Source organism: Photorhabdus sp. CRCIA-P01 (genome assembly GCF_003545805.1).
GTDB classification, from domain to species: Bacteria; Pseudomonadota; Gammaproteobacteria; order Enterobacterales; family Enterobacteriaceae; genus Photorhabdus; species Photorhabdus antumapuensis.
Genome location: NZ_NMQR01000008.1, coordinates 57,672 through 153,447, shown reverse-complemented (window position 1 = coordinate 153,447; position 95,776 = coordinate 57,672). Strand labels below are relative to the sequence as shown.

Below are 95,776 nucleotides of genomic sequence, written 5' to 3'. Positions count from 1 at the left end.
TGGATGGGGCGGGTTACAACAAAGCTCATCTTGTGAAGGAGTGGGCTTATGTTAGCAATATTGAGTTACATTACCTTCCTCCATACAGCCCAAATTTAAACCCGATAGAGCGATTATGGAAGGTCATGAATGAACAGGTTCGAAATAACCGTTATTTCGCTGATAAGCATGAATTTCGAGACAAAGTCTTCAAATTTTTCACCACAACGTTACCTGATATAGCGGACTCGCTGACGTCTAGAATTAACGACCATTTTCAGGTGCTAAAAACTGCATCTTGAAGTTTCTTGGGTATATTTACATTAGCTTGGTAGTAGACGATTTATAGAAGCCTCAATGGTCGAATCCATCGAGGCTTCGCCATTTATGATAATGAAAATAAATAGAATTGGACCCGATTTACCTATTAAGCTTAGCTATTCCACTATTGAATTAATAGTGAAAACGGTTAGATTGTAAAACCTTTAATATATTCTAAAATGGTTCAGGGAAAGTGATGGCCGATACCGATAAAAATGATAGGAAAAAGAAAAGTCAAAAACAATCCAGTCATTTTATTCCTTACAAAACGACATATGATTTACGTTTAAATACAAGAGAACCCAATTTAATCAACATACTGATGCAGGTCCAGGGCTATGAATATGGCTTTTTTACGGTGTTAGGAGTCCGCCCTTTATCGCAACGGGGTAACCATAAAAACAGTGCCATTTATGTCGTACGATGCCGATGTGGTAAATATGCTGTTAGGACACTCAAGGCGATCAAAAATCCGGCTAATGTTACTGACATGTGTGAGCATTGCCTTCACCTGTACAACCTGAGGCGCAGAAAAATCTTTCACACTGGAGGAAAAGATGTCGATTTGTCAGAATTAACTGGCATTAAATATAAAAATCCTTTAGAAATTAAAGAATAAAGGAATGATATTGCGCTTCAGTATGAGATCCCTGGAGTGCGTGAAAGCAGCTGGTTAGATATCATAGCACTGACATTGACCCCGTCTGAGACACACTCTACCATCTGAATGTGATTACCAGTGATCTGATCACTTTTAAGGCTCACCCATTAGATGGCGAAATAAAACCCCTGTAGCTTGCAAGGGAGAGCATCGCAATGCAGTACATCTGCGCACTTTTGGAAGCAGATCTCGTCGGACAACAACCCACCGTCCGGCGATGAAAGTTACCCGGCGTTATTCATAACCGGCTTACCACGTAATACAGGTTTTCCCCGCATTTTCTACCTTCTGACCAATACGTGGTACCCCGGTTGTAGGGTTTGAAGATCGCTATTCACCTTAACGTTTTGAGTGAAAAATAACCATGTTGACGTTTTATATTCAGAAGAAGGAGAACAATCGACTCGGTATTGATGGCGACGTCAGTGAAAACTGGCGTTGGAGGTAGTCTGACAACGATCAATAGCCGAATTTACATTCGGCTATTGATCGTTACCGGAATAGAGTCAGGGAAGCGGGGTTAACCGGAAAGTCTTCACCACACAGTTTGCGTTATGCTTATGCTGTTGAGGCAATAAATTATCATTTGTCGAAAGGATTAAGTCGAAAAGAAGCAGAAGCGATGGTTGCAATGGATTTGGGACATGGAGATGGACGAGGACATTATGTTGCCCGTGTCTACAATAAACAGTGCAGTGATGATTAATTGGCTTTTGAATTTAGCTTGAATCGAAACAGCCCTGGGCTTAATATCAATATGTTAACTTGTTGTTTTCGGACAACGGCCAATGTCAGATGAGTCTGAGACTGACGCCTTTGGGTGACTCGTCATAAAACCATTGTAACCTGAGAGATGGTGCCTTTGGGCGGTACACCCGTTTATCCTTTGAAAACGGGTATCACTGATTACAGTGATGAAGGTGCATTTTTAGTAACACACGGTGGCAGGCTTGCCATTTGATGATCTCACCTCCGAGGGACAGGGTTAGTTCTCTGTTGTCTCTGTCATACAACCACCTCCTGATGGGGAATGCCTTTCCCTGAGGGATGAGGTTATTCCTCATTTTTTTACATTTGAGGAAATATTATGCAAACTTTATCGTGATTAACTGAAATATTGATGAAATCTGTCCGGTCTGAAGCACTGATTGGGCGCAAAGTTAAGTCGGGGAGATTGCCTCGGCTGGCGATACTTATCAGGCATCCTGACAGGGATTGACCTGACGGATTTATTTACTTTGTATGATGTTCGTGATGAACATCTTCCTTACATTTCCCGGGGCTTGTCCCCGTCAAGGGCAGGCTCCCGGTAACAGGAGTGGTTAATGCCTGCTTTTCATCCCCCCACTGATACGACAACCTTGTCGGCTTCAGAGATGTTAACGCCGAAACAACGCTCACTTATCCGCGATTTGATCCGTGATGAGTGTGATTATCGGGATCGTGACGCACTCCTTAAACTTTTGGGCATGATAACGCTGTTCAAAGTTGCGGGGATCCTGACGTTAGGTGTGCTGTTGCTGGTTTTCCAGTTGTTATGGAGATAAAGGAGACGAACGATGTTAATGATCTTTGCGACAGTACTTTGGGGCGTTATTCGTTGGATTTCTCTGTCGTTTTACCATGTGATGTCCTGGTTGTTACGCCGAAGACAGGTGAGACTACCGGTGACTCATATGACCCAGGCTCGGAGACAAACGGTGTATGCGGGTAAATGGCAACTTTCTGATGACGCGAAGTCATGCGGGAGACCGGTTGTGGTCAGAGATAGACACAGCTACAAACCGGGTGTGGAGTTGCTGTATTTCGGTGAGGAGAGTCCGGAGCCGTTTTATGGCGAACGGTACCTTATCGACGAAACGGAAGCGGTGGATTCGGCACAACAGATGCTAACGCGCCTGTTGAGACAGCGTAGTTTATCGCATGCTTATGATGAGGCCGCATAATGGTCAATGAGACGTTGACTGCCGTTACCCGGTGGGTGATGCCGGCTGTAGCGATTGAAGAGCCAGTCTGGCGGCGAATGGTGAGTTATCCGTTTGCGCCGGAATATGAAACAGAACGGTTTCATCAACTGATTTACCAGGCATTCAAAGCCTGGTCAGCAGCAAAGCCGGGAATGTGTGAGGTGACGTTTGGTTTTTTCTGTTTGCCGTATGACGGCGACATGAAGGCCCCCTTATGGCAAGCGCTGCGGCTTAAACATGAATCTGATCGGTTGCTGATTGCGTTGGACGCCTAATTTTATTGATTACCCTGACGGGGAAACCCGTGAGGGTTAACTCCGTCAGTCATTTTTTTACGAAAGGAGTTAACCCTATGAGTACAATGACGACTAAAGAACACATTCGGTCACCGTCCCAGTCCCTGTCCGTGCAGGCGCTGGCTGAGCCGGAAATATTCAAAAAAACCCGTAGCCGGTTTAATCAGTGGTTGCAGGCGCAATTCGACAATCACTATCACACCCTGAGAAATCACGGTTACCGCTGTTTTCTTGCTCGTCATCATCCGACAGAGCTTGAGCGTTACGATGAGGCATGTGAAGCCTTACGGCGTGAGGAATTTCACCGGTTCAGTGAGTTGCAGACGCTGGGGCTGTTCCTGTATCAACAGGTTCAGCTAAAGGAGAAAAAACTCAGGCAGCGTCGTCGCTGGCTGTTGACCGGGATAGCATTGACGTCGCTGGTGACGGGAGTATGTTTGATTGTTCACGCTTATGAGGTTGATTTGTCATCGGTTTATCACGGACTGACTGCGTTACCGGCCAGAATAGCTAATTATTTCATGCGCTAATTATTTATCCCCAGGGGAGAGACGACTCCCTGTGGAATGGTCTCTTCCTTAATTTCAGACAGGAAAGATGATGACCATTTCTTACCTACCGGACGATATCTGCCGGTTTAATAACCCGACGTCTTACGGACAGCCTGGAAAGTGGAGGGGTGCCCTGGCAACAGCCCTGGTTGGCGGATAGTGAATACGGTTTGCCACAGCAGGCGCTGACAGGGAAGCCATTTAGCGGTATCAATGTGTTGTTGTTGTGGCAAGCCATGCAACAGCGGCAGTTGATATCTAACCGCTGGTTAACGGGTGAGGAGTTAAGAGCGTTGGGCGGTTGTGTAGTCAAAGGTGAAAAACCGACAACCATCGTCCGTTACCGGCCTTCAATGTCGCTGATGCGTGTGATTAATCTGGAACAATGTGAAGGATTGCCGGCAGAACTCCAACCAGGTTGCCCTTTACCCCCCCGTCCGGCTCCCGGTTTTGCCGCTGTTCAGCAACTGGTGACGGCCAGTGGGATCCCGGTGGTTCATCGGTCAGGCATTGTGCCCGTTTACTGGTCGTTGCATGACCGTATTGAACTGCCTGGCTGTCAGGACTATGCCGAAAGTACACAATACTGGCATGATTTATTGCATCAACTGGTTCATGCCTCTGGCCATCCGTCCCGGTTAAACCGTTTTGGCCTGACAACCCGAAGTGAGTGGGATGAAAGTCGGGAACAATGGGTGACAGCACTAGGTGCCGCGTTTTTGGCTGCATTGACGGGTGTCCGGGGTAACCTGGTATATCCTGATAATACGATACTCTGGGAACACGCTTTGGGCTCAGATCCGTGGTGGTTATTTCAGGTTGCTAATGATGCCCGCCGTGCAATGGATTATTTGCAAGACCGGCGACAGCAGTTACCAAGCCAGGTGGAATTGTGGCAGCAGATGGCTACCGTATTGCTCAGTGAGCACTATGGTCTGCCGCTGAATGACACCATGCTGGAATATGATGAGGTGGTTCAGCGCCATATTGATGAGTGCATCACACCGCTGATGGCTGTCAGTGCTTTAGCCCGAATATATCACTGGGAACGGCGTGACCAGCCAGAAGGCAGGTTGTTTCCGGAAGAATTGGGGCAGGCCAGTGAGGCATTGGCGTTATTTTCCAGCCAGCCATCGTGTCTGAACTATTCTCGGATCCCGGCGACAGAACCGGCTGATACTTGTGAACCGGACAGATCATCACAATCTGAACGGTTGCTGTTACCGCCGGTGGCGTCTGACCGTAGCCGTGAAGATGAAGATAATGATCCGTCTGACGATAACGTTGTGGAACTGCCGTTGGCGGCCACTTACCGGGAACCGAATCCACATAAACAGGCTTTTATCAGACTGTTTAACCAGATTGCGCCGCATGAAAATCGCTGGCAGGTGTTCTGTGATTTTGTGCATATGGCAGTTTGTTCACTGTACAACGCGTTGTTGCAAAATGATGAATTTGAAGCGGACTATATGCAGAGGGTTAAACGTTATTCCCGTGAAGATGCATTCCGGCTGAGTCGTTTGCTGAGTGAAGTTATTATGGGGCTGGAGTATGAAGCCGGTGATTTTCTGGGCGCTGTTTTCATGGCGCTGGAATTAGGTAATGACCAGGTTGGCCAGTATTTTACGCCGTTTCCGGTCAGTCATATGATGGCCAGAATGAAGCTCGCTGAGGGCTTGGCGAGGCTGGGATCCGGAGAGCATGAATATATCACGGTGTCTGATCCGGATTGTGGCGCCGGCGGGATGATTATTGCGATGTATCAGACCATGCTGGAAGCGGGGTTTAATCCTCAGCAACAGATGTTGGCGTTTTGTGTCGATATTGACCCGGTTGCCGCGATGATGACGTATATCCAACTGTCGTTGCTGGGTGTCCCGGCCGTGGTCACGGTGGGCAATTCACTCACTCATGTCATGTCTCAGAAAATGGTGACGCCAATGTATCATTTAGGATTCTGGCAATTTAAACGTCAGCGTCAGGAAGCTGAAGATGAAATAGCGATGCGCAAGGCCAGCTGACACACATCTTTCATTCAAGTCACCATTGGGTGGCATCACATTAACCCGATAGGGGATATCCCCTACAGGGGGAACCCCGTCAATCACGAGATTTCCCTTATGTCTTTATTACGTTTTTATATCCGGCATCAATTCGTAGAACGAATGGGGCTGGCGCTGGATGACGACGCTATTTTCTGTCTGTTTAATGAAAGCCAGGGAGACTACGTCAATACCCATATAAAGTTTACCAAAGAGTTACTTTTGCCTGTCATGACTCATCTTTTGGACAGCTTGTCTGAGGATCCGGCAAACCGGGCTAGATGCAGAAATAGTGAACGTATCCTGACGTTATGGATACGGGGGATGGATGCGATATCTCATGTTTATCAGGATCCGTTGCTGATGCCTTATACCCATCCGGAAAGCAGTGGTCGTGTGGATACCCTTATCCGGCCGGATACAGCCGTGTTACTGAATCTAACGGCAGAGGAATTTTTGCGTCTGACGGCGCAGGATAATCTACCGGAAGATGAACAAATTGGGCTGGAACAGTTCAGCAAAACACAAAAGTACTGGACACGTTTTATGGACTATTTGGATAAGCAGTTGACAGAAACGTGTCTGTATTGTTTTGAACGTCTGGGCCAATTTCTTCGTCACTTACAGGTTGAACCCCGTTTGATACGGCGTTTTTCCTTCTCTGTCGGTTACATCGATGTCTTCATGGGGCCACAGGATTTACACAATATTGACGCAGAGGAATTTGAGTCAGGGTATCTCGAAGACTATATCGATGAGGTCTCTGATGGACTCATGACGCCAGTCCAGTTCCAGGTTGATGTGGTATACAAAAATGGTTGTGTAATAGAGAGTTTTCGATCAGATGTAGACATTGAAAACGTTAATAACCCAACACTCAAGGATTATCGGGATGTGGTGGATGAGGCAATCACATGGGTAGATGAGCAGTTTGTGCTGAAAACCCGTTCAGTGAGCCTGTCTTCGCCAGTACAGAGGTTGGCAGCATAACTAAACTTTAACCCATTGGGGGAATGTTCCCTCAATGGGAACGTTTCTCCTCAGGAGAATGACGATGTTACTTTTTAAGGCTAAAGATCTGAAACCTGTGTTGCAGGAAGCGATAGCCCATCAGTGTGACGTGTTGCTGGTCAAGGATCAGAGCATTTATATCATGTCTGATATCGGTTCGATGCAAAACGGCAAATATCTTGTCGCTTATGCTTGCGGTTATCATCCGGAGAAGGACGAAGGCTGGTATGAACGTGCCTGGGAGGAAGCGGGCGGCGATGATTTTGCGGAAAAGCTGGGTTTCTCCATATCTACACTCAACCGGTTACTGAATGACAAATGTGATCTGAAGGTGACGCTGACAGCCACACAAATTATCACACAATTTTACCCCTGATTGCCGGGCTGCCGGCAGTTGTTTTCACCCTGACGGGCGTTATTTCCCCTCAGGGGATAATGCCCGTTTTTATTTCGGAGCATTATTGATGAAAAAGATTCATACCAAAACTTACCTAAAAATCGTTCGTAAGAATAAAACTGCCCGTCGCCACGGCAGGCGTTTCCGGCCTGATTTGTACCGAGTGATGACGGGCAGGATTATCGCGGCGTTTGGAAAGAGAAGGCGCTCTGATGTACAGGCCACAAAATTGTGGAGACCGGCTGTCCGGTTATAAATAACTTGAATGGGTCTATCCGAAAGCCGGATAGCCTTTTTTCACATTTCTGAACTTATCACTTGCCTGTGGGGGCATTGCCTTCACAAGGTGTGCCCTTTTTCAGGTAAAAAAGAGGATGTTTTACTATGTCGAAGTGGTACGCCAATCGTTTGAATATCACTGGCCAACCTGACCAACTGGATGCCCTGCGACAATGGGGATTGGGAGACAAAATTCCCTATTACGGGCAGGCGATCCATCAAAGTATTAAGCTGTTTGTCGCGGGCTGTGCCGGTCTTCTGCAACCGACTGAAACAATAGATTACCCACTTTATCCAGCGCTGGTAGCGAGTGGAGTGGGTGAAATGTCACCGGAAAATTGGGCATTTGAGCAATGGCTGGCCTTGTTAAAAGAGAATGTTGCGCTTGATGAAGTCACCAGCCAACAGATTGACAGGCTATACCAACAAAGTGGTCTGGCCGAGCGAAAATGGGAGACGTTGCTCCCGGCAGCGCAGAAAACCATCATGGCTTTATTTAACCAAAAGTCCTGTGACTGGTTCGGTTTGGTTGATTGGAGCGGAGAACGTGACACGGAAATGCTGTGGTCTCATCTTGATGATCGGCTGACAGAGACGGTGCCTTGTGACTTGTTTCTGCTGATACCGACCCATCTTGCGAGTGAAATCAATGGATTTTGCGGCGGATTGTTAAGGGATCACGAGACAACTCATGAGTTGTATTTCCGATTGTACGATATGGCACGGCCGCGAGGTTATGAAATAGCCTGGAAGCACAATGATGATGGCAGTTTAACTGGGAGCTTTGACGCAGCGCCTTGGGAGCCGTGGTATGAAAAAATCATGGTTCCTTTATCCAGGCAATATCACTGCCATATCACCCATTATTTTGAGGATGTCTGTGGCTTTTGTGGTTACGACAAATACCGAAATGGGCAGTGGGAAGAAGGTAGCATTGATGAGCTGGAATTTGGTGAGGAAGACGGTATCCGTAAAGTGATAGGGCCGGTCTACATTCTCGGCAATATTTCACATGACGGCTGTTAGTGCACTGACAGTGTTATTCCGTAGGGAAATTCCCTGGGGTGAATTGACATAAAAAAGTTCAGGTTTGCCTGAGTGTCTGATAACGCGACTGCCGGCGGATATTACGCCGGCGATTTACCCACAAGGGGGAATATATCCCCTGGTGGGACATGTTCCCCATTTTCCAGGAGCATGTTTTGTCTGTCTTGATTGATCATAAAAAAGCGTTTATTACCTTGTTTAATGAAACTGCCCGTTATTATTATCGTAACCGAGTATTCGATGATTTTGTACAATGTGCGGCAATTAGTCTGCATAATGCAGTCTGCCCGGACAGTAAGCTGGAGCAGGGATATCGGCAAATCATCAAACACTATAAGCCGGAGGATGTTAGCCGGTTTTCTCAACTGCTTGAACATGTCATGATGGGATTGGAATTTGAACCCCATGATTTTCTTGGCGGTGTTTTTATGCAATTGAATCTGGGCAACAAACATCTGAAGCAATTCTTTACTCCCTGGCCCATCAGCTTGGTCATGGCGAAAATGCAGTTGAGTGACGTCGAGCAACGCTTAACGAAGCAGCCCTTTTTCACCTTATATGAGCCAGCTTGTGGTGCGGGTTGTATGGTTATTGCGGCAGCGGAAGTGTTGAAAATGTCAGGTTATAATCCTGCTCAGCATATGTGGGTATCCTGTGTGGATATTGATGTCGTGGCGGCTTCGATGGCCTATATCCAGCTTTCTCTATTGGGGATACCTGGGGAGGTGGTGATAGGTGATGCCCTGACGAATGAACGTCATCGGGTCATGTATACTCCGGTACATTGGCTGGGAAACTGGCCTTGTCGTCTCAGGAAAAATCGTCAGCAGTATGAGGTTTAAACGGTTTGAGACACTTGATTAAGCAAATTCCGGCTCTTGGGCCGGAGTTTTTATCCAACAGGACGGAGAGGCAAAATAAACTGACTGAGGTTATTGGGTTCATCCCTGACGTGTTTTAGTCTGAATCGATAGTGCTTCCCAGATGCACTGGATACATTCTATTTTCCTCTTTAATCCTTTCTTGCATGATCCATCATTGAATAAAGTTCTTGCCTTTTGTACTTATCGTAGCGGATTCAACGAAATAACCGGATACATGCTTCGTTTACCCGTGACTGAATTGGAAACGTTTGAATCATTGCGTGCTGTTTTTATCGATTAATTTTTATTCCCGGAAAAAGAGTTTTGCCTTGTCCCTGTCAGAGGATGTATTAGGGTTTTAGGAAAAATAGGGGAGATTAATCGTGTTGAAAAAAATTAAAATCCTGCTGGCAGGAGCATCCACAGGAAAAAAGCCACTTCCACAATCCGCCGCCATCCCACAAACGGTCAAAGCCGGCTACTTTTTGCCGTCTGAGTCCAGGCTATTGCTGGATACTTCCCGGCGACGACAGTATTTACAGTGTCTGTGGGACAATAGCGCATTATCCAAAACACGCTATCAGACGCTGTGGCTGGCCCCATTACATGAGTGTGTGGCATTGATGCAACAACTTCCGGCGGCACCGCAGGGACCTTATGCCCGTTTGGGCGGATTAATTGATGTGACGTTGCAATGTACTGCATTTGCCGTACGTCTGGCGAAAGGGCAGATGTTACCGCTGGGTGTGGAGCCTGAGACGCAGGCAGCACAAAGTGTGATATGGAACACGGTGGTGTTTTACGCTGCGTTATTTCATTTTTTGCCTGTTTTGGCAAACTTTGACGGTGAATTGGATGAAGGCCAACCCTGGTACCCTGGGCTGGCTGTGCCGCAGGGGGCGTATCGTTTCCGGTTCAAAACTCCCCCAGTGGCGATGAGGGTTGCCTGTCATTTTGGGGTGTTACTCGCCGGGCGATTGCTGCCGGCTAAGGCATTGACCTGGCTGGCGTCGGTACCTAATGCCTTGCCTTCGCTGTTTTGTATTCTATCCGGTGAGATGAAGGAAGATGACGCAATAAATCAGATAATGACAGAAGCTTTGAATAAAGCCGGTGCACCGACAATATCAGAAATATTATCTGTCACGGCTGCATCATCGCAAATTATTGTTTCAGGAAATCCCGATGTTTCTGCTACGCCTTTATCAACCGCAATGGAAAATGTTCTGCCCTCTCAGATACGGCAAGAAGATAACACGATGGCTAAAATTGTTTCATCAGCCGTGAAGCCTGTTGATGAGCTCCCCTTTACTGCTATGACAGTCACGCCGGAGAAGAGGATGCAGTCGGACGGAAGCACGCAACAGTTACTGTCATTGATGGGGATGAATGTTGCTACTACAGTGACAGAACAAGTTATGGTGAATGAAGCGGAAATCGCACCGCCATACACGTCAATGTCTTCACAACACGCTGTTCAGACAACATGGCAGAATCATGAAAATGCTATTGAGACATCCTGTATTGGAGAGCAGTTCTGGGACTGGTTGTCCGTTGGCTTAATGCAGGGGGTGATGAACATGAATACGCCGAAAGCCCGGATACATTTGGTTGGCGGCTTTGTGTTTGTGAGTGCGCCGGCTATTTTCTTTCAGTTTCTTAGTGAGAAAAAACAGGCTGATGGCAAAGAGGTTAGCCAAAAATGGAAGCGGGTACAAACCGCATTTGAGCGGCTGGGACGACATCGAGTAAGTCGTGGAAAGTGTTTTTGTTGTTGTCATCTTTATGATTCTGCCGATCGGATTGGCTCCTATCAACGTGTTCATGGCTACTTAATCAAAAGTACTTTGCTTTACCGTGGTAGTCCTGTACCCGAGGATAGCCCTTTTATGACGATTTCCTGAGAAAGTATCTTTAATAACAATGTGTTATAATAACTGTGCGTTATTTTTCGCGCCCCGCAATGGGTTTTTAAATTGATGAAGTGAGGAAGTAGAGATGGACAGTATGACCTGGGATAACCTGCTGGATGAATATTTTTTTGCCAAAATCTTGCGACCGGCTACTGAGTCGAGTTATCGCAAGGTGGTGAATACATTCCAGGTGTTTGCAGGTGCCGATAATCGGCCTGCTCAGGTAACCCGACAGCAGGTCCTGGCGTGGCGCAGATATGTGTTGCATCAACGTGGACTGAAAGGGGTGACCTGGAACAGTAAGATTGCGCATATGCGGTCAGTGTTTAATTTGGCGATAGAAGAAAGAATACTGCCCCAAACGGAAAACCCATTTATTGGTGTAGAGGTTAATGAGAATAAAAATAAAAAGAAAACATTGACCAAAAAACAACTGACAACCTTGTATCTCACGATGGGGCAATTTGAAGAGCGGGAACGACGGACAGGGGATAATCATCGTGCCCGCTGTGCATTATATCCGACCTGGTACTGGCTGACGGTATTGGATACGTTGCGTTATACCGGGATGCGGCAAAATCAGTTATTACATATCCGGCTCGGGGATATTGACCTGGATGAGCGCCGGATTATTCTTTGCTCTGAGGGGAGTAAGAACCATTATGAACACCAGGTGCCGGTGGTGAAATGGTTGTATCCGCGGCTGGAGATTTTGCTGGAACGTGCGCAAGCCGCTGGGGCAAAACCCAGTGATCCCCTGTTCTGTGTGAACTATTTTACCGCCAAAACAGACAGAGGAAATGAAACTGATCAATTACAGACGATAAAGTCATTTTTTCGTCGCTTGTCAAAAGAGTGTGGATTTGATGTGGGCCCCCACCGTTTCCGGCATACTTTGGCAACTGAACTGATGAAAGCGCCTGATCGTAATTTGCAAATGGTGCGCGGATTACTGGGGCATCGCAGTATTGCCACGACGATGGAATATATTGATATCAATCTGGATATTGCCGGGCGCGCACTGGAGCGTGAGTTGATGCTGTATATTGATGTTGAGCCAGAAAGAGGCGAAATGCTAATCGGATAAAACAGAATATTCTCGCTGTTGTCTGAATTTGCCTTTTTCTACATAAATAATTCCCTGTTGCAAGATGGGGAATTTTTTTGAACTGATGCAGTCTCCCAGAATTAACCTTCTTCTAACCAATCAGGAAATCTGAAGAACCGATATACAACATCGTGTTAATTAATTCGTTGATTTTGGTTTGGGCTGCTTGACAGTTGCAATAGAACTTGTAAGTATTGCGTTCCAAAGCAAAAAGGACACCTAAAGTTTTAGGTATCCTAGCTTGGTAACCCTTATGTTCAATTCAATATTGAAGTACTGAAAAGCTAAACTAACTACAGTTATACATTCGGGTTCTTGTATTGGTTGCCCATTGAGTTTTCACTTTCATCTCCCAACAAGCGCACTTTGAATTGGTGCCCGGAGGCGGAATCGAACCACCGACACGAGGATTTTCAATCCTCTGCTCTACCGACTGAGCTATCCGGGCAACGGGGCGCATTAAACCGTATTCAGCCTAAGTCGTCAATGCCTTTCTGATAAAAAATGATAAAAGCGGATTGTTTGCTTTTTTTTTGCCCTGGATTTGTGTGGTTGTTCATCTTAGGCTGATTTTTGTTAACTTAACGCACCATTTTTGCGACATAAGGCAATAGCTAAAACATCTTCTGCCAGCAGTTTTGCCGTAGCGATATCATCAATATCCCGTTTAACTAGTAACTTACCCAGGCAACCTTCCAGAATCAGTTCCATCTGTTTGGCAACGAGTTCGCAATCTTCAATATCCAGTTGATGTAATAGCTCGGTGGTGTAGCGGGAAGAGTTCTGTTTTTGTAATTCAGCTAATTGATGAATAGGGTGGTCAGGTTCAGGGAATTCGCTACAGGCCGCGATAAACAGGCAGCCTGGGTAGCGTTTCTCTTTTACTTTTTCATCAAGGGCTGCATAACGAGCCAGTAGCTTCTGTTCTGGTGTCAGATTTTCATCCAGTAATATTTGTCGTTGCCAGACTTCAATCTGTTGGCCGTGATAACGTAGACAGTCATAAAGCAGAGCTTCCCGATCGGGCCAGAACTGCTTGAGATATTCGATATCCATGTTAAGCGAGCCAAAAAGTATCTCAGTTGTGATGGATAAGCCATGTTGCTCCAGTAAGTTTAAGGCATGGCTAAGAACTTGTTCTCGTTGCACGGTGCTCTCCTTCAGATCATTTTGGCAGATGCTGCAAATGCTCGTTAAAACGGGTTGCATTCATAAAACCATTTACCCGTGAATCGGGGATCTCTTTTCCTTGAGAATCGAAAAACAGAATAGTCGGTAATCCCCGAACGCTAAGTTTTTCTAAAAGCTGCTTCTGTTGCGGGCTGTTGTTCGTGACATTGGCCTGTAACAGTAAGGTATCACCCAGTTGTGACTGGACTTGTGGATCGCTGAAAGTATATTTTTCAAATTCTTTACAAGCGGTACACCAGTCAGCATAGAAATCAAGCATAACGGTTTTATGGCTGTTTTGTGTCATTATCTGTTCTAATTCCTGCCAGTTATTTATCTGGCGGAAGTTGAGACTATGTTGCGATTGTTGTGTGACCGTTGTACCCCAAAACCAATCTTGCAATGGACGGGTAGCTATCAGCATCAGAATTAATAATATCAGTTGTATGATTCGCACCCAACCGTTTTGGCTTCTAATCGTCAGAGCAAATCCCCATCCCAGGAAACTGACCGCCAGCAGGCTCCATAATCGTATTCCCCATGTATCACCGATAACCCTTTCCAGCAGGAAAACGGGTAGCGCAAGAATAATGAAGCCAAAAGCTTCTTTAACATACTGCATCCAAGGCCCACTGCGTGGCAGGAGTTTATGGCCAAACAGGGTGACGGCAATGAGCGGTAATCCCATTCCCAAAGCGTAAAGATAAAGGGTTAGGCCACCTGCCACGGTATTACCACTTTGAGCAATGTAGAGTAGAATTGCACTTAAAGGTGCGGTAGTACAAGGCGAGCAAATTAATCCCGCTAACGCACCCATAGCGAATACACCGAGAAGTGAACCGCTTTTTTGCTGGTTGCTCCAGTTGACTAAACGCGTCTGAACAGCGGAAGGCAGTTGCAGAGAATAGAGGCCGAACATCGACAGAGCCAGCAGAATAAACAAGACTGATAAGCCAATCAGCACATATGGATGTTGTAGTGCGGCCTGAAATTGTAGACCCGCCGCTGCGACAATCAATCCAAGTAGCGTATAGGTGATTGCCATGCCTTGAATATAGCTTAGCGCTAACCAAAATATCTGTTTTAGGCTTTTAGGGCGTTGGCTGCCAAGAATAATGCTGGAAATTAATGGATACATCGGTAATACACAAGGTGTAAAGGCGATACCGATGCCAATCAAAATTGCCCAGAGTGGTGAGAAAGGTAAATGGTGTTGGTCATTGGATGCACTTTCTGGCGTTTTCTGAACAGGTTCAGCAGGTGTAGCGTCAGTTGTTTTTGATGGAATAACTGCACTCAATGGAACAAGGCGGGTTTCAGGTGGATAGCAATATCCTGCGGCGGCACAGCCTTGATAAGTGACAACGATATTAGAATTATTGTTCGCTTCTGTAACAGGAACATTGACGATGAGTTGTTGGAAATAAACTTCAGTTTCACCAAAGAACTCATCTCGATGAGCTGTACCTTGTGGCAACGTGATTTTACCCAGTGTGGCCTGTTGCGGCTCAATATGAAGTTGTCTGCGATAAAGGTAATAACCCGGTTTGATCTGCCAGTCTAACGTCAATTTGTCGCCTGTTTGCTGAAAATCAAACATGAATGCCTGATCTACTGGCAAATATGGATTTTGCCCCGGTTGTTCAAACAGGGCGTTCGCTGCCATTGGGCTAAAGAGAGCGCTGCAAAGCAGCAAAAACAGCATCAGAGTACGTTTAATCATAAAGATAATGATCGCTAATCGAATGAGACAGATTCAGCACTATAACCGAAGGCAGCCAGACCAGAAAGTGTTCTGGTCAAGATTAAAACAGTCATCGAAGGTTTTCAGAGAAAATATATCGTTTAGGAGAGAGTATGCAGGGGCGGTATACGCCCCTATATTAAGCGGTTATTGGCAGGCAGAATTAGAGGATCATATTGCCGAATAGGAAGCCGAAGGCAACAGCTAGAGCAACCCCAATGGTGCCAGGGATAAAGAATGGATGATTAAATACGAAACGGCCGATACGGGTCGTGCCGGTGTCATCCATCTGAACCGCGGCAACCAAGGTTGGATAAGTAGGTAGAATAAACAACCCAGAAACTGCGGAGAAAGAAGCAATGGCGGTCAATGGTGTGACGTTCAGAGCCAAAGCCATCGGCATCAATGCTTTTGCGGTGGCCGCCTGAGAATAGAGTAGGGCGGAACAGAAGAAGAAAATAATCGCTAGCAACCAGGGTTGAGAGTGGATTAAGTCTCCAGCGGTGCCTTTAATCCAATCCATGTTCGCTTGTACAAAAGTATCTCCTAGCCATGCAACACCTAGAATACAGATACATGCGCTCATACCCGCTTTAAAGGTACTGGAGTTCAGAATGGCGTCAGTATCAACTGAACAGAACGTAGTCGTGATAGTTGCGACACTCAACATAATGATCAGAATGGCGTGAGTGGTGTTCATCAGGGGTTCTTCAACCAGACCGATGCTTGGGCTGTTGACGATAGCATAAATAACAACACTGATAACACCTGACAGGAATAACAGAACGGAAGCTTTAGCCTTTGGTTTAACTTCAATTTGTTTACTGCCACGCAGAGTTACTAGATTGTCTTCCAAGCGCTTTAAGTAAACGGGGTCATCAGACAACTTGGAATTAAACGTCCAGGAGATGATGAAAGACATCAGAACGATAGCGGCGAAAGTGGATGGTAATAGCACCATTAACAGATGGATATAGCTAACGCCGTGGCCTTCCATCAGAGAAGACATATAAACGACCGCTGCGGAAATTGGTGAGGCGGTGATGCCAATTTGGGCCGCTACAACTGCGGTGGAAAGTGGACGGCATGGCTTAATGCCTTGTTCTTTCGCAACTTCAGTAATAACAGGCAGTGCTGATAGAGAGATGTTACCTGTACCTGCAAACAGTGTCAGGAAATAGGTAACGATAGGTGCGAGTATCGTGATGTATTTTGGATTTTTACGCAGCAGTTTTTCAGTTTGCTGAACCAGATAATCCAGACCACCGGCAACCTGCATTGCAGAGATAGCGGCAATAACCGCCATAATGATGGAAATAACATCGAATGGGATATGCCCTGGTTTAACGCCAATTACAGCCAGCACCAGAACGCCAAGACCACCGGCAAATCCAATGCCAATTCCCCCTAATCTTGCACCCAGGAAGATGGCCAGCAGAACGATAATCAATTCTACGGCTAACATAATAGTGACTCCTTGAAATAATTAAAAATTTGAAAATTTTAGGTTAATACTTTGTGCATGTAGGGAAGTAAAAAGGCACGCTATCCAGTTGGAGTTGCGTGCCTTGTTGCTAAGAGCTATTTTTTATTATATTCAACAACTTAATCGTCAAAACGTTTTGCCTTATAAGATGGGCATTTTAGGTTCTCTACAGAGAAGATGTCATCCAATTGAGTTTCGGTCAGTAGGCCGCGTTCCAGCACGACTTCACGGACACTCTTACCAGTTTCAGCACAAATCTTACCAACGATGTCACCATTGTGGTGACCGATGAATGGGTTCAGATATGTCACGATACCGATCGAGTTGAATACGAAGCTTTCGCAAACTTCTTTGTTAGCCGTGATGCCATTAACGCATTTTTCTACCAGGTTGCGGCAAGCGTTGCTTAGCAGGGAGATAGATTCAAACATAGCCTGACCAATAGCAGGTTCCATTACATTGAGCTGTAACTGGCCTGCTTCGGATGCCATAGTAACACAAATATCGTTACCAATAACTTTGAAGCAAACCTGATTCACAACTTCTGGAATAACCGGGTTCACTTTTGCTGGCATAATAGAAGAGCCTGCCTGTAATTCTGGTAGGTTGATTTCATTCAGGCCAGCACGAGGGCCAGAAGAAAGCAAACGTAGGTCATTGCAGATTTTAGACAGTTTGACAGCCAGGCGCTTCAGAGCACCGTGGACCATAACATAAGCTCCACAGTCAGAGGTTGCTTCAATTAGATCTTCGGCTGGTATGCAAGGTAGACCTGAAACTTCAGCCAGTTTTTCAACCGCCAATTTCTGATAACCTGGCGCGGTATTCAAGCCGGTACCGATAGCAGTAGCACCAAGGTTAACTTCCAGCAGTAATTCAGAGGTTCGGTTTAGGTTTTTAACTTCTTCTTTCAGCAGGATAGAGAATGCGTTGAATTCTTGCCCCAGTGTCATAGGAACAGCATCCTGTAATTGGGTACGACCCATTTTTAGGATGTCGTTAAATTCTTTAGCTTTTTTACCGAAGCCCGCAATTAACAGTTCAATAGATTCGATCAGTTTTAGGATGGCGTTATAAACTGCGATACGGAAGCCGGTTGGGTAGGCGTCGTTAGTTGACTGGCTTTTATTCAGATGGTCATTGGGATTCAGATACTCATATTCGCCTTTTTTATGGCCTAACAGTTCCAGACCAATGTTTGCCAGAACCTCGTTGGTATTCATGTTGAGTGAAGTACCGGCACCACCCTGAAATACATCGACTGGAAACTGATCCATGCATTTGCCGGTATAGAGTACTTCGTCACATGCTTTGATGATGATATCTGCAATTTTTTTAGGAATAGTTTGCAGTTCTTTGTTAGCTAGGGCTGCGGCTTTTTTTACCATCACCATGCCACGGATAAATTCGGGTACATCATTAATGGTGTTGTTACTGATATGGAAGTTTTCAATCGCACGTAAGGTGTGAATACCATAATAGGCTTCAGCAGGGACTTCTCGTTTACCTAACAGGTCTTCTTCGATACGAATGTTGTTTGACATGAGAACCTTCTTATTAGATGACGTTTTTACTGTCTAATTATGCATTTATTAAATCATTATGTTGCCAACAGCAATAGTTATGATATGAACTCTTCATCACCAGATTGCCCGCGTGATCATATGCTGGTTAGCAATAAATGCATTGAATCTGGATCACTTTATAGTGGTATTTGTTTAGTCTGATTTGATATATGTGATATTTGTCACAATTACGAATCTAATCGGTAAAATTTTCAGAAGATTGAAAACGATAACTGTGACCCCAATTATATCTTTAATAAACTAAAAAAATGTTAATTTGGTTGTCCCTTGGATTTTGTTGATATGATTTATTCAGGATACAACCTGTTCATCCAAATCAATTGAAGGAGCACCAAGTGCGTTGGTTGCCATTTATCCTGATATTTTTGCTTGTCTATATCGAGTCAACCTTATTTGTGCGTGTTGCCTCTGAACTAGGTGTACTGTTAACCCTGTTACTGGTGCTGTTTACTTCTTGTTTCGGTATCTCTTTGGTACGCAGTCAGGGCATAAAGAATTTTATCCAGATCCAGCAGAGGCTGGTTAATGGAGAGAGCCCGGCAGCAGAAATGATAAAAAGCGTTTCCCTTTTACTGGCAGGTTTCTTGTTGCTTCTTCCCGGTTTTTTTACGGATTTCCTTGGATTGCTGCTGTTACTGCCGCCGGTTCAAAAAAAATTAGTGATGAAACTGATGCCACATATCAATTTCTATCGTCCTCATAATAGCGGTGGATTTAGACGGGATAGTAATACTTTTGAGGGGGAATATGAGCGTAAGCAGGATGATCCCTCCCGAACATTGAAAGACCATAAACCCGATGATGACGAGCATAAGCCTCATTGATAAGCGGTCATTTTCTGAATGCTCGGTTTAATCATCGGTTTTTTTCTGTGGGCAAGAAAAAAGTAAAATATTTTTTTGCCTGCCCTTGAAGTATCATAAATAAGTCCCCATTTGATTTATTATGATACTAGTTTAATGAAAGCATACTGGTATCAATCCTCTTACCTGATATGGACTTTCTTATAGGAGAGTTATCAATGAATATTCGTCCATTGCATGATCGTGTAATCGTCAAGCGTAAAGAAGTTGAATCAAAATCTGCTGGCGGTATTGTGCTGACTGGCACAGCTGCGGGTAAATCCACTCGTGGTGAAGTTCTGGCTGTGGGCAATGGCCGCATCCTTGAAAATGGTGATGTAAAAGCACTGTGTGTGAAAGTTGGAGATATCGTTATTTTTAACGATGGTTACGGTGTTAAGTCAGAGAAGATCGACAACGAAGAAGTGTTGATCATGTCTGAAAGCGACATTCTAGCAATTGTTGAAGCGTAATTGTTGCGCTTAGATCTTCTTAACTGAACGAATTTAAAGGAAAGAAACAATGGCAGCTAAAGACGTAAAATTTGGTAGCGACGCTCGCGTTAAGATGCTACGTGGTGTGAATATTCTTGCTGATGCAGTAAAAGTAACCTTGGGCCCTAAAGGCCGTAACGTTGTGCTGGATAAATCTTTCGGTGCTCCTGCAATCACTAAAGACGGTGTTTCCGTCGCTCGTGAAATTGAACTGGAAGACAAGTTCGAAAACATGGGTGCTCAGATGGTGAAAGAAGTTGCCTCTAAAGCGAATGATGCTGCGGGCGACGGTACAACGACTGCAACTGTATTGGCTCAGTCTATTGTTACTGAAGGTCTGAAAGCCGTAGCCGCTGGCATGAACCCAATGGATCTGAAACGCGGTATCGATAAAGCCGTGGTTGCAGCAGTTGCAGAATTGAAAAAGCTGTCCGTACCTTGCTCAGATTCCACCGCTATTGCTCAGGTAGGTACTATCTCCGCGAATTCCGACGAAACTGTGGGTAAATTGATCGCAGAAGCGATGGGCAAAGTTGGTAAAGAAGGTGTAATCACCGTTGAAGAAGGTACTGGCCTGGAAGACGAGCTGGATGTCGTTGAAGGTATGCAGTTTGACCGTGGTTACCTCTCTCCTTATTTCATCAACAAACCAGAAAACGGTTCTGTTGAATTAGAAAACCCATATATTCTTCTGGTAGATAAAAAAATCTCCAACATCCGTGAACTGTTGCCAGTTCTGGAAGGTGTAGCTAAGGCAAGCAAGCCTTTGCTGATTGTTGCTGAAGATGTTGAAGGTGAAGCACTGGCTACTCTGGTTGTTAACACCATGCGTGGCATCGTCAAAGTTGCCGCGGTTAAAGCGCCTGGCTTCGGTGACCGCCGTAAAGCTATGCTGCAAGATATCGCTGTCTTGACTAACGGTAATGTTATTTCTGAAGAGATCGGCTTGGAGTTGGAAAAAGCAACTCTGGAAGATTTGGGTCAAGCAAAACGTATTGTTATCAACAAAGATACCACAACTATCATTGATGGCGTTGGTGAAGAAGGTGCAATTGCAGGTCGTGTTGCTCAGATCAATCAACAGATCAAAGAGTCCACTTCTGATTATGACCGTGAAAAACTGCAAGAGCGCGTAGCTAAACTGGCTGGTGGTGTTGCTGTTATCAAAGTTGGTGCCGCAACAGAAGTTGAGATGAAAGAAAAACGTGCCCGCGTTGACGATGCTCTGCATGCAACTCGCGCAGCAGTAGAAGAAGGCGTGGTAGCGGGTGGTGGTGTTGCACTGGTTCGCGTTGCAGCTGCTATTGCTGGTCTGAAAGGCGATAACGAAGATCAAAACGTAGGTATCCGTGTTGCAATGCGCGCGATGGAAGCTCCTCTACGTCAGATCGTTGACAACTCAGGTGAAGAGCCATCTGTTATCGCAAACAACGTGAAAGCAGGTGAAGGCAACTACGGTTATAACGCAACGACTGAACAGTATGGCGATATGATCGCAATGGGTATTTTGGATCCAACCAAAGTGACCCGTTCCGCACTGCAATTTGCAGCATCTATTGCTGGTCTGATGATCACCACTGAATGTATGATCACTGATCTGCCTAAAGATGATAAAGCTGATTTAGGTGCAGCAGGTGGTATGGGTGGCATGGGCGGTATGGGCGGCATGATGTAATAGTCGCGTAGGTTGCTAGCCGAGCGGGTTACACGTCCATATTAGTCACTAACTAATGTCGTAGTGAACAGTTCCATCCCGCTAAAAATAGCATTTAAGAAAATCCGATATTCGGGCTGAGATCAGCCTGGATATCGGTCTCCGTATGGGCTCTGACTTCAGATAGGGATGAAAGCCCGTATTCCCGTAATATATGAAAAATACACGTTGAAGCGATGTTGTTCCCCATGGTGTTGCTCCCAATATTGTGATGAATTGGTACCGTGTCTATTGAGTGATAAGTCCACTAGGATAGCTGAACTGCTTTCCCGACAGCTTTGTTTTTGCTGACGTTCCGATAAACGATACAAGAGGCCGCTCTTGTTATAACGTTCTCTTTCCCTGCTTTCCTCTGTAATACCGCTGTATTCGTGATTAAAAGTTTGTACAACACTGTTTATGTTCTTGCTCCTGAACCATGTGAAGCTGCGGCTTTAACAAAGTGATTGTCCTCTTCATTAGCTTAAAAAGCGATTTAAGGTATTAAGTTATAAAAACGATTTAACATAGGGAAAATTCCTAAGAAAAAAATATCTCCTTAAGTTTAGAAAAAATGAGCTTATTAGACTAGAATTCATTTATTCATAGTACTTTGGAAAAAAATTCAAATATCTATGCACAAATTTAATCGATCCACGGAAATGGCTGTATTCGTTCAGGTAATTGAGTCGGAAGGTCTCTCCGCCGCCGCTCGTAAGCTCGACATGACGCCATCAGCAGTCAGTAAGCTTATCAATCGACTGGAGATGCGACTTGGTGTACGGCTGTTGAATAGAACGACACGTAAACTTCAGTTAACGGCTGAGGGTTCTGTTTTCTATGAACGTAGTGTCAGAATTTTGGAGGACATCATAGCCGCAGAACAAGAAGCAAATCAGGGAACCGCGCTACGTGGACGGATACGTGTGAATTGTCATGTTGCGTTTGGAAAACATTGCTTGATGCCTTTACTACCGGATTTCCTGCAACGCTACCCAGAGATCACACTCGACATCTCATTATGTGACTTGATAGTGGATTTACTTGATGATCGTAGCGATGTGGCGATTCGTACCGGCCCTCTGGACGATTCATGTCTCATGGTACGCAAGTTGGGGGCAAGTCGAATGGTTGTGGTAGGATCTCCTTCATACCTTGAAAGGATGGGGATACCCTCTATGCCTAGCGACCTAGGGCGCTACAATCGACTTGGTTTTGGTTTTACCCGTCATATGAAAGCTTGGCCTTTCATCGATTCGGAAGAGTGGGGGCAACAATTGCCTTCAGGGAACTTGCTACTTGGTGATGGAGAAACCATGCGTAAAGCCGCAATAGCAGGACTTGGCTTAGCACGATTGGCTCGTTTCCATGTGAATGCTGATATTCAGGCCGGTTTGTTGTTACCTGTCCTTGAGAACTATAATCCTGGCGATAAGGAAGAAATATATGCAGTTTTTGTCGGCCAAGGTAGGCAACTCCCATCACGGGTACGGGTATTCCTGGATTATCTGACAGAGCGTATCCACATTGGTGATGGATGGTGATAGTCGAAAAATATGATTATGATGCCACGAAAATGTTTGATGGCGCATTATCGTGGTGTCAATGGAGGTATTTCTATCCAAATGGGACTCAGTTTCTTGAATCCATGTTAAAAAAGTATCATTATTTACACAGAATAAGATTCACCTGAAATTCATATAAGTATAACCTTTTAACCCTATTAACCGGTGGAGTTTTTATGGGATATAACGTCAGATAATTGCTCAATAAAAAATTGTCGTGAGATATTGTCAACTCAAAACTGTTGTCAGAGGTTTTAATAGTATTTTTAGCGAGGTAGGTTAAGTTTAATATCATTTACAACATGGGAGTTGAATTTACCCGATAGAAAAAAACATAAATATGCCAACGGGAAATTTAATATTGCGGATAAATTTTTTTAAATTACAGGTGCTAGGTTTTGCGCTTATAGTATTTTTAGTGTTCTATTTGGTCTTCAATATAATGGATATACCTAATAGATTTCGAGTTGCAGCGCGGCGGCAAGTGAACGAATCCCCAGGAGCATAGATAAACTATGTGACTGGGGTGAGTGAAAGCAGCCAACAAAGCAGCAGCTTGAAAGATGAAGGGTATAAAAGGCTTTTTGGATAGATAATTTATGTATTGATTAATGAGTTATGTTTTTTGAAGATAAAGCATTTATCAAACTTATTCATGTTATTTATTCGATCATTTTTGTCTATTTTCTTACTGTATTCACCTTGGTATAAAATATTTTTGACCTAAACACTTTACTGAAGGATGACTTTATAAATTATTTTTTGCGATATTGGTGTACAACAAGGTATATTGATGATTAATTGTCGAATTTCCAACAATGAGTGAGGAAAAACATGCGAATTAAAGTTTTGCTCAGTGCTTCAGTATTGTTACTATTGGCAGGGTGTACAACCACTAACCAATTAACTTCTGGTGGTTCACAGGTTCGATTTGTTGATACTAAGCCCGGCAGTGAGTGTCAGTTATTAGGTGAAGTAACAGGTACTCAAAGCAATTGGATGACTGGTGTAAGTAATGAAAGCAGCTCAATGCGTGGGGCAGCCAATGATTTACGCAATAAAGCCGCAGTCATGGGGGGAAATGTGATATATGGAGTCACCAGTCCGAGTGAAAGCCTGTTATCGAGCTTTGCTCCATTGGACAGTAAGATGATTGGTCAGGTCTATAAATGCTAGTAATAGCATTCAGAATTTGAATGGTATGCCCGGCTGAAAAGTATCCGGGCATGAATTTTTTGTCACTTTTGTCTTAATCCCAAATCAAGAGGTGTCTTACTCGGCTCTCCGCCGATTTCCCTTGCCAGACGTGGTACTAAATAACCTGAAATTTTTGTCAGTAATTCCCGGATAAGCCTCTTGGCTTCTTCATCGCTGATCGCAAAATGAGCGGCTCCTTGTACTTTATCCAGCACGTGAATGTAATAAGGTAGAATACCTGCATCAAACAGAGCGTTGCTCAAATCAGCCAGAGTATCAGGATGATTATTGATACCGCGTAACAGCACACTTTGATTTAGTAACGTAATACCTGCTTGTTTCAGCAACATCATACTGTTCCGTAAGGATTGGTCGATCTCATTAGCGTGATTGATATGTGTCACCATGATTACCTGTAATCTCGATTGTGCCAGTCGATCGCAAAGCGTTGTTGTGATCCGGGCAGGAATAACCACAGGCAGACGAGTGTGAATACGTAGTCGTTTGATATGGGAAATCTTTTCCAGATTGCTGATTAACCAGTCAAGTTCGTGATCTTTTGCCATTAAAGGATCGCCACCAGAGAAGATAATCTCATCAAGTTCAGGATGTTGCTGAATGTAATCTAACGCTTGTTGCCAATTGCGTTTATTACCTTTGTTATCTTCGTATGGGAAATGACGTCGGAAGCAATAACGGCAGTTAACCGCACATCCTCCTTTAACTAGCAACAGTGCGCGATTACGGTATTTATGTAATAGACCGGGGACAGCACTGCGTTGTTCATCCAGAGGGTCGGTGGAAAAACCCGGCGTAAGCGTGAATTCCTCTGGTGTCGTTATAACTTGAAGTAATAACGGATCATCAGGATCGTTTGCCTGCATACGGGCAGCGAAAGCTCTAGGTACCCGTAATGGAAACAGGCGACGTGCATCGCTACCTTTACTCAATGTCGGGTGTTTATCTAAAGATAATAATTGTAATAATTCATCAGGATCGGTAATAACATCTGTCAGTTGTTTCAACCAGTCTTCTCTGATGATGATCTTTGGGGTTATAATATGCGCCATTTTTTGGCTAAGCCATTTTGTTTAAATTAGAGGGTCTCCATGGCTACTTATAGTACCAACGAATTCCGTTCAGGTCTTAAAATCATGTTAGATGGCGAGCCATGCTCTGTTATTGAGAGTGAATTTGTTAAGCCAGGCAAAGGCCAGGCGTTTGCCCGTACTCGTATTCGTAAGCTGATTTCTGGCAAACTACTAGAAAAAACGTTCAAGTCTACTGACTCTGTAGATGCCGCAGACGTAATGGATATGAACCTGACTTACCTGTATAACGATGGTGAGTTTTGGCACTTTATGAATAACGAAACCTTCGAACAGTTAGCGGCTGATGAAAAAGCAGTTGGCGATAATGCGAAATGGTTAGTGGAACAAGCTGAATGTATCCTGACGTTGTGGAATGGTCAGCCTATTTCTGTAACTCCCCCAAACTTTGTTGAACTAGAAATCACTGATACTGATCCAGGTCTGAAAGGTGATACCGCAGGGACGGGTGGTAAACCAGCAACCTTGAGTACTGGTGCTGTAGTTAAAGTGCCTCTGTTCGTTCAAATCGGTGAAGTGATTAAAGTGGATACCCGTTCTGGTGAATACGTTTCTCGCGTAAAATAATTACCGACTGTATTCGATGAAAGCCGCAGTTCTGGAAGCAGACTGTGGTTTTTCTTCTGAACACATAATGCTGTGTTATTGATACTGCAACTTTTCGCGATTATAATTTGCCTCTATTTCTTTCTAATGGTTATCCGGGACGACTTGGATATACTGCCGTTTTCTGGGGACGACCTCTCAATTATTATGGGGCTTTGATATGTCCTGGTTTATTCTTGTTATTGCTGGTTTATTCGAAGTCGTCTGGGCGATTGGCCTGAAATATACTCATGGTTTTACCCGGTTGATACCGAGCCTTATTACAGCTGGTGCTGTAGCGCTCAGTATGGGGTTGCTTGCTTATGCAATGAAAGGCTTACCAATAGGTACAGCTTATGCGGTGTGGACTGGAATAGGTGCAGTGGGTACTGCTATTTTTGGCATTATAGTGTTCGGTGAATCTGCGAGTTTTGCCAGGATTCTAAGTTTTGCTCTGATTATCGCCGGTATTATCGGGCTGAAATTGTCCAGTTAATATTGAACTGCACTCCAAAAGTTTCGCATTTTGGCAGTGCAGCTTCTACACGTTTCATGTATTTACGCACATAAATCTTTACGCTGAGAGTATTTATAACTTCGGCTCGTTGCTATTCGATTACAGAGTAAAAACGCCGATGATAGCGACAATACTCAGAATTGCTGCCAGGCCGTAGAAAATCCATTTACTCGCAGGGATATGAATTTTCAGGTCATGCATACCGTGGTGGATACGGTGTGCACCGCACCATAGCGGTAGAATAATCATGAGTAATAGGAACGCACGACCAATAAGGCTCTGACAGAAAGCCAGAATTCGCTCGTAACTTAACGCTTCCGGTGCTACTCCCAATGGTAAAAGGATGGCTACCAGTAAAATAATGGCTGGAGCCACAATTGCGCCCCACATACCACCGGCACCAAATAATCCCCAAAAAATCGGTTCATCGGAACGTTTAGGTATTTGATTCATTAGATCCTCCTTGAAGTTAAAGTAAGGCTATACCTAAGATAATCGTGGTGACGATAATAGTGACGGCACATAGCAGTTTGATTACTGGCTCAGGTCCCATCTTTTCGCTTTTTATCACTACGTTAGCTGCCTTCGGCGCCAGCTCGAACCAGGTTTTAGTATGCAGCAGAGCACCTAGCAGAGTGGTGATATTAATCAGCAGGATGACGGGATTTTGTAGGAACGTGACAAATTCATCCCAGCTTTGGGTGCCACCTTTTAGAGCGAATAGACCGTATATCAGCAAGATACTGAACCACATAGTCGTAACTGCGGTACTTTCGCGCAGAATATAGAAGCGGTAAAAGCCCAGTTTCTGCCACCAGTTGGGAGCCATGCTGCGGATATAAGGTTTGCGTTTAGTCGTCATTACTTTCTTTCTCCCCTTATTGTGGTTTTAGCATGGCGATCATGAAGTCTTTCGCGCTTTCGATCTTGCCTTGTTGGATAGCCGCTGCTGGATCGACATGTTTCGGACAGACCTCAGAACAGTAACCAACGAATGTACAGCTCCATACCCCATTCTGGCTATTAAGTTGGGGCATACGTTTCTTCTTACCGTGGTCGCGGTTGTCGAGGTTGTAACGGTGAGCCAGCGTGATCGCGGCCGGGCCGATAAATTCAGGGTTCAGACCAAACTGAGGGCAAGCGGCATAACATAAGCCACAGTTGATACAGCCGGAAAATTGATGATATTTTGCCATCTGTGCTGGAGTTTGAATATTTGGACCTTCAGAAGGTCTACGGTCATTCCCGATGATGTATGGTTTGATAGCTTCCAGGTTTTCAATGAAGTGGGTCATATCTATTATCAGGTCACGTTCAATGGGGAAGTTAGCCAGCGCTTCAACTTTCATTCCTTGAGGATAATCACGCAGGAAGGTTTTACAGGCCAGTTTGGGCACGCGGTTAACCATCATGCCGCAAGAGCCACAGATAGCCATACGGCAAGACCAGCGGTAAGAGAGATCGGGAGCGAGATTGTCTTTAATGTAACCTAGGGCATCAAGTAGAGAAGTCTGCTCATCATAAGGAATCTCATAGGTTGCAAAATGGGGTTTATGGTCACTTTCCGGGTTATAGCGCATGACCTCCATTCTCAGGGTGTTCATATCAACCATTCTCCTGCTCCTTATCCTTTTTCTCTTGTGCCGCGGCTTCACCGCCGTATACACGTTTTGCGGGTGTGGATTTGGTGATTTTTACATCGCTGTATTCCAGGTGAGGGACACCTCCAGGCTTATAGAAAGCAAGCGTATGTTTTAGGAAATTTTCATCGTCACGTTCGGTACACTCTTGATCTAAACGTTGATGAGCGCCACGGGACTCTTGACGGTTTATTGCGGAGTGAATCATACATTCAGCCACATCCAGGCTAAAGCCTAGCTCAATGGTGTACAGTAGATCAGTATTGAACACATTGGTGTTATCAGTGATCTTCACCCGTTTAAAGCGATCTTTTAGTTCAGTGATCTTATCGATCGTTTTTAGCATGAGTTCAGGAGTACGATAGATACCGCAGCCTTCTTCCATTGAGATACCCATTTCATCACGGATTTTTGACCAACTTTCCGCCCCTTCCTGTTTCAGTAAGTTGTTCAAACGTGCGACTACATCACGTGCTTGGGCATCCAATGCGCGGTCATTAACAGGTTTGGTTTGTTGAACATGTTTTACTGCTTCTTCACCAGCCAGACGGCCAAAGACCACCAATTCAGCCAGAGAATTGGAACCAAGGCGGTTTGCACCATGCAGGCCAACAGAAGAACATTCACCAACAGCGAACAGCCCTTTAATACGGGTTTCACATTTCTGGTCAGTTTCGATACCGCCCATAGTGTAATGTGCGGTAGGTCGGACCGGAATGGGCTCTTTAACGGGATCAACACCGGCATACGCTTTTGCCAGTTCACAGATGAAGGGTAGGCGTTCAAGTAATTTCTTCTCTCCCAAATGGCGTAGATCCAGATAAACCACATCGCCACGCGGAGTTGAAAGAGTACGACCGGCCCGCCATTCATGCCAGAAAGCCTGAGAGACTTTGTCACGGGGACCCAGTTCCATATATTTGTTTTCAGGTTTGCCTAATGGAGTCTCAGGGCCGAGGCCATAATCTTGTAAATAGCGGTAGCCATCTTTGTTGACCAGAATTCCGCCTTCACCACGACAACCTTCTGTCATTAGGATACCGGAACCTGGCAGGCCGGTTGGATGATATTGAACAAATTCCATATCACGCAGTGGTACGCCGTGACGGAATGCCATGCCCATACCATCACCGGTCACGATACCGCCGTTGGTATTGTAACGGTATACACGGCCTGCGCCACCGGTTGCCATAATAACGGCATTAGCCCTAATCTGAATTTTGGTGCCTTCCATCATATTTAGTGCAACCAAGCCGCGTGCTTGTCCTTCATCCACCAGAATATCGAGGACAAAATGCTCATCAAAGCGTTGAATTTGAGGATACTTAAAAGAGGTTTGGAATAGCGTATGTAACATGTGGAAGCCAGTTTTATCCGCAGCGAACCAGGTACGCTCTATCTTCATACCACCGAAACGACGCACATTGACGGAACCATCTTCTTTACGGCTCCACGGACAGCCCCACTGTTCTAGTTGGATCATTTCTGTCGGGCAATGTTCGACGAAATATTCAACAACATCTTGCTCGCATAACCAGTCACCACCGGATACTGTGTCGTTGAAATGGAAGTCATAGGAGTCGTGAGCTTGGGTGACGGCTGCTGATCCACCTTCTGCTGCCACTGTGTGACTACGCATTGGGTAAACTTTTGAGATCAGAGCAATCTTCATTTGAGGATTAGCTTCAGCGGCGGTAATTGCGGCACGTAGACCAGCGCCTCCGGCTCCGATAATAGCGAGATCGGCATTAAAGATTTGCACTGTGCTTCTCCATTGTTTAAGTGAAATTAATTAGTCAGCAAAATCGTCGTAACTTTCCTACCATGTTGTTGTTATTGTTTCTTATATAGCAAAATTCTGTAGGTAAAATTCGGTGGTTAATGGGTAACTATTTATTACTTTCTGTATGAAATTAAGTATAACGAATTGCAAATAAAGGAAATTTGATATGAAAGGGTATTTTGTTGGATTTGCTCACTAAAACTTGATCTGAGTCAAGAATTAGTTACTTTATTAGGCATTGATCGATAGCGTTATTATCTAAGGAGAATAGGAGAGCTCATAATGGAACTGAGCATCAAGGCTATACAATGTGAATTTGATTTTTCTGTTGTTTTTTGCTGATGTCAGAAATTACTTAAATGCAATAGGATTTGGGGATTTTATTTTTATAATATTGCAATTAATAATTTCAAATGAATTTTTATTTATAGTTTATGGTTTTATAATTTAAATGTGAAAGTTATTTATGTTTAATGAATGTTATAATTAAGTCTTAAATGGTTATATTGTTCAAAATAAATACTAAAATATATTTTGGTATTTAATAATCGTATTAGTTGTATATATTCATTGAAAAGATTTTATGTTTACAGGAATAGTAAAATGAGGTGTTTAAATTAATGCGCTATAAATAATATATTTAAATAGGAGAATATTATGGGATTATCAAGTAGTCCTATTGCATTACAGGCAGATAATGGATGCTATTTAAGCCGAATTGATCGAGGAGGAGGGCTTGATTTTATTGAAGCTAATAAATCTATTATTGATATTTATACAAAATATTCCGCAACACAATTGAGTTACAATAAAATAGCACTTCGTGCAAGCAATGGCCTTTATTTAAGTCGGGTCTCTCTGGCGGGTGGCGATTATATTGCGGCGACAAAATCAGATGTTGATATTTATTCTAATTTTACTTTAGAATATATCGACGATAATGTAATAGCTTTGTGTGCAGATAATGGTAAATATCTGAGTCGGATCAATGCAGGTGGTATTTTTAACTATATTAGACCGGATAAGTACGATTTAGATTTGTATTGCCAGTTTAAAGTTATAAAATTGTAATTGGATAATGGATGATTTTTGTTTATATACCTAATAGATTTCGAGTTGCAGCGAGGCGGCAAGTGAACGAATCCCCAGGAGCATAGATAACTATGTGACTGGGGTGAGTGAAAGCAGCCAACAAAGCAGCAGCTTGAAAGATGAAGGGTATAGAGTATTGTGGTGGTCAAGTAAAACTGACCACTATTATTTTAATAATAAAACAATAGAGTTAGTCACTTAATACACCGGATAAGATATTAATTATATTTCATAATGATTTGATTATTAATGTATTGGTAATATTATAATTATCGTTTTAAATTATTTTTCAATTTTCTGATAATATCTTACTTTTAATTTAAATATGACAATTGCTTCTGGTTGTTTAATAATTATATACCTTATGGATTTCAAGATGTATCGCGGCGGCAAGTGAACGAATCCCCAGGAGCATAGATAACGATGTGACTGGGGTGAGTGAAAGCAGCCAACAAAGCAGCAGCTTGAAAGATGAAGGGTATATATTCAATAAGGGAGTTTTATTTCTATGATCATAGAAAGTTGATATGAGGTTTAGATGGTATTCTCTAAGTAATTAATTATATTTAAACGGAGGGTATGATGGCATTATCAGAGCACACTATCGCATTGATGGCAGATAATGGACTTTATTTGAGTCGATTCAGTCAAGGAAAGGTTAATTACATCCAGGCTGGAAGATATACACTTGGTACTTCTTCACGGTATGTAGTGACGCTATTTAATGCTTATACGATGGCACTTCGGGCAGACAATGGGCTCTATTTGAGTCGAGTTGAACGGCCTGGTGGTAATTATATTGAAGCTGCAAAATTGAATATTGATGCTTCTTCTACGTTTACTGTAGAAGATGTTGACGATAATGTAATAGCGCTAAAGGCAGATAATGGAAAATATCTGACTAGGCTTAGCATAAAAGGTATTAATTATATTAAACCTGATAAAACCAATATGGACGGATTTTGCCACTTTAAATTGATAACTCTGTTAGAGTAAATAGTGGTTTTGTTTGGTATTGGCTTTGTTGTGTCAGGCAAAATCGATCACTATTTTATTGTTTATCTGACGGTAATAATTTGTCTGATATGTGTGATGCAGGTAGACTGCACGTTTGGTTTTATTTTGGAGTCATTTACATGAGCGAAACAGCAAACTGGCAGCCAAGCGCACCTATCGCCAACTTGTTGAAACGAGCGACTATTTTAGCAGAAATACGGCGCTTTTTCGCAGATCGTGGGGTATTGGAAGTTGAAACGCCTGCGATGGGTCAGTTTACAGTGACTGATATTCAATTGTTTCCTTTTCAGACGGAGTTTGTTGGTCCAGGTGCTGCGGATGGTATGACTCTTTATCTGATGACAAGCCCGGAATATCACATGAAGCGCCTGCTGGCGGCAGGAAGCGGCCCTATTTATCAGCTCGGTCGCTGCTTCCGTAATGAAGAGGCGGGGCGTTATCATAATCCTGAATTTACCATGCTGGAATGGTATCGGCCTCACTACGATATGTATCGTCTGATGAATGAAGTTGATGACTTACTTCAACAGATCCTTGACTGTGAAAATGCAGAATCACTCTCTTATCAACAGGCTTTCCTGCGTTATTTGGATATTGACCCGCTATCAGCAGAGAAAGAAAAGTTGCGTGAAGTCGCCGCCAAATTGGATCTGAGTAATATTGCTGATGTAGAAGAAGATCGAGATACTTTATTGCAACTTTTGTTTGCTGTTGGTGTTGAACCGCATATCGGTACTGAAAAGCCAACTTTTATCTATCATTTTCCGGCTTCTCAGGCTTCTCTGGCGGAAATCAGTAAAGAAGATCATCGGGTGGCAGAGCGTTTTGAAGTCTATTTTAAAGGCGTTGAATTGGCAAATGGCTTCCGTGAGCTAACTGATAGTCATGAGCAGCGTCAGCGTTTTGAACAGGATAACCGTAAACGCGCAGAGTTAGTTTTACCTGTTCGACCGATTGATGAAAATTTGGTTGGCGCCCTGAAACAAGGGATGCCGGAGTGTGCAGGTGTGGCGCTTGGTGTCGATCGTTTGGTGATGTTGGCTTTGGGGGCTGAAAAGCTCAGTGATGTTATGGCCTTTTCGATAAGTAAGGCGTAATTGTTAAGCAACAGGAACAGGGCACTAGATTAAAAGTCGCCCTGTTTGCATCTTATTTATGTTGATGCTGTTTTTGTAGGAATTTCACGCCTAAGTCAGGGAAATCGGTGAATACACCGTCTACATCCGCTTGGTTATAAATAATATCGAAAAGTTGATCGCCGCTGGTGACGTATTTAGGCAGTTGATCAACTCGAATCGAATATGGATGGACTTCCAGATTATTGGTGTGAGCTTCTTTTACCAGACTAGTTAACTTAATATTGGTTGGTGTGGAATACTCCGCCACGATCATATGGTAATCAGGGCCGATGCCATCAGCGTATTGTGCTACTTCTCTCATAGCACCTGGCTTGAACATCCAGTCATAGCTGTAATTTGTCCATTTACCGTCTGATTGTTTTTCATAAGTTTCATTCCAGTCGGTGTAAGCGATAAGTTGAACCAGTTTCAGATCCATGCCTAGCTTGGGTTCCAGTTCGTTTTTGATGCGTTTGAGTTCGTTGGTATCAAAACATTGCAGGTAAACTTTGTCGCTTTTCTTGGTGTAACCATACGCTTTCAGCACGGTTAGCACTTTAGTAGAAATATCTTTTCCTTCCTTCTGGTGGAACCACGGTGCTTTGATTTCAGGGTAAATACCGATATTTTTGCCGGTAGATTTGTTCAATCCCTGAACAAATTCAATTTCTTCCTGAAAAGTGTGGATTCGGAAATCAGATTTCCATATCGGGAAACGATTGACGTAGTTCTGTACCTGCTGATTATTTTTAATATCGAAGCCTTCCGTGAATTTTAATGACTTGATTTCGGATAAGGTAAAGTCGATAGCATAGTAGCGTCCATCTTGACGAGCACGGCCAGGGAATTTATTGGCAACGTCAGTGACACGATCAAGGTAATGGTCATGTAAGACTATCAGTTCATCATCTTTAGTCATGACCAGATCTTGTTCCAGATAGTCAGCACCTTCGGCATAAGCCATGGCTTTAGCCGGTAGAGTATGTTCAGGCAGATATCCACTCGCGCCTCGATGGGCGATAACAATCTTATCTGCCGCTTGAGTGATGCCTGACATCGATGAAGTTAAAATAATACCCATTATCATTGTCTTGATTGGAGCTTGCATGTGTGTTTCTCCGTTTTAGCGATGAGATAAAATTTATCTCATTAAACTGTGTGTTTGGCTGTGTTAATAACACTGACTGACATAATCTCTTAACTTAGATACTGAAAAAAGCCGCAGCATATATAATGCTGTGGCTTAATTAATATTATCAGTGATATGTCACAGTTTAATGACAGAGGTTAGCCATGTTGTTGGGCGATTTCTTGTTTATGTTTTTTTTCGGTAATCGTAACGATTAGCAATAGAATAACGGACAAAATACTACCACCAATCATCACCATAAAGCCGCTATCCCAACCGAAAAATTCAACGGTGTAGCCGATGATGGCACTTGCAGCAACAGAGCCACCTAAGTAACCAAATAAGCCAGTGAAGCCAGCGGCTGTACCAGCGGCTTTCTTTGGCGCCAGCTCAAGGGCATGTAGACCAGTTAGCATCACTGGGCCGTAGATAAGGAAGCCAATAATCAACATGCAAGCCATATCTACAGTAGGGTTACCTGCTGGGTTCAACCAGAATACGATAGTTGCGATAGTCACCAGCGTCATAAAGAACACACCGGTTGCACCACGGTTACCTCTAAATACTTTGTCTGACATCCAACCACAGAGTAGCGTGCCTGGAATACCGGCATATTCGTACAGGAAATAAGCCCATGAAGATTTATCTAGTGCGAAATGCTTGGCTTCACGCAGATAGGTTGGTGACCAGTCGAGAATACCGTAACGCAGCAGATAAACAAATACGTTAGCCATAGCAACCATCCACAGTAGCTTGTTCGGTAATACATACTGCATGAAAATCTGTTTAGCTGTTAACTCTTTTTCATTTTTCTCTGTATAATCAGAAGGATAGTCGTTTTTATACTCTTCTATTGGTGGCAAGCCACAGGATTGTGGTGTGTCACGTATTAAGGCAAACACAATCAATGCAAGGAGAATGGCGGCGAAAGCCGGCATGTAAAGCGCGGCTTTCCAATCATTGAACCACGCCATGCCTAACAGGAATAGCAATGGTGGTAAGCCACCACCAACATTATGTGAGCAGTTCCAGATAGAAACGATACCGCCACGTTCTTTCTGTGACCACCAGTGCACCATAGTACGACCACAAGGAGGCCAACCCATACCCTGGAACCAACCACATAAGAACAGCAGTACGAACATGATAGTGATACTGGAAGTTGCCCAGGGTACGAAACCCATAAACAGCATAACAAGAGCCGCGAGGATCAGACCCGCTGGTAAGAAGACTCGTGGGTTAGAACGGTCGGATACGGAGCCCATGATGAATTTGGAGAAGCCGTATGCGATAGAGATCCCTGATAGTGCGAAACCGAGCTCACCTTTGGAAAAACCTTGCTCAACCAGATAAGGCATTGCAAGTGTGAAGTTTTTCCTTACCAGATAGTAAGCTGCATAACCAAAGAAGATCCCTATAAAAATTTGCCAGCGTAAGCGACGATAGACTGGATCTATCTGTTCTGTTGACAGTCGGGACCTATGAGGTGCCGGCTTGAAAATACTTAACATATTTTGCCTCCGATGGCATTTTTGGTTATATAAACAGCTTGCCGGTTGACTGGTGACACCGGATGGGAAAATGAAAGGTTTTGTAAGTGGTTATTTTCCATAACGAAAATTATGATAGTCGAAATCACTCAACCTATCTGTGAAACAACACTCAGTTGTTAAAGTTGTTTTGCCCTGGCGGTAATTCTGAGTGATTTGTTAGCTTTTTAAAATGTGATTTACCAATGAAATTGTGACCATTGTCACAATAACGAGCTTTATTTAATTGTTGGTGAGCGTTTTTGGTTCGTTTTTGTTCTTTATCAAACAAAAACCACAGTTTTTATGCATCTTCTATTTATTACTCTGTATGTATCCTTCTAAACGAAGGGATTTTTCCAATTTATGGTGAATGGGTTGCTAATCGATTTTGATGATAAATATACTGTTTTGACGGTATGCCAATAATCTGCCAGACTCATAATTTATACAGTTGTATAGCTGATATACCAAGTGGAGGACCCATGACGACACGTTATGACAGCGATTTTTATGGTTGGACGCAGGAGCAGGCAGGTTTGCTTCGTTCCGGTAATCTGAATCAATTGGACAGGGAAAACCTTTCGGAGGAAATAGAGAGTATGGGAAATAGCCAAAGAAACGAGCTGGAATCTCGTCTTGAGGTACTGTTTCTTCACCTCCTAAAATGGCAATTCCAATCTGAACGGCAAGGTCGGAGCTGGAAGCTTACGATTGAAGAACAGAGAAGAAAAATATCCCGTCGTCTTAAAAAAAATCCCAGCTTAAAGTCAGAGCTTAGCGAAATTTCCTCTGATGCTTATGGGGATGCCATTATTGCAGCAGAGAGGGAAACTAATATTAGGCGTAGTGTATTTCCTGAAACTTGTCCTTGGACGTTTGAGCAAATAATGGATGAAAATTTTTGGCCTGAATAGACTCGATAAATTTGTTTCCTAACGCACTGATTTTGAACAGTGCGTTTTCTCGTTGCTCAACAACTCAGTTGATTGATTTTTACTTCACTACAAGCAGTATTAACAGAAATGATTTGCTTTTCAGTGGATATGCATTGTATTAGCCAAGATTATCCTTTTTCATTTCCGAACTTTAGTTGTTTGAATAAAAAGTAAAAGCGGACAATTTGCCCGCTCTTGTCAAATTTAATACAGCCAGTCGCGTCCCATCCGGTCAGCAGCCATAATAGCGGAGTACACTTTTTCCGGTGTCACTTCAAAAGGCATGTTGTGAATGGTTTCGTCCTCGGCACAACTCGCTTTCGCTACTGCCATCACTTTTTCTTTCAGTTTTTCACCATCTTTCACGCCAAGTTGATCCAGAGTAACCGGTAGTCCCATCTGTACACAGAAATCAAGTAAAGTATCTAATTCTTCATTTGGGCTATTTTCCAGTATTAGTTGAACTAATATCCCGAAGGCGACTTTTTCGCCGTGGTACATGTGGTGGCATTCTTCCAATACAGTAAAGCCATTGTGTACTGAATGAGCGGCGGCTACACCCGTATTTTCAAAGCCTAGGCCGCTTAAGTAAGTAATAGCTTCGATGACATTTTCCACCGCAGGTGTACTGACGTCGGCTTCAACAGCCAGTTTTGCTTTATAGCCTTCTTCCAACAAAGTTTCGTAACAGAGATGAGAGAGGGCTATTGCGGTACGGGATATCCCTCCATCTGTCATTCGAGGTTTATGGCCGGAGCCACAAATGCGGGCTTCGAAGTAAGTTGCCAGTGCGTCGCCAATTCCGGCAATGAGAAAACGGGTTGGGGCTTTAGCGATAATGTTGGTATCGATTAGGACAATATCTGGGTTTGTTGGGAGAAACAGATAGTCTTCATATTTGCCATCATCGCTGTAAATAACAGAGAGAGCACTGGTTGGGGCATTAGTGGAAGCGATAGTGGGGGCAATCAGAACAGGTAATCTGGATTCGTAAGCGACCGCTTTTGCGGTATCTTGTACTTTGCCGCCACCGATACCAATAACGGCTTGGCATTCATGTTTTTTAAGAATGTCAGACAGGCGTTTAATCTCATCCCGACTACATTCGCCGCCAAACAGTTCAAAATGACGGGTGATTTCATACTGTTCCAGACTGTTATGAACGGTATCTCCCACCAATTTCATCGCGGAATTACCGATGATAACCAAAACGTGATCGGCGATGGTTTTTGTGTATTTACCAATATGGAGCAGGGCATCAGGTCCTTGAATATATTTGGATGGGGATTGAATAATTTTCAGCATAAAACTACTCCTTTTGTGGAAAATCAATATCTGCTTGCTGTATAAATTTTCTTAACAAACAGGGAGCAAAATGTGACAGACCAGTAAACTGTCTTCGGATGAAAAAAGTACTTAAATTACTTAACAGACTAACACCACCTATAAAAATTAATGGTTGGTTATGGATAAATAAAGTTGTTATGCCCATTTTGTCGTGGGAAATGTGTGTTTTTTTGATCTATGCCCGGATCTCTGTACTGGAACAGGCCCTTTTTCTCCATTGGGCCTGGCTGCGTTTGGGGAAGCTAGTGGGTTGGACAGGTATTTGCTGGGCGTATAAAGATCAGCGAACTTGAATGTGGGTGTTGTTAGTTTTATAGGCAAAGAAATACTTGAGAATCAGGTTCAACAAAATGCCGTAAGCGGGTAGAAAAAAGAGTAAGCAGATTAATAATTTAAAGCAATAATCTACTAGCCCAATCTCGATCCAGTTAGCCGCCATGAAAGCATCGGTACTGTGATAGAAAGCGATAGAGAAAAAGGCAATGGTATCAAGTAAATTGCCGAAAAACATAGCCGCTGCGGGAGCGACCCACCAATTACGTCTCCGGCGCAGACGATTGAAGACGTATACATCCAGTATCTGCCCAAGGAAATAAGCCATAAAGCTGGCGCAGGCAATACGGGCAACAAAGAGATTGAATTCAGACAGCGCAGTAAACTCTTGCCACTTTCCTTGGAAAAATAGAGCAGAAATAATATAAGAGATCAGCAAAGCGGGGATCATTACGGTAGTGATGATTCGCCTTGCCAGTGGTGCGCCGTAGATACGAACCGTCAAATCGGTTGCAAGAAAAATAAATGGGAAAGTAAAGGCTCCCCAAGTGGTATGAAAACCGAAAATAGAGACAGGTAGTTGCACCAGATAATTACTGGAAATAATAATCAGAATATGAAATAACGAAAGCCAAATTAAAGCAGTAGTTCGCTGTTGTATAATCGTAGCTGATGAAAACATATTGTACCTTTTTGGATAATGGGGTGAGGGAACCCAATGAAAGATCCGCCGTTTTAACGGACGGCGCCTCACATGATACGTCGGTTGTACACGAATTCAAAATGCCGTATGTAAAGTTAATTTTTGCTGGTTTTTTTATAATATAATCCAGTTTTATAGTTTGCCTGAAATTGTAGAGATAAGTTATGCCCGATGTGTTTACTAATCCAGACAAGACCCTTGATACACAAGGGCTTCGCTGTCCTGAACCAGTAATGATGGTGCGGAAAACCGTGCGTCATATGGAAGCAGGACAGATGTTATTAATTCTTGCTGATGATCCGGCAACTACGCGTGATATTCCCAGTTTTTGCCGTTTTATGGAGCACCAGTTAGTTGCTCAAGAAACGGAACAAATGCCTTATCGCTATCTGGTTAGAAAAAAAGAGAATCAATTCTGAATATAACCGCCGAGTTGAGAAATGAACGTTTTTGTTTTTCTACCGTGCCTTTGAATGCCAATGAGTTTTCACCACTGAACTTATCTGGCTATAGCACAGGATATGAGCCGGAAATAAGACTCATATCCTTAAATAGCTAGACGATTTTCATTATTTCAGTTTAATCCTCAATAACCTTACCGCGTTTGCTGTCACAAGAGCGGTTGCACCAGAATCCGCCAATACTGCCATCCACAAGCCTGTGATACCCAATAGGCTGGTGACGAGGAAGATCCCTTTTAGCCCCAGGGCAATCGCAATATTTTGGCGGATATTATTGTGCGTTGCGCGGGAAAGGGTGATGATTTCCGATAAACCTGTCAGGCGGTTATGAGTTAATGCTGCGTCTGCGGTTTCCAGCGCGACATCGGTTCCACTTCCCATTGCTACACCGATACTGGAAGCTTTCATTGCGGGTGCGTCGTTGATGCCGTCACCGACCATCATTGTGTTATGATCTTTATTCAGCTTCATAACAGCTTTGACTTTATCTTCCGGCATTAATTCGGCGCGGAAATCTATTCCTAACTGACCTGCAATTGCAGTTGCTGCACGTGGGTTATCTCCCGTCAACATCACTGATTTAATGCCTTGATCTTTCAGTAAACGGATAGCATCAATTGCATCTTGACGTAACGTATCTTGCATTGCGATAAGGCCGGCAAATTGTTCATCATGCATCACGGCAACAACAGTTTTACCGCAATCTTCTAACTGAACAATTCTTTGTTTCCAACGATCAGATAACGTGTTTTCTGGCAGTTTTCCGGGCGCACTGACGAGAATACGTTTACCGTCTAACTGACCTTCAACACCTACCCCCGCTAATGCTTTACGCTGTTCAGCTTCGGTAATATTAACGTTTTTACTTTCTGCGTATTGCAAAATGGCTTTAGCCAGTGGGTGGTGGGAGCCGCTTTCTACTGCGGAAGCTAAAGTTAATAATTGAGATTCGCTGATATTTTCTGCTGGTTGTATATCTGTGACTTGTGGTTTACCGGCGGTCAGCGTACCGGTTTTATCAAAAGCGATTGTGGTAATTAGCCCCAATTGCTCCAGCGCCGCACCCCCTTTAATCAAGGCCCCTCGGCGGGTTGCTGCTGCAAGGGCAGAGGTAATTGCGGCGGGTGTGGAAATCACTAGAGCACAAGGGCAACCGATCAGTAGCAAAGTAAGACCACGGTAGATCCATGTTTCCCAAGGTTGGCTGAATACAATGGGTGGAATAATGATAACCAACGCAGAGAACAGCATAATCAGCGGAGTGTAAATTCGGCTGAAACGGTCAATAAAGCGCTCAATCGGTGCGCGGCGTTCTTCGGCTTCTTCAATCAGTTGCAAAATGCGGTCAATGGCATTGTTGCCCTGTTCAGACAGCACTTTCATTTGGACTGAACGATCCACGGACAGACAACCTGCCGGGACTTTTTCTCCCTGCATGTGTTCAACCGGAATAGATTCGCCTGTCAGCGCACTTTCATCAAAGCTGGCGAATGAACTGAGTAATTCAGCATCAGTGGGTAAACGTCCGCCTGGTGCAACCTCAATAATATCTCCGGGGCGTAGATTTGCGACCGGGACAGTTTTTTTCTCACCATTTCTTACCAGCAGTGCTTCTTCCGGGACCAATGCCATCAATGCACTCACCCCTCGACGTGCACGGCCGGCGGCGTAGGATTCTAGCATTTCACCAAGCATAAACAGCAGCAGTACCATTGCCGCTTCGGCGGTGGCATCAATAAATAGCGCACCGATTGCGGCAACACTCATCAAGGTTTCAATGGCGAATGGCGTGCCTGATCGTATGAGTTTCCAGGCTTTGGTGACAATAGGCACCAATCCAATCACGGTGGTGATAATAAAGGCAATACGGCCAAATGAGGGGTTGATGCTGGAGATTCCCCAACTTATCAGCATCATCAGTGAAAGAGTGATGATCGGTGCAAATTCTTTCCAACGGCTGCTTTTGGGCGCTTTCTGATTTGAATCTGGGTTGTGTAAGTCAAATCCAGCCTGATTAACGGCTTGGATAACTGCCGAACGTATATCTATATCGGCATCCACGACCAGTTTTTCAGTAGCAAATAGAACCTTGGCTTGTTTCACCTCTGGAATTTTGCTGACCGCGGTTTCAATTTTGCGGGCACAACTTGGACAATCCATGCCATTAACAACCCAACTGAAACGTTGACTTGCCAAAAGCTCAGGCGCTTGTGTTTCTTGTGTATCATGGGAAGGGTTATGTTCATGTGAGCAGGTATCATCATGTTCATGATGATGTAAATGCTCACTAACCTGTTTAGCCTGATCTGGACAAGTGGTAGTAGCGCAGCAGCTTCCATGCTGGTGGTTATGCTGATGAGCACTATTTTTGTTTGAATTTGAGTACATGGGCTCCCCCTGGATAAAGTTTACTCAAAGATATGATCAAACTCTACACTTTGGAGCCCACTCCAGAGTCAAATAAAAAAGAGAAAATAAGTTGGTAAATTGTGTGGCTGAATGTTGATATCCATTTTCAACTTAATCTTTTTATTAAAGATAAATAGAACGAATAATCAGAAAATGGCCGATAAAATAACAGGTTGCTACAACCGCCTTAGAAGATTTGAACTGGAAACGGTAATGGTTGATCAGCCAGAAACTCTGTGACAGTAGCAACAAGGTACTGCCTGCCAATAGGGAGAAACTGTATGCTGTATTGAGAGCGAAGTATTGTTCACCTGCCATCCACACCATGATCAGGGGCATGATGACTGAGGCAACGACCAGCCAGCGCATTTCCTCCAGTTTATTCCAAATAACCAGCAGAATAATGGAGCCCAGAACCAGTAGAATTAATGGCAATGGGAAGAAGAAACTGAAATTCATCTGTAATACAAAGCTTATCGTGTAGAGCAGATAACAGAGGAATAATGTGCTTATAGAGAGTAGTGAATACTTACTGGGGAGCATGCGCAGAGCATCTGATATTAAGGCAGTAAATAACCCAAGACAGATTAAATAGCCTGAAATATGCAGTTCAGGCGCTTGCCATGCCCACAATAACAACAATAGCAGAGTGACTGGCCTGAATAGCCATCTTTGCCAGTTTGGACCACGGTAAGCTGCGTCAACATACAACCAACCAGAAAAAAACACCGCAATAAATGGCCAGCTCATATTTGTTCCTTAAAATAAGTGATGGGTAAGGGATCTACTTTTTTACTAGCAAAATATAGACTTAAATAATAGAGATTGGTTTAAGTATCTGTGCGGAAATAGGCAGTGAATTAGGAAATAATTTATTTGTTCAGCAAAGAAAGCAGGCACTAAGCTGTGCTGAGACAGATAGTGACAGCTTTTTAATGCATAACCGGAAGGGGGAATGAAATGAATCATTCCTCACATATTCACATAATTGTATATATTTTCCGGGGGTTGGGGCCGTGTCCACTATTTAAGGCGATGACTTTTCTCTTCCAGTTGCTTTTTCTGCGTTGACAGTAGCTCAAAGACACCAAAAAAGAAGATCTTGGTTTGCATCAGGCCAGAGAGTTTTTGGTCTTTTGGCTGACTGGCTTTCATAAGCAGCATTTGAAATGCATGCATGACCACCATGAAAATCATGGCGACATCCATAAAATACTTCAAGGGTTTTGGAAATGGATGGATCAAGTTAAAGATCAGAAATCCCCAAACGCAGATCATTAACAGTTTGCCCAATTGAATAAACATCAGTGTGTACTCCAAAGTAATCGTTATGCAGGTAAATAACGGATATAGAGCCGGTATGCGACTTGTCCGGCTACTTTTTCACGATGAAGTTGCCAGTTAACAGGGACATCAATAGCCGTTGATTCAGATTCAGCCTCAACATAAATCCAGCTTTCATCTGCCAGCCAATTTTGTTCTTCCAACAATTTTATGGTTTCGTTAAGCATGCCTTTACGAAAAGGAGGATCAAGGAAAACGACATTGTAGGGTTTTCCTGGTTGAGATAAATAGGTTAATGCACTGTCGTTAATGACCTCGGCATTTTGGGCACTGAGCAGATCCAAATTCGCGGAAAGCTGTTTGGCTATATTACGTTCATATTCAATCAGGGTAACCTGTGCCGCATAACGAGAAAGTGCTTCTAATCCAAGCGCTCCGCTTCCTGCATAGCAATCCAGGCAGTGTGCTTCCTGAATAACCGGAGCTAGCCAGTTAAATAGCGTTTCTCTGACGCGATCTGTCGTTGGACGTAATCCGGGACTATTTGGTACAGGTAATTTCCGGCCTCGCCATTTTCCACCAATAATGCGGATTTGTCCCATCGATTGCCGTTGTGGTTTCTTTGCCATAATTTGCGTAACAGTTGTTAAGACTTACAGGCATTAATTTACCACGAAATTCGTGATTGATATGTGTTGAGCTATTACGAAAATGTTAGACTGCTTCTAATTTCGTTATTATTCCCTGTTATAACGCCATGATTTAACCTTGAGGAGTGTAGTAGCTAATGGCAAAAGAGAAAAAAAGAGGCTTTTTCTCCTGGTTTGGGCGTGGCCGTCAGGAAGAGCAGCAAAAAGAAGAACAATTGGCGGCGGAGCAGGCGGAACAGCAACGTCTTGTTGAAGAATCTGCAAGATTAGCTGCGGAGCAGGCGGAACAACAACGTCTTGTCGAAGAATCTGCAAGATTAGCTGCGGAGCAGGCGGAACAACAACGTCTTGTCGAAGAATCTGCAAGATTAGCTGCGGAGCAGGCAGAGCAACAGCGTCTTGCCGAAGAGTCTGCAAGATTAGCCGCGGAGCAGGCAGAGCAACAGCGTCTTGCCGAAGAGTCTGCAAGATTAGCCGCGGAGCAGGCAGAGCAACAACGTCTTGTTGAAGATGCAGCAAAATTGGCAGCGGAGCAGGCAGAGCAACAGCGTCTTGCCGAAGAGTCTGCAAGATTAGCCGCGGAGCAGGCAGAACAACAACGTCTTGCAGAAGAAGCCGCAAGATTAGCTGCACAACAGGTACAAACTGAACAGCCAAAGCCAGTTATATTAAAAGAGCAAGAGCGCCCGACTAAAGAGGGTTTTTTCTCTCGTTTGAAACGCAGTCTGGTTAAAACCCGTCAGAATCTGGGTTCCGGTTTTCTCAGCCTATTCAGTGGCAAAAAGATCGATGATGATCTGTTTGATGAATTGGAAGAGCAGTTATTGATTGCGGATGTTGGTGTCGAGACTACCCGTAAAATCATTAGCAGTTTGACAGAGCATGCCAGCCGTAAAGAGCTAAAAGATGTAGAAGCGTTGTATGCCAAATTGAAAGAAGAGATGTCTGGCATTCTGGTTAAAGTTGATAAACCGCTGGATATCGAAGGAAAAACACCGTATGTCATTCTAATGGTTGGTGTTAATGGTGTTGGTAAAACGACAACAATTGGTAAATTGGCACGTCAGTTCCAGGCGCAAGGTAAATCTGTCATGTTGGCGGCCGGGGATACTTTCCGTGCCGCCGCGGTTGAACAGTTACAAGTGTGGGGGGATCGCAACCATATTTCGGTGGTGGCGCAGCATACTGGTGCTGATCCCGCTTCCGTGATTTTCGATGCTATTCAATCAGCTAAAGCGAAAGGTGTAGATGTACTGATTGCAGATACCGCAGGTCGTTTGCAAAATAAATCTCACCTAATGGAAGAGTTGAAGAAAATTGTCCGGGTGATGAAAAAACTGGACGAAGATGCGCCACATGAAATTATGCTGACATTGGATGCCAGCACCGGCCAGAATGCGATAAGTCAGGCTAAATTGTTCCATGAAGCTGTTGGGCTGACAGGTATCTCACTGACAAAACTGGATGGGACTGCCAAAGGTGGGGTGATTTTTGCCATTGCTGATCAGTTTGAAATTCCTATCCGTTATATTGGTGTCGGTGAAGGCATTGAAGATCTGAGACCATTTAAGGCAGATGATTTTATAGAGGCACTTTTTGCCCGAGAGGATTAATTACCATGATTCGCTTTGAACAGGTCAGTAAAGCTTATCTGGGGGGACGGCAAGCCCTGCAAGGGGTGAATTTTCATTTGTGCCCTGCGGAAATGGCATTTCTAATTGGTCACTCAGGGGCAGGTAAAAGTACCTTGCTGAAACTCATCTGTGGCATTGAGCGACCTAGCGCTGGGCATATTTGGTTTGCCGGTCATGATATCAGTCGGTTAAAAAGCCGTGAGGTACCTTTTCTACGTCGTCAGATTGGTATGATTTTCCAAGATCATCATCTGCTGCTGGATCGGACGGTATACGATAACGTGGCAATGCCGCTGGTTATTTCAGGTGCAAGTTTTGAGGATATCCGTCGTCGGACTTCCGCTGCTCTGGATAAGGTTGGTCTGCTGGACAAAGCGAGAAATTTTCCAATTCAGCTTTCGGGTGGTGAACAACAACGTGTTGGCATTGCTCGTGCGGTTGTGAATAAGCCAACTGTTTTGTTGGCGGATGAACCGACCGGTAATCTTGATGGTGAATTGTCAGAGGGCATTTTACGGCTGTTTGAAGAGTTTAACCGGGTAGGGGTGACGGTGCTGATGGCGACCCATGATATGGCACTGATTGAACGACGGAAATATCGTATTCTGACTCTGGGCCAGGGCCGTATGGTGGGAGAACATCATGGTTAAAAATGTGCGTAAGGCAGCGGGGAAAGTAACAAGATCGAAAAGTAAAGTTTTACAAGGAGGATGGCGTGAGCAGTGGCGCTATGCCTGGATGAATGCGCTGACAGATATGTTGCGTCAGCCACTGGCAACTCTGCTGACGATTATGGTTATTGCGATATCTCTGACATTACCAAGCGTTTGTTACATTGTGTGGAAGAATGTCAGCCAGGCTGCGGAAAAATGGTATCCCACCCCTCAATTGACGGTGTATCTCGATAAATCACTGGATGATAATAGCGCTCAAAAATTAATAAGCGAACTGAAAGCACTTGATGGTGTGGATAATGTTAACTATCTCTCGCGTCAGGAAGCGATGACAGAGTTCCGCACTTGGTCTGGTTTTGGCGGTGCGCTGGATATGCTGGAAGAGAATCCCCTACCCGCAGTCGCTATCATTACGCCGAAAATTGATTTTCAGAGCTCACAGACTTTGACTACATTGCGTGACAGGGTTTCTCAGGTCAAAGGTATTGAAGAAGTTCGGATGGATGATAGCTGGTTTGCCCGTTTGGCGGCGCTGACCGGTCTTATCGGTCAGATTGCGACAGTGATCGGTATTCTGATGATCGTTGCGCTGTTTTTGGTCATCGGTAATAGTGTGCGCCTCAGTATTTTCAGCCATCGTGATACGATTAACGTGATGAAGCTGATTGGCGCGACTGATGGTTTTATTTTGCGTCCATTCCTCAATGGCGGCGCTTTGTTAGGGGGGCTTGGTGCGATGTTATCATTGATACTCTCGGCTCTGTTGGTATGGAAGCTCTCTGATGTTGTCACACAGGTTGCCAGTGTGTTTGGTACCACGTTTAATTTACATGGGCTTTCATGGGATGAATCCCTGCTGCTAGTTTTGCTCTCCGCGATGATTGGTTGGGTAGCTGCTTGGTTGGCGACAACCCAGCATTTGCGCCACTTTACGCCAGAATAATTGACTTAATGCTTGTTATGGCTGGTACAAATAAAGTTACTTGCATAAATATAAAACAATCTGCTATTTTTTGTTTCGTGATTCCACGGTGGATTTTATCTGTCCTGAAATTATTACAACCCTACGCATCTGTAACTTGAATATGCACATTCTGGTGATAGACTGTACCGCTGTATGTTGAGCATTGGTTTATAAATACTGATGTAATCTGTACTAACGATTTGAACCTTATTTGAGAGGATTTGAATGGCCAAAGAAATGCAAACCTTAGCGTTAGTTCCTCAAGGAAGTCTAGAGGGCTATATCCGTGCCTCTAATACCTACCCGATGCTGACAGCAGAGGAAGAGAAGGAACTGGCTGAAAGGCTGCATTACCAGGGAGATCTGGATGCAGCTAAGAAGCTGATTCTGTCTCATCTGCGCTTCGTTGTTCATGTCGCTCGCAGTTATGCTGGTTATGGCCTGCCCCAGGCGGATTTAATTCAGGAAGGGAACATTGGCTTGATGAAAGCAGTACGTCGTTTTAACCCGGAAGTGGGGGTGCGTCTGGTTTCTTTTGCTGTTCACTGGATTAAAGCTGAAATCCACGAATATGTACTGCGTAATTGGCGTATTGTTAAAGTCGCGACAACTAAAGCACAGCGCAAGCTGTTTTTTAATCTGCGTAAAACTAAACAGCGTTTAGGTTGGTTTAATCAGGACGAAGTGGAAATGGTCGCCAAAGAACTTGGTGTGACCAGTAAAGATGTGCGTGAGATGGAATCTCGTATGTCAGCACAGGATATGGCGTTTGATATGTCTGCTGATGATGATAGTCAGGAAGGCTTGCCGGTTGCCCCAGTTCTGTATCTTCAGGATAAAGCTTCTGATTTTGCAGATGGCATTGAAGAGGATAACTGGGAAAACCATGCCGCTGATAAATTGTCGGTAGCGATAGAAGGCTTAGACGAGCGCAGTCAGGATATTATCCGTTGCCGCTGGTTGGATGATGATAACAAATCTACCCTGCAAGAGCTGGCTGATAAATATGGTGTTTCTGCGGAGCGTGTACGTCAGCTTGAAAAGAATGCCATGAAAAAACTGCGTGTAGCAATTGAAGCATAAATAAAGTGATTTTGCGTTAACGCATTCACGATTAATAAGTTAAAAGGGCGATAATGATTTATCGCCTTTTTTACTCCTTCTTTCAGAGTCTTACAACCAAACTAATCCGATGAAAGTTGTTATTGCACCTGATTCATTTAAAGAGAGCCTTGGTGCCTTGCAGGTTGCTGAAGCGATAGAACAGGGATTTCGTGAAATCTATCCACAAGCTGAATACATTAAACTGCCGATGGCGGATGGTGGTGAAGGTACGGTTGAATCAATGGTAGCCGCCACCGATGGGCAAGTTATCCATTTGCCTGTTACCGGTCCGTTAAATCTGCCGGTGGATAGTTTTTTTGGCGTGCTGGGTGATGGAAAAACCGCTGTTATTGAAATGGCGGCGGCTTCTGGCTTACATCTGGTTCCGATGGAAAAGCGTAATCCGCTGATAACCACGACGTATGGCACCGGAGAGCTGATATTGTCTGCTGTGGATAAAGGTGTCAGTAAGATAATCCTCGGTATCGGTGGTAGTGCGACTAATGATGGTGGTGCCGGTATGATGCAGGCGTTGGGGGCTTGTTTGCTTGATTCTGATGGAAAAGAGTTGGTGGCTGGCGGGGCGGCGCTAAATCGGCTTGCTAAAATCGATCTTTCTGGTTTGGATGCTCGTTTGAATCGGACTGAAATTATCGTCGCCTGTGATGTGTCTAACCCGTTATGTGGTGAGTTTGGTGCATCTGCTGTTTTCGGACCACAAAAAGGGGCGACCCCAGAAAGGGTGAAAGAATTGGATGCTGCCTTGCGTCATTACGGTGAAAAAATTGAATTCCTGACAAAAATGAAGGTCATTGATGTACCTGGTACAGGAGCCGCCGGTGGTATGGGAGCGTCTTTACTGGGTTGTCTTAAAGCTAAATTACAACCGGGAATTGATATTGTTATCTCCACGCTGGAACTGGAGAAAGTAGTACAAGGTGCTGATCTGGTTATTACTGGGGAAGGCCGGATAGATAGCCAGACTATTTACGGTAAAACACCCATCGGCGTTGCCCGTATTGCCGAAAAGTATGCTATTCCAACCATTGCATTGGTTGGCGGTATGAGTCAGGACTATAACGTCGTTCATGAGCATGGGTTGGATGCTGTTTTCTCAATTATGCCCGGCGTTTGTTCTCTTTCGGATGCTCTTGCTTGCGGGCGTGAGAATTTGCGGGTGACAGCCCGCAATGTGGCTGCCGTCTGGAAGATGAGTCAGCCCAAATAATAGCTTGAAGTGGTGTCATAACGAAAACCACAGGCATTCATAAAACCTTTTAATGCTGGTTCGTTGGCATCAGGGAAACCCTTGAGACTTAGCTTCCACTGTTTAACAGCAGGATGCCGGGCCTTGGTTTCATTGACCAGATATAAACCCACACCCCGGCGATGTGTTATTTCACGAACACATAAATCTTCAAGCAGGCCGGATTGATTGCTGAGAGTGATTTTTACTGCGGCCAACAATCTGTCATTGAAACGGGCGGCGAACAGTTTATTGCCGTTTTTTAGATGGATTTGCCATTGTTCTGGCGTTTGCCGAGGCCAGATTTTCCCCAAATCAATCATATCTTGTGCTGATAAAACAATCAGTTGTTCGATAGTTAACTTCATGGTTTTTCCATATCAATTGTAGATGAATAAACAGTCGGAATGTTGTGTGACTATTTTTATACGTTACTGGAAAAAATGTTTTTAATGTGATCGATCTTCCGAGTTAAAGATTGCTTTACTAATATTTAACCAGAATATCACACTGTATTTCGTCTAAATTCCAATCAACTATGGCGGTATTTTATTCTGTAATTAATGCTTTTAGCTACCTTGTTAATTTGATTTTAAGCATGAAATACTATTTTAATAACATGAAAAATAAAGTCTTATTAATAAAAATTACTTTATCTAACCATCAATCACAAAAGGTCATGATTTCCTGTCAGATAATGGGTGATCTTGAAGGCAAACACAATAAATTAGACCAATAACAACACGGGGATAAATAAAATGAAAATCATAGTAGGTAAGAGACTATTAGCAGGTTGTATTGTCATGATGATGAGTCACTCTCTGTGGGCACAAGAGATCAAAGTGGCGATTGTGGGGGCAATGTCTGGCCCAGTTGCTCAATATGGTGATATGGAATTTACTGGTGCACGTCAGGCGATTGCGGATATTAATGCTAACGGTGGTATTAATGGCAATAAGCTGGTGGGTGTTGAATATGATGATGCGTGTGACCCGAAACAGGCTGTGGCCGTCGCTAATAAAGTGATTAATGATAACATTCGCTATGTTATCGGCCACTTGTGCTCTTCATCGACTCAACCGGCATCTGATATCTATGAAGATGAAGGTGTGATTATGATTACACCCGCGGCAACTAATGCTGATCTGACAACTCGTGGCTACCAAATGATTCTACGTACCACTGGGCTGGATTCTGATCAGGGCCCAACGGCAGCGAAATATATTGTTGAAAATATCAAGCCTCAACGGCTGGCAATTGTTCACGATAAACAGCAATACGGTGAAGGATTGGCTCGTTCTGTTCTCAATACACTGAAAAAGGTGGGAGTCAATACGGTATTGTTTGAAGGTGTTACTGCCGGTGATAAAGATTTCTCAGTGCTGGTTGCCCGCCTGAAAAAAGAAAATGTGGATTTTGTCTATTTCGGCGGTTACTACCCTGAAATGGGACAAATTCTGCGCCAGGCTAAACAAGCGGGTTTGAATATCCGTTTTATGGGACCGGAAGGTGTCGGTAACTCTTCGTTGTCTAATATTGCCGGTGCCGCTTCTGAAGGAATGTTCGTAACATTGCCTAAACGATACGATCAAGTTCCGGCAAACAAAGCGATCGTTGATGCAATCAAAACTAAGAAAGAGGATCCAACGGGCCCATTCGTCTGGACAACCTATGCCGCCCTGCAATCTCTGACAACGGCAATGAGCCGTACCGGCAGTATGGAACCTGCTGATTTGGTGAAAGATCTGAAAACTAATCCGGTCGATACCGTGATGGGAACACTGAGCTGGAATCAGGCTGGCGACCTGAAAGGGTTCGAGTTCGGCATTTTTGAATGGCATGCGGACGGTTCTTCTACTTCTGTGAAGTAAAGCCATCCGAATGGCCGTCAGCTCCTGCTTGACAGGGGCTGTTATTCCAGAGGTACAAGGTATGTCAGAGCAATTTCTCTATTTTTTACAGCAGATGTTAAACGGGGTTACCCTGGGTAGCACTTATGCATTGATTGCCATTGGCTATACGATGGTTTACGGCATTATCGGGATGATTAACTTTGCTCATGGTGAAGTTTATATGATTGGCAGCTATGTCTCCTTTATTGTGATTGCTGCTCTGATGATGATGGGAATTGATCTGGGCTGGTTGCTGATTACTGCTGCCTTTTTAACATCAATTGTGATTGCCAGCGCTTATGGCTGGAGTATTGAACGGGTGGCTTACAAACCCGTTCGCCATTCCAAGCGTCTGATTGCGTTGATTTCCGCAATTGGGATGTCTATTTTCCTGCAAAATTATGTCAGCTTGTCACAAGGTTCCCGCGATCTGGCATTGCCAAGTCTGATTACCGGGCAGTGGCTATTGGGTGAAAGCGATGGGTTTTCTGCCAGTATTACCGCAATGCAACTGACTATCTGGATAGTGACATTTCTTGCCATGCTGGTACTGACGATGTTTATCCGCTATTCCCGTATGGGGCGTGCCTGCCGCGCTTGCGCGGAAGATCTGAAAATGGCCGGTTTGCTGGGGATCAATACTGACAAAGTTATTTCTTTGACCTTTGTTATCGGTGCGGTAATGGCTGCGGTAGCCGGTGTTTTGTTGGGGCAGTTTTACGGCGTGATAAATCCGTATATCGGTTTTATGGCAGGAATGAAAGCTTTCACCGCAGCAGTCTTGGGAGGGATTGGCAGTATTCCGGGGGCGATGATTGGTGGCTTGGTCTTGGGAATTTCTGAAGCCCTGACTTCTGCTTATTTGAGCACCGAATATAAAGATGCCGTTTCCTTTGCTCTGCTCATTGTTGTGCTGTTGTTTATGCCGACTGGGATTTTAGGCCGTCCAGAGGTAGAAAAAGTATGAAACATGCCAATTGGGTGAATGCTGTTATTGCCTCAGCCGTTTTATTTGTGTTGTTTGCCTTTATGATGGGGATGCAGTTGTCGCTGGACGGTACGAAGTTGGTCGTTCACCGCGCCGATGAAGTGAGATGGCTATGGATTGGTATTGGCTGTACGGTTGTTTTTCTGTTCCAGTTATTGCGCCCGGTTATTCAACAGACGATGAAAAAAATACCTGTTAAAAGCTGGTCGCTGTCAGATTTCGATGGTTCAACTAAAGGGCAAAAACGACTGGTAATATTGCTCATTATTGCTTCGATTATCTGGCCGTTCATAGCCTCCCGTGGTAGTGTTGATATTGCTACGCTGACGTTGATTTATGTCATGCTAGGGTTGGGTTTGAATGTAGTGGTTGGCCTGTCGGGGTTGTTGGTGCTTGGGTATGCAGGCTTTTATGCTATTGGCGCTTATACCTATGCTTTACTAACTCACTATTACGGGTTAGGGTTTTGGCAGAGCTTGCCACTGGCGGGGTTAACAGCAGCTTTATCTGGGTTTTTACTGGGCTTTCCGGTATTACGATTGCGAGGTGATTATCTGGCAATTGTCACGCTTGGTTTCGGTGAAATTGTTCGCATTCTACTGTTGAATAATACTGAAATAACAGGTGGTCCGAATGGTATCAGCCAGATCCCAAAACCGACTCTCTTCGGGCTAGAGTTTAACCGCAGTGTGAAAGAGGGAGGTTGGGATACTTTCCACAATTTCTTTGGTTTGAAATACGATCCAAGTGATCGGGTCATCTTCCTCTATCTGGTGGTGTTGCTGTTGGTAATACTGACAGTATTTATTGTTAATCGGCTGCTACGTATGCCGTTAGGTCGTGCCTGGGAAGCATTGCGTGAAGATGAAATTGCTTGTCGCTCTCTTGGTTTGAGTCCAACCCGCATTAAACTGGCAGCGTTTACTATCAGTGCGGCATTTGCTGGTTTTGCTGGCACTTTATTCGCTGCTCGGCAGGGGTTTGTCAGCCCGGAGTCCTTCACTTTTGCTGAATCTGCTTTTGTGTTGGCGATTGTGGTACTCGGAGGGATGGGCTCACAGATTGCGGTGATTCTAGCGGCCGTTTTGTTGGTGGTTTCCCGTGAGATGATGCGTGATCTGAATGCCTACAGTATGTTGCTGCTAGGGGCAATGATGGTGTTGATGATGGTTTGGCGCCCGCAAGGGTTGCTACCGACAAAACGTCGTCATGTTAAATTGAAATGACAGGTACAGGGAGGAAAGCAAGCATGAGTGCAACACCATTATTGCAGGTTTCCGATCTGACCATGCGCTTCGGTGGCTTGCTGGCGGTTAATAACGTTGCCCTGAGGTTAAATCAGGGTGAAATTGTTTCTCTTATTGGGCCTAATGGTGCAGGGAAAACGACGATCTTTAATTGTCTGACAGGATTTTACTGTCCGACTAGCGGTACTATAAAGCTACGGGAAAAACATCTGGAAGGGTTATCTGGGCAGGCTATTGCTCGTATGGGCGTTATCAGAACATTCCAGCATGTGCGGTTGTTCCGGGAAATGACGGTGATTGAAAATCTATTAGTGGCGCAGCATCAGCATCTGAAAAGTGGCCTTTGGGCTGGTCTTTTTAAAACGCCGGCATTCCGTCGTGCGGAATCCAAGGCCGTAGATTGGGCCATAACTTGGTTAGAACGGGTTGGTTTGTTACCACTGGTAAACAGGCAGGCAGGTAATCTGGCATATGGTCAGCAACGGCGTTTGGAGATTGCCCGCTGCATGGTAGCACGTCCGGAAATTTTGATGCTAGATGAACCCGCTGCGGGTCTGAACCCGAAAGAGACAGGAGAGCTTAATATCCTAATTGCTGAACTGAGGGAACATCACCAAGTTTCTGTGTTGTTGATTGAGCATGATATGAAATTGGTGATGGGAATTTCAGATCGTATCTATGTTGTTAATCAAGGAATGTCTTTGGCGCAAGGACGGCCAGAAGAGATTCGTAACAACCCGGATGTTATCCGGGCATATCTGGGCGAGGTGTATTAATTATGTTGGAATTTAAGCGGGTATCTGCCCATTATGGGGAAGTTCAGGTATTGCATCAGGTCAGCCTGAATATTCAGCAGGGAGAAATCGTCACTCTGATTGGTGCAAATGGCGCAGGAAAAACAACATTGCTCAGTACCTTATGCAGTGAACCCAGAGCGACAGAAGGTTCCATTATTTTTCGTGGTAAGGATATCACCCAATGGCCGACAGCTCGTATTATGCGTGAGGCTATTGCGATTGTTCCTGAAGGTCGCAGAGTGTTTGCTCGTATGACAGTGGAAGATAATTTGGCAATGGGCGGCTTTTTTGCTGATAAGACTCAGTATCAGCAGCGCATTGAGCGGGTTTATGATTTATTTCCTCGCCTACAGGAAAGGCGTAACCAGCAGGCTGGAACGATGTCCGGTGGTGAACAGCAAATGTTGGCAATTGGCCGTGCTTTAATGAGTCAGCCACAGTTATTGTTGCTGGATGAGCCTTCATTAGGGTTGGCACCGATAGTTATCATTCAGATTTTCGACACTATTCAACAGTTAAGAGAAGAGGGGATGACAATTTTTTTGGTTGAACAGAATGCAAATCAGGCGTTGAAATTGGCTGACCGAGGATATGTATTGGAAAACGGTAAGATCGTACTAGAAGACAGTGGGTCTGCATTATTGGTTAATGAAGCTGTGAGAAATGCGTATTTGGGAGGATAGAGACGTATTCTTTTTCGCAGAAAGGGAATTCTGATGGTTGATTATCCTCGTAGTACTGGGAAGGTTGTTTTTCCCAAGGTGAGGACGCCATTAATGATGCTTTAAGTTTGGTATTATCTGGGGTCGGGGCAACGGGGGTGGTTTCAAATGCTTTGAAATCTGCCCTCATTTTTTTCTGTGTTTTTTCGTCATATTTTAATTTAAGCGACATAGTTTATTGGTGGAGTAATGAAAGGCCAATGAGTTGTATTCAGTATATTTGAGTGGCTAAAATCTACGGTCAAAATTATTTTGCTATTATTAAGCTAATTTTCTTTCATTAGAAAGGGAGTTTTTTTAGGAATGTTCATCCGTTATCTTGTAAAATATATAATCAATTGGTAATAAAGATATTATTTGTGCGAATATAATAGAAATATATTATCAGGATATTAGGCTGTTTTATTTATTATTATTTTAATATTGTGAGTTAATTTGTGAATTATTATAGTTCACTGGATAAAGGTCAGTTTGTAAAATAAAAAATAGAATTATATAGCACTATAGTAACCGAGAATAATATTATAATTTTAGGTGAATAACATAATGGCAATAATTTCCATTTTAATGTTTTTGTATATATTGTTTATATCTCATATAATTTTACTAATTCTTAAATAATAGTGATTTCATTGAAGCGGGAAGTTGACACAAGCTATATCTCTGCTATAGTTTTATATTGTTGTGATTTGTTTTAGATATGTCTCATTAATAACTAACTTATAATATGGATATCTTAATGTTCTGGTGAGTTATTGTGGTATGTAAAGTTCACGTAATATATTGGGGAATTAAGTTTCAAAGGTAATATACCTAATAGATTTCGAGTTGCAGCGAGGCGGCAAGTGAACGAATCCCCAGGAGCATAGATAACTATGTGACTGGGGTGAGTGAAAGCAGCTAACAAAGCAGCAGCTTGAAAGATGAAGGGTATAGTGGTTCTATGATAGTTAAAGAGTATCTTTAATTAAGTGTGATGCTGTTTTTTGAAAATATTTATTTATTTATTTATATGTATGTTGGGTATATTTTATTTGAATTTTAATGAGGAAAATAAATATGTCTAGAATAACCATTGTTGTTGATTCAGATACACAGAAAGCAGAAGTTTATTCTGATTCTCCTGTTCCAGTACATAGAGATTTAAATGCAGTTGGTCCTTTGAGTGATGTGACTATATCACCTCATGCTAGTGTGGAAGTATTTAGAGTAGACACCCCAATAATTCCAGAGTCCAGAAGCTCTCTGAGAGTTGTAAATACAGGGCTAGCAAATAGTGTTACGGCTAAATTTTACTGGTCTCATAGTTTCACCTCTGAATGGTTTGAGGCTGGTTCTATCGATGTAGGATTAGGGGAAGATAAGGTATTAAACGTGCCTAGCAGCTCTTTTTATTATAGTAAATTTGTTATCTATAATAATACGGATAGAGTTGCTTATGTTACGGCAAATTTGGTTTAAACATCTTATTTTAATTTAAGGATTTCATTATGCATACAGAAAATGTTTTAGACCTCAGAACCATTGTGGCTAATGAATATGCGGTAAAAACGAGTGCATTAGAGTGGGATGTTACTGATATTGTAAAAAATTCAATCATAGGGGGATTATCTTTTATACCTTCGGTTGGTCCTGCTATATCTTTTTTAGTTGGTTTATTCTGGCCTCAATCGAAAGAAAATATATGGGAAGGGATTGTCAAACAAATTGAAAGGATGATAGAGGAGTCTGCATTAAAGACAATTAAAGGTATCCTTGCGGGTGATATTGCATATATACAAGAGCGAATGGCAACTGTTGCTGATCTTCTTGATAAGCATCCAGGATCTGAAGAAGCGAGGAGTGCTTTTAATAACTTGGCAGAAAGTATAGATGGTTACCACAAAAAATTTAATAATTTTTCGAATGATGTTAACTATCAGATATTACCCATGTTTTCTACTACGGTTATGATGCAGATAACATATTGGGTTGCTGGTTTAGAGAGAAAATCTGAAATTGGGCTTAGTGATATTGATGTTGAAAAAGTCCGAGGGTTAATTAAAAAGACGGTAGAACAGGCTAATACTTATATTAATAATATCTATGATAGAGAGCTTAATGATGCTCTTAATAACTCGACGGCTGACACTGTTGCAAATAATGTTATGTCTGTTCATGGTCACTGTCGTTTACATGGGGTTGAATATATCAGTATTTGGGATAGATTAAGTGAATCTGAGTCTGTAAATAATAGAATCTATGTTGATGTTTTAAGTTATTCTACTTTCTTTGACCGTCAAACAGCAAAAGCCAGAATTCAGGCATTGACTCCAGAGCAAGATATGGCTCCACCTCTCAAACCAGCTCTTAATGGAGGGAAGAGAAGAAAGATAGAGTCTTTGATGGGGCATATTGTGCGTATTGGCGGGGCGCCGAGAGTAGGAGGGCTGACAGTTGTATTTGATGATGGTAGTAGCCATAGATTAGGTACAATATCTGGTGAGACGGCATCTATTTCTCTGAATGGTAGTCGAATTACCAGTTTGGAAGTATGGGGCAATGGTGCCGTTGATAGAGCCGTATTTACTTTGAGTGATGGTCGTTCATTGTTATTTGGTGATCCTGGAACATCTCGATATAGGAAATTTTATGTTGGTGATAGTCACTATATTTCAGGGATATATTTGTCCAGTGATTACAACCCATTAGCAGGTCAGGCCGCAAATATTGCTGTATCTTATCAGCTGATAAATGATGATGAAAAATAATAGCTTTTAATAAGTATATTTTATGTATGTAGAATGTTATTAGCTTTTATACCCGTCATCTTTCAAGTTGCCTCTTTGTTGGCTGCACTCACTCACCCCGGTTACATAGTTTGCTATGCTCCCGGGGATTCGCTCCCTTGCCGTCGCGATGCATCTTGAAATCCATAGGGTATATTTGATTATCTTCTTTATTTGATATATTTGCCGGCATCTATGTTCATATAGTGAATAGTTACTTTGATGAATAGTCCTTTTGATGTCGGCAATTTCTTGCATATTATCTCAATAATTACGTTCCTTATAAGCAGACATATATTCCCTTGGTGATCGACCGGTCATTTTCTTGAAAAATATTGTAAAGGCACTATCACTGGCAAATTCTAATTCATTGGCGACAGATGACAAATTACGTTTTATTGTCTAACTGGTTAATAAAAATACAATGCGACGTAAACTTGGACTTACGCTGGCAACAGCGCTGATGATGTTTCCACAAATTGTAGAAACCATCTATAGCCCGGCATTAACCAATATTGCAAAGGAATTTAAGGTGAGCGCTGGACAGGCCGCTCAAACTTTATCTTTATATTTTTTCGCTTTTGCTATTGGTGTGGTCGTTTGGGGGCGTCTGTGTGATCTCATAGGCAGACGGCCAACGATATATGATTTTGATTGTTATGACCTACGGAATGGCAATTCCTAACATCCTGGCTTCTGCATTGAGCAATTATACGGATAGATTGGGAACGGCAGGAGCATTATTGGGCTTGCTATATTATTTGATGTTAGGTGGAGGTTTGGCGCTAGCGGGTTGGAACCAACATCTTGGTGTTGTCTTGATATGTTGTGGTTGTTTTATCCTATTGTTGGCTGTAACCCATTATTCCATATTAATGAGAGCTGAAAATAACCTATCAGTTATGGAATAACCTGACATTGGAAAATTTGGAATTATGGTAAATCAGTCAATTAGGTAGGGTAAAAGAGAGATTGAATGCAGATGGTGTGGGTTTTGGGGAGCTAATATAGCGTAGACTTTGCCATGCATGTCAGATTCGTACATTTACAGGGTATTTTTGGTTTGGCAAAAAAGGCACTTTACCAAGAGGTACAGCGCCTTTTTTAATGAACTAACTTGAGTGATTAGTTCATGCCATATTTTTTCAATTTCTTACGCAGTGTGCCACGGTTGATGCCCATCATCAGGGCAGCACGTGTTTGGTTGCCACGGGTGTATTGCATCACCATGTCCAACAATGGCTGCTCCACCTCAGCCAGTACCAGCTCATACAGATCATTAACATCTTGACCGTTTAATTGAGCAAAATAGTTCTTCAGTGCTTGTTTAACTGAATCACGTAAAGGTTTTTGGGTTACCTGATCTTGTGAATTTACAGTAGCAACGGTTAGTACGTCAGAATTTACGCGTTGTTCGAACATAGTTCTGTCAGCTCTTTTCTTTATATTACGCAAAATTTTCGAAATATGCCCCCAACACCTCCAGCTGTTCGCTGGCATCCTCTATGGTGTTGAATGTGCGCCGGAACTGGTCATCAGGAGCATGCTCCCGGAGATACCAGGATACATGCTTACGTGCGATACGGGCTCCCTTGCCTGGACCATAAAAGTCGTGCAATTCCTGTATATGCTCGTTCATTAAATGCTGCACTTCGCCAATCGGCATCGGTGACAGCAGTTCTCCTGTTGCCAGATAGTGCTGGATTTCCCGGAAGATCCAGGGTCTTCCCTGAGCAGCGCGGCCTATCATCAGGGCATCAGCCCCGGTGTATTCAAGCACTGCTCTGGCCTTAAGCGGGTCAGTAATGTCACCATTGGCAATAACCGGGATGGCAACAGTCTGCTTAACTGTCCGAATATTGTCGTACTCTGCCTCTCCGTTAAACAAACAGGCACGAGTCCTGCCGTGGATCGTCAGAGCTTGGATACCACAATGCTCGGCCAATTGGGCAATCTTTACACAGTTTCGTTCTTCTGGCGACCATCCAGTGCGGATTTTCAGCGTAACAGGAACATCTACTGCGTTTACAACGGCAGAAAGGATCTTTTCGACCAATTCTGGGTAACGTAGTAAAGCCGAACCTGCTAGCTTACGATTCACTTTCTTGGCTGGACACCCCATGTTGATATCAATGATCTGAGCACCATTAGCGACGTTGATCTTCGCTGCTGCCGCCATTTCATCGGGATCACTGCCAGCAATTTGCACGGAACGAATTCCCGGTTCGTCGCTGTGAACCATACGTAGCCGGGATTTGTCTGTCTTCCAGACCTGAGGGTTGGAAGAAAGCATTTCCGATACTGTCATACCTGCACCCATTTTGTAACATAGTGACCGAAACGGACGGTCAGTTATGCCAGCCATTGGGGCCGCGATAAGACAGTTTTTCAGCTGGTATTGTCCGATACGCATAGACGAAGAAAGAGTGGCCATACTGTGACTGCAAGGGCGCGTATATTACGCATTTTTCGCAAAATATGAAAGGCCAAACTTTGAGCAAATCGTCATTTGTTACAACATTTTTCCAGCTTTTCTGCTGGGATAAATATAATTATTCATAAATAACATGGCGTTATGTGTTATTGGTAAAGTTTGTCACTCAGGATTTTTCTATCAGTAAGTTTGCTGATAGCACGGATTATCATCAATAAGTGATTAAAATCTATACCTTGAATTATAACAAAATAAAATAATTTCAATTTGTTGCTATTTTTACCCCAGATATCCGACACCATTCCTCCTGCTCCGCAACAGGATCGATTACGAATTTATCAGTATAGGCTTGAATAACACTTTCTGCCTGATTTGTTAAAATACCTGATAGACCTAACAGGCCACCCGGTTTTGGTAGTGCGCCAATTACAGGTGCGAGTTCACGCAGGGGGCCTGCCAGAATATTAGCAATTACTACATCAGATTCAAGATCGGTGGGTGTATTTTTCGCCAGATATAGTGTTAAACGCTCCAGCACGCCGTTACGTTCTGCGTTGTCTCGGCTGGCCTGAATAGCTTGTGGATCGATATCTATGCCAATGGCGTGCGTTGCACCGAGTTTTAGCGCGGCAATTGCCAGTATGCCGGAGCCGCAACCAAAATCGATAACTGTTTTACCTTCCAGATTGAGGCTGTCTAGCCATTGCAGACATAACGATGTGGTTGGGTGAGTGCCTGTACCAAAAGCCAGTCCAGGGTCTAGCATAACGTTGACAGCATCTGGATCAGGAACGTCGCGCCAGCTTGGACAGATCCACAGGCGGTTGCCAAAACGCATTGGGTGGAAGTTATCCATCCATTCACGTTCCCAGTCTTTGTCTTCCAATTGTTCGATCTTATGAATGAATCCTTTACCCAACCGAGGGACTTGTTCGAGCTGGCTGATAACGGCTTTCATATCTGTTTCAGCATCATAAAGCCCGATGACATCTGTGTCTCCCCATAAACGAGTCTCGCCTGGTAGGGGTTCGAATACAGGGTTATCGTGGCTGTCTTGAAAGGTGACTGATACCGCTCCATTTTCCATTAGCGTATCTCCAAGGGATTCAGCGAGCTGTCCTGTAGTATTTAATCGAAGTTGTATCCAAGGCATAAAAAATTCTCCTTATTGAAAGTAGATTAAAAAGTGACCGGGTTAGTGTGGTCTGACTGCTTTTGGCGGTAATCGCTGACCGATGGTATTGCCCATCCAGAAAGCCAGTAGGCTAAGTAGCAATGATGGCACGATCGGATGGAAGCCCAATAGATGGATATTGAAACTAGCGAGCAGAGTGTAACTTGTTGCCCCTGTGATCATCGAACTGATAGCGCCATAGGCATTGGCCTTTTCCCAATACAGGCCGAGTACTAATGGCCAGAGGAATACCGCTTGTAAGCCACCGAAAGCCAGAAGATTCAGCCAGATAATCATCTCGGGTGGGCGCCAGGCGGCTAAAAGTAGCAACAAACTAAGAATCAGGGTAGAAAAACTGGAAATCCGGGCGAGTCTTTTTTCCCGTACGATTTGTTGTGGAAACAAGTTTAGGTAGAGATCCTTGACAATGGTTGCAGAAGATTGCAGCAGTTGCGCATTAATTGTGGACATAATGGCAGCCATCGGTGCAGCTAGAAAAATTCCGGCAGCGAATGGTGGCAATACGGTGATCATCAATGTTGGGATCACCTGATCGGGAATGGTCAGATCGGGAATAATCGCTCGACCAAGTGCTCCTGCCAGGTGCATACCAAACATGAGGATCGTCATGACGATGGTTCCGATGATGATCCCACGGTGAACAGCTTTGCTATCGCGGTAGGAGATGCAACGAACGGCGGTATGAGGTAACCCAATTACGCCGAAACAGACCAGTATCCAGAACGATGCCATGAAAGGCCCGCTGAGGATATGGTCCGCGCCTTGTGGGGAAACCAGCTCGGGATTAATTGCTCGTAATGTGGTAACCGCTTCCGACAGACCTCCCGCCTTATAGATAATTGCCACCAGCAATAGAGCAGTGCCTAACAACATGACCAGCCCTTGTAGGGCATCATTGAGGACGCTCGCTCTGAAGCCGCCAAAAGCAGTATAAAGAGCGATAGAGATACCGAAAATCATTAATCCAGTGCCATAAGGGATACCCGCGGCAGTTTCCAGCAGGCGTGCACCGCCAATAAATTGAACGGTCATCGCGCCAATAAAAGCGACTAAAAGGCTTAGGCTGGCAAACCAAACCAGAAAACGACTGCCATAACGGGCATACAACATGTCATTAAGGGTGACGGCATTATAGCGACGGGCGAGAATGGCAAATTTTTTACCTAACACCCCCAGGGAAAGCCATATTGCCGGCAACTGAATCAGCGACAGTAATACCCATCCCAAACCATATTTATAGGCTGCTCCTGGCCCGCCGATGAATGAGCTGGCACTGATATAGGTGGCGGTAATGGTCATTGCCAATACAAAGCCACCCATTGAACGGTTGCCAAGGAAATACTCAGTCAAGAAGGCGCCTTTTTGGTGGCGTCGATAAGCGTAAACTGACAAGAGAAATACCAGTGCAAGATAGCCAAGCAAAGGTAAGATAACGTCACTTTGCATTCTCATCCTCCAGCGGGACTTCTTTGAAAATAAACGTCACCATTAACCAGCAGAGGATGATGAATACGACTGGTAGTAACAAACATGCCATTTCAAACCAGCGAGGTAAGCCGGTGACACCGGGAGCATCACTGGGTAAATAGGCTGTCAATAGCCAGCCAATAAGGTAAGCAAGCGTTAGGAACACAGCCCAAAGTGCTTCTTTATGGGATTGAACAAATCGTCTGTCCATTCGTTCTTCCGGTAATTAAATAAATTAGGATGGGAAGGGAAGGATTGTACGGCAAGATGCGAATTTATTCAGGAAAAATGTGATATAGAGTAAATAATCTGAGTTTCGCTTAAATAAATTATCCATTTTCTTTTACCATAGCCATACATAAGAGAATTCATTTTCTTAAATATATTGATCGCATTTTCATCATATTTCTTCGGCAAGATAATTTGTAATGTTATATACACGTTTAGACTGTTTATTTATCGGTGCCTATTACTGTGAAATACAATCAAATCAAATTATTGCTGATAGTAATCAGTCTGATATTTGTCACCATATATGCGCTCACTACACGTTTGTAATGCGCCTTCACCAGCAGCAACTGCTTCAATTGAAATAGGTCGTGAAATTGTTCAGCAGTATTTGCCTGTGTGAATGCGAGATAATTATAGAAATAGTTATGATTCTGTGAAAAGGAGCGCTTAAACGCTCCTTAAAAGATATTGATGTTATTAAACCAGTTTTAAGTTTCCTGTAATCCTAGTTTTTTCTCCAGATAGTGAATATTGGTGCCACCATTCTGAAAGTTTTCATCATTCATAATCGTCTGTTGAAGCTCGATATTTGTCTTGATGCCATCAATGATCAATTCTGCCAATGCATTTTTCATACGGGCAATGGCATTGTCACGATTTTCACCGTAAGTAATCAGCTTACCAATCATTGAATCATAGTAAGGCGGAACAGTGTAGCCAGCATAAATATGCGATTCCCAACGTACACCAAATCCACCTGGTGAGTGGAAGCGGGTAATTTTACCTGGGCTTGGCAGGAACGTGTTCGGATCTTCGGCGTTAATACGACATTCAATAGCATGACCACGAATAACAACATCTTTCTGCTTAATTGAAAGCGGCATACCTGCGGCAATCCGCAATTGCTCTTTAATCAGGTCAACACCGGTAATCATTTCTGTCACTGGATGTTCAACTTGAATACGGGTGTTCATCTCAATGAAATAGAATTCACCGTTTTCATACAGGAATTCGAAAGTACCGGCGCCGCGATAGCCAATTTCAATACATGCGTTGGAGCAGCGTTCACCAATGCTGAGACGCATTTCTGGCGTGATGCCTGGTGCAGGAGCTTCTTCAACCACTTTCTGGTGACGGCGTTGCATGGAGCAATCACGTTCAGCCAAATAAATGGCTTGACCCTGACCATCGGCCAGTACCTGGATTTCAATATGACGCGGGTTTTCAAGGAATTTTTCCATGTAAACCATATCGTTATTGAAAGCAGCTTTTGCTTCCGCGCGGGTCATATTGATTGATTGTTCCAGATCTTTATCACTTCGGACAACGCGCATACCGCGACCACCGCCGCCACCGGATGCTTTAATGATCACAGGGTAGCCGATGCGTTTAGCGATGGCTTTGTTTTTCTCTGTGTCATCAGACAATGGGCCATCAGAGCCAGGTACACAAGGAACGCCTGCTTTTTTCATCGCATTGATAGCGGAAACTTTATCACCCATCAGGCGGATCGTTTCTGCTTTTGGGCCGATAAAAATAAAGCCGGAACGTTCAACTTGTTCAGCAAAATCTGCGTTTTCAGACAGGAAACCGTAGCCGGGGTGAATGGCTACTGCACCGGTGATTTCTGCCGCAGAAATAATTGCTGGGATATTCAGATAGCTTTTTGCAGAAGCTGCCGGGCCAATACAGACAGTTTCGTCTGCCAACAGCACGTGTTTTAAGTCACGATCCGCAGATGAATGTACCGCAACAGTTTTTATCCCTAGCTCTTTACAAGCTCGCAGGATACGCAGTGCGATTTCACCACGGTTAGCAATTACAATTTTATCAAGCATGGAAGCGCCTCGTTACTCGATGACGACCAATGGCTGGTCAAATTCAACAGCTTGACCGTTTTCCATAAGAATTGCTTTAACCACACCCGCTTTATCGGCTTCAATCTGGTTCATCATTTTCATTGATTCAACGATGCAGAGGGTGTCACCCACATTGACACGTTGGCCGATTTCGATAAACGGTTTCGCATCTGGGCTCGGCGTACGATAGAAGGTACCTACCAATGGGGAACGAACAACGTGACCGTCGATTGCAGCCGAGATCGTTTCTGGTAGAGCCTGAGAAAGCGCAACCGCGCTAGCCAGCGCAGGTTGCTGTGCTTGGACGGGAATATATTGTTGAGCTGCCGGAAAACTCTGGGGAGCTAATGCGCGGCTGATGCGCACTGACTCTTCCCCTTCAGAAATTTCCAGTTCAGAAATGCCAGATTCTTCAACCAGCTCGATCAGTTTTTTTATCTTACGAATATCCATGAGTGTGATTCCGTACTCTTCTGTTTTATTTAGTTGAGTTTTGACAAGCGGTTTACCGCTGCCTGTAATGCAAAGCTATAGCCATCTACCCCTAAACCGCAGATTACACCAACAGCAAGATCTGAAAGATATGAGTGATGACGAAATGGCTCGCGTGCGTGAACATTGGAGAGGTGGATCTCAATAAATGGGATCTTCACTGTCAGCAATGCATCACGCAGTGCCACGCTGGTATGCGTGAATGCAGCAGGGTTAATCAAGATAAAATCAGTATTACCCTGTGCGGAGTGAATTCTATTTATCAGCTCAAACTCTGCGTTGGATTGCAGGTGACTGAATTTAACCCCTGATTGATGGGCTTCTTCAGACAATTTGCTGACGATATCGTCAAGCGTTAAGTTGCCATAGATATCAGGCTCCCTGGTTCCTAACATATTCAGGTTAGGGCCGTTAAGGAGTAAAATGTGAAATTTGTCTGCCATTGTGCTGGTATCTCCGGCAATTTGTCAACAATTGCCCAACATAATCCTATATTAACGATTTGTCATCTTTTTATAACAGCCATAAGTTCATTTTGGCGACAAAGCGCGACATTATAATGATATCGTAGCATTTAGCAGCTAAATACTGGTCTTATCAGAAAAAATGTCAAGAATAAAACCATTGTACTTTAGAGGCTAATCACAATTCTTAACGAACTCTTACCAATGTACGTCCTGTAACCTGGTTAGCTATCAATTTATTGGCGTATTCCACGGTCTGTTCCAGAGTTATCTCCGTGGTTGCTTGCTGATAAAAAGAAGCAGGTAATAGCTTTTGCAGGCGTTGCCACACGGCGGGGCGTTTGACTGATGGAACAGTGACGGACTCTACGCCTTGCAGACGTACGTTACGTAAAATAAATGGCATCACTGTTGTTGGCAGATTTGCATTACCGGCGAGGCCACAGGCGGCAACGGTACCGTTATAGTGAGTTTGGGCCAGTATTGTTGCCAGTACATTATCGCCTACAGTGTCAATAGCTCCGGCCCAAAGTTGTTTTTCCAGTGGGCGAGGTGGTTGGCTAAATTCATGGCGTGGCAAAACCTTTTTTGCCCCTAGGGATAACAAATATTCATGATTTTCTTGTCTACCGCTAACAGCAACAACGGAATAGCCAAGTTGTGAAAGTAGTGCTATCGCCGTACTTCCTACACCACCACTAGCACCTGTCACAATAACATCACCACTTTCTGGCTTCACGTCACCTTGTTCCAGGGCGATAACGCATAACATTGCGGTAAAGCCAGCAGTACCAATGATCATTGCTTGTCTGCTATCCAAACCGGCAGGTAAAGGTGTCAACCATTCGCCTGAAACTCTGGCTTGTTCTGCCAGTCCACCCCAATGATTTTCTCCTACTCCCCAGCCGGTTAATAATACATGCTGACCGATATGAAAACGGGGATCTTCGGTACTGTGTACAATACCAGAGAAATCAATCCCCGGTATCATTGGGAATTGGCGGACAATTTTCCCTTTACCTGTGATTGCTAATGCATCTTTATAGTTCAGGGTTGACCAGTGAATATCGACGGTAACGTCTCCCACGGGAAGATGAGAAGCATCAACTTCTTCTATGGATGTTGATAATTGATTCTGTTGTTGTTTGAGTAGCAAGGCTTTCATTATCGTTCTGTTCTCTGTAATTGATTTTGTCATTAAATAAGGATAGATAAAAACGGGTAATTTACATAAGGTAGATAAGAAAAAATAAAGTGTTGGTGGATTATAAAACAGAGTTTATTCGCATTTTTACCTGTAGTCTTGTTGTCATATTCCAGCTTAGTTGCATATGGCGCTCTATTTCAGAAAATTCTGTTTTTTATTATTTTTTTAGCAGAAAGTATTGTATTTTAATCGCAGTTTATTACATCATTAATTTGCTTACTACACAGACCACGTACTTGTAGTTAAGTATTGGTAATCGTGAGCAGAGGTATGGGTCTGATGTGAACTTACCGGAATAGCTACTGGTCAAAAAGCAGCAGTGAATTTAGCTGGTACGATACCAGTGGCACCATCCAGTAGCACCATAATGTTGAATTATGCAAAATCAGGTGGTTTTTGCATTTCGTTATGGAACAATTGGTAAAATTAACCCATTTTTATGCAGTTTTTTTCTGCTCCGTTTGGGAGAAGTAACGTAGAATATTGCGTTGTTGATATGAATAACGTAGCCACTTTTTTATTGAAGCAGGTGCTTGTGCGCCTTGTCGCTGCTTCATGTGGTTGGTAGAGTAGACGGGTTTCGTTCCGTCCCCAGCTTGCAGGATTATCCTTTCGCTATGTTTAAAAAATTTCGTGGCATGTTTTCCAACGACTTGTCTATTGACTTGGGTACCGCCAATACCCTTATTTATGTCAAAGGTCAGGGTATTGTATTGAATGAACCTTCTGTTGTCGCAATCCGTCAGGATCGTGCTGGTTCATCGAAAAGTGTTGCTGCCGTTGGGCAGGAAGCAAAGCAAATGCTGGGTCGAACTCCGGGTAATATTGCTGCAATTCGTCCGATGAAAGATGGGGTGATTGCCGATTTTTATGTTACTGAGAAGATGCTGCAACACTTTATTAAGCAAGTTCATAGCAATAGTTTCATGCGTCCAAGCCCGCGAGTTTTGGTTTGTGTACCGGTTGGAGCAACTCAGGTTGAGCGTCGGGCAATCCGTGAATCCGCACTCAGTGCTGGCGCTCGTGAAGTGTTTTTGATTGAAGAACCTATGGCTGCGGCGATTGGTGCTGGCCTGCCTGTTTCTGAAGCCACGGGCTCAATGGTTGTGGATATTGGGGGTGGCACTACGGAAGTGGCGGTTATCTCTTTGAACGGGGTTGTTTATTCATCTTCTGTACGTATCGGTGGTGATCGCTTTGATGAGGCTATTATCAATTACGTTCGTCGTAATTATGGTTCACTGATTGGTGAAGCAACGGCTGAGCGTATTAAGCACACGATCGGTTCTGCTTATCCTGGCGATGAGATGTTGGAGATTGAAGTTCGTGGTCGTAACTTGGCTGAAGGTGTGCCACGTGGCTTCACGCTTAATTCCAACGAAATTCTTGAAGCTCTGCAAGAGCCTTTAACGGGTATTGTCAGTGCTGTCATGGTCGCTCTTGAGCAGTGTCCACCAGAATTGGCTTCTGATATTTCAGAACGAGGCATGATCTTGACTGGGGGTGGTGCATTATTGCGCAATCTTGACCGTTTACTGATAGAGGAAACGGGTATTCCTGTCATTGTTGCGGAAGATCCACTGACGTGTGTTGCTCGTGGTGGCGGAAAAGCACTTGAAATGATCGACATGCATGGCGGTGAACTCTTCAGTGAGGAGTGAGTGTTAACTTGCAAGTGAGGGGGGAATGACGGGCAGCTCAGACCTCCTTGCGATTGCTGTTTGGGAATTCCATTGTTTATGAAACAGTACAGTTTGGAATAGCGCAGCTTATGAAGCCAATTTTTAGCAGAGGGCCTTCCCTGCAATTACGACTTTTCTTTGCTGTTATTGTTGCCATTGCTTTGGTTGTGGCAGACAGCCGCCTTGATGCTCTCAGTAAAGTTCGTAATTATATGGATACGGTAGTCAGTCCATTTTATTTTCTCGCCAATGGCCCGCGTCAAGTGCTTGATGGTGTGTCAGAAACCCTTGCCTCCCGTGAACAACTTCGATTGGAAAATCGTGCTTTACGCCAAGAATTATTGATGAAAAATAGCAATATGCTGTTGTTAGGCCAACTTAAACAGGAAAATTCCCGCTTGCGTGAGCTATTGGGATCACCTTTACGTCAGGATGAACACATGATGGTGACGCAGGTGATCTCCGGTAGGACTAATCCTTATAGTGATCAGGTCGTCATTGATAAGGGATCAAGAGAAGGTGTTTATGAAGGGCAACCTGTTATCAGTGATAAAGGTATTGTTGGTCAGGTTGTTGCTGTCAGTCAGTTTACTAGCCGGGTATTACTGATTTGTGATACGACTCATGCTTTACCAATCCAGGTCTTACGTAATGATATCAGGGCTATTATTGCTGGTGCAGGTTGTACTGATGATTTGCAGTTTGAGTTATTACCAAGCAACACGGATATCCGGGTTGGGGATGTGTTGGTGACTTCTGGGTTAGGTGGTCGTTTCCCGGAAGGTTACCCAGTTGCTGTAGTTTCGTCAGTTAAAGTCGATAATCAGCGGGCCTATACTGTGATTCATGCTCGGCCAACGGCAGAATTACAACGTTTGCGTTATTTGTTGTTGTTGTGGGGGGCGGATAATAATCCATCCGAACCATTGCCTCCATCAGAGGTTTATCGTGTAGCCAACGAACGTTTAATGCAAATGATGCCTCAGGTATTGCCATATGCAAATGAAATGGGACCACCAGCACCATCGTCTGTTTCTGATGAAGCAACCAAGACAACAGAAAGAGTGAAAGATGCTGAATCGACAATAACGTCTGCTAAATTTATAAATTCGGGAAATCGTTAATGAATCAATACCGGAGTCATGGGCGTTGGATCATTTGGTTATCTTTCTTGGTTGCAATGGTGCTGCAAATTATGCCGTGGCCGGAGCAAATTTATATGTATCGGCCAACTTGGTCGGCACTATTGTTGATTTATTGGGTGATGGCGTTACCGCATAGAGTCAGTGTTGGTACCGGTTTTGTATTGGGGATCATCGTAGATTTGATTCAGGGAGCGACACTGGGTGTTAACGCTTTGGCTTACAGCCTTGTGAGTTATTTGGTGTCATTTAAGTTTCAATTACTTCGCAATATGGCACTTTGGCAGCAGGCTTTGGTTGTCATTGCTTTATCGGTACTGATGGATCTCAGCGTTTTTTGGGCAGAATTTTTGTTATCAAACGTTGCTTTTCATCCAGAAGTATTCTGGAACAGTTTGGTCAATGGTATTCTTTGGCCGTGGTTGTTCCTGTTAATGCGAAAAATCCGTCGTCAGTTTAATGTGCATTAGTGGTCGGATCGCGGTTTTTAACAGAGCTTATTCCAGTAGGCATTACTGATGCAGGCCATTCTTTCCTATAACTTGAGGATACGAGTAGTGTGTATAACCAGAGCGTACTTAGAGTACGTGAGGATTAAGCTCTGCTCCAGGTTCAAAATGGCAAATGAAATAGCCTAATGAGATAGGTAGTAGTAAGGACGATATCATCATGAAAACCCTTTATCTGGCTTCCGGCTCACCAAGGCGGCGTGAGCTGGTTGAATTATTGGACTTTAAATTTGAAATTCTTTCTCCTCAGGTAAAGGAGCAATGGCAAGAGGGTGAAACTCCGCGTCAGTATGTTAGCCGATTAGCAAAAGATAAATCTCTAGCGGGAGTGGCTATTGTACCAGAGGATTTTCTGGTGTTGGGAGCGGATACTGTTGTTGTATTGAATGGTAAGATTCTGGAAAAACCGCACAGTGAACAACATGCTGTTGAAATGCTCAGTGCACTTTCCGGTCAGTGTCATCAGGTGATTACGGCTATTGCCTTATCAGATAGTCAGCGTACCTTAAGTGATATAGTCGTTACAGATGTAACCTTTCGCCAATTATCCTCGCAGGAAATTTTGGATTATGTAGCAACCGGTGAGCCGATGGACAAAGCGGGTGCTTATGGTATTCAGGGAAAAGCGGGTTGCTTTGTTAAAACACTGAATGGGAGTTATCACTCAGTTGTTGGTCTGCCCTTGGTGGAAACGCATGAATTAATCACAAAGTTTTTTGCGTTAGTTGATGGAAAGAGGAACACATGACAGCAGAGTTATTAGTCAACATCACACCATCCGAAACGCGCGTTGCCTACATTGATGGTGGGATTTTGCAAGAAATCCATATTGAAAGGGAAGCCAAAAGGGGAATTGTCGGCAATATTTATAAAGGCCGTGTAAGTCGGGTATTACCAGGAATGCAGGCTGCTTTTGTTGATATTGGGCTGGAAAAAGCCGCTTTTCTTCATGCCTCAGATATTGTGCCTCATACGGAATGTATTGCCGGTGAGGAGCAAAAGAACTTTCATGTCAAAGATATTGCTGAGTTGGTTCGCCAGGGACAAGATTTAATGGTTCAGGTAGTGAAAGATCCCCTTGGCACCAAAGGCGCTCGGCTAACTACCGATATTACCTTACCTTCCCGCTATCTGGTATTTATGCCCGGCGCATCTCATGTTGGAGTTTCACAACGTATCGAAAGTGAAGAAGAGCGTAATCGTCTGAAAAATATTGTTGCTGACTATTGTGATGAACATGGTGGTTTCATTATTAGGACGGCAGCCGAGGGCGTTGGTGACGAAGAATTAGCTCAGGATGCGGCTTTCTTGAAACGATTGTGGAGTAAGGTGATGGAGCGTAAAAAGCGCAATGTCACTAAAAATAAACTTTATGGCGAATTGGCTTTGGCCCATCGTATTTTGCGTGATTTCGCCGGAGCAGCCCTTGATCGTATTCGTGTGGATTCTCGTTTGACGTTTACTCAGTTACAGGAGTTTATTCGCGAATATATTCCTAAAATGACAGCCAGATTGGAACTTTATAACGGTAGTCAGCCTATTTTCGATCTGTTTGATGTAGAAAATGAAATTCAGCGAGCACTTGATCGCAAAGTTGAATTAAAATCAGGTGGTTATTTGATTATTGACCAAACTGAAGCGATGACCACAATTGATATTAATACCGGCGCATTTGTCGGCCATCGCAATTTGGAAGAAACTATTTTTAATACCAATATTGAGGCGACGCAAGCTATTGCCAGACAATTAAGGCTGCGTAATCTAGGGGGTATTATTATTATCGATTTTATCGATATGCATAGCGAGGAGCATCGCCGACGGGTATTGGCTTCTCTTGAGCAGGTGCTGAGTAAAGATCGTGTTAAAACCACGATTAATGGTTTTTCACAACTCGGGCTGGTGGAAATGACCCGTAAGCGGACTCGTGAGAGTATAGAACATATACTTTGCGACGATTGCCCTACTTGCAAGGGAAGGGGAACCGTGAAATCTGTTGAAACTGTCTGTTATGAGATTATGCGTGAAATTGTGCGTGTGCACCGGGCCGTTGACGCAGATCGTTTCCTTATTTATGCCTCACCAGCAGTGACCGAAGCGCTGAAAGGGGAGGAGTCTCATGCACTGGCGGAAGTGGAAATTTTTGTCGGCAAACAGGTAAAAGTTCAGACAGAACAGCTCTACAGTCAGGAACAATTTGACGTAGTTATGATGTAACCATCTGATTTGCTGACATAACAGCATTGGCAACCAAGGAGATGCGTGTGAGGCGACTGCCGGGAGTATTATTAGCGACAGCCGCAATAGTCATTATCATTGTGGCTTTGCTTGTTAGTGGACTACGTTTTCTACTGCCACATATTAATGATTACCGTCCACAATTATTCGCTAAAGTTGAGTCAATTATTGGTGTACCTATTGATGCTGGATATATTGCAGGAGAATGGGAATCTTTCGGGCCTGTTTTTGAATTACGTGATATCAGTGTAAAAACTGCAAATGCAGATATGAAAGCCAAAAAGATCACGGTTGCATTGGATATCTGGTTGTCTTTACTAAGAATGCGTTGGAATTTCCGTGATCTTACTTTTTATCAGTTACAAGTAGATTATTATCAACCGCTGTTTAATGATCAAAGTGGTAATATGTTTTCCCAATCGGATCTATTTTCTGATCTGTTTCTGGAGCAATTTGATCATTTTAATCTGCAAGATAGCCGTTTTACTTTTCTTACTCCCTCTGGTGAACGCGCTGATCTTCTGTTACCACAATTAACTTGGCTGAATAAAGATAATCGTCACCGTGCTCAAGGGAAAATTAGTCTCTCTTCGATCAATAATCAGCATGGGGATATACAAGTTAAATTTGATTTGCATGACACTAATGGCGTATTGGATAACGGCACTATTTATTTGCAGGCAGATAATGTTGATATGCATCCGTGGTTGAGTCATTGGTTGCAGGATAATACTGGGCTGAAAGATGCTGAATTTAGTTTGTCTAGCTGGATTATGCTGAAAGATGGTCGGATTGATGGCGGTCAACTGCAACTCCGTCAGGGAAAAGCTAATTGGAAAGTTGCTAACAAATCCCACAACCTTTCTGTCAGTGATTTGGTGTTACGGATGCGTCGCCAAGAGGGTGGTTGGCTGTTTGATGCACCTGAGCTGGCAAATTTGATCACTGATGGTCAGCAATGGCCGTCGGGAAAAGTATCCGTGCTCTATCTGCCGGAAGCCAAGAGAGCTGATGGTCATGATCATTGGCGTATCCGAGCAAAAAACATTCAACTTGAACGGCTAAGTAGCATTTTACCGACTTTTTCTTTTTTGACGCCTGATTTTGTGAAGGATTGGCCGCATCGTCAGCCACAAGGATTGGTAAAGTATCTTGCTATCGATATTACACCTAAAATGGCCGATGATTCCCGAATCAGTATGCAATGGCGGAATGTCAGTTGGCGGCGTTGGCAGGAATTGCCTTCTATTGATAATTTCTCTGGTTCTTTTAATGGTAGCTTGCGACAAGGCAAACTGAGTTTTGCATTGAAGGACAGTGTCGTTGATTATCGAGATATGTTCCTGGCACCGTTTGAGATATCCCAAAGTCATGGCGAAATACTCTGGCGGCAAGATGAACGAGGCTTACAACTTTGGAGTCAAGGATTGGATTTGCAGGCGAAATCATTGTGGGTCAATGGTGATTTTCGTTATCAACAGCCCAAAGAACAACCTCCTGCGTTGAGTATTCTGGCGGGAATACGGGTTTATGATGCAGGTGATGCCTGGAGATATTTTCCAGAACCTTTGATGGGGACATCTCTGACTGACTATCTAACCGCTTCAATTATTAAAGGGCAGATAGAAAACGCGACTTTTGTTTTTCAAGGCAATCCAAAAGATTTCCCATTTGCAAAGAATAATGGCCAGTTTCAAATTTTTGCTCCATTGCGTCATGCGACTTTTCAGTACCAACTAAACTGGCCGGCATTGCTGGATCTCAATATTGATCTTAATTTCCAGAATAACGGTTTATGGATGCTTGCTCCGCAAACGGCACTTGGTAAAGTGAAAGCGAATAATCTTTCAGCCGTAATTTCTAATTATCGTAACAAGAAATTATTAATCGATACTGATCTTCTGGGAGATGGCAAACATATTCATGAATATTTTACCCGTAGCCCGTTAGCAAATTCTGTTGGTGAAACGCTGGATACATTGCAGGTTGGTGGTCAGGTCGCTGGTAATTTGCATTTGGATATTCCACTCAATGGTGGCAATGTGGATGTCCGTGGTGAGGTGACTTTAAAAAATAATCACTTGTTGATTAAGCCTCTAGATAGCGAAATGAAAAATGTGAGTGGCCGGTTTCGCTTTGATAATGGTAATTTACAAAGCGGCAAATTATCGGCCCAATGGCTTGGACAGCCTGTTACGGTTGATTTTTCTACTAAAAGTTTACCCAAAAACTACCGAGTAAATGTTGGTCTGAATGCGCGTTGGGCTGTTGCAAAATTATCTAAATTTTCACCGGCGATTGCTAAAGCGTTTTCTGGCTCTGTTGATTGGGAAGGTAAGATCGGTATCAGTTTGCCGTTTCAGGGCAAGCCTCAATATGATATGAAAATCGACGTTGATTTATCACAAGTGGATAGTTATTTATCTGCTCTGAAAGTGGATGAACCGCGTGCTCTTCATATTCTGGCTGATGGTGATATGGAGCAGTTGCAAGTAAAAGGCACTCTGGATAAACAGTATGCATTTAATACTCAATGGCGTTTGGCTGGGAGAAGCACTCAACTGTCACGGGGAATTTTACAAAGTAACAGTAACAACATTCCTGACTTACCTGAAAAATCCCTATTGGAATTAAATCTTCCGGCAATTGAGGGGGAAGAGTGGTTAGGGCTGATTGCGCCTCTGACTTCTGGTTCTTCATCGGCAGGAATGTCAATGTTGCCACTGCATCTGCATATATCACTTCCATCACTGGATGCGGGGGGGCAACGTTGGAATCAGTTATCGTTGGATGTGGAAAAACAGCCTTGGGGAACGTTGATCACGGCTAATAGTCGGGAAGTCAACGGTAAACTTAATATCCGTAATAGTGGCCCTTGGCAAATGAATTTGAGCCATCTTTACTATAGTCCTCTACAAAATAGTCCTCTACAAAATAGTCCTCTGCAACATAGCTCTCAGCAAGCTGAATCAGATTTACCTAAGCAATCTCAGGCAGGTACAACTCTGCGTTATTCGTTGAACCAATGGCCTTCATTAGACATCATCTGTTCTGAATGTTGGATTATGGGATTGAAGCTTGGGAAGGTGTCTGGTTCCCTGATTCCAGAAGGTAATTCGTTGGTATTAAGAGATGGGATAGTAGAAAACAGTGTCAGTAAACTAAATTTGGCAGGTCGTTGGCAAGAAGGGGCTGTAGGGAATAATACGCGTATTATGGGGCAATTTTCTGGTGAAAAGTTTGATGAGATGGCATCTTACCTTGGTATAGTTGTACCGATTGTTAATTCACCGTTTACCTTCCGTTTTGATTTTAATTGGTGGGATACGCCGTGGAAACCCAATTTCCAGACGCTGAATGGCAATCTTAAAAGCGACTTAGGCAAAGGTGCTATTGAAAAATTGGGTGGGGGAAGTGCTAGCCAATTACTAAAATTAGTCAGTTTTGATGCTTTGTTGCGTAAATTACAGCTCGATTTCAGCGATACCTTTAGTCAGGATTTTGAATTTGATTCCATTCGTGGTGATGTTTCAGTAAAAAATGGGATACTCAAGACTGAAAACTTACGGGTCGATGGGTTGATTGCCGATGTGATAACGAAAGGTGAGATCGATCTTGTTCGCCAACAGATCAACATAGAAGCCATCGTTACGCCGGAGATTTCTGCTACTGTGGGGGTAGCGACGGCTTTTGTCATCAATCCGATGGCGGGTGCTGCATTATTCGCGGCGACCAAGGCTTTGGGGCCGTTATGGAATAAGATATCCGTTATTCGTTACCGGATTACTGGTAATCTTGAACAACCGAAAATTGATGAAGTTCTGCGTCAACTTAAGGAGAATAGAGGAACATGAGAAACGTTAATGTTGCACTCTTGCAGTTATGTAGCGGTGAGAATATCAAACATAATTTGGCGCAAATCGAACAACAAATTAAGCAGTTGCCAGATACTGTCAAGTTTGTCATGACCCCGGAAAATGCATTGTTGTTTGCTAGTGCTGATAGCTATCATAGGCATGCGGAACAGCAGGATCATGGGCCTTTGCAGCAAGCTGTCAGTGAGATTGCCCGCCGTTATGGTGTTTGGTTATTAATCGGTTCCATGCCGCTTATCAGTCGTGAAAATCCTGAACGACTTACCAGTAGTAGTCTATTGTTTGATGATCAGGGTAAGATTCGCGCACGTTACGACAAAATCCATATGTTTGATGTCAATATTAATGATGAACATGGATCATATAATGAATCATCTGTTTTCCAGCGCGGGGAACATATTACCGTTGTAGATACACCTGTTGGTCGTCTCGGAATGACCATATGTTATGATCTGCGCTTCCCAGGGTTATTTCAGGCGCTACGTGAGCAAGGTGCTGAGTTGATATCTGTTCCCGCGGCATTTACTCGTTTAACGGGAAAAGCTCACTGGGAGCCACTGTTACGGGCTCGCGCTATTGAGAACCAGTGTATTCTGTTAGCGCCAGCTCAGGTTGGTGTACATGGAACCCGTCAGACGTGGGGTCACTCAATGGCAGTGGATGGTTGGGGGAAAGTGATTAAGAAAAACCCCGATGCAGTCAGTGCACTACAACTGAATGTCAGGGCAGATAGCTTGAAGATTATGCGTGAGCAGATGAAAGTGGTGAAACATAACCGCTTCCGGCCGCAGTTGACTTCCTTGATTGAAAAAATACCGCAAATTAAAGAGTAGCAATTATGAGTTTAACTTCTGTCAGTGAACACTTACTGGCTGCAAATAAATTAAGCCATCAAGATCTGTTTTCAGTACTCGGTCAACTGGCTGAACGTCGGCTGGATTATGCCGATCTCTATTTTCAGTCCAGTTACCATGAATCTTGGGTGCTGGAAGATCGGATTATTAAGGATGGTTCCTATAATATTGATCAAGGGGTTGGCGTTAGGGCAATCAGTGGTGAAAAAACGGGTTTTGCTTATGCAGACCAGATCACGTTGAATGCGTTGCAACAAAGTGCACAGGCTGCCCGTAGCATCGTCCATGAAAAAGGGAATGGTAAAGTCCATACCTTTGGCGAAGTGAACTATTCTCAGCTTTATGCAGCAATTGATCCGCTGCGAAGTTTCTCCCGTGAAGAGAAGATTGCGTTATTGCACCGAGTGGATCAGGTTGCTCGTGCCGAAGATCCGAGAGTGCAGGAAGTGAATGCCAGCCTGACAGGGGTCTACGAACAGGTATTGGTCGCGGCAACCGATGGGACCTTGGCGGCTGATATTCGTCCTCTCGTTCGCTTATCTGTCACGGTACTGGTGGAAGATAACGGCAAACGTGAACATGGTTCTAGCGGTGGTGGTGGCCGTTACGGTTATGAATATTTTCTGGAAGTGGTTAGTGGTCAGATCCGTGCAGAACAATTTGCGCGTGAAGCTGTTCGTATGGCACTGGTGAACCTTTCCGCTGTTGCTGCACCCGCTGGTACCATGCCGGTTGTTCTAGGGGCAGGTTGGCCGGGAGTGTTGTTGCATGAAGCTGTTGGTCATGGGTTGGAAGGCGATTTTAACCGCCGTGGTACCTCCGTATTCTCTGGTCAGATTGGTAAGAAGGTTGCGTCTGAACTTTGTACGGTGGTTGACGATGGCACGATAAAAGGTCGCCGTGGCTCATTGGCAATTGATGATGAAGGTGTTCCTGGGCAATACAATGTATTGATTGAGAATGGCATTTTGAAAGGTTACATGCAGGACAAAATGAATGCGCGTTTGATGGGAGTTGCGCCGACGGGCAATGGCCGCCGTGAATCGTATGCCCATCTGCCCATGCCTCGTATGACTAACACCTATTTGCTGGCAGGTCATTCCACACCGGAAGAGATCATCGGTAGTGTGGAAAATGGTTTATATGCGCCAAATTTTGGCGGTGGTCAAGTGGATATCACTTCCGGTAAATTCGTGTTCTCGACATCTGAAGCTTATCTGATTGAGAATGGCAAGATTACCAAGCCGGTGAAAGGTGCGACCCTTATCGGTTCCGGTATTGAGGCTATGCAGCAGATCTCTATGGTAGGAAACGATCTTGAACTGGATAAAGGTGTTGGGGTTTGTGGCAAAGAGGGCCAGAGCGTACCTGTTGGTGTTGGTCAGCCTACTTTGAAACTGGACAACTTGACCGTTGGAGGAACAGCCTGATTTTTGGCTGTTTGAAGAAGCGGAAAAGGCGCTGGAAGGGGAACTTAAGCTTTAAAATTTTCCCCTAACAGAATTAGCGTCTTGTATGTTTTAGATAGTTAGGCTGATTCGGCCATATCTTTAAGATACTGAAAAATCTGACGATAAGATTTAGGTGGCTTATTAGCCGCCTTTTCTTTTTTCGCATTGCGGATCAGCGTGCGCAATTGCTGGCGATCGGTTTGTGGGAATAATTCCACAACGTCATCAATAACATCATCATTGCCATCAATCAATTTATCACGTAATTCTTCCAACTTATGGAACAAAATGATTTGCTGATTGTGACGATTTTTCAGTTTATCAATTGCCGTGGTAATAGGCTCGACATCCCGGGCACGCAGCATTTTACCAATTAATTGTAATTGGCGACGGCGCCCTTCTCTTTTTATCTTCTGTGCAAGTTCAATGGCTGCCAGCAGATCCTCATCCAACGGAATGCGTTCAAGCGCATTTTTGCTGAGATCAACCAATTCTGCCCCCAGCTTTTTCAATGCCTCGGCATCACGTTTAATTTCGCTTTTACTGACCCAAATTATCTCTTCTTCTTCCTCTTCAGCAGGATAATCATTGAGCCAATCTTCAGGCTGCTTTGCCATGGTAGTTTTCCTTTTAAAAAGGCCGGATCTGGCAGGTTGATTTTTGGAACATGACCTGTAGCCCGGTGGGTGTTAACATCCTAATATTGGGTATTGTAACTGGGAAAAACGCCTGATTACCACTCGGCATTACTTTTGTGGATAAAATGGTTCTATTTTCCTGACAGATTTTCCCTTTATTCATCAAATTACGGGTAATTAATGAAAATCACTGATCAAATCGCGGAACAACGCAAACAACTGGAAAATGCAGTTTCACAGGCATTAGAACTGGCAACCGAAGGTTGTGATGCCGCGGAAGTTGCTGTTAATAAAACAACGGGTATTGGTGTCAGTACCCGCTTTGGTGAAATAGAAAATGTAGAATTTAATAGTGATGGTGCGCTAGGGATCACCGTATACCATCAGCAACGTAAAGGGAGTGCATCATCAACAGATTTAAGTCCGGATGCTATTGCCCGTACTGTCCAGGCTGCTATCGATATTGCCCGTTATACTTCTCAGGATCCCTGTGCTGGTCCGGCGGATAAAGAATTACTGGCGTTTGATGCGCCGGATCTTGATTTGTTCCACCCAACAGAATTGGATACTGATAAAGCAATTGAACTGGCTGCTCGTGCGGAACAAACGGCATTACAGGCAGATAAACGTATTACCAATACTGAGGGCGGTAGTTTTAACAGCCATTATGGTATCCGGGTGTTTGGCAACAGTCACGGTATGTTGCAAAGCTATTGCTCTAGTCGTCATTCGATGTCGAGTTGTGTGATTGCTGAATTTAATGGCGATATGGAACGGGATTATTCTTATACCATTAGTCGTCGTATTGAAGATTTAAAATCGCCGGAGTGGGTTGGGCATGAGTGTGCTCGCCGTGTGTTATCCCGTTTATCTCCGCGTAAATTACCGACCATGAGGGCGCCTGTGCTGTTTGCTGCGGAAGTTGCAACGGGTCTTTTCGGACATTTGGTTGGTGCTATTAGTGGTAGCAGTATTTACCGTAAATCTTCTTTCCTGCTTGATCATCTGGGTAAACAAATCCTGCCATCATGGCTGACGATTGAAGAGCGTCCACATTTGCTGGCAGGGTTGGCATCTTCTCCATTTGATAGCGAGGGTGTGTGCACCAGTAGCAGGGATATTATTAAAGATGGCGTATTACAGACCTGGCTTCTGACAAATTATTCTGCTCGTAAATTGGGAATGGCAAGTACAGGACATGCTGGTGGGATCCATAACTGGTGCATTGCAGGGCAAGGTGAGGATTTTGCTGGTTTACTACGTCAGATGGGAACAGGATTAGTGGTTACTGAACTGATGGGGCAGGGTGTTAGTGCAGTAACCGGTGACTATTCCCGTGGTGCAGCCGGTTTCTGGGTAGAAAATGGTGAGATTCAGTATCCTGTCAGCGAGATTACTATTGCGGGTAATCTGAAAGATATGTGGGCCAATATGGTCACTATTGGGAATGATATTGAAACTCGCAGTAATATCCAATGTGGTTCGGTATTACTGCCGGAAATGAGTATCGCTGGTCAATAAGAGATACTCGTTTCCGATTACTTTAGTCAGCCCGGATCAAATGGGCTGGCTGAATTAACGGTGGAGCTCACCCGCAGCTTCTGGTTGGTAAAGTAATTCTAATACTTTGACTCGGGTTTCTTCGCCGTTTGGCAATTCCCAACTGATTTCGTCACCGATACGAAGGCCCAATAACGCAGCGCCTAAAGGAGCCATAACAGAAAGCTGGTCTGAACTGTCTTGCAGTGACGCTGGATAAACTAAAGTACGTACCCGCTCTTCATTGCTTGTCAGGTCAATAAAACGAACCCGGCTGTTCATCGTCACAACATCTGATGGAATTTCTGCTGGCGGTACAATCTCTGCACGATCCAGCTCCTCATTCAAAGCGTCAGCGATACTAGTATCTGCAAACGCTGGCTGTTCCAACAGGGAATCTAAACGTTCTGCGTCTAATTCGTTGATGATAATTGCTGGTTTAGTCATACCACACTCCAAATGGATTCCAATACAAAATAACACCCCGCACCATGAGGAGGGGGGTGTTATTTAAAATGATTAACCTGATAGTAGGCTGTTCTTACTGGAAAATAAAGAGATCATGATCACGAACTGTTTTGTGCTGCTAATGAAAACAGTGAAGGATATGATAATCCACAGGTGAGTGAGCGACGTTATTCTTCGTCAAATCCCGAATTAAATAGATCAATAATAGCTGCAAGAGCCTGTTCTTCATCTGGGCCACTGGCTTCAACTTCAATATAGCTGCCTTTTTCTGAATCCAGCATCAGTATAGCAATTACACTGCTGGCCTCGGCTTCAACATGGCTATCATTGCGTAAAATAACATGAGATTCAAAGAGCTGTACTAGATCATACAGTTTCATTGCCGGCCGGGCGTGCATTCCCAGCCGATTTTTGATTTCAAGTCTTTGCTTGACAGTCATTATTTTCGCTTTTCGAGAGTACGGTGGCGCGACTGTACGTTTTTTCCTCTGGAGCGAAAATAATCGGCCAACTGTTCTGCCACATAAACAGAACGGTGTTTACCGCCGGTACAGCCAATAGCCACGGTCAGGTAGCTGCGGTTATTGGTTTCAAGCATAGGTAGCCAGAGTTCAAGATAACTGCGGGTTTGATAGATGAAGTTATGCACTTCCGTATGACGGTCGAGGAAAGCGGCTACGGGGCGATCAAGACCGGTCATTGGCCGTAATTTGGGGTCCCAGTGTGGGTTTGGCAGGAAACGTACGTCAAAAACATAGTCGGCATCAATTGGAATGCCATGTTTGAAGCCGAAAGATTCAAAGACCATTGTCAACTCACGTTCCCGTTTGCCTAGCAGACGCGTTCTTAGCATCTCAGCCAATTCATGGACTGACATTTCGGAAGTGTCGATAATCAGGTCAGCTCTTGAACGAAGGGGCTCCAGCAGATCACTTTCTTGATCAATCGCGCTTTCCAGAGAAAGATTTTTGCTTGATAGCGGATGCAGACGGCGGGTGTCGCTATAACGGCGGATCAACGTATTACGTTCAGCATCAAGGAATAGTAATTGTGGTGAGAAACTCGCTGGTAGTTTAGTCAGGGCTTCTTCGAAAACTTCAGGTGATTCCGGCATGTTTCTTACATCAATACTAACCGCAGCAGAAATATCGCGGTCAGCTAGCGTATTTGCTAATTCCGGTAATAATACTACCGGCAAGTTGTCTACACAATAAAAACCCATATCTTCCAGTGCGCGTAAGGCAACGGATTTACCTGAACCGGAACGGCCACTGACTATCATCAGCACCATGAGGCGACTCCCCTTAATTTCTTAGTGGTTATTATGAGCCACTCTTATCTATTGCTATCCATGCATTGCAACAGTTATTCAGTGATAATTGCGTATAGTTCTTCATCACTTTGTGCCGATCTTAAACGACGGCAGAAATTTTTATCTGCAAGACGTTTGGCAATCAATGACAATGTGTGTAGGTGTGTTTGGCATTGATCGTTTGGAACCAGTAAAGCAAACAGCAAATCGACTGGTTGATTATCAATGGCATCGAAAGCAATAGGTTGTTTCAGATTTAGGAAAACGCCAACCGCTTGATCTGAGCTTTCTTCATCCAGCTTACCGTGAGGGATAGCAATACCACTGCCAATTCCGGTAGTACCTACTTTTTCTCGGGTTAATATTGCTTCGAATACGACATTTTCTGGTAACTTAAGCTGCTTAGATGCTAGCTCACTGATAATCTCTAAAGCCCGTTTTTTGCTCGAACAATGTACATTATTACGCGTACATGCTAGGGAAAGCACAGAGCTTAGTAGTAAATCTGCTTGATTATTCATTTTCCTATTCACTTAGGTGCTTATTGATACAGGATGCCATAGGTTATCTGTGGCACCCTGTATTTGCACACTGTTTTACAGCAAAACTCCGCTGTGGTTACTACATTCTTTGTTAAATAACTGTCAATGATGTCTCAGTTTGTCTTTATGTTTGGTTAATTGACGCGCTAGTTTATCGACCAGTCCATCAATTGCTGCATACATATCTTCATGTTCTGATGATGCGTGCAACTCACCTCCGTTAATGTGTACAGTAGCTTCGGCGATTTGTTGTACCTTTTCCACTCGGAGGATTACCTGAGTCAGGTTGATCCTATCGAAATATTGATCCAGTTTGCTGCATTTTGCAGTGATAATCTCGCGTAATGCATCAGTAATTTCAATATTGTGGCCGGTTATTTTGAGTTGCATATTGTCTTCCTTCTCTGTTCATTTCAAACCAGACGCTTACGTTGGCTTGATGGCGGAATGGATAACGACTCTCGATATTTTGCGACAGTCCGTCGGGCAACCATGATGCCTTGATCGGCTAGCATGCTCGTCAGTTTGCTGTCACTTAATGGTTTGGCGGGGTTCTCCGCTGCTACCAGTTTTTTCACCAAAGCCCGTATTGCAGTTGAAGAGGCTTCGCCTCCACTTTCTGTATTGACATGACTGGAGAAAAAATACTTCAATTCAAAAATACCACGTGGGCTGTGCAGGAATTTCTGGGTAGTCACCCTGGAAATGGTGGATTCATGCATATCAACCTGGAAAGCAATGTCTGCCAAAACCATAGGTTTCATATATTCTTCACCATGTTCAAAAAATTCCTGTTGCTGCTCTACAATGCAGCGCGTAACTTTCAGCAGAGTATCATTTCGGCTTTCCAGGCTTTTGATAAGCCACTTGGCCTCTTGTAGATTATTGCGGATAAACTGACTGTCACTTTCATTGCGCGTATGTTGCCCAAGCTCTGCATAATGCTGATTAATGTGTAAACGAGGGATACTATCTGTATTCAATTCTACTTGCCAGTGTTCACTCTCTTTTCGAATCAGTACATCGGGGATGACATATTCTGATTCGCCGGTGTTTATTGCCAGGCCAGGCTTCGGTTCAAGTGACTGGATTAAATTTATGACCTCTTTTAGTGTATCTTCTTTCAAGCAACTTAGGCGGGTCAAATTGCGAAAATCCCGATGACCCAGTAGCTCCAGATGTTCGCAAACGATCAGTTTTGCCTCTTTTAGATAAGGTGTTTCTGGCGGAAACATTGATAGCTGGACTAGTAGACATTCTTTTAGATCACGAGCGGCGACACCGATAGGATCGAAATGTTGTACCTGTTTTAGCACGGCTTCCACTTCTGCCAGAGTGAGTTGATCGTCACCAATGCTGGCAAGGATATCTTCTAAGGGTACAGTGAGATAGCCTGTATCATCTACGGCATCAATGATTGATGTCGCAATTGCTGCATCTGTTTCCGTAAAAGGGGTGAGTTCTGCCTGCCACATCAAATAGTCTTGCAGGGTTTGAACGGTTTCACCTTGGTAAAGTGGCAGTTCGTCGTCGTTATAGTCGTTGCGTGTCCCGGAAGGTGTGCCAGCGGTGTAAATTTCATCCCAACTGGCATCCAGGGGTAACTCATCTGGCATATCCTTTTGTTGCAAGGCATCAAGCGTATCCATAGCTTCCGTTTCGTTATCGGGAAGTTCCTGATTGTTGATTTCTTGATGGTCTTCATCCTGTTCAAGCAAAGGGTTCGCTTCTAATGCTTGCTGTATCTCCTGCTGAAGTTCAAGCGTAGAAAGTTGCAACAAACGAATAGCTTGTTGGAGCTGTGGTGTCATAGCCAGTTGCTGACTAAGCCTGAGTTGCAAACTTTGCTTCATAGCGTTAAATCAATTCTCCTGGCCAAATTAGAGCCGGAAACCTTCGCCTAAATAAACGCGCTTCACCTGTTCATTATTAAGAATATCATTAGGTGTGCCGTGAGCAATCAGATGCCCTTGGCTGACAATATAAGCACGTTCGCATACATCCAATGTTTCACGGACATTGTGGTCTGTGATAAGGACCCCTAGTCCATAATCTCTCAAATGCTGAATGATCTTCTTGATATCGATGACTGAGATCGGATCTACGCCGGCGAAAGGCTCATCCAGCAAAATAAATTTCGGGTTGGCTGCCAGCGCTCTGGCAATTTCGACGCGGCGACGTTCACCACCGGAAAGCGATTGACCAAGATTGTCACGTAGGTGGCTGATATGGAACTCTTCCATCAGCTCTTCGGCACGCTCTTTTCGTTGTTCTTGAGTCAGATCCTGGCGGATCTCCAATACCGCCATCAGGTTGTCGAAGACGCTTAGACGGCGGAAAATAGAAGCTTCCTGAGGCAAATAACCAATACCACGGCGTGCCCGTTCGTGAAGTGGCAGTAGGCTGATATCTTCATTATCAATGGTAATTGTCCCGGCATCCCGTGAAACGATACCGACGACCATATAGAAAGTCGTTGTTTTCCCTGCACCGTTCGGACCAAGCAGGCCGACAATTTCGCCGGAGTTCACGTTTAGGCTGACATTTTCAACGACCTTACGGCCTTTGTAAGCTTTTGCCAGGTTTTCTGCGTTTAGTATTGCCATATATCGTTATTTACTCTTGTTGTTAGCCCCAGTGCCTTCTTCTTGTAATTGAGAAGGTAGTAGGACGGTTGTCACTCGTTTCCCTTTGTCACTAAACGCTTCCATCTGCTGAGTTGGGACGAGATAGGTGATACGATCACCTTTTATATTGCTGTCTAACTGTTCCAAATAGGCATTGCCAGTGAGTGTAACCAGCTCTTTATCCATTTCATAACGCATTTTGGAACCGCGGCCCTTGATTGGTTTGCCATTGTCCTGTAGTTGATAGAAGGTTACCGGATTACCAAATGCTTCAATAACCATTTTCTTAGAATCGCCATCTGGGCGAGTCACAACAACTTTGTCAGCGCGGATATCGATAGAACCCTGTTTAACGATCACATCTTCTGTAAATGTGGCAGTGTTCCCTGTCATGTCAAGGGTTTGTTTAACAGAATCGATAGAAATGGGTTTCTGTGTGTCATCTTTCAGTGCCATGGCGGGAAGAGTGACTGCAAAGATAGCACTGGCAATAAAAGCATTACGGATTCTGTTTTTCATGTTGGATTTCATAGTAGGTGTTAACCTTTTCAATCAGTTCAGCGGTTTTGTTTCGCAGGTTGCCACGCATTTTCATACCGACGGATTTTAGCCCGACACCAATCAGTGTGACCTGATCGTCGGATGAAACATCCTGAGTGACCAGGTTGATGATAGCGTTCTCTGTAGTAATACGTTGTAATTGTGATGTATTAGTCAGACTGTCAGCCTGTACGTCTCCGTAAAGATAGAGCATTTTGTCATTAGTCAGTTTGGCTTTGTTAGCACGAACTGTCCATGTAGCAATGGCATTTGAGTCATAAGTAATTAATACCGGTTTGGTAAACCAGGTAATTTTTGACTCTGCATAATTCTGGACATCATCAGCGACCAATTTATACGTCAATTTCCCCGTAGGGTCATAAACAAAAGTTATGGCTTCCTGACTTTGATAGGTTGGCTGACTGTTATCTGTAGCAGAAGATGATTTAGTCTCATCTGAATCAGACAAGTTCCAGCCCATTAACGCCAGGATGATTAATACCAGAGTTATCACCAACCAGGATTTGATTCTATCCATTTTCGTTTCACTTCAACCTACTATATTGATAATCCTTTGGACTCTTCTAGCTTATTCTGAGCGAAAAGCACCAAATCACAAAGTTCCCTTACCGCCCCGTGTCCCCCTGCAATTTGGGTGACATAATGCGCTTTTGGTAAGAGTAATGGATGTGCATCTGCCACGGCGACAGATAAACCCACTTGTTCCATGACCGGCCAATCAATCAGATCATCACCGATGTAAGCAACCTGTTCTGGTCTTAATCCCAGTTTATCTAACAATTCTTTGTACGCCAAAACCTTATCACTTTGTCCTTGGTAAAGATGTGTAATACCTAAGGTATTTGCTCGATCTTCCAGCAATTTTGCTTTACGGCCGGTAATAATAGCGACTTCGATTCCTGAAGTAATTAAGCAGCGAATTCCGTAACCATCTCGAACATTAAATGTTTTTAATTCTTCACCGTTATTGCCCATATAGATCCGACCATCGGACATAACACCGTCAACATCGCAAATCAGCAAGCGGATTTTACAGGCTTTTTCAATAACGTCTTTATTAACTGGACCATAACAGGTGTCCAAATAAACTAATTGGCTCATTAAGGCATTTTCTCCGGTTACACCACACCCGCTTGTAGCAGGTCATGCATATGTAATACACCAAGTAATTTATTTTCCTCTGCGACCAACAAGGAAGTGATATGGTGTGATTGCATTAAGTTCAATGCATCAACTGCAAGGGCATTCGGTTTGATGCGGATACCACCTGTTGTCATAACATCTGAAATTTTGACATTGTACAAATCGACGCCCATATCAAACACTCGCCGTAAGTCACCATCAGTAAAAATACCATCAATATACATATTTTCATCGCAAATGACGGTCATACCCAGTTTTTGTCGGGTGATTTCGAGCAGAGCTTCGCGTAAGGAAGCGTCACGATTAACCTTTGGAATATCATTGCCTGTATTCATCAAATCACTCACCAGTAGCAGAAGTTTGCGTCCAAGAGTGCCGCCTGGATGTGATAGTGCGAAATCTTCAGCGGTAAAGCCGCGTGCCTGGAGCAATGCAACCGCTAAAGCATCACCCATAACCAGTGTTGCAGTGGTACTGGTTGTAGGAGCCAAACCTAGCGGACAGGCTTCCTGTGGGATTTTGATACACAAGTGGATATCGGCGGCTTTTCCCATATTACTGTTGTAATTGTTAGTCATGCAGATAAGCGGAATTTTTTGGCGTTTTAATGCGGGAATCAGCGACAAAATTTCACTGGATTCACCCGAATTTGAGATAGCTAAAACAATGTCTTTAGGTGTGATCATGCCGAGGTCGCCGTGGCTGGCTTCTCCCGGATGAACGAAAAAGGATGGTGTACCGGTGCTGGCGAAAGTGGCAGCAATTTTACACCCGATATGGCCGGATTTGCCCATCCCCATGACAATCACTTTACCTTCGCAGTTGAACATCAGTTCACAGGTACGGTCAAAATCTCCGTTTATATGTTGTTCAAGTTCTGTTAATCCATCACGTTCTATGTGTAATACTTTTTTACCCGTTTGCTGAAAATCAATCTTAGGCATTTCTTTTTCCTACTCATTCGTGTTTATTCAATGTTGTAATTGGAAATAAACAGTACGATAAAATAAGCGATAAAGCAGCTTAATAACAGGACACCTTTAAATCGGTTTAATCGGTGTTTACGACCCAGACAAAATGCAGTAAATATTATGCTGGCTACCATCATTACCCAAAAGTCACGATGGAAAGATTCAGGTGAAATAGCTGCTGGTGAGAGTAATGCGGGAAGGCCCAAAACAATTGATATATTGAATATATTCGAACCTATAATATTCCCGAATGCAATGTCATCTTCGCCTTTGAACGCGGCGGCAATAGAGGTTGCTAATTCTGGCAGGCTGGTACCGACCGCAAGTACAGTAAGCCCGATAACTAATTCACTGATGCCATAAATGCGGGCAATAACAGTTGCATTATCAATAACCATACGAGTTGCCATAGGTAAAATAAGTAACCCTAATAGAATCCAAAGTAGGGCAATGTGTTTATTGCCTTCGACCGGTAATTCGGCAGCCTGTTCTTGCGTATAAATATCCGTTTCTGCACGGCGCGGGAGAGCAACCATTTTTATCATCAGCAAGATATACACCATGGCGGAAGTGAGTAATACCAACCCATCCATCCGGCTGAGGTAGTGATCACTCATCAAATAACCACAAAAGGCGGTGAGCAGTAGCATCAACAGCAGTTCCTGCCGCAGGATATCTGATTTTACTTCCATCGGGCGAATAAATGCAGCAGCACCGGTTATTAGTAGCAGATTAGTAATGTTGGAGCCAATAACATTACCCACGGCCATATCAGGTTGACTATCTAGCATTGCAGTAACTGAAACCATTAATTCGGGTAGAGAAGTTCCAATGCCAACAATGGTAATACCAATAATAAATGGAGGCAGCCCCAGAGTACGGGCAAAAATCGCAGCACCATATACTAATCTATCGGAACCATATACCAGTAAAATCAACCCGGTAATGAGAAGTGAAAAGGTCAGAAGCATGAAGCATCCCTTGTTAAGGTATATTCCGAATTAATGTTAACGCTGGTTGATTTTCTAAACAAAAATTGTCTACCCAGTTAGATGGGGTATATTCTGACGGCGGCGGATAGAAAAGTAAAATTTGTCATCACATTAATGGCGAAAATTCTCCAGTTTTTTTGTAGTATATATGATTAATATATGAACCAAATATTAAAGCCAATTTATTAACCGTTAAGGGCTATCAATAATGAACCAACAGACAGCAAATCTCATCGAGATCCGTGGTATGTATTTTACCCGTGGTAACCGTTTGATTTTTGCTGATATTAATTTAGTTGTGCCTAGAGGAAAAGTCACTGCAATTATGGGGCCTTCTGGGATAGGGAAAACAACACTATTACGATTGATTGGCGGTCAGTTACGTCCTGAGCGCGGAGAAATCTGGTTTGATGGCGACAATATTCCTGTTTTATCCCGTTCTCACTTGTATGCTGCTCGCAAGAAGATGAGTATGCTGTTTCAATCTGGGGCATTATTCACGGATCTCAGTGTCTTTGAGAACGTTGCTTTTCCGCTGCGTGAACATACGAATCTGCCTGAAGAAATTATACAGACCACGGTAATGATGAAATTAGAGGCCGTAGGGTTACGTGGTGCCGCGAATTTGATGCCTTCTGAACTTTCCGGTGGTATGGCCAGGCGTGCAGCTCTGGCGCGTGCCATTGCACTTGATCCTGATCTGATTATGTTTGATGAGCCTTTTGTTGGCCAGGATCCGATTACGATGGGGGTTTTGGTGAAGTTGATTGATGAACTGAATAAGGCACTTGGCGTTACCTGTGTGGTTGTTTCCCACGATGTACCGGAAGTTCTGAGCATTGCAGATTACGCTTATATTATTGCTGAACAACAGATTATTGCTGAGGGTACTGCTCGGCAGTTGCACTCTAATTCTGATAGACGAGTACGGCAATTTCTTGATGGTATTGCTGACGGGCCGGTACCTTTCCGTTTCCCGGCTGGGGATTATAAAACTGAGTTATTAGGATAATGGGATGTTAATGTTAACACAGGTGCTGGTGGCACTTGGCCGACGGGCCATTGAGGTATTTGCCTCTTTTGGTCGTGCGGGTTTTATGCTTTTCCTCGCGATAATTGGCAAGCCAGAACCCGCCAGACAATGGCCGTTACTCCGACAGCAGCTTTACAGCGTGGGTGTTCGGTCATTATTGATTATTATCGTTTCAGGGCTGTTTATTGGCATGGTGCTTGGCCTACAGGGGTATCTGGTACTAACAACATATAGCGCAGAAGCCAGTCTTGGTATGATGGTGGCGATATCTCTGTTGCGTGAATTGGGGCCGGTGGTCACTGCACTATTGTTTGCTGGTCGAGCAGGATCAGCCCTGACCGCGGAAATCGGTTTGATGAAAGCCACGGAGCAAATTTCCAGCCTGGAGATGATGGCGGTAGATCCATTACGGCGTGTGATAGCACCCCGTTTCTGGGCCGGGTTTATCAGTATGCCGCTATTATCCTTGATTTTTGTGGCGGTAGGTATTTGGGGTGGTGCGATGGTTGGTGTTGATTGGAAGGGGATTGACAGTGGCTTTTTCTGGTCTTCAATGCAGTCTGCTATCGAGTGGCAGAAAGATTTACTTAATTGTTTTATTAAAAGTGTCGTTTTCGCCATTACCGTGACTTGGATTGCCTTATTCAATGGTTATGATGCGATTCCTACTTCGGAAGGGATCAGCCGAGCAACGACCAGAACGGTGGTTCATGCGTCGCTAGCCGTTTTAGGTTTGGATTTTGTGCTGACAGCACTCATGTTTGGGAACTAAGCCAATGCAAAGCAAGAAAAGTGAAATTTGGGTTGGATTTTTTGTCTTGATTGCACTGGCTGCAATCGTCTTTTTATGCCTAAAAGTGGCAGACATTAAATCGGTAGGCAACCAGCCAACTTACCGTCTGTACGCAACTTTTGACAATATTGGTGGTCTGAAAGTGCGTTCACCGGTAAGAATTGGTGGTGTGGTGATTGGCCGTGTTGCAACTATCTCTCTTGATGAAAAAACTTATACGCCGCAAGTGGCACTGGATATTATGAAGCAATATGACCATATCCCTGATACCAGTTCTCTTTCCATCCGTACTTCTGGCCTATTAGGTGAACAATATATTGCCCTGAATATAGGGTTTGAAGATCCCGACATGGGAACCCGTATCCTGAAAGAGGGTGACCGCGTACAGGATACCAAATCAGCAATGGTACTTGAGGATCTTATCGGCCAGTTCTTGTATAAGAGTGGTGATAATGTCCAAAGTGGGGCAGAGCATCCATCGACACCCTAGCCAGCAACTGAATATCATTAAGAGGAACCAATTATGTTGAAGAGATTATTAATGGTGGTGGTGCTGGTTGTTGCGCCATTAGCGAGCGCAGTTGATCAGACGAATCCTTATAAGTTGATGCAGGATGCGGCGGAAAAGACTTTTACTCGTTTGAAAAACAGCCAATCACAAATTCGTCAAAATCCAGATTATCTGCGTAAAGTGGTGAAAGAGGAACTACTGCCTTATGTCCATATCAAATACGCAGGGGCATTGGTTCTGGGGAAATACTATAAAGATACGACTCCAGAGCAGCGTAAGGCTTATTTTGTTGCATTTGAATCCTATCTTGAGCAGGCTTATGGGCAGGCTTTGGCAATGTATCATAATCAAATTTACCAGATTGACCCTGAAAAGCCGTTGGGAGACAGTAATGTTATTGCTATTCGTGTCACGATTATCGATCCGAATGGCCGTCCTCCTGTCCGTCTTGATTTCCAGTGGCGCAAAAACAGCAAAACGGGTTACTGGCAGGCATTTGATATGATTGCAGAAGGCGTCAGTATGATTACGACTAAACAAAGTGAATGGGCTGCTATCTTGCGTCAGCAAGGTATCGATGGCTTAACCAAGCAGCTTGAAATCAGCGCTCGTCAGCCAATTACTCTGGAAGAGAAAAAGTGAGATGAGTGAGTGTTTGAGTTGGGAAAAAGTAGAGCAAACATTGATCCTCAAAGGTATTTTGGATCGCGACACTTTGCTTCCTCTCTGGCAGCAAAAAGAAAAGTTAATGGCCGATATCGACTGTATCAATGTGTCACAGCTTGAATATGTGGATTCTACCGGGTTGGCTCTTTTAGTTCGTTTTAAGCATCATATGCAAAAGAGAGGGGATAAATTGCGCTTTTCTGGCATTGATGAACGGCTTAACACCCTGATTACGCTCTATGATCTGCAAGAAATTATCATTGATAGCTAACCGATAACCTCATTAATTATCTGTACATACCCTATGGATTTCAAGATGCATCGCGACGGCAAGGGAACGAATCCCCGGGAGCATAGATAACTATGTGACTGGGGTGAGTGAGTGCAGCCAACAAAGAGGCAACTTGAAAGATGACGGGTATAATCAGCGCCCTTGTAAGCAGAAATATTACAAGGGCGTTTTCACAGTTTAAGAATAAGCAGGATTCTATTAGGATAGATGGCTGTCTATTATTTCTAACTACAGAACATTGAGCAATTATGGATACTAATGAGATTAAGCAAGTGCTGATGGATAAATTAGCACTGGATGAAGTCATCGTTAACGGAGATGGCAGCCATTTCCAGGTTATTGCGGTGGGTGAAATGTTTGCCGGTATGAGCCGGGTGAAACAGCAGCAAGCCGTTTATGCGCCTTTGATGGAATACATTGCTGATAATCGTATTCATGCCCTATCAATCAAAGCCTACACACCGGATGATTGGAAACGAGATCGTAAACTCAACGGTTTTTAATGTTGTTTGCCTCGCCGCGAGCAGCAAATCATATAAAGAGAGTCGTCACAGATGGATAAATTTCGTGTGAAGGGGCCCACTCGTCTGTCGGGTGAGGTTACTATTTCCGGGGCAAAAAATGCTGCACTGCCAATCCTGTTCGCCGCGTTGTTGGCTGAAGAGCCTGTTGAGTTGCAAAATGTTCCAGAATTGAAAGATATTGATACTACTATCAAATTATTGAATCGCCTTGGGACCAAAGTTGAACGCAATGGTTCTGTGTTTGTGGATGCTCGCAGTGTGAATCAATATTGTGCGCCTTACGAGCTAGTGAAAACCATGCGTGCATCTATTTGGGCGTTAGGTCCTTTGGTAGCGCGTTTTGGCCAGGGGCAAGTTTCTTTGCCGGGTGGTTGTGCGATTGGTGCTCGTCCAGTTGATCTGCATATCAGTGGGTTGGAACAACTCGGTGCTGAAATTGTGCTGGAAGAGGGCTACGTTAAGGCTTCCGTTAATGGGCGTCTGAAGGGGGCTTGCATTGTGATGGATAAAGTCAGCGTTGGGGCGACCGTCACGATTATGACTGCGGCCACGTTGGCAGAAGGGACAACCGTTATTGAGAATGCAGCACGTGAACCTGAAATCGAAGATACGGCTAATTTTCTTAATACCTTGGGAGCAAAAATTACAGGTGCAGGCACTGACCATATCATCATTGAAGGTGTAGAACGTCTTGGTGGTGGTGTATACCGTGTATTACCCGATCGGATTGAAACGGGAACATTTCTTGTTGCGGCAGCGATATCCGGTGGCAAGGTGGTTTGCCGTCATGCTCAGCCTGATACGTTGGATGCCGTATTGGCTAAATTGCGTGAGGCGGGAGCTGATATTGAAATGGGTAAAGATTGGATAAGCCTCGATATGCACGGTAAACGTCCTAAAGCTGTGACATTACGTACTGCTCCGCATCCGGGTTTTCCGACCGATATGCAGGCACAGTTCAGCTTACTGAATTTGGTTGCTGAAGGGGCTGGTATGATTACCGAAACTATTTTCGAAAATCGTTTCATGCATATCCCTGAATTAATTCGTATGGGGGCTCATGCAGAAATTGAAAGTAATACCGTGCTTTGTCATGGTGTTAAGAAATTATCCAGTGCTCAGGTCATGGCGACGGATTTACGCGCATCGGCAAGTTTGGTTCTGGCGGGTTGTATTGCGGAAGGTGTAACGGTTGTTGACCGTATTTATCATATTGACCGGGGTTATGAACATATCGAAGATAAGTTGCGGGGACTTGGCGCAAACATTGAACGAGTGAAATCAACGGGGAAGTAATTTTGTTTTCTTATTGTTGGAAACAGGAAGCACTATAGTTTTAGCAAAGTAAGTAATGATGGGTAGAAGAAGTAAAGTGCAAACTCAAGCCGATAAGAAAGGATTGGTATGCCATGACAATCTACCCACCATTTTTATGGTGATTAAAAGATTTTTACTGGATGATTAATATTCACCATATTCTTCAACGGTCACTTGTAGCGATAATATTTTCCCATTGCGCAATAAAGTGACAGGAATAACGCTGCCGGGGCGTATTTCAGCTACTTGATCCATTGTTTCAACCGCAGAAATAGCAGGTTTATTATTGACACTGGTAATGATATCACCCACTTTAATACCGGCTTTTTGCGCTGGCCCGTTTGCAGTCACCTGAAATACTCGTAGCCCTTGAAGCTGGTTAATATTGCCATTAGAAGAGCGAATATGTGGCAGCTCCTGTGACGTTATGCCGATAAAACCCCGGATAACCCGTCCGTCACGGATAAGTTTCTGCATAATCTTGGTGGCGAGTTCAGTCGGAATAGCAAACCCCAATCCTTCTGGTGTTTCACCATTTTCACTTTTATCGAATGATAATGTATTGATACCCACCAGCTCTCCAAGGGTGTTAATCAATGCCCCGCCAGAGTTACCTTGATTAATGGAAGCATCGGTCTGGAGAAAGTTTTGGCGGCGGGTAGGGCTTAATCCGACGCGACCAGTAGCGCTAATAATTCCTTGAGTAATGGTTTGCCCCAAGTTGTAAGGGTTACCAATGGCTAAAACGACATCTCCCACATGGGCCACTCTATTTGGATTGATAGTAATGACAGGCAGGTTTTCGGCATCAATTTTCAGGACGGCAAGATCCGTTAAGCTGTCAGAGCCTATGACCAGAGCTTCATAAAAATGACCATCTTGCAGTGCAATAATAATTTGTCCTGCATTATTAATGAC

General features: G+C 43.9%; 97 protein-coding genes, 1 tRNA gene and 2 pseudogenes (1 of these 100 running past the window's edge). 58 read left to right on the top strand and 42 right to left on the bottom strand.

The genetic code is table 11. From position 1 onward, the window contains the following. From D3222_RS07855 to D3222_RS07785, 16 genes and pseudogenes are all read left to right on the top strand, one after another. Positions 1–281: transposase (locus D3222_RS07855; protein ID WP_198672728.1), on the top strand; the 281-nt coding region annotated here is incomplete at its 5' end. A 215-nt stretch (positions 282–496) separates the two neighbouring features. Further along, the gene (locus D3222_RS07850; protein WP_118985660.1) at positions 497–919 is read left to right on the top strand and encodes a hypothetical protein; all 423 of its coding nucleotides are present in this window, start codon (positions 497–499) and stop codon (positions 917–919) included. Positions 920–1,427: 508 nt separating this feature from the next. Beyond that, positions 1,428–1,667: pseudogene (locus D3222_RS07845) on the top strand (integrase domain-containing protein); the annotation flags it as partial. Positions 1,668–2,286: 619 nt separating this feature from the next. Further along, positions 2,287–2,508, top strand: a complete 222-nt coding sequence (locus D3222_RS07840; RefSeq protein ID WP_118985659.1) for a hypothetical protein — start codon at positions 2,287–2,289, stop codon at positions 2,506–2,508. Between the two features lie 12 nt (positions 2,509–2,520). Beyond that, the gene (locus D3222_RS07835; RefSeq protein WP_011145482.1) at positions 2,521–2,907 is read left to right on the top strand and encodes a hypothetical protein; all 387 of its coding nucleotides are present in this window, start codon (positions 2,521–2,523) and stop codon (positions 2,905–2,907) included. Beyond that, positions 2,907–3,203, top strand: coding sequence for a hypothetical protein (locus D3222_RS07830; protein ID WP_118985658.1), 297 nt, complete (start codon positions 2,907–2,909; stop codon positions 3,201–3,203). The genes D3222_RS07835 and D3222_RS07830 overlap by 1 nt, the downstream gene beginning before the upstream one ends. A 77-nt stretch (positions 3,204–3,280) precedes the next feature. Then, a complete protein-coding gene (locus D3222_RS07825) occupies positions 3,281–3,754 on the top strand; it encodes a hypothetical protein (RefSeq protein WP_118985657.1) in 474 nt (157 codons plus the stop codon). Positions 3,755–3,903: 149 nt separating this feature from the next. Further along, entirely contained in the window at positions 3,904–5,796 is a 1,893-nt protein-coding gene (locus tag D3222_RS07820; RefSeq protein WP_232832443.1) for an ArdC-like ssDNA-binding domain-containing protein, read from the top strand. A 99-nt stretch (positions 5,797–5,895) separates the two neighbouring features. Continuing rightward, entirely contained in the window at positions 5,896–6,807 is a 912-nt protein-coding gene (locus D3222_RS07815) for a hypothetical protein (RefSeq protein WP_118985656.1), read from the top strand. Positions 6,808–6,871: 64 nt separating this feature from the next. Next, complete coding sequence (locus D3222_RS07810; RefSeq protein WP_015835417.1) at positions 6,872–7,204, top strand: DUF3085 domain-containing protein; 333 nt, start codon at positions 6,872–6,874, stop codon at positions 7,202–7,204. An 88-nt stretch (positions 7,205–7,292) separates the two neighbouring features. Beyond that, the gene (locus tag D3222_RS07805) at positions 7,293–7,481 is read left to right on the top strand and encodes a hypothetical protein (protein WP_081461607.1); all 189 of its coding nucleotides are present in this window, start codon (positions 7,293–7,295) and stop codon (positions 7,479–7,481) included. 128 nt (positions 7,482–7,609) lie between these two features. Next, positions 7,610–8,530: a DUF1281 domain-containing protein gene (locus tag D3222_RS07800; protein WP_118985655.1), complete on the top strand. Its 921-nt coding sequence runs from the start codon at positions 7,610–7,612 to the stop codon at positions 8,528–8,530. A gap of 149 nt (positions 8,531–8,679) precedes the next feature. Further along, complete coding sequence (locus D3222_RS07795; protein ID WP_118985654.1) at positions 8,680–9,393, top strand: N-6 DNA methylase; 714 nt, start codon at positions 8,680–8,682, stop codon at positions 9,391–9,393. Between the two features lie 142 nt (positions 9,394–9,535). Beyond that, positions 9,536–9,715, top strand: a complete 180-nt coding sequence (locus D3222_RS24995) for a hypothetical protein (protein WP_141096760.1) — start codon at positions 9,536–9,538, stop codon at positions 9,713–9,715. Positions 9,716–9,797: 82 nt separating this feature from the next. Then, a complete protein-coding gene (locus D3222_RS07790; protein ID WP_118985653.1) occupies positions 9,798–11,318 on the top strand; it encodes a conjugal transfer nickase/helicase domain-containing protein in 1,521 nt (506 codons plus the stop codon). A gap of 94 nt (positions 11,319–11,412) precedes the next feature. Continuing rightward, complete coding sequence (locus tag D3222_RS07785) at positions 11,413–12,414, top strand: tyrosine-type recombinase/integrase (protein WP_118985652.1); 1,002 nt, start codon at positions 11,413–11,415, stop codon at positions 12,412–12,414. A gap of 393 nt (positions 12,415–12,807) precedes the next feature. Here the strand turns inward: D3222_RS07785 and D3222_RS07780 are convergent. The 5 genes from D3222_RS07780 to aspA all read right to left on the bottom strand — a co-directional run bounded on the left by D3222_RS07780 (position 12,808) and on the right by aspA (position 18,379). After that, a tRNA-Phe gene (locus D3222_RS07780) sits at positions 12,808–12,883 on the bottom strand. A 128-nt stretch (positions 12,884–13,011) separates the two neighbouring features. Continuing rightward, positions 13,012–13,584, bottom strand: coding sequence for a division control transcriptional repressor DicD (dicD, locus tag D3222_RS07775; protein WP_118985651.1), 573 nt, complete (start codon positions 13,582–13,584; stop codon positions 13,012–13,014). A gap of 16 nt (positions 13,585–13,600) precedes the next feature. Further along, the gene (locus D3222_RS07770; protein WP_118985650.1) at positions 13,601–15,328 is read right to left on the bottom strand and encodes a protein-disulfide reductase DsbD; all 1,728 of its coding nucleotides are present in this window, start codon (positions 15,326–15,328) and stop codon (positions 13,601–13,603) included. 184 nt (positions 15,329–15,512) lie between these two features. Then, positions 15,513–16,814 carry an anaerobic C4-dicarboxylate transporter gene (locus D3222_RS07765; RefSeq protein WP_118985649.1) on the bottom strand — a complete coding sequence of 434 codons (1,302 nt, stop codon included), beginning with the start codon at positions 16,812–16,814 and terminating at the stop codon, positions 15,513–15,515. Between the two features lie 140 nt (positions 16,815–16,954). Continuing rightward, positions 16,955–18,379, bottom strand: a complete 1,425-nt coding sequence (gene aspA / locus D3222_RS07760) for an aspartate ammonia-lyase (protein ID WP_118985648.1) — start codon at positions 18,377–18,379, stop codon at positions 16,955–16,957. A gap of 377 nt (positions 18,380–18,756) precedes the next feature. Between aspA and D3222_RS07755 the strand changes: the two genes are divergently transcribed. From D3222_RS07755 to D3222_RS07735, 5 genes are all read left to right on the top strand, one after another. Continuing rightward, positions 18,757–19,245, top strand: coding sequence for an FxsA family protein (locus D3222_RS07755; protein WP_118985647.1), 489 nt, complete (start codon positions 18,757–18,759; stop codon positions 19,243–19,245). Between the two features lie 197 nt (positions 19,246–19,442). Continuing rightward, positions 19,443–19,736, top strand: a complete 294-nt coding sequence (locus tag D3222_RS07750) for a co-chaperone GroES (RefSeq protein WP_036809429.1) — start codon at positions 19,443–19,445, stop codon at positions 19,734–19,736. Positions 19,737–19,785: 49 nt separating this feature from the next. Next, positions 19,786–21,432, top strand: coding sequence for a chaperonin GroEL (gene groL, locus D3222_RS07745; protein WP_118985646.1), 1,647 nt, complete (start codon positions 19,786–19,788; stop codon positions 21,430–21,432). A gap of 680 nt (positions 21,433–22,112) precedes the next feature. Next, positions 22,113–22,994: a LysR family transcriptional regulator gene (locus D3222_RS07740; RefSeq protein ID WP_232832441.1), complete on the top strand. Its 882-nt coding sequence runs from the start codon at positions 22,113–22,115 to the stop codon at positions 22,992–22,994. 855 nt (positions 22,995–23,849) lie between these two features. Next, the gene (locus D3222_RS07735; protein ID WP_157975304.1) at positions 23,850–24,191 is read left to right on the top strand and encodes a DUF4156 domain-containing protein; all 342 of its coding nucleotides are present in this window, start codon (positions 23,850–23,852) and stop codon (positions 24,189–24,191) included. A gap of 62 nt (positions 24,192–24,253) precedes the next feature. Here the strand turns inward: D3222_RS07735 and epmB are convergent, their stop codons facing one another. After that, positions 24,254–25,282, bottom strand: coding sequence for an EF-P beta-lysylation protein EpmB (gene epmB / locus D3222_RS07730; RefSeq protein WP_118985643.1), 1,029 nt, complete (start codon positions 25,280–25,282; stop codon positions 24,254–24,256). A 39-nt stretch (positions 25,283–25,321) separates the two neighbouring features. Between epmB and efp the strand changes: the two genes are divergently transcribed. Both efp and sugE read left to right on the top strand, forming a co-directional pair. After that, positions 25,322–25,888, top strand: a complete 567-nt coding sequence (gene efp, locus D3222_RS07725) for an elongation factor P (RefSeq protein ID WP_118985642.1) — start codon at positions 25,322–25,324, stop codon at positions 25,886–25,888. Positions 25,889–26,087: 199 nt separating this feature from the next. Continuing rightward, positions 26,088–26,402, top strand: a complete 315-nt coding sequence (gene sugE, locus D3222_RS07720) for a quaternary ammonium compound efflux SMR transporter SugE (protein WP_118985641.1) — start codon at positions 26,088–26,090, stop codon at positions 26,400–26,402. A gap of 120 nt (positions 26,403–26,522) precedes the next feature. Here sugE and frdD read toward each other — a convergent pair whose 3' ends face one another. From frdD to frdA, 4 genes are read right to left on the bottom strand one after another with little or no spacing between them, the layout of a single operon-like run. Then, the gene (frdD, locus tag D3222_RS07715) at positions 26,523–26,876 is read right to left on the bottom strand and encodes a fumarate reductase subunit FrdD (RefSeq protein WP_118985640.1); all 354 of its coding nucleotides are present in this window, start codon (positions 26,874–26,876) and stop codon (positions 26,523–26,525) included. A 16-nt stretch (positions 26,877–26,892) separates the two neighbouring features. Beyond that, entirely contained in the window at positions 26,893–27,285 is a 393-nt protein-coding gene (frdC, locus tag D3222_RS07710) for a fumarate reductase subunit FrdC (RefSeq protein ID WP_118985639.1), read from the bottom strand. Between the two features lie 16 nt (positions 27,286–27,301). Further along, on the bottom strand, positions 27,302–28,036 hold the full coding sequence (locus tag D3222_RS07705) for a succinate dehydrogenase/fumarate reductase iron-sulfur subunit (RefSeq protein ID WP_118985638.1): 735 nt from the start codon (positions 28,034–28,036) through the stop codon (positions 27,302–27,304). Continuing rightward, positions 28,029–29,825 (bottom strand): fumarate reductase (quinol) flavoprotein subunit, encoded by a 1,797-nt coding sequence (frdA, locus tag D3222_RS07700; protein ID WP_118985637.1) that lies wholly within the window; start codon positions 29,823–29,825, stop codon positions 28,029–28,031. Before frdA ends, D3222_RS07705 begins: the two co-directional genes overlap by 8 nt. Before the next feature lie 678 nt (positions 29,826–30,503). On the opposite strand from frdA, the gene D3222_RS07695 reads away from it, so the two are divergent. The 3 genes from D3222_RS07695 (at position 30,504) to epmA (ending at position 33,052) form a co-directional block, all read left to right on the top strand. Then, positions 30,504–30,917: a fascin domain-containing protein gene (locus D3222_RS07695; protein WP_118985636.1), complete on the top strand. Its 414-nt coding sequence runs from the start codon at positions 30,504–30,506 to the stop codon at positions 30,915–30,917. 603 nt (positions 30,918–31,520) lie between these two features. After that, a complete protein-coding gene (locus tag D3222_RS07690) occupies positions 31,521–31,934 on the top strand; it encodes a fascin domain-containing protein (protein ID WP_118985635.1) in 414 nt (137 codons plus the stop codon). A gap of 140 nt (positions 31,935–32,074) precedes the next feature. After that, a complete protein-coding gene (epmA, locus tag D3222_RS07685; protein WP_118985634.1) occupies positions 32,075–33,052 on the top strand; it encodes an elongation factor P--(R)-beta-lysine ligase in 978 nt (325 codons plus the stop codon). Between the two features lie 52 nt (positions 33,053–33,104). Here epmA and glpQ read toward each other — a convergent pair whose 3' ends face one another. Continuing rightward, entirely contained in the window at positions 33,105–34,181 is a 1,077-nt protein-coding gene (gene glpQ, locus D3222_RS07680) for a glycerophosphodiester phosphodiesterase (RefSeq protein ID WP_118985633.1), read from the bottom strand. Between the two features lie 179 nt (positions 34,182–34,360). Then, positions 34,361–35,713, bottom strand: coding sequence for a glycerol-3-phosphate transporter (glpT, locus tag D3222_RS07675; RefSeq protein ID WP_118985632.1), 1,353 nt, complete (start codon positions 35,711–35,713; stop codon positions 34,361–34,363). A gap of 503 nt (positions 35,714–36,216) precedes the next feature. Here glpT and D3222_RS07670 point away from each other — a divergent pair. Then, positions 36,217–36,648, top strand: a complete 432-nt coding sequence (locus D3222_RS07670) for a DUF29 domain-containing protein (RefSeq protein WP_118985631.1) — start codon at positions 36,217–36,219, stop codon at positions 36,646–36,648. Between the two features lie 225 nt (positions 36,649–36,873). Here D3222_RS07670 and D3222_RS07665 read toward each other — a convergent pair whose 3' ends face one another. Both D3222_RS07665 and D3222_RS07655 read right to left on the bottom strand, forming a co-directional pair. Beyond that, a complete protein-coding gene (locus tag D3222_RS07665; RefSeq protein ID WP_118985630.1) occupies positions 36,874–37,974 on the bottom strand; it encodes a glycerol dehydrogenase in 1,101 nt (366 codons plus the stop codon). 322 nt (positions 37,975–38,296) lie between these two features. After that, positions 38,297–38,971, bottom strand: a complete 675-nt coding sequence (locus D3222_RS07655; protein ID WP_118985628.1) for a 7-cyano-7-deazaguanine/7-aminomethyl-7-deazaguanine transporter — start codon at positions 38,969–38,971, stop codon at positions 38,297–38,299. A gap of 185 nt (positions 38,972–39,156) precedes the next feature. On the opposite strand from D3222_RS07655, the gene tusA reads away from it, so the two are divergent. Beyond that, the gene (gene tusA, locus D3222_RS07650; RefSeq protein WP_049582752.1) at positions 39,157–39,411 is read left to right on the top strand and encodes a sulfurtransferase TusA; all 255 of its coding nucleotides are present in this window, start codon (positions 39,157–39,159) and stop codon (positions 39,409–39,411) included. A 150-nt stretch (positions 39,412–39,561) separates the two neighbouring features. On the opposite strand, the gene D3222_RS07645 is transcribed toward tusA, so the two are convergent. From D3222_RS07645 to rsmD, 4 genes are all read right to left on the bottom strand, one after another. Continuing rightward, the gene (locus D3222_RS07645) at positions 39,562–41,841 is read right to left on the bottom strand and encodes a zinc/cadmium/mercury/lead-transporting ATPase (protein WP_118985627.1); all 2,280 of its coding nucleotides are present in this window, start codon (positions 41,839–41,841) and stop codon (positions 39,562–39,564) included. A gap of 144 nt (positions 41,842–41,985) precedes the next feature. Then, a complete protein-coding gene (locus D3222_RS07640) occupies positions 41,986–42,612 on the bottom strand; it encodes a lysoplasmalogenase (RefSeq protein WP_118985626.1) in 627 nt (208 codons plus the stop codon). Positions 42,613–42,885: 273 nt separating this feature from the next. Further along, complete coding sequence (locus D3222_RS07635) at positions 42,886–43,167, bottom strand: DUF1145 family protein (protein WP_118985625.1); 282 nt, start codon at positions 43,165–43,167, stop codon at positions 42,886–42,888. A gap of 23 nt (positions 43,168–43,190) precedes the next feature. Further along, positions 43,191–43,775: a 16S rRNA (guanine(966)-N(2))-methyltransferase gene (gene rsmD, locus D3222_RS07630; protein ID WP_118985624.1), complete on the bottom strand. Its 585-nt coding sequence runs from the start codon at positions 43,773–43,775 to the stop codon at positions 43,191–43,193. A 158-nt stretch (positions 43,776–43,933) separates the two neighbouring features. Between rsmD and ftsY the strand changes: the two genes are divergently transcribed. The 5 genes from ftsY (at position 43,934) to D3222_RS07605 (ending at position 49,400) form a co-directional block, all read left to right on the top strand. Further along, positions 43,934–45,409, top strand: a complete 1,476-nt coding sequence (gene ftsY, locus D3222_RS07625; RefSeq protein WP_118985623.1) for a signal recognition particle-docking protein FtsY — start codon at positions 43,934–43,936, stop codon at positions 45,407–45,409. Between the two features lie 5 nt (positions 45,410–45,414). Continuing rightward, on the top strand, positions 45,415–46,080 hold the full coding sequence (gene ftsE / locus D3222_RS07620) for a cell division ATP-binding protein FtsE (RefSeq protein WP_118985622.1): 666 nt from the start codon (positions 45,415–45,417) through the stop codon (positions 46,078–46,080). Continuing rightward, positions 46,073–47,047, top strand: a complete 975-nt coding sequence (gene ftsX / locus D3222_RS07615) for a permease-like cell division protein FtsX (protein WP_118985621.1) — start codon at positions 46,073–46,075, stop codon at positions 47,045–47,047. The genes ftsE and ftsX overlap by 8 nt, the downstream gene beginning before the upstream one ends. A 246-nt stretch (positions 47,048–47,293) precedes the next feature. Beyond that, positions 47,294–48,151: an RNA polymerase sigma factor RpoH gene (gene rpoH, locus D3222_RS07610; protein ID WP_118985620.1), complete on the top strand. Its 858-nt coding sequence runs from the start codon at positions 47,294–47,296 to the stop codon at positions 48,149–48,151. Between the two features lie 109 nt (positions 48,152–48,260). Next, positions 48,261–49,400, top strand: coding sequence for a glycerate kinase (locus tag D3222_RS07605; protein ID WP_118985619.1), 1,140 nt, complete (start codon positions 48,261–48,263; stop codon positions 49,398–49,400). Here the strand turns inward: D3222_RS07605 and panM are convergent. Then, positions 49,388–49,786: an aspartate 1-decarboxylase autocleavage activator PanM gene (gene panM / locus D3222_RS07600; RefSeq protein WP_118985618.1), complete on the bottom strand. Its 399-nt coding sequence runs from the start codon at positions 49,784–49,786 to the stop codon at positions 49,388–49,390. The two genes, D3222_RS07605 and panM, sit on opposite strands and share 13 nt — an antisense overlap. Before the next feature lie 390 nt (positions 49,787–50,176). On the opposite strand from panM, the gene D3222_RS07590 reads away from it, so the two are divergent. The 9 genes and pseudogenes from D3222_RS07590 to D3222_RS26640 all read left to right on the top strand — a co-directional run bounded on the left by D3222_RS07590 (position 50,177) and on the right by D3222_RS26640 (position 58,743). Next, positions 50,177–51,289, top strand: coding sequence for a branched-chain amino acid ABC transporter substrate-binding protein (locus tag D3222_RS07590; RefSeq protein ID WP_118985616.1), 1,113 nt, complete (start codon positions 50,177–50,179; stop codon positions 51,287–51,289). A gap of 61 nt (positions 51,290–51,350) precedes the next feature. Then, complete coding sequence (livH, locus tag D3222_RS07585; protein ID WP_118985615.1) at positions 51,351–52,277, top strand: high-affinity branched-chain amino acid ABC transporter permease LivH; 927 nt, start codon at positions 51,351–51,353, stop codon at positions 52,275–52,277. After that, entirely contained in the window at positions 52,274–53,524 is a 1,251-nt protein-coding gene (locus D3222_RS07580) for a high-affinity branched-chain amino acid ABC transporter permease LivM (RefSeq protein ID WP_118985614.1), read from the top strand. The genes livH and D3222_RS07580 overlap by 4 nt, the downstream gene beginning before the upstream one ends. 23 nt (positions 53,525–53,547) lie before the next feature. Next, positions 53,548–54,321, top strand: coding sequence for a high-affinity branched-chain amino acid ABC transporter ATP-binding protein LivG (livG, locus tag D3222_RS07575; protein WP_118985613.1), 774 nt, complete (start codon positions 53,548–53,550; stop codon positions 54,319–54,321). A gap of 2 nt (positions 54,322–54,323) precedes the next feature. Then, entirely contained in the window at positions 54,324–55,025 is a 702-nt protein-coding gene (livF, locus tag D3222_RS07570; protein WP_118985612.1) for a high-affinity branched-chain amino acid ABC transporter ATP-binding protein LivF, read from the top strand. 1,098 nt (positions 55,026–56,123) lie between these two features. Beyond that, positions 56,124–56,525 (top strand): hypothetical protein, encoded by a 402-nt coding sequence (locus D3222_RS07565; protein ID WP_118985611.1) that lies wholly within the window; start codon positions 56,124–56,126, stop codon positions 56,523–56,525. 29 nt (positions 56,526–56,554) lie between these two features. After that, a complete protein-coding gene (locus D3222_RS07560) occupies positions 56,555–57,814 on the top strand; it encodes an insecticidal delta-endotoxin Cry8Ea1 family protein (RefSeq protein WP_118985610.1) in 1,260 nt (419 codons plus the stop codon). 442 nt (positions 57,815–58,256) lie between these two features. Further along, positions 58,257–58,475 (top strand): annotated as a pseudogene (locus tag D3222_RS26645) (MFS transporter); the annotation flags it as partial. Between the two features lie 28 nt (positions 58,476–58,503). Beyond that, positions 58,504–58,743, top strand: coding sequence for a hypothetical protein (locus D3222_RS26640; protein ID WP_369973502.1), 240 nt, complete (start codon positions 58,504–58,506; stop codon positions 58,741–58,743). A gap of 214 nt (positions 58,744–58,957) precedes the next feature. On the opposite strand, the gene fis is transcribed toward D3222_RS26640, so the two are convergent. The 9 genes from fis to acuI form a co-directional block, all read right to left on the bottom strand. Further along, positions 58,958–59,254, bottom strand: a complete 297-nt coding sequence (gene fis / locus D3222_RS07545; RefSeq protein WP_010847912.1) for a DNA-binding transcriptional regulator Fis — start codon at positions 59,252–59,254, stop codon at positions 58,958–58,960. 25 nt (positions 59,255–59,279) lie between these two features. Beyond that, positions 59,280–60,245, bottom strand: coding sequence for a tRNA dihydrouridine synthase DusB (dusB, locus tag D3222_RS07540; RefSeq protein WP_118985609.1), 966 nt, complete (start codon positions 60,243–60,245; stop codon positions 59,280–59,282). Between the two features lie 283 nt (positions 60,246–60,528). Further along, entirely contained in the window at positions 60,529–61,419 is an 891-nt protein-coding gene (prmA, locus tag D3222_RS07535; RefSeq protein WP_118985608.1) for a 50S ribosomal protein L11 methyltransferase, read from the bottom strand. A gap of 42 nt (positions 61,420–61,461) precedes the next feature. Further along, positions 61,462–62,907 (bottom strand): sodium/pantothenate symporter, encoded by a 1,446-nt coding sequence (gene panF / locus D3222_RS07530; RefSeq protein ID WP_118985607.1) that lies wholly within the window; start codon positions 62,905–62,907, stop codon positions 61,462–61,464. Further along, on the bottom strand, positions 62,897–63,139 hold the full coding sequence (locus tag D3222_RS07525; RefSeq protein ID WP_118985606.1) for a YhdT family protein: 243 nt from the start codon (positions 63,137–63,139) through the stop codon (positions 62,897–62,899). Before D3222_RS07525 ends, panF begins: the two co-directional genes overlap by 11 nt. Before the next feature lie 508 nt (positions 63,140–63,647). Then, positions 63,648–64,997: an acetyl-CoA carboxylase biotin carboxylase subunit gene (gene accC / locus D3222_RS07520; protein WP_118985605.1), complete on the bottom strand. Its 1,350-nt coding sequence runs from the start codon at positions 64,995–64,997 to the stop codon at positions 63,648–63,650. Between the two features lie 12 nt (positions 64,998–65,009). Beyond that, the gene (accB, locus tag D3222_RS07515; protein ID WP_118985604.1) at positions 65,010–65,471 is read right to left on the bottom strand and encodes an acetyl-CoA carboxylase biotin carboxyl carrier protein; all 462 of its coding nucleotides are present in this window, start codon (positions 65,469–65,471) and stop codon (positions 65,010–65,012) included. Positions 65,472–65,500: 29 nt separating this feature from the next. Continuing rightward, positions 65,501–65,953, bottom strand: a complete 453-nt coding sequence (gene aroQ, locus D3222_RS07510; RefSeq protein WP_112879260.1) for a type II 3-dehydroquinate dehydratase — start codon at positions 65,951–65,953, stop codon at positions 65,501–65,503. A gap of 208 nt (positions 65,954–66,161) precedes the next feature. Next, positions 66,162–67,139, bottom strand: coding sequence for an acrylyl-CoA reductase (NADPH) (gene acuI, locus D3222_RS07505; protein ID WP_118985603.1), 978 nt, complete (start codon positions 67,137–67,139; stop codon positions 66,162–66,164). 659 nt (positions 67,140–67,798) lie between these two features. On the opposite strand from acuI, the gene mreB reads away from it, so the two are divergent. From mreB to tldD, 8 genes are all read left to right on the top strand, one after another. After that, the gene (gene mreB, locus D3222_RS07500; protein ID WP_011148194.1) at positions 67,799–68,842 is read left to right on the top strand and encodes a rod shape-determining protein MreB; all 1,044 of its coding nucleotides are present in this window, start codon (positions 67,799–67,801) and stop codon (positions 68,840–68,842) included. 110 nt (positions 68,843–68,952) lie between these two features. After that, the gene (gene mreC, locus D3222_RS07495) at positions 68,953–69,987 is read left to right on the top strand and encodes a rod shape-determining protein MreC (RefSeq protein ID WP_118985666.1); all 1,035 of its coding nucleotides are present in this window, start codon (positions 68,953–68,955) and stop codon (positions 69,985–69,987) included. Continuing rightward, positions 69,987–70,475, top strand: coding sequence for a rod shape-determining protein MreD (gene mreD / locus D3222_RS07490; protein ID WP_118985602.1), 489 nt, complete (start codon positions 69,987–69,989; stop codon positions 70,473–70,475). The genes mreC and mreD overlap by 1 nt, the downstream gene beginning before the upstream one ends. 199 nt (positions 70,476–70,674) lie before the next feature. Continuing rightward, positions 70,675–71,262, top strand: coding sequence for a Maf family protein (locus D3222_RS07485; RefSeq protein ID WP_118985601.1), 588 nt, complete (start codon positions 70,675–70,677; stop codon positions 71,260–71,262). After that, entirely contained in the window at positions 71,259–72,728 is a 1,470-nt protein-coding gene (gene rng, locus D3222_RS07480; protein ID WP_118985600.1) for a ribonuclease G, read from the top strand. The genes D3222_RS07485 and rng overlap by 4 nt, the downstream gene beginning before the upstream one ends. 47 nt (positions 72,729–72,775) lie before the next feature. Beyond that, complete coding sequence (gene yhdP / locus D3222_RS07475; RefSeq protein ID WP_198672766.1) at positions 72,776–76,603, top strand: AsmA2 domain-containing protein YhdP; 3,828 nt, start codon at positions 72,776–72,778, stop codon at positions 76,601–76,603. Then, positions 76,600–77,457, top strand: coding sequence for a deaminated glutathione amidase (nit1, locus tag D3222_RS07470; protein ID WP_118985598.1), 858 nt, complete (start codon positions 76,600–76,602; stop codon positions 77,455–77,457). The genes yhdP and nit1 overlap by 4 nt, the downstream gene beginning before the upstream one ends. Positions 77,458–77,462: 5 nt before the next feature. After that, complete coding sequence (gene tldD / locus D3222_RS07465; RefSeq protein ID WP_118985597.1) at positions 77,463–78,908, top strand: metalloprotease TldD; 1,446 nt, start codon at positions 77,463–77,465, stop codon at positions 78,906–78,908. A gap of 98 nt (positions 78,909–79,006) precedes the next feature. Here tldD and yjgA read toward each other — a convergent pair whose 3' ends face one another. Beyond that, complete coding sequence (yjgA, locus tag D3222_RS07460) at positions 79,007–79,546, bottom strand: ribosome biogenesis factor YjgA (protein WP_118985596.1); 540 nt, start codon at positions 79,544–79,546, stop codon at positions 79,007–79,009. Between the two features lie 201 nt (positions 79,547–79,747). On the opposite strand from yjgA, the gene pmbA reads away from it, so the two are divergent. Then, a complete protein-coding gene (gene pmbA / locus D3222_RS07455) occupies positions 79,748–81,088 on the top strand; it encodes a metalloprotease PmbA (protein ID WP_118985595.1) in 1,341 nt (446 codons plus the stop codon). A gap of 54 nt (positions 81,089–81,142) precedes the next feature. Here pmbA and rnk read toward each other — a convergent pair whose 3' ends face one another. From rnk to D3222_RS07395, 12 genes are all read right to left on the bottom strand, one after another. Then, positions 81,143–81,553: a nucleoside diphosphate kinase regulator gene (gene rnk, locus D3222_RS07450; RefSeq protein WP_112879249.1), complete on the bottom strand. Its 411-nt coding sequence runs from the start codon at positions 81,551–81,553 to the stop codon at positions 81,143–81,145. Positions 81,554–81,741: 188 nt separating this feature from the next. After that, positions 81,742–82,014, bottom strand: a complete 273-nt coding sequence (gene npr / locus D3222_RS07445; RefSeq protein WP_118985594.1) for a PTS phosphocarrier protein NPr — start codon at positions 82,012–82,014, stop codon at positions 81,742–81,744. Next, on the bottom strand, positions 82,014–82,865 hold the full coding sequence (rapZ, locus tag D3222_RS07440) for an RNase adapter RapZ (protein WP_011148173.1): 852 nt from the start codon (positions 82,863–82,865) through the stop codon (positions 82,014–82,016). Before rapZ ends, npr begins: the two co-directional genes overlap by 1 nt. A gap of 74 nt (positions 82,866–82,939) precedes the next feature. Beyond that, a complete protein-coding gene (gene ptsN / locus D3222_RS07435; protein ID WP_118985593.1) occupies positions 82,940–83,407 on the bottom strand; it encodes a PTS IIA-like nitrogen regulatory protein PtsN in 468 nt (155 codons plus the stop codon). A 123-nt stretch (positions 83,408–83,530) separates the two neighbouring features. After that, positions 83,531–83,818, bottom strand: a complete 288-nt coding sequence (hpf, locus tag D3222_RS07430; protein ID WP_118985592.1) for a ribosome hibernation promoting factor — start codon at positions 83,816–83,818, stop codon at positions 83,531–83,533. Positions 83,819–83,841: 23 nt separating this feature from the next. Continuing rightward, entirely contained in the window at positions 83,842–85,281 is a 1,440-nt protein-coding gene (gene rpoN, locus D3222_RS07425) for an RNA polymerase factor sigma-54 (RefSeq protein ID WP_118985591.1), read from the bottom strand. 27 nt (positions 85,282–85,308) lie between these two features. After that, positions 85,309–86,034 carry an LPS export ABC transporter ATP-binding protein gene (gene lptB / locus D3222_RS07420; protein WP_118985590.1) on the bottom strand — a complete coding sequence of 242 codons (726 nt, stop codon included), beginning with the start codon at positions 86,032–86,034 and terminating at the stop codon, positions 85,309–85,311. Positions 86,035–86,040: 6 nt separating this feature from the next. Then, the gene (gene lptA / locus D3222_RS07415; RefSeq protein ID WP_118985589.1) at positions 86,041–86,574 is read right to left on the bottom strand and encodes a lipopolysaccharide ABC transporter substrate-binding protein LptA; all 534 of its coding nucleotides are present in this window, start codon (positions 86,572–86,574) and stop codon (positions 86,041–86,043) included. After that, a complete protein-coding gene (gene lptC, locus D3222_RS07410) occupies positions 86,555–87,133 on the bottom strand; it encodes an LPS export ABC transporter periplasmic protein LptC (protein ID WP_118985588.1) in 579 nt (192 codons plus the stop codon). Before lptC ends, lptA begins: the two co-directional genes overlap by 20 nt. A 20-nt stretch (positions 87,134–87,153) precedes the next feature. Beyond that, the gene (kdsC, locus tag D3222_RS07405; RefSeq protein WP_118985587.1) at positions 87,154–87,717 is read right to left on the bottom strand and encodes a 3-deoxy-manno-octulosonate-8-phosphatase KdsC; all 564 of its coding nucleotides are present in this window, start codon (positions 87,715–87,717) and stop codon (positions 87,154–87,156) included. 17 nt (positions 87,718–87,734) lie between these two features. Beyond that, positions 87,735–88,703: an arabinose-5-phosphate isomerase KdsD gene (gene kdsD / locus D3222_RS07400; RefSeq protein WP_118985586.1), complete on the bottom strand. Its 969-nt coding sequence runs from the start codon at positions 88,701–88,703 to the stop codon at positions 87,735–87,737. Between the two features lie 23 nt (positions 88,704–88,726). Beyond that, on the bottom strand, positions 88,727–89,701 hold the full coding sequence (locus D3222_RS07395) for a calcium/sodium antiporter (protein ID WP_118985585.1): 975 nt from the start codon (positions 89,699–89,701) through the stop codon (positions 88,727–88,729). Between the two features lie 229 nt (positions 89,702–89,930). Between D3222_RS07395 and mlaF the strand changes: the two genes are divergently transcribed. From mlaF to murA, 7 genes are all read left to right on the top strand, one after another. Continuing rightward, positions 89,931–90,734, top strand: coding sequence for a phospholipid ABC transporter ATP-binding protein MlaF (gene mlaF, locus D3222_RS07390; protein WP_118985584.1), 804 nt, complete (start codon positions 89,931–89,933; stop codon positions 90,732–90,734). Positions 90,735–90,744: 10 nt separating this feature from the next. Continuing rightward, entirely contained in the window at positions 90,745–91,527 is a 783-nt protein-coding gene (gene mlaE / locus D3222_RS07385) for a lipid asymmetry maintenance ABC transporter permease subunit MlaE (RefSeq protein ID WP_118985665.1), read from the top strand. A 4-nt stretch (positions 91,528–91,531) separates the two neighbouring features. Beyond that, positions 91,532–92,038 carry an outer membrane lipid asymmetry maintenance protein MlaD gene (mlaD, locus tag D3222_RS07380; protein ID WP_118985583.1) on the top strand — a complete coding sequence of 169 codons (507 nt, stop codon included), beginning with the start codon at positions 91,532–91,534 and terminating at the stop codon, positions 92,036–92,038. Positions 92,039–92,071: 33 nt separating this feature from the next. Further along, positions 92,072–92,701 (top strand): phospholipid-binding protein MlaC, encoded by a 630-nt coding sequence (gene mlaC, locus D3222_RS07375; protein WP_118985582.1) that lies wholly within the window; start codon positions 92,072–92,074, stop codon positions 92,699–92,701. 1 nt (position 92,702) lies between these two features. Beyond that, complete coding sequence (gene mlaB, locus D3222_RS07370; RefSeq protein ID WP_118985581.1) at positions 92,703–92,996, top strand: lipid asymmetry maintenance protein MlaB; 294 nt, start codon at positions 92,703–92,705, stop codon at positions 92,994–92,996. A gap of 269 nt (positions 92,997–93,265) precedes the next feature. Then, positions 93,266–93,520: a BolA family iron metabolism protein IbaG gene (gene ibaG / locus D3222_RS07365; RefSeq protein WP_118985580.1), complete on the top strand. Its 255-nt coding sequence runs from the start codon at positions 93,266–93,268 to the stop codon at positions 93,518–93,520. Positions 93,521–93,571: 51 nt separating this feature from the next. Continuing rightward, positions 93,572–94,837, top strand: coding sequence for a UDP-N-acetylglucosamine 1-carboxyvinyltransferase (murA, locus tag D3222_RS07360; RefSeq protein ID WP_118985579.1), 1,266 nt, complete (start codon positions 93,572–93,574; stop codon positions 94,835–94,837). Between the two features lie 165 nt (positions 94,838–95,002). Here murA and degS read toward each other — a convergent pair whose 3' ends face one another. After that, a protein-coding gene (gene degS / locus D3222_RS07355; protein WP_118985578.1) for an outer membrane-stress sensor serine endopeptidase DegS crosses the window boundary here: on the bottom strand, positions 95,003–95,776 show its 3' portion. It continues 288 nt past the right edge of the window; only the last 774 of its 1,062 coding nucleotides appear in the window; its start codon lies beyond the right edge, outside the window; it ends in the stop codon at positions 95,003–95,005.

Bases quoted from the DNA above. Each gene is read 5' to 3' on its own strand.
- D3222_RS07850 (WP_118985660.1), top strand. From the start codon at position 497: ATGGCCGATACCGATAAAAATGATAGGAAAAAGAAAAGTCAAAAACAA.
- D3222_RS07840 (WP_118985659.1), top strand. From the start codon at position 2,287: ATGCCTGCTTTTCATCCCCCCACTGATACGACAACCTTGTCGGCTTCA.
- D3222_RS07835 (WP_011145482.1), top strand. From the start codon at position 2,521: ATGTTAATGATCTTTGCGACAGTACTTTGGGGCGTTATTCGTTGGATT.
- D3222_RS07830 (WP_118985658.1), top strand. From the start codon at position 2,907: ATGGTCAATGAGACGTTGACTGCCGTTACCCGGTGGGTGATGCCGGCT.
- D3222_RS07825 (WP_118985657.1), top strand. From the start codon at position 3,281: ATGAGTACAATGACGACTAAAGAACACATTCGGTCACCGTCCCAGTCC.
- D3222_RS07815 (WP_118985656.1), top strand. From the start codon at position 5,896: ATGTCTTTATTACGTTTTTATATCCGGCATCAATTCGTAGAACGAATG.
- D3222_RS07810 (WP_015835417.1), top strand. From the start codon at position 6,872: ATGTTACTTTTTAAGGCTAAAGATCTGAAACCTGTGTTGCAGGAAGCG.
- D3222_RS07805 (WP_081461607.1), top strand. From the start codon at position 7,293: ATGAAAAAGATTCATACCAAAACTTACCTAAAAATCGTTCGTAAGAAT.
- D3222_RS07800 (WP_118985655.1), top strand. From the start codon at position 7,610: ATGTCGAAGTGGTACGCCAATCGTTTGAATATCACTGGCCAACCTGAC.
- D3222_RS07795 (WP_118985654.1), top strand. From the start codon at position 8,680: ATGTTCCCCATTTTCCAGGAGCATGTTTTGTCTGTCTTGATTGATCAT.
- D3222_RS24995 (WP_141096760.1), top strand. From the start codon at position 9,536: ATGCACTGGATACATTCTATTTTCCTCTTTAATCCTTTCTTGCATGAT.
- D3222_RS07785 (WP_118985652.1), top strand. From the start codon at position 11,413: ATGGACAGTATGACCTGGGATAACCTGCTGGATGAATATTTTTTTGCC.
- D3222_RS07770 (WP_118985650.1), bottom strand. From the start codon at position 15,328: ATGATTAAACGTACTCTGATGCTGTTTTTGCTGCTTTGCAGCGCTCTC.
- D3222_RS07765 (WP_118985649.1), bottom strand. From the start codon at position 16,814: ATGTTAGCCGTAGAATTGATTATCGTTCTGCTGGCCATCTTCCTGGGT.
- aspA (WP_118985648.1), bottom strand. From the start codon at position 18,379: ATGTCAAACAACATTCGTATCGAAGAAGACCTGTTAGGTAAACGAGAA.
- D3222_RS07750 (WP_036809429.1), top strand. From the start codon at position 19,443: ATGAATATTCGTCCATTGCATGATCGTGTAATCGTCAAGCGTAAAGAA.
- groL (WP_118985646.1), top strand. From the start codon at position 19,786: ATGGCAGCTAAAGACGTAAAATTTGGTAGCGACGCTCGCGTTAAGATG.
- D3222_RS07740 (WP_232832441.1), top strand. From the start codon at position 22,113: ATGGCTGTATTCGTTCAGGTAATTGAGTCGGAAGGTCTCTCCGCCGCC.
- D3222_RS07735 (WP_157975304.1), top strand. From the start codon at position 23,850: ATGCGAATTAAAGTTTTGCTCAGTGCTTCAGTATTGTTACTATTGGCA.
- epmB (WP_118985643.1), bottom strand. From the start codon at position 25,282: ATGGCGCATATTATAACCCCAAAGATCATCATCAGAGAAGACTGGTTG.
- efp (WP_118985642.1), top strand. From the start codon at position 25,322: ATGGCTACTTATAGTACCAACGAATTCCGTTCAGGTCTTAAAATCATG.
- sugE (WP_118985641.1), top strand. From the start codon at position 26,088: ATGTCCTGGTTTATTCTTGTTATTGCTGGTTTATTCGAAGTCGTCTGG.
- frdD (WP_118985640.1), bottom strand. From the start codon at position 26,876: ATGAATCAAATACCTAAACGTTCCGATGAACCGATTTTTTGGGGATTA.
- frdC (WP_118985639.1), bottom strand. From the start codon at position 27,285: ATGACGACTAAACGCAAACCTTATATCCGCAGCATGGCTCCCAACTGG.
- D3222_RS07705 (WP_118985638.1), bottom strand. From the start codon at position 28,036: ATGGTTGATATGAACACCCTGAGAATGGAGGTCATGCGCTATAACCCG.
- D3222_RS07695 (WP_118985636.1), top strand. From the start codon at position 30,504: ATGGGATTATCAAGTAGTCCTATTGCATTACAGGCAGATAATGGATGC.
- D3222_RS07690 (WP_118985635.1), top strand. From the start codon at position 31,521: ATGGCATTATCAGAGCACACTATCGCATTGATGGCAGATAATGGACTT.
- epmA (WP_118985634.1), top strand. From the start codon at position 32,075: ATGAGCGAAACAGCAAACTGGCAGCCAAGCGCACCTATCGCCAACTTG.
- glpQ (WP_118985633.1), bottom strand. From the start codon at position 34,181: ATGCAAGCTCCAATCAAGACAATGATAATGGGTATTATTTTAACTTCA.
- glpT (WP_118985632.1), bottom strand. From the start codon at position 35,713: ATGTTAAGTATTTTCAAGCCGGCACCTCATAGGTCCCGACTGTCAACA.
- D3222_RS07670 (WP_118985631.1), top strand. From the start codon at position 36,217: ATGACGACACGTTATGACAGCGATTTTTATGGTTGGACGCAGGAGCAG.
- D3222_RS07665 (WP_118985630.1), bottom strand. From the start codon at position 37,974: ATGCTGAAAATTATTCAATCCCCATCCAAATATATTCAAGGACCTGAT.
- D3222_RS07655 (WP_118985628.1), bottom strand. From the start codon at position 38,971: ATGTTTTCATCAGCTACGATTATACAACAGCGAACTACTGCTTTAATT.
- tusA (WP_049582752.1), top strand. From the start codon at position 39,157: ATGCCCGATGTGTTTACTAATCCAGACAAGACCCTTGATACACAAGGG.
- D3222_RS07645 (WP_118985627.1), bottom strand. From the start codon at position 41,841: ATGTACTCAAATTCAAACAAAAATAGTGCTCATCAGCATAACCACCAG.
- D3222_RS07640 (WP_118985626.1), bottom strand. From the start codon at position 42,612: ATGAGCTGGCCATTTATTGCGGTGTTTTTTTCTGGTTGGTTGTATGTT.
- D3222_RS07635 (WP_118985625.1), bottom strand. From the start codon at position 43,167: ATGTTTATTCAATTGGGCAAACTGTTAATGATCTGCGTTTGGGGATTT.
- rsmD (WP_118985624.1), bottom strand. From the start codon at position 43,775: ATGGCAAAGAAACCACAACGGCAATCGATGGGACAAATCCGCATTATT.
- ftsY (WP_118985623.1), top strand. From the start codon at position 43,934: ATGGCAAAAGAGAAAAAAAGAGGCTTTTTCTCCTGGTTTGGGCGTGGC.
- ftsE (WP_118985622.1), top strand. From the start codon at position 45,415: ATGATTCGCTTTGAACAGGTCAGTAAAGCTTATCTGGGGGGACGGCAA.
- ftsX (WP_118985621.1), top strand. From the start codon at position 46,073: ATGGTTAAAAATGTGCGTAAGGCAGCGGGGAAAGTAACAAGATCGAAA.
- rpoH (WP_118985620.1), top strand. From the start codon at position 47,294: ATGGCCAAAGAAATGCAAACCTTAGCGTTAGTTCCTCAAGGAAGTCTA.
- D3222_RS07605 (WP_118985619.1), top strand. From the start codon at position 48,261: ATGAAAGTTGTTATTGCACCTGATTCATTTAAAGAGAGCCTTGGTGCC.
- panM (WP_118985618.1), bottom strand. From the start codon at position 49,786: ATGAAGTTAACTATCGAACAACTGATTGTTTTATCAGCACAAGATATG.
- D3222_RS07590 (WP_118985616.1), top strand. From the start codon at position 50,177: ATGAAAATCATAGTAGGTAAGAGACTATTAGCAGGTTGTATTGTCATG.
- livH (WP_118985615.1), top strand. From the start codon at position 51,351: ATGTCAGAGCAATTTCTCTATTTTTTACAGCAGATGTTAAACGGGGTT.
- D3222_RS07580 (WP_118985614.1), top strand. From the start codon at position 52,274: ATGAAACATGCCAATTGGGTGAATGCTGTTATTGCCTCAGCCGTTTTA.
- livG (WP_118985613.1), top strand. From the start codon at position 53,548: ATGAGTGCAACACCATTATTGCAGGTTTCCGATCTGACCATGCGCTTC.
- livF (WP_118985612.1), top strand. From the start codon at position 54,324: ATGTTGGAATTTAAGCGGGTATCTGCCCATTATGGGGAAGTTCAGGTA.
- D3222_RS07565 (WP_118985611.1), top strand. From the start codon at position 56,124: ATGTCTAGAATAACCATTGTTGTTGATTCAGATACACAGAAAGCAGAA.
- D3222_RS07560 (WP_118985610.1), top strand. From the start codon at position 56,555: ATGCATACAGAAAATGTTTTAGACCTCAGAACCATTGTGGCTAATGAA.
- D3222_RS26640 (WP_369973502.1), top strand. From the start codon at position 58,504: ATGGCAATTCCTAACATCCTGGCTTCTGCATTGAGCAATTATACGGAT.
- fis (WP_010847912.1), bottom strand. From the start codon at position 59,254: ATGTTCGAACAACGCGTAAATTCTGACGTACTAACCGTTGCTACTGTA.
- dusB (WP_118985609.1), bottom strand. From the start codon at position 60,245: ATGCGTATCGGACAATACCAGCTGAAAAACTGTCTTATCGCGGCCCCA.
- prmA (WP_118985608.1), bottom strand. From the start codon at position 61,419: ATGCCTTGGATACAACTTCGATTAAATACTACAGGACAGCTCGCTGAA.
- panF (WP_118985607.1), bottom strand. From the start codon at position 62,907: ATGCAAAGTGACGTTATCTTACCTTTGCTTGGCTATCTTGCACTGGTA.
- D3222_RS07525 (WP_118985606.1), bottom strand. From the start codon at position 63,139: ATGGACAGACGATTTGTTCAATCCCATAAAGAAGCACTTTGGGCTGTG.
- accC (WP_118985605.1), bottom strand. From the start codon at position 64,997: ATGCTTGATAAAATTGTAATTGCTAACCGTGGTGAAATCGCACTGCGT.
- accB (WP_118985604.1), bottom strand. From the start codon at position 65,471: ATGGATATTCGTAAGATAAAAAAACTGATCGAGCTGGTTGAAGAATCT.
- aroQ (WP_112879260.1), bottom strand. From the start codon at position 65,953: ATGGCAGACAAATTTCACATTTTACTCCTTAACGGCCCTAACCTGAAT.
- acuI (WP_118985603.1), bottom strand. From the start codon at position 67,139: ATGAAAGCCTTGCTACTCAAACAACAACAGAATCAATTATCAACATCC.
- mreB (WP_011148194.1), top strand. From the start codon at position 67,799: ATGTTTAAAAAATTTCGTGGCATGTTTTCCAACGACTTGTCTATTGAC.
- mreC (WP_118985666.1), top strand. From the start codon at position 68,953: ATGAAGCCAATTTTTAGCAGAGGGCCTTCCCTGCAATTACGACTTTTC.
- mreD (WP_118985602.1), top strand. From the start codon at position 69,987: ATGAATCAATACCGGAGTCATGGGCGTTGGATCATTTGGTTATCTTTC.
- D3222_RS07485 (WP_118985601.1), top strand. From the start codon at position 70,675: ATGAAAACCCTTTATCTGGCTTCCGGCTCACCAAGGCGGCGTGAGCTG.
- rng (WP_118985600.1), top strand. From the start codon at position 71,259: ATGACAGCAGAGTTATTAGTCAACATCACACCATCCGAAACGCGCGTT.
- nit1 (WP_118985598.1), top strand. From the start codon at position 76,600: ATGAGAAACGTTAATGTTGCACTCTTGCAGTTATGTAGCGGTGAGAAT.
- tldD (WP_118985597.1), top strand. From the start codon at position 77,463: ATGAGTTTAACTTCTGTCAGTGAACACTTACTGGCTGCAAATAAATTA.
- yjgA (WP_118985596.1), bottom strand. From the start codon at position 79,546: ATGGCAAAGCAGCCTGAAGATTGGCTCAATGATTATCCTGCTGAAGAG.
- pmbA (WP_118985595.1), top strand. From the start codon at position 79,748: ATGAAAATCACTGATCAAATCGCGGAACAACGCAAACAACTGGAAAAT.
- rnk (WP_112879249.1), bottom strand. From the start codon at position 81,553: ATGACTAAACCAGCAATTATCATCAACGAATTAGACGCAGAACGTTTA.
- npr (WP_118985594.1), bottom strand. From the start codon at position 82,014: ATGACTGTCAAGCAAAGACTTGAAATCAAAAATCGGCTGGGAATGCAC.
- rapZ (WP_011148173.1), bottom strand. From the start codon at position 82,865: ATGGTGCTGATGATAGTCAGTGGCCGTTCCGGTTCAGGTAAATCCGTT.
- ptsN (WP_118985593.1), bottom strand. From the start codon at position 83,407: ATGAATAATCAAGCAGATTTACTACTAAGCTCTGTGCTTTCCCTAGCA.
- hpf (WP_118985592.1), bottom strand. From the start codon at position 83,818: ATGCAACTCAAAATAACCGGCCACAATATTGAAATTACTGATGCATTA.
- rpoN (WP_118985591.1), bottom strand. From the start codon at position 85,281: ATGAAGCAAAGTTTGCAACTCAGGCTTAGTCAGCAACTGGCTATGACA.
- lptB (WP_118985590.1), bottom strand. From the start codon at position 86,034: ATGGCAATACTAAACGCAGAAAACCTGGCAAAAGCTTACAAAGGCCGT.
- lptA (WP_118985589.1), bottom strand. From the start codon at position 86,574: ATGAAAAACAGAATCCGTAATGCTTTTATTGCCAGTGCTATCTTTGCA.
- lptC (WP_118985588.1), bottom strand. From the start codon at position 87,133: ATGGATAGAATCAAATCCTGGTTGGTGATAACTCTGGTATTAATCATC.
- kdsC (WP_118985587.1), bottom strand. From the start codon at position 87,717: ATGAGCCAATTAGTTTATTTGGACACCTGTTATGGTCCAGTTAATAAA.
- kdsD (WP_118985586.1), bottom strand. From the start codon at position 88,703: ATGCCTAAGATTGATTTTCAGCAAACGGGTAAAAAAGTATTACACATA.
- D3222_RS07395 (WP_118985585.1), bottom strand. From the start codon at position 89,701: ATGCTTCTGACCTTTTCACTTCTCATTACCGGGTTGATTTTACTGGTA.
- mlaF (WP_118985584.1), top strand. From the start codon at position 89,931: ATGAACCAACAGACAGCAAATCTCATCGAGATCCGTGGTATGTATTTT.
- mlaE (WP_118985665.1), top strand. From the start codon at position 90,745: ATGTTAACACAGGTGCTGGTGGCACTTGGCCGACGGGCCATTGAGGTA.
- mlaD (WP_118985583.1), top strand. From the start codon at position 91,532: ATGCAAAGCAAGAAAAGTGAAATTTGGGTTGGATTTTTTGTCTTGATT.
- mlaC (WP_118985582.1), top strand. From the start codon at position 92,072: ATGTTGAAGAGATTATTAATGGTGGTGGTGCTGGTTGTTGCGCCATTA.
- mlaB (WP_118985581.1), top strand. From the start codon at position 92,703: ATGAGTGAGTGTTTGAGTTGGGAAAAAGTAGAGCAAACATTGATCCTC.
- ibaG (WP_118985580.1), top strand. From the start codon at position 93,266: ATGGATACTAATGAGATTAAGCAAGTGCTGATGGATAAATTAGCACTG.
- murA (WP_118985579.1), top strand. From the start codon at position 93,572: ATGGATAAATTTCGTGTGAAGGGGCCCACTCGTCTGTCGGGTGAGGTT.